This is a genomic window from Serratia sp. PL7, from assembly GCF_945957435.1.
Window position 1 is genome coordinate 1928506 of record NZ_CAMFLB010000001.1, and the last position, 115343, is coordinate 2043848.

The 115343-nt window shown below is 57.2% G+C and carries 105 protein-coding genes and 5 tRNA genes (1 of these 110 running past the window's edge); 55 read left to right on the plus strand and 55 right to left on the minus strand.

The features are described from left to right. Nucleotides 1-187: 187 nt before the first annotated feature. Both N6G83_RS09345 and N6G83_RS09350 read left to right on the plus strand, forming a co-directional pair. A complete protein-coding gene (locus N6G83_RS09345) occupies nt 188-412 on the plus strand; it encodes a DUF4224 domain-containing protein (protein WP_260515199.1) in 225 nt (74 codons plus the stop codon). Between the two features lie 6 nt (nt 413-418). Next, the gene (locus tag N6G83_RS09350) at nt 419-1429 is read left to right on the plus strand and encodes a tyrosine-type recombinase/integrase (protein WP_260515201.1); all 1011 of its coding nucleotides are present in this window, start codon (nt 419-421) and stop codon (nt 1427-1429) included. Nucleotides 1430-1567: 138 nt separating this feature from the next. Here the strand turns inward: N6G83_RS09350 and N6G83_RS09355 are convergent. From N6G83_RS09355 to N6G83_RS09365, 3 genes are all read right to left on the minus strand, one after another. Next, a tRNA-Leu gene (locus N6G83_RS09355) sits at nt 1568-1653 on the minus strand. A gap of 10 nt (nt 1654-1663) precedes the next feature. Next, nucleotides 1664-1737: transfer RNA gene (locus N6G83_RS09360), tRNA-Cys, on the minus strand. A gap of 896 nt (nt 1738-2633) precedes the next feature. Continuing rightward, nucleotides 2634-4040 carry a PLP-dependent aminotransferase family protein gene (locus N6G83_RS09365; protein ID WP_225735594.1) on the minus strand — a complete coding sequence of 469 codons (1407 nt, stop codon included), beginning with the start codon at nt 4038-4040 and terminating at the stop codon, nt 2634-2636. Nucleotides 4041-4460: 420 nt separating this feature from the next. Between N6G83_RS09365 and N6G83_RS09370 the strand changes: the two genes are divergently transcribed. Genes N6G83_RS09370 through N6G83_RS09380 form a run of 3 tightly spaced genes read left to right on the plus strand, consistent with a single transcriptional unit; the run spans nt 4461 to nt 7085 of the window. Next, nucleotides 4461-5486, plus strand: coding sequence for a TauD/TfdA family dioxygenase (locus N6G83_RS09370; RefSeq protein WP_099817368.1), 1026 nt, complete (start codon nt 4461-4463; stop codon nt 5484-5486). Between the two features lie 24 nt (nt 5487-5510). Then, nucleotides 5511-6296, plus strand: a complete 786-nt coding sequence (locus N6G83_RS09375) for a sulfite exporter TauE/SafE family protein (RefSeq protein WP_025302363.1) — start codon at nt 5511-5513, stop codon at nt 6294-6296. A gap of 36 nt (nt 6297-6332) precedes the next feature. Continuing rightward, nucleotides 6333-7085 (plus strand): SDR family NAD(P)-dependent oxidoreductase, encoded by a 753-nt coding sequence (locus N6G83_RS09380; protein WP_071826108.1) that lies wholly within the window; start codon nt 6333-6335, stop codon nt 7083-7085. Nucleotides 7086-7703: 618 nt separating this feature from the next. Here N6G83_RS09380 and N6G83_RS54915 read toward each other — a convergent pair. The 5 genes from N6G83_RS54915 to uvrY form a co-directional block, all read right to left on the minus strand. Continuing rightward, on the minus strand, nt 7704-8063 hold the full coding sequence (locus N6G83_RS54915; protein ID WP_065424614.1) for an Arm DNA-binding domain-containing protein: 360 nt from the start codon (nt 8061-8063) through the stop codon (nt 7704-7706). A gap of 236 nt (nt 8064-8299) precedes the next feature. Next, nucleotides 8300-8375, minus strand: a tRNA-Gly gene (locus N6G83_RS09390). A gap of 144 nt (nt 8376-8519) precedes the next feature. Further along, the gene (pgsA, locus tag N6G83_RS09395) at nt 8520-9068 is read right to left on the minus strand and encodes a CDP-diacylglycerol--glycerol-3-phosphate 3-phosphatidyltransferase (protein WP_004927937.1); all 549 of its coding nucleotides are present in this window, start codon (nt 9066-9068) and stop codon (nt 8520-8522) included. Nucleotides 9069-9126: 58 nt separating this feature from the next. Next, nucleotides 9127-10959 carry an excinuclease ABC subunit UvrC gene (uvrC, locus tag N6G83_RS09400; RefSeq protein WP_025302361.1) on the minus strand — a complete coding sequence of 611 codons (1833 nt, stop codon included), beginning with the start codon at nt 10957-10959 and terminating at the stop codon, nt 9127-9129. Further along, the gene (uvrY, locus tag N6G83_RS09405; RefSeq protein ID WP_004927947.1) at nt 10952-11608 is read right to left on the minus strand and encodes a UvrY/SirA/GacA family response regulator transcription factor; all 657 of its coding nucleotides are present in this window, start codon (nt 11606-11608) and stop codon (nt 10952-10954) included. Before uvrY ends, uvrC begins: the two co-directional genes overlap by 8 nt. 702 nt (nt 11609-12310) lie before the next feature. Here uvrY and N6G83_RS09410 point away from each other — a divergent pair. After that, nucleotides 12311-12535, plus strand: a complete 225-nt coding sequence (locus N6G83_RS09410) for a DUF2594 family protein (protein ID WP_004927950.1) — start codon at nt 12311-12313, stop codon at nt 12533-12535. Nucleotides 12536-12656: 121 nt separating this feature from the next. Continuing rightward, the gene (locus N6G83_RS09415) at nt 12657-12998 is read left to right on the plus strand and encodes a GlpM family protein (protein WP_025302360.1); all 342 of its coding nucleotides are present in this window, start codon (nt 12657-12659) and stop codon (nt 12996-12998) included. 17 nt (nt 12999-13015) lie between these two features. Here N6G83_RS09415 and N6G83_RS09420 read toward each other — a convergent pair whose 3' ends face one another. Continuing rightward, entirely contained in the window at nt 13016-13447 is a 432-nt protein-coding gene (locus tag N6G83_RS09420; RefSeq protein WP_025302359.1) for a hypothetical protein, read from the minus strand. Between the two features lie 170 nt (nt 13448-13617). Next, nucleotides 13618-13932 (minus strand): hypothetical protein, encoded by a 315-nt coding sequence (locus N6G83_RS09425; RefSeq protein ID WP_127146676.1) that lies wholly within the window; start codon nt 13930-13932, stop codon nt 13618-13620. A gap of 542 nt (nt 13933-14474) precedes the next feature. Here N6G83_RS09425 and N6G83_RS09430 point away from each other — a divergent pair. Continuing rightward, entirely contained in the window at nt 14475-14834 is a 360-nt protein-coding gene (locus N6G83_RS09430; RefSeq protein ID WP_025302358.1) for a hypothetical protein, read from the plus strand. Between the two features lie 40 nt (nt 14835-14874). Here N6G83_RS09430 and N6G83_RS09435 read toward each other — a convergent pair whose 3' ends face one another. Genes N6G83_RS09435 through N6G83_RS09450 form a run of 4 tightly spaced genes read right to left on the minus strand, consistent with a single transcriptional unit; the run spans nt 14875 to nt 18464 of the window. After that, on the minus strand, nt 14875-16143 hold the full coding sequence (locus tag N6G83_RS09435) for an FAD/NAD(P)-binding oxidoreductase (protein WP_025302357.1): 1269 nt from the start codon (nt 16141-16143) through the stop codon (nt 14875-14877). Beyond that, nucleotides 16136-16396, minus strand: a complete 261-nt coding sequence (locus N6G83_RS09440; RefSeq protein ID WP_025302356.1) for a (2Fe-2S)-binding protein — start codon at nt 16394-16396, stop codon at nt 16136-16138. The genes N6G83_RS09435 and N6G83_RS09440 overlap by 8 nt, the downstream gene beginning before the upstream one ends. Beyond that, nucleotides 16393-17517, minus strand: coding sequence for an NAD(P)/FAD-dependent oxidoreductase (locus N6G83_RS09445; RefSeq protein WP_025302355.1), 1125 nt, complete (start codon nt 17515-17517; stop codon nt 16393-16395). Before N6G83_RS09445 ends, N6G83_RS09440 begins: the two co-directional genes overlap by 4 nt. After that, the gene (locus tag N6G83_RS09450) at nt 17517-18464 is read right to left on the minus strand and encodes a 4-hydroxyproline epimerase (protein WP_025302354.1); all 948 of its coding nucleotides are present in this window, start codon (nt 18462-18464) and stop codon (nt 17517-17519) included. The genes N6G83_RS09445 and N6G83_RS09450 overlap by 1 nt, the downstream gene beginning before the upstream one ends. 389 nt (nt 18465-18853) lie before the next feature. Between N6G83_RS09450 and N6G83_RS09455 the strand changes: the two genes are divergently transcribed. Next, entirely contained in the window at nt 18854-19708 is an 855-nt protein-coding gene (locus N6G83_RS09455) for an AraC family transcriptional regulator (RefSeq protein ID WP_025302353.1), read from the plus strand. 9 nt (nt 19709-19717) lie between these two features. On the opposite strand, the gene N6G83_RS09460 is transcribed toward N6G83_RS09455, so the two are convergent. Then, entirely contained in the window at nt 19718-19888 is a 171-nt protein-coding gene (locus tag N6G83_RS09460) for a hypothetical protein (RefSeq protein WP_153266251.1), read from the minus strand. 29 nt (nt 19889-19917) lie between these two features. Here N6G83_RS09460 and N6G83_RS09465 point away from each other — a divergent pair, with 29 nt between their 5' ends. The 4 genes from N6G83_RS09465 to N6G83_RS09480 are packed head-to-tail and all read left to right on the plus strand — an operon-like array spanning nt 19918 to nt 25151. After that, nucleotides 19918-20838, plus strand: coding sequence for a dihydrodipicolinate synthase family protein (locus tag N6G83_RS09465; RefSeq protein ID WP_197833453.1), 921 nt, complete (start codon nt 19918-19920; stop codon nt 20836-20838). Between the two features lie 54 nt (nt 20839-20892). After that, nucleotides 20893-22509 (plus strand): aldehyde dehydrogenase (NADP(+)), encoded by a 1617-nt coding sequence (locus N6G83_RS09470; RefSeq protein WP_197832220.1) that lies wholly within the window; start codon nt 20893-20895, stop codon nt 22507-22509. Nucleotides 22510-22553: 44 nt separating this feature from the next. Next, complete coding sequence (locus N6G83_RS09475) at nt 22554-24119, plus strand: APC family permease (protein WP_025302350.1); 1566 nt, start codon at nt 22554-22556, stop codon at nt 24117-24119. A gap of 18 nt (nt 24120-24137) precedes the next feature. Further along, complete coding sequence (locus N6G83_RS09480) at nt 24138-25151, plus strand: Ldh family oxidoreductase (protein WP_060432849.1); 1014 nt, start codon at nt 24138-24140, stop codon at nt 25149-25151. 45 nt (nt 25152-25196) lie between these two features. On the opposite strand, the gene N6G83_RS09485 is transcribed toward N6G83_RS09480, so the two are convergent. The 3 genes from N6G83_RS09485 to N6G83_RS09495 all read right to left on the minus strand — a co-directional run bounded on the left by N6G83_RS09485 (nt 25197) and on the right by N6G83_RS09495 (nt 27380). Next, nucleotides 25197-25877 carry a hypothetical protein gene (locus N6G83_RS09485; RefSeq protein WP_025302348.1) on the minus strand — a complete coding sequence of 227 codons (681 nt, stop codon included), beginning with the start codon at nt 25875-25877 and terminating at the stop codon, nt 25197-25199. A gap of 177 nt (nt 25878-26054) precedes the next feature. Continuing rightward, entirely contained in the window at nt 26055-26483 is a 429-nt protein-coding gene (locus tag N6G83_RS09490) for a universal stress protein (protein ID WP_025302347.1), read from the minus strand. 180 nt (nt 26484-26663) lie between these two features. Beyond that, complete coding sequence (locus tag N6G83_RS09495) at nt 26664-27380, minus strand: LuxR family transcriptional regulator (protein WP_025302346.1); 717 nt, start codon at nt 27378-27380, stop codon at nt 26664-26666. Between the two features lie 334 nt (nt 27381-27714). Here N6G83_RS09495 and N6G83_RS09500 point away from each other — a divergent pair, with 334 nt between their 5' ends. The 7 genes from N6G83_RS09500 (at nt 27715) to N6G83_RS09530 (ending at nt 34807) form a co-directional block, all read left to right on the plus strand. Further along, on the plus strand, nt 27715-29244 hold the full coding sequence (locus N6G83_RS09500; RefSeq protein WP_025302345.1) for a 3-hydroxyacyl-CoA dehydrogenase NAD-binding domain-containing protein: 1530 nt from the start codon (nt 27715-27717) through the stop codon (nt 29242-29244). A 9-nt stretch (nt 29245-29253) separates the two neighbouring features. Then, on the plus strand, nt 29254-30465 hold the full coding sequence (locus N6G83_RS09505) for an acetyl-CoA C-acyltransferase (RefSeq protein ID WP_060432848.1): 1212 nt from the start codon (nt 29254-29256) through the stop codon (nt 30463-30465). Nucleotides 30466-30480: 15 nt separating this feature from the next. Further along, complete coding sequence (hemA, locus tag N6G83_RS09510) at nt 30481-31692, plus strand: 5-aminolevulinate synthase (protein ID WP_025302343.1); 1212 nt, start codon at nt 30481-30483, stop codon at nt 31690-31692. Continuing rightward, entirely contained in the window at nt 31689-32861 is a 1173-nt protein-coding gene (locus tag N6G83_RS09515) for an MFS transporter (RefSeq protein WP_043141814.1), read from the plus strand. Before hemA ends, N6G83_RS09515 begins: the two co-directional genes overlap by 4 nt. After that, nucleotides 32854-33573 (plus strand): enoyl-CoA hydratase-related protein, encoded by a 720-nt coding sequence (locus N6G83_RS09520; RefSeq protein WP_197790407.1) that lies wholly within the window; start codon nt 32854-32856, stop codon nt 33571-33573. Before N6G83_RS09515 ends, N6G83_RS09520 begins: the two co-directional genes overlap by 8 nt. Nucleotides 33574-33696: 123 nt before the next feature. Beyond that, nucleotides 33697-34263: a GNAT family N-acetyltransferase gene (locus tag N6G83_RS09525; RefSeq protein WP_043141821.1), complete on the plus strand. Its 567-nt coding sequence runs from the start codon at nt 33697-33699 to the stop codon at nt 34261-34263. Further along, complete coding sequence (locus tag N6G83_RS09530) at nt 34247-34807, plus strand: hypothetical protein (protein WP_043141824.1); 561 nt, start codon at nt 34247-34249, stop codon at nt 34805-34807. The genes N6G83_RS09525 and N6G83_RS09530 overlap by 17 nt, the downstream gene beginning before the upstream one ends. A gap of 111 nt (nt 34808-34918) precedes the next feature. On the opposite strand, the gene N6G83_RS09535 is transcribed toward N6G83_RS09530, so the two are convergent. Continuing rightward, a complete protein-coding gene (locus tag N6G83_RS09535; protein ID WP_147823345.1) occupies nt 34919-35221 on the minus strand; it encodes a putative quinol monooxygenase in 303 nt (100 codons plus the stop codon). A 384-nt stretch (nt 35222-35605) separates the two neighbouring features. Here N6G83_RS09535 and N6G83_RS09540 point away from each other — a divergent pair, with 384 nt between their 5' ends. Together N6G83_RS09540 and N6G83_RS09545 are read left to right on the plus strand one after the other, a co-directional pair. Beyond that, complete coding sequence (locus N6G83_RS09540; RefSeq protein WP_260515214.1) at nt 35606-36919, plus strand: MFS transporter; 1314 nt, start codon at nt 35606-35608, stop codon at nt 36917-36919. A 74-nt stretch (nt 36920-36993) separates the two neighbouring features. Beyond that, entirely contained in the window at nt 36994-37497 is a 504-nt protein-coding gene (locus N6G83_RS09545; RefSeq protein ID WP_260523931.1) for a DedA family protein, read from the plus strand. A 220-nt stretch (nt 37498-37717) separates the two neighbouring features. Here N6G83_RS09545 and N6G83_RS09550 read toward each other — a convergent pair. Then, nucleotides 37718-37793, minus strand: a tRNA-Lys gene (locus N6G83_RS09550). A gap of 349 nt (nt 37794-38142) precedes the next feature. Here N6G83_RS09550 and cycA point away from each other — a divergent pair. Continuing rightward, the gene (gene cycA, locus N6G83_RS09555; RefSeq protein ID WP_043141829.1) at nt 38143-39543 is read left to right on the plus strand and encodes a D-serine/D-alanine/glycine transporter; all 1401 of its coding nucleotides are present in this window, start codon (nt 38143-38145) and stop codon (nt 39541-39543) included. A 48-nt stretch (nt 39544-39591) separates the two neighbouring features. Here the strand turns inward: cycA and N6G83_RS09560 are convergent, their stop codons facing one another. After that, nucleotides 39592-40515, minus strand: coding sequence for a DMT family transporter (locus tag N6G83_RS09560; protein WP_025302334.1), 924 nt, complete (start codon nt 40513-40515; stop codon nt 39592-39594). 67 nt (nt 40516-40582) lie between these two features. Between N6G83_RS09560 and N6G83_RS09565 the strand changes: the two genes are divergently transcribed. Both N6G83_RS09565 and N6G83_RS09570 read left to right on the plus strand, forming a co-directional pair. Beyond that, nucleotides 40583-41158, plus strand: coding sequence for a helix-turn-helix domain-containing protein (locus N6G83_RS09565; RefSeq protein ID WP_089180753.1), 576 nt, complete (start codon nt 40583-40585; stop codon nt 41156-41158). Between the two features lie 117 nt (nt 41159-41275). Further along, nucleotides 41276-41749 carry a helix-turn-helix domain-containing protein gene (locus tag N6G83_RS09570; protein WP_025302332.1) on the plus strand — a complete coding sequence of 158 codons (474 nt, stop codon included), beginning with the start codon at nt 41276-41278 and terminating at the stop codon, nt 41747-41749. Here N6G83_RS09570 and N6G83_RS09575 read toward each other — a convergent pair. Then, complete coding sequence (locus tag N6G83_RS09575) at nt 41733-42656, minus strand: LysR family transcriptional regulator (protein ID WP_043141837.1); 924 nt, start codon at nt 42654-42656, stop codon at nt 41733-41735. The two genes, N6G83_RS09570 and N6G83_RS09575, sit on opposite strands and share 17 nt — an antisense overlap. Nucleotides 42657-42724: 68 nt before the next feature. On the opposite strand from N6G83_RS09575, the gene N6G83_RS09580 reads away from it, so the two are divergent. From N6G83_RS09580 to N6G83_RS09595, 4 genes are all read left to right on the plus strand, one after another. Continuing rightward, entirely contained in the window at nt 42725-43342 is a 618-nt protein-coding gene (locus N6G83_RS09580) for a LysE family translocator (protein ID WP_043141841.1), read from the plus strand. Nucleotides 43343-43420: 78 nt separating this feature from the next. Beyond that, nucleotides 43421-44020, plus strand: coding sequence for an NAD(P)H:quinone oxidoreductase (gene wrbA, locus N6G83_RS09585; protein WP_025302329.1), 600 nt, complete (start codon nt 43421-43423; stop codon nt 44018-44020). Between the two features lie 236 nt (nt 44021-44256). Continuing rightward, the gene (locus N6G83_RS09590) at nt 44257-44571 is read left to right on the plus strand and encodes a hypothetical protein (RefSeq protein WP_016928271.1); all 315 of its coding nucleotides are present in this window, start codon (nt 44257-44259) and stop codon (nt 44569-44571) included. A gap of 192 nt (nt 44572-44763) precedes the next feature. Next, on the plus strand, nt 44764-45564 hold the full coding sequence (locus N6G83_RS09595) for a DNA/RNA non-specific endonuclease (RefSeq protein WP_015377376.1): 801 nt from the start codon (nt 44764-44766) through the stop codon (nt 45562-45564). Between the two features lie 49 nt (nt 45565-45613). Here N6G83_RS09595 and N6G83_RS09600 read toward each other — a convergent pair whose 3' ends face one another. Continuing rightward, nucleotides 45614-48694 (minus strand): MexW/MexI family multidrug efflux RND transporter permease subunit, encoded by a 3081-nt coding sequence (locus tag N6G83_RS09600; protein ID WP_127146680.1) that lies wholly within the window; start codon nt 48692-48694, stop codon nt 45614-45616. 10 nt (nt 48695-48704) lie between these two features. Further along, a complete protein-coding gene (locus N6G83_RS09605) occupies nt 48705-49790 on the minus strand; it encodes an efflux RND transporter periplasmic adaptor subunit (protein ID WP_025302327.1) in 1086 nt (361 codons plus the stop codon). A gap of 145 nt (nt 49791-49935) precedes the next feature. Between N6G83_RS09605 and soxR the strand changes: the two genes are divergently transcribed. Further along, nucleotides 49936-50409 (plus strand): redox-sensitive transcriptional activator SoxR, encoded by a 474-nt coding sequence (gene soxR, locus N6G83_RS09610; RefSeq protein ID WP_260515219.1) that lies wholly within the window; start codon nt 49936-49938, stop codon nt 50407-50409. 47 nt (nt 50410-50456) lie between these two features. Here the strand turns inward: soxR and N6G83_RS09615 are convergent, their stop codons facing one another. The 8 genes from N6G83_RS09615 to N6G83_RS09650 form a co-directional block, all read right to left on the minus strand. Continuing rightward, a complete protein-coding gene (locus N6G83_RS09615; protein WP_197538605.1) occupies nt 50457-50972 on the minus strand; it encodes a LuxR family transcriptional regulator in 516 nt (171 codons plus the stop codon). Between the two features lie 91 nt (nt 50973-51063). Then, nucleotides 51064-51588, minus strand: a complete 525-nt coding sequence (locus N6G83_RS09620) for a hypothetical protein (RefSeq protein WP_049204270.1) — start codon at nt 51586-51588, stop codon at nt 51064-51066. A 136-nt stretch (nt 51589-51724) separates the two neighbouring features. Then, nucleotides 51725-52789, minus strand: coding sequence for a fimbrial protein (locus tag N6G83_RS09625; protein ID WP_260515583.1), 1065 nt, complete (start codon nt 52787-52789; stop codon nt 51725-51727). A 14-nt stretch (nt 52790-52803) separates the two neighbouring features. Continuing rightward, nucleotides 52804-55299, minus strand: a complete 2496-nt coding sequence (locus tag N6G83_RS09630) for a fimbria/pilus outer membrane usher protein (RefSeq protein WP_260515221.1) — start codon at nt 55297-55299, stop codon at nt 52804-52806. A gap of 14 nt (nt 55300-55313) precedes the next feature. Then, nucleotides 55314-56009, minus strand: a complete 696-nt coding sequence (locus tag N6G83_RS09635; protein WP_025302321.1) for a molecular chaperone — start codon at nt 56007-56009, stop codon at nt 55314-55316. A gap of 54 nt (nt 56010-56063) precedes the next feature. Next, nucleotides 56064-56660, minus strand: coding sequence for a fimbrial protein (locus N6G83_RS09640; protein WP_369825806.1), 597 nt, complete (start codon nt 56658-56660; stop codon nt 56064-56066). Nucleotides 56661-57478: 818 nt separating this feature from the next. Next, nucleotides 57479-57691 carry a hypothetical protein gene (locus tag N6G83_RS09645; RefSeq protein ID WP_025302319.1) on the minus strand — a complete coding sequence of 71 codons (213 nt, stop codon included), beginning with the start codon at nt 57689-57691 and terminating at the stop codon, nt 57479-57481. 228 nt (nt 57692-57919) lie between these two features. Further along, nucleotides 57920-58007, minus strand: a tRNA-Ser gene (locus N6G83_RS09650). Between the two features lie 228 nt (nt 58008-58235). On the opposite strand from N6G83_RS09650, the gene yccA reads away from it, so the two are divergent. Both yccA and tusE read left to right on the plus strand, forming a co-directional pair. Beyond that, nucleotides 58236-58895 carry an FtsH protease modulator YccA gene (yccA, locus tag N6G83_RS09655; protein WP_004928091.1) on the plus strand — a complete coding sequence of 220 codons (660 nt, stop codon included), beginning with the start codon at nt 58236-58238 and terminating at the stop codon, nt 58893-58895. A gap of 111 nt (nt 58896-59006) precedes the next feature. Then, the gene (gene tusE / locus N6G83_RS09660) at nt 59007-59336 is read left to right on the plus strand and encodes a sulfurtransferase TusE (protein WP_004928095.1); all 330 of its coding nucleotides are present in this window, start codon (nt 59007-59009) and stop codon (nt 59334-59336) included. Nucleotides 59337-59370: 34 nt separating this feature from the next. Here the strand turns inward: tusE and yccX are convergent, their stop codons facing one another. The 3 genes from yccX to N6G83_RS09675 all read right to left on the minus strand — a co-directional run bounded on the left by yccX (nt 59371) and on the right by N6G83_RS09675 (nt 61516). Further along, nucleotides 59371-59649 (minus strand): acylphosphatase, encoded by a 279-nt coding sequence (gene yccX / locus N6G83_RS09665; RefSeq protein WP_060432835.1) that lies wholly within the window; start codon nt 59647-59649, stop codon nt 59371-59373. A gap of 158 nt (nt 59650-59807) precedes the next feature. After that, nucleotides 59808-60770, minus strand: a complete 963-nt coding sequence (locus N6G83_RS09670; protein ID WP_260515224.1) for an acyltransferase family protein — start codon at nt 60768-60770, stop codon at nt 59808-59810. A gap of 365 nt (nt 60771-61135) precedes the next feature. Continuing rightward, nucleotides 61136-61516 carry a hypothetical protein gene (locus N6G83_RS09675; protein ID WP_260515225.1) on the minus strand — a complete coding sequence of 127 codons (381 nt, stop codon included), beginning with the start codon at nt 61514-61516 and terminating at the stop codon, nt 61136-61138. 379 nt (nt 61517-61895) lie between these two features. Between N6G83_RS09675 and rlmI the strand changes: the two genes are divergently transcribed. Both rlmI and hspQ read left to right on the plus strand, forming a co-directional pair. After that, entirely contained in the window at nt 61896-63080 is a 1185-nt protein-coding gene (gene rlmI, locus N6G83_RS09680) for a 23S rRNA (cytosine(1962)-C(5))-methyltransferase RlmI (protein ID WP_197770821.1), read from the plus strand. Nucleotides 63081-63140: 60 nt separating this feature from the next. Continuing rightward, on the plus strand, nt 63141-63458 hold the full coding sequence (gene hspQ, locus N6G83_RS09685) for a heat shock protein HspQ (protein WP_004928104.1): 318 nt from the start codon (nt 63141-63143) through the stop codon (nt 63456-63458). Nucleotides 63459-63518: 60 nt separating this feature from the next. Here hspQ and N6G83_RS09690 read toward each other — a convergent pair whose 3' ends face one another. Next, the gene (locus tag N6G83_RS09690; protein WP_025302316.1) at nt 63519-63932 is read right to left on the minus strand and encodes a CoA-binding protein; all 414 of its coding nucleotides are present in this window, start codon (nt 63930-63932) and stop codon (nt 63519-63521) included. A 256-nt stretch (nt 63933-64188) separates the two neighbouring features. Between N6G83_RS09690 and N6G83_RS09695 the strand changes: the two genes are divergently transcribed. Continuing rightward, a complete protein-coding gene (locus N6G83_RS09695) occupies nt 64189-64854 on the plus strand; it encodes a DUF2057 family protein (RefSeq protein WP_025302315.1) in 666 nt (221 codons plus the stop codon). 123 nt (nt 64855-64977) lie between these two features. Then, entirely contained in the window at nt 64978-65436 is a 459-nt protein-coding gene (locus N6G83_RS09700) for a methylglyoxal synthase (RefSeq protein ID WP_260515228.1), read from the plus strand. A gap of 33 nt (nt 65437-65469) precedes the next feature. Here N6G83_RS09700 and helD read toward each other — a convergent pair whose 3' ends face one another. Continuing rightward, on the minus strand, nt 65470-67524 hold the full coding sequence (gene helD, locus N6G83_RS09705; protein WP_260515229.1) for a DNA helicase IV: 2055 nt from the start codon (nt 67522-67524) through the stop codon (nt 65470-65472). 166 nt (nt 67525-67690) lie between these two features. On the opposite strand from helD, the gene N6G83_RS09710 reads away from it, so the two are divergent. Together N6G83_RS09710 and yccS are read left to right on the plus strand one after the other, a co-directional pair. Then, nucleotides 67691-68143, plus strand: a complete 453-nt coding sequence (locus tag N6G83_RS09710) for a YccF domain-containing protein (RefSeq protein WP_089180747.1) — start codon at nt 67691-67693, stop codon at nt 68141-68143. 25 nt (nt 68144-68168) lie between these two features. Next, nucleotides 68169-70304: a YccS family putative transporter gene (yccS, locus tag N6G83_RS09715; RefSeq protein ID WP_049204262.1), complete on the plus strand. Its 2136-nt coding sequence runs from the start codon at nt 68169-68171 to the stop codon at nt 70302-70304. Between the two features lie 4 nt (nt 70305-70308). Here the strand turns inward: yccS and N6G83_RS09720 are convergent, their stop codons facing one another. Beyond that, nucleotides 70309-70965 (minus strand): TfoX/Sxy family DNA transformation protein, encoded by a 657-nt coding sequence (locus N6G83_RS09720; RefSeq protein ID WP_025302311.1) that lies wholly within the window; start codon nt 70963-70965, stop codon nt 70309-70311. A gap of 229 nt (nt 70966-71194) precedes the next feature. On the opposite strand from N6G83_RS09720, the gene sulA reads away from it, so the two are divergent. Next, complete coding sequence (sulA, locus tag N6G83_RS09725) at nt 71195-71701, plus strand: SOS-induced cell division inhibitor SulA (RefSeq protein WP_025302310.1); 507 nt, start codon at nt 71195-71197, stop codon at nt 71699-71701. A 356-nt stretch (nt 71702-72057) separates the two neighbouring features. After that, nucleotides 72058-73137, plus strand: a complete 1080-nt coding sequence (ompA, locus tag N6G83_RS09730) for a porin OmpA (RefSeq protein ID WP_015377358.1) — start codon at nt 72058-72060, stop codon at nt 73135-73137. A 105-nt stretch (nt 73138-73242) separates the two neighbouring features. Here ompA and matP read toward each other — a convergent pair whose 3' ends face one another. Continuing rightward, complete coding sequence (gene matP, locus N6G83_RS09735) at nt 73243-73701, minus strand: macrodomain Ter protein MatP (RefSeq protein WP_004928138.1); 459 nt, start codon at nt 73699-73701, stop codon at nt 73243-73245. Between the two features lie 210 nt (nt 73702-73911). Here matP and N6G83_RS09740 point away from each other — a divergent pair, with 210 nt between their 5' ends. From N6G83_RS09740 to fabF, 4 genes are all read left to right on the plus strand, one after another. Next, nucleotides 73912-75660 (plus strand): Lon protease family protein, encoded by a 1749-nt coding sequence (locus N6G83_RS09740; protein ID WP_025302309.1) that lies wholly within the window; start codon nt 73912-73914, stop codon nt 75658-75660. Between the two features lie 68 nt (nt 75661-75728). Further along, nucleotides 75729-76247, plus strand: a complete 519-nt coding sequence (fabA, locus tag N6G83_RS09745) for a bifunctional 3-hydroxydecanoyl-ACP dehydratase/trans-2-decenoyl-ACP isomerase (protein ID WP_004928144.1) — start codon at nt 75729-75731, stop codon at nt 76245-76247. A gap of 402 nt (nt 76248-76649) precedes the next feature. After that, nucleotides 76650-77177: a winged helix-turn-helix transcriptional regulator gene (locus tag N6G83_RS09750; protein WP_260515232.1), complete on the plus strand. Its 528-nt coding sequence runs from the start codon at nt 76650-76652 to the stop codon at nt 77175-77177. Beyond that, nucleotides 77174-78451 (plus strand): beta-ketoacyl-ACP synthase II, encoded by a 1278-nt coding sequence (gene fabF, locus N6G83_RS09755; protein ID WP_043137608.1) that lies wholly within the window; start codon nt 77174-77176, stop codon nt 78449-78451. The genes N6G83_RS09750 and fabF overlap by 4 nt, the downstream gene beginning before the upstream one ends. A gap of 64 nt (nt 78452-78515) precedes the next feature. Here fabF and rmf read toward each other — a convergent pair whose 3' ends face one another. The 6 genes from rmf to rlmKL all read right to left on the minus strand — a co-directional run bounded on the left by rmf (nt 78516) and on the right by rlmKL (nt 86573). Continuing rightward, entirely contained in the window at nt 78516-78686 is a 171-nt protein-coding gene (rmf, locus tag N6G83_RS09760; protein WP_004928150.1) for a ribosome modulation factor, read from the minus strand. A 270-nt stretch (nt 78687-78956) separates the two neighbouring features. Next, nucleotides 78957-79517, minus strand: a complete 561-nt coding sequence (gene pqiC / locus N6G83_RS09765) for a membrane integrity-associated transporter subunit PqiC (protein WP_049208045.1) — start codon at nt 79515-79517, stop codon at nt 78957-78959. Next, on the minus strand, nt 79514-81160 hold the full coding sequence (gene pqiB, locus N6G83_RS09770; protein ID WP_025302305.1) for an intermembrane transport protein PqiB: 1647 nt from the start codon (nt 81158-81160) through the stop codon (nt 79514-79516). The genes pqiC and pqiB overlap by 4 nt, the downstream gene beginning before the upstream one ends. Further along, nucleotides 81147-82463 (minus strand): membrane integrity-associated transporter subunit PqiA, encoded by a 1317-nt coding sequence (gene pqiA / locus N6G83_RS09775; protein WP_071826107.1) that lies wholly within the window; start codon nt 82461-82463, stop codon nt 81147-81149. The genes pqiB and pqiA overlap by 14 nt, the downstream gene beginning before the upstream one ends. Nucleotides 82464-82536: 73 nt before the next feature. Next, nucleotides 82537-84441 carry an ABC transporter ATP-binding protein gene (locus tag N6G83_RS09780; RefSeq protein WP_260515234.1) on the minus strand — a complete coding sequence of 635 codons (1905 nt, stop codon included), beginning with the start codon at nt 84439-84441 and terminating at the stop codon, nt 82537-82539. A 5-nt stretch (nt 84442-84446) separates the two neighbouring features. Beyond that, nucleotides 84447-86573, minus strand: a complete 2127-nt coding sequence (rlmKL, locus tag N6G83_RS09785) for a bifunctional 23S rRNA (guanine(2069)-N(7))-methyltransferase RlmK/23S rRNA (guanine(2445)-N(2))-methyltransferase RlmL (protein WP_260515236.1) — start codon at nt 86571-86573, stop codon at nt 84447-84449. 103 nt (nt 86574-86676) lie between these two features. Here rlmKL and N6G83_RS09790 point away from each other — a divergent pair, with 103 nt between their 5' ends. Next, nucleotides 86677-87780, plus strand: a complete 1104-nt coding sequence (locus N6G83_RS09790) for a YcbX family protein (RefSeq protein WP_016928298.1) — start codon at nt 86677-86679, stop codon at nt 87778-87780. A 6-nt stretch (nt 87781-87786) separates the two neighbouring features. Here the strand turns inward: N6G83_RS09790 and N6G83_RS09795 are convergent, their stop codons facing one another. Both N6G83_RS09795 and pyrD read right to left on the minus strand, forming a co-directional pair. Next, complete coding sequence (locus N6G83_RS09795) at nt 87787-88335, minus strand: cell division protein ZapC (RefSeq protein ID WP_004928171.1); 549 nt, start codon at nt 88333-88335, stop codon at nt 87787-87789. A gap of 176 nt (nt 88336-88511) precedes the next feature. Then, nucleotides 88512-89522 (minus strand): quinone-dependent dihydroorotate dehydrogenase, encoded by a 1011-nt coding sequence (gene pyrD / locus N6G83_RS09800; protein WP_019454516.1) that lies wholly within the window; start codon nt 89520-89522, stop codon nt 88512-88514. Nucleotides 89523-89780: 258 nt separating this feature from the next. Here pyrD and ssuE point away from each other — a divergent pair, with 258 nt between their 5' ends. From ssuE to ssuB, 5 genes are read left to right on the plus strand one after another with little or no spacing between them, the layout of a single operon-like run. Beyond that, entirely contained in the window at nt 89781-90359 is a 579-nt protein-coding gene (gene ssuE, locus N6G83_RS09805; RefSeq protein ID WP_043137622.1) for an NADPH-dependent FMN reductase, read from the plus strand. Between the two features lie 24 nt (nt 90360-90383). Further along, nucleotides 90384-91349 carry a sulfonate ABC transporter substrate-binding protein gene (locus N6G83_RS09810; protein WP_049295343.1) on the plus strand — a complete coding sequence of 322 codons (966 nt, stop codon included), beginning with the start codon at nt 90384-90386 and terminating at the stop codon, nt 91347-91349. 19 nt (nt 91350-91368) lie between these two features. Beyond that, entirely contained in the window at nt 91369-92517 is a 1149-nt protein-coding gene (gene ssuD, locus N6G83_RS09815; protein ID WP_025302298.1) for an FMNH2-dependent alkanesulfonate monooxygenase, read from the plus strand. A gap of 11 nt (nt 92518-92528) precedes the next feature. Further along, on the plus strand, nt 92529-93323 hold the full coding sequence (gene ssuC, locus N6G83_RS09820) for an aliphatic sulfonate ABC transporter permease SsuC (RefSeq protein WP_049204257.1): 795 nt from the start codon (nt 92529-92531) through the stop codon (nt 93321-93323). Further along, nucleotides 93320-94093: an aliphatic sulfonates ABC transporter ATP-binding protein gene (gene ssuB, locus N6G83_RS09825; protein ID WP_025302296.1), complete on the plus strand. Its 774-nt coding sequence runs from the start codon at nt 93320-93322 to the stop codon at nt 94091-94093. The genes ssuC and ssuB overlap by 4 nt, the downstream gene beginning before the upstream one ends. Nucleotides 94094-94145: 52 nt before the next feature. Here ssuB and pepN read toward each other — a convergent pair whose 3' ends face one another. Next, a complete protein-coding gene (gene pepN / locus N6G83_RS09830; protein WP_025302295.1) occupies nt 94146-96764 on the minus strand; it encodes an aminopeptidase N in 2619 nt (872 codons plus the stop codon). 337 nt (nt 96765-97101) lie between these two features. On the opposite strand from pepN, the gene N6G83_RS09835 reads away from it, so the two are divergent. The 5 genes from N6G83_RS09835 (at nt 97102) to N6G83_RS09855 (ending at nt 104742) form a co-directional block, all read left to right on the plus strand. Further along, nucleotides 97102-98802: a GGDEF domain-containing protein gene (locus N6G83_RS09835; protein ID WP_025302294.1), complete on the plus strand. Its 1701-nt coding sequence runs from the start codon at nt 97102-97104 to the stop codon at nt 98800-98802. A gap of 255 nt (nt 98803-99057) precedes the next feature. Then, nucleotides 99058-100263, plus strand: coding sequence for a nicotinate phosphoribosyltransferase (gene pncB / locus N6G83_RS09840; RefSeq protein WP_025302293.1), 1206 nt, complete (start codon nt 99058-99060; stop codon nt 100261-100263). A 213-nt stretch (nt 100264-100476) separates the two neighbouring features. Continuing rightward, nucleotides 100477-101877 (plus strand): asparagine--tRNA ligase, encoded by a 1401-nt coding sequence (gene asnS / locus N6G83_RS09845; RefSeq protein WP_004928205.1) that lies wholly within the window; start codon nt 100477-100479, stop codon nt 101875-101877. Between the two features lie 301 nt (nt 101878-102178). Beyond that, the gene (gene ompC, locus N6G83_RS09850) at nt 102179-103306 is read left to right on the plus strand and encodes a porin OmpC (RefSeq protein ID WP_043137642.1); all 1128 of its coding nucleotides are present in this window, start codon (nt 102179-102181) and stop codon (nt 103304-103306) included. Nucleotides 103307-103551: 245 nt separating this feature from the next. Beyond that, entirely contained in the window at nt 103552-104742 is a 1191-nt protein-coding gene (locus tag N6G83_RS09855; RefSeq protein WP_043137645.1) for an amino acid aminotransferase, read from the plus strand. Between the two features lie 77 nt (nt 104743-104819). On the opposite strand, the gene N6G83_RS09860 is transcribed toward N6G83_RS09855, so the two are convergent. The 7 genes from N6G83_RS09860 to cmoM form a co-directional block, all read right to left on the minus strand. Further along, nucleotides 104820-105467, minus strand: a complete 648-nt coding sequence (locus N6G83_RS09860) for an MBL fold metallo-hydrolase (protein WP_025302290.1) — start codon at nt 105465-105467, stop codon at nt 104820-104822. 64 nt (nt 105468-105531) lie between these two features. Continuing rightward, entirely contained in the window at nt 105532-106080 is a 549-nt protein-coding gene (locus N6G83_RS09865) for a YcbK family protein (RefSeq protein WP_025302289.1), read from the minus strand. A 180-nt stretch (nt 106081-106260) separates the two neighbouring features. Continuing rightward, complete coding sequence (ldtD, locus tag N6G83_RS09870; RefSeq protein ID WP_025302288.1) at nt 106261-108069, minus strand: L,D-transpeptidase; 1809 nt, start codon at nt 108067-108069, stop codon at nt 106261-106263. Nucleotides 108070-108289: 220 nt separating this feature from the next. Beyond that, on the minus strand, nt 108290-112738 hold the full coding sequence (gene mukB, locus N6G83_RS09875; RefSeq protein ID WP_049208026.1) for a chromosome partition protein MukB: 4449 nt from the start codon (nt 112736-112738) through the stop codon (nt 108290-108292). Continuing rightward, complete coding sequence (gene mukE, locus N6G83_RS09880) at nt 112735-113463, minus strand: chromosome partition protein MukE (protein WP_206195326.1); 729 nt, start codon at nt 113461-113463, stop codon at nt 112735-112737. The genes mukB and mukE overlap by 4 nt, the downstream gene beginning before the upstream one ends. After that, entirely contained in the window at nt 113444-114766 is a 1323-nt protein-coding gene (gene mukF / locus N6G83_RS09885) for a chromosome partition protein MukF (protein WP_004928228.1), read from the minus strand. The genes mukE and mukF overlap by 20 nt, the downstream gene beginning before the upstream one ends. Beyond that, a protein-coding gene (gene cmoM, locus N6G83_RS09890; protein WP_025302286.1) for a tRNA uridine 5-oxyacetic acid(34) methyltransferase CmoM crosses the window boundary here: on the minus strand, nt 114763-115343 show its 3' portion. It continues 205 nt past the right edge of the window; only the last 581 of its 786 coding nucleotides appear in the window; the start codon falls outside the window, past its right edge; the stop codon is at nt 114763-114765. The genes mukF and cmoM overlap by 4 nt, the downstream gene beginning before the upstream one ends.

Consider the following 115343-nt stretch of genomic DNA (forward strand, 5'->3'; position numbering starts at 1 on the left):
TTGGAAACCACACAACGGGGAACAGCAATGCAACCATGGCAACCAGGCGCCCGCCTACTCTCTGATTTCGATATCAAGATTGGCCGGCTGTCTGCCAGCGTCAGAAAAGCGACGCTGAGCGATGACGATATCACCCGGGCGTGTCGTGTGACCGACGACGTAATCGCCCGCATAACGGGGAAAGACCATGAGCACCAACAACGAGCTGCTGACCGACGAGGAGCTGATCGAGATGACCGGGTATAAATATCCATCAAAGCAATGCGAGGCGCTAGCCCGCGCTGGCATATCTTTCATCAAACGCCGGGACGGGCGCCCAAGGGTAACATGGGCTCACGTTAACGCGGCGCTATCCGGATGCATGGCGCCGACCGTCACGGAAGAGAACACGCCTAACTTTGATGCGATGTGAGGGATCATGGCAGGTAAACGGAAGAATGCAGCAGACAACGCGTTGCCAAAGCGCGTTTACCGCGGCAAAACACAATACGAGTTTCATCCGGCCGGTGGCGGCTCAATCTCGCTTTGCGCATTGGATTCGCCACTGTCGCTGGTATGGGCGCGATTTGAGGAGGAAAACGCCGGTGCGCAGAAAAAGCGAACCTTCAATTTTCTGGTTGAAGACTTTTTTGGATCAGCTGATTTTTCCAACCTGAGCACCGAAACGCAGAAGGACTACCGAAAGTATTCAGGCAAGGTGCTGCCGGTGTTCGGGAAAATGCTACCTGATGAGATCAAGCCGCAGCACATCCGCCAATACATGGACAAGCGCGGCGTAAAGAGCACCACCCAGTCGAATCGCGAAAAATCATTTATGTCTCGCGTGTTCCGCTGGGCGTACGAGCGCGGCATGGTAAAGATGAATCCGTGCAAAGGCGTAAAGCAGTTCAAAGAAAATGAGCGGGAACGGTATATCACCGATCAGGAATATAGCGCGCTGTATTCAGTCTCACCTCCCCTGGTACAGGCAGCGATGGAGCTGGCTTATCTTTGCTGCGCCCGGCAAGGCGACCTGCTTTCCCTGTCAAAATCACAGCTGTTGCCGGAAGGGATTTTTATCAAGCAGGGAAAAACGGGCAAGAAGCAGATCAAGGCATGGACAGACCGGCTTAAAGCTGCGATTGCCCTCGCCGCAAGCCTACCGCTAAAGGATGGTGTGGTGAGCATGTACGTTCTACACCAGCCTCGAGGACACCGATATACGCGGGATGGTTTTAATAGCCGCTGGCAGACCGCCAGGGAGCGAGCTGCCGCCGAGTTTCCAGAGCTGAGCTTTGATTTCACTTTCCACGATCTCAAAGCCAAAGGCATTTCTGATCTGGAGGGATCACTCACCGAGAAGCAGGCGATTTCAGGACACAAGAGCATCAGCCAAACAGCAAGATACGACAGAAAAACCAAGATTGTGCCGGTGGTCGGCGGGCAGTAATTATTCAGTGCGCGCGCATAGAGTAAAAACGATGTTAGGAATGATGTTAGGAGCGGGAGCAAAGAAACAAAAAAACCGCCTCTCGGCGGTCTACGACATTACTACTTATTGCTTTGATTATTCGGTATTTTTATTCCCTGGTACCCGGGGCGGGACTTGAACCCGCACAGCCATAAGCCGAGGGATTTTAAATCCCTTGTGTCTACCGATTTCACCACCCGGGCTCGGGAAAGTTGGAGGCGCGTTCCGGAGTCGAACCGGACTGGACGGATTTGCAATCCGCTACATAACCGCTTTGTTAACGCGCCTTTATTCTGTTTGCCTTTTCAGGCCAAAGCCGGTGATTCACCCACTTCGTTTTGTTCTTTTGGTTGGCGATGTTGAAATCGCTTATCCTAATCATCTGATTCTTAAGTAATTTATTTCGTTACCGCCGAATCGATGGACTGCATTATGGACTAAACCCCCCACCTTGGCAACCCCCCGAAATAGCAAAAAGTTCTCTAACGCTTTCAACTGCTTATTTTGTGGGCGCACTGTTCACAATGCCGACGGAAAGGCAAGCGGAATGTTGATTTTATATGCGTCGGCTCGGGAATTCACGGGCAAATCGGATCTTTTTTTCTCTACAGGAATCGCTTACCTCCCCCTCTCCGGCTTTTCACCTGCTTATGATGATGGGATATCATGTAAAACATCATCATGGGGACATCGCGCAATCTCCAGCGCCGCAGCCCTGAACGGCCAACGCAACTGCAGAGCTGGGGACTTACGCCAGGTTGTCCAACGCACGATGGGTCGGCATCAATCCCCCTGCAGAGCACCGGCACGATGTCCAATCAAATGTGCCTGTTTTCGCCGTTCAACGGGGGCATCCTACGGTATGAAAACGACTGGAGATATAGGGACATATGAAGTTGTTCTATCACTCTACCGTGCCAGCTCAATGCCCTGACAGCAGCGTTACTGATTGGGTGCAGCTTGGCTTATCATTCGATGACAAGCTTGCCCACTTAGAAGGACGGAGGGTCTGCTGAGTTAGTGCAAGTTACTTTTTAAGTATGCCCAGTGGAAAAGCTGTAGAACCAGTCGCAGAGCCCCTTAAATGCCCAAAGATTGATTCAGGCTAAGGATCGAAGCTCCATTGGACACGGCCTCCCCCGACGAACTGTCGCCTGACGGCTACTTATATGTATGCGCTGCTTTAGTAAAACAAGCGTGGTTCGGGAGAGGCTAGCAAGCTGGCCAGCGTGGTTAACGCAAACTTCAGTTCGGCGCGACTCGGTGACATCAATGCAATTCGCACGCCATTAGAGGCGATAGTACGCTGTGCTAGGAACTGGCTGCCGCTAACGACCATTACCCCATGAGCACGGGCCAAGTTGGCAAACTCATCGCAAGTCCATGGTTCGGGCAATTCCAACCAAACGTGGAAGCTGTTGGGCTGGCTGCAAATTCGATAACTGCCAAGAACTTCCTTGACCAGTCTCTGCCGTGCAGCGGCCTCATCTTGCTGCGCTTTGACTAATCGCTCACCCATACCGCTGCAGATCACGTTGCTGGCCAACTGTGCCATCATCGGCGAAGGCATCCATACGCTGCTACGGACCATGGATGACAAGCGTGAGAGAGTCTCAGGAGGCGCGTACAGGTAGCCAATACGTAACGCGGGAAGAATGCTCTTTGAAAGGCTCGTCAAATAGATGGATCGCTCAGGTGCATAGGCCGAAATCGGTTTACTCGCTGGCTGGACCTCCAGAAAACCGTAAATATCATCGTCAATAATGAATACATCATGCTCGCGGGCAATCTGCGCGATTGCCTCGCGACGCTCCGGGGGCATGATTGAATTAGTTGGATTTTGGTGGGTGGTTACGCAAATTAGTAACGCTGGGCGGTGCTCAACGCAAGCGGCGCGGAAGGCCTCAGGGAGTAGCCCGAATTCATCTATCTGTACGCCCTGCAGTCGCCGATCGAGGCTATGAGCAAGAGAGATGATTCCAGGATAGCAATGCTCTTCGCACAAAATCACATCATTGGTTTTCGATAGGCTACTGATCGCCACTAGCAAGCCATGCTGCGCTCCGGAAGTGAGGACGATCTGCTGCCACGTTGCATCTGGCAGACTGCGTTGCACCCAACGAGCCCCCGCTTGCTTGTGTACTGCGTGCCCACCATCGCTGGTGTAGTCCATCACACGGCCCAAATCCGCTGAGTGCGCGAGTTCAATAATTGACTGCCGCAACCAACCGTCTATGTCGGCATCACTAGGCTTAATTATTGAAAGATCAATCTGTGCATTGTCTTCGGGGGAGCGCTCGCCTATCGCGCGTGGCGCAGCCTTGGTTTGGGCAGGCAGGACAAAGGTCCCGCGACCGACCTCACCGATCACTAGCCCACGTTTGGCCGCTTCGTCATAGGCACGGCCAATGGTCCCAGGAGTGACTTTCAAAGTTCCAGCGAGATCCTTGAGCGTTGGCAGCCGCTCGTCAGGCTGCAGGCGCCCGGAATTGATGTCCTGCTCCAGGGCATCGGCAATCATCAGGTAAACCGGTTTCTCATGATCGCTGTATTGAGGGACCCACATAGGTAAAGCACCAGATATCTTCATGAATGCCAAATCCTAGCATAAAAGTATATGCAAGCGTTATGGGTGTAATCGAGGAACCCGTTAAAGGTTATCGAGCTATTTTCAGAATATTTCCTTGATTTCATTACTTAGCCCACCCTAATTCTCGCAAAAACCGCAGGTAACCAGAGAATTAAAATAAAAATAAATAGTTTAAAATCAAAAAATTAACACCAAAGCAGGTGTTAGTTAAATCAGTGTGACAGAAATTAATTGAATTTCCGCAATCGATTCAATTACAGTAATTGAATCGATGCAATTAGGTTGAATTGATCGATTCATTAATGGCGCCTGCTTGAGGTAAAGCAAAAAAAACGTGATTTAAATCACAAAAAACAACAACAGGGAGTGCTGTCCGCAAATCAAGCGAGTCGAGCACCGAAATATGGAAACTTAGTTGAAATGGAACGCACACAGCACAATCAGGACACCGAGTCTGTGACAACGTTGGAGATCCGCCTGCCATGGGTCACCTCCAGCGCATGGCAAACGGTGTTAAGCCAGACTCCGCTGGATTTTGAATCCACCAAGGATATTTATTTTCAGCTTAAGGAGCAGGCCCAGGACATAATTGGAGCCGAACTAACTCGCCAGATCCGTACATTCGTTGAAGACCCGGCGATTACTGCAATGGTGATAAGGAATTGCCCACGAGATCGTGATACTCCGCCGACACCGTACTCTGGCGTGTTGAGTCCGAAGAGCACCCCCATTGCCTGCCTCGTGAACCTCTCGCTGCAAAGCCTGTTAGGTATTCACCCCGTCGTATACGAAGGTGAAAATGACGGTCGTTTATTTCGGCATGTGATTCCTTCACGAGCATCAGCTAGTCAGAAAAGTTCTCACGGTTCCCGTCTTCGCTTTTCCTACCACGTAGACAACCCAGATTTGCCGTTGTCGTCTGAGGCTGTCGGCGATATTTCGTGCTGCCCGGAATACTTGTCGTTCGTCGGCATACGCTGCGACCCACGAATCAACACCACACTAGTCAATCTTGATGAAGTCCTCAACAGCCTTCCGGATTCTATTGTGCATGAACTGAGTTTGCCGAATTTTGAAGTGCGACGCCCGGATTCTTTCGCCAGTAATCGTCGTTCGACGCCTAACCTGGCTGTGTTGGTCCGAGGGTTGGGCAACGAGTGGTTGTATCGTTTCGATAGTGAAAACACGTACGGCACAAATACCCCTGCCGCACACGCGCTTGATGTCCTGCGAACGATGCTTGAAACCCGTAAGTTCGATAAGCCGCATCTCTTGCTACCTGGGGACTTCATGATCTTCAAGAACCAGCGGGTACTCCACGCTCGGGATGCTTTCGAGCCGCAGAATGACGGTGCAGATCGTTGGCTAATTCGTTTGTTCGCGGTCAATAGCCTGAGCCGAGTGCGCTTGGCGCGTGCAGATCATCTTTACGAAGTCCTTTCCTGAATTTTTTCTTATAGAGGTATTACCATGGAACTACTAGGAGCCTATTGGGCTGAGCATTGGATATTTGCGATTATTTTGCTGGGTACTATTGCGTTTATAGCTGGCTTTGTCGACAGCATCGCAGGTGGTGGAGGCTTGTTCTTGGTGCCGGGCTTTTTGCTCGTTGGCCTGCCGCCGCAAGTCGCACTGGGCCAGGAAAAATTAGTCAGTACCTTGGGAACTCTTGCGGCGATAAGGAATTTTCTGGTCAATAGCAAGATGGTCTGGAAGGTGGCTCTTGTAGGCGTCCCATTTTCGCTATTGGGCGCGTATCTGGGGGCGAACCTGATTGTTTCAATTCCACAGGAAACTGTCGGTAAGATCATTCTTGCTTTGATCCCCTTTGGTATTCTGATTTTTCTTACACCAAAAGATCGGCCAGTACAGGAACATGTCTTGTCTCATGGAATGCTGTTTACTGTGGTGCCACTGACATGCTTGGTTATTGGCTTCTATGATGGTTTCTTCGGGCCAGGCACAGGAAGCATGTTTATTATTGCCTTTCACTACCTGCTCAAAATGGACCTGGTTTCCAGCTCCGCAAACTCCAAGACATTCAACTTTGCCTCAAACATCGGGGCGCTGGTGGCATTTGTTATTGCCGGCAAGGTGATTTATTTGCTTGCTTTGCCGTTGGTGGCCTGCAACATCCTTGGCAACCATCTGGGCAGTGCCTTGGCAATTCGTAAGGGCAATGACGTCGTGCGTAAAGCTCTAGTATTTTCGATGCTCTGCTTGTTCGCCAGTCTTGGCGTGAAGTATCTGGCCTGAGTTTCCAACGATATTTCTAACAAAGGTAGGAATAGTATGCGAACTGCATTAGTCACCGGGGCTTCAGCCGGCTTTGGTAAAGCAATCTGTCATCGGCTGATTGCCGAAGGCTATCGGGTCATAGGCGCTGCACGCCGCATGGAGAAGCTCTTGCTCCTGCGGCAGGAGCTTGGCGAACAGTTCATCCCGCTGCCGCTGGATGTCACTGATCCGCTGTCCCTCGACAAGGCGTTCGAGCAGGTGAGTGAGGCCCCGTTTTCCATTGATATACTGGTGAATAATGCGGGGCTGGCGTTGGGCATTGAGCGTGCACAGCAGAGCAATGTACAAAATTGGGAGCGCATGATCGCCACTAACATCACCGGTCTTGCCCTCGTCACTCATCGAGTTCTGCCAGGGATGGTTGAGGCTAACAGCGGACTGATCATCAACATTGGATCGATCGCCGGGACCTACCCATATCCGGGAGGTAATGTATATGGAGCCAGCAAGGCTTTCGTCAAACAATTCAGTTTGAATCTGCGCGCCGATTTGGCTGGTACCCATGTGAGAGTTACCAATATCGAGCCCGGCCTGTGTTCTGGGACTGAATTCTCGGTGGTACGACTCAATGGCAATATGGAAGCGGTCGAAGCTCTGTACAAAGATGTAAAAGCTATTGCTCCTGAGGACATCGCCAACACTGTATTCTGGATCATCCAGCAGCCGGAGCATCTGAATATCAACACGATAGAAATAATGCCGGTGGCCCAGAGCAGTGCGGCTCTCAATGTCGTACGCAACCTGTAGTGGGGTACTCGGATCAGTTGTGATCGGCATGGGATAGGAGTGGCACTCGAATCCCAGGTCGCGCTCTACTGCCAGGCTGACTACCGCATTGCCCAGCGTGAACAGCGCCATCGCCATCAACAACAGACGCTTATCCGATGATTGTTTGCCGTCCCTGTTCATATCCAGCTGCAGTTGCTTGACGATCTCCGGAGGGATAATCCAGAAACCTTGATCCAAGTGGAACTGATCAGGCGTCGCCAAGCGAAGTTCGCCCGTGCGCACACCAGTCAACATCAACAACCGTAGCACCAGCTGAGTTTGCAACTGTCCCCTGTAGGCACGGAGCTTCTGCAACAATTCAGGCAGTCCGCCCATATGCAGGAAGGGAGTTGTGTCGAACGGGGGATTTGGGCGCGGCCACTACATCAAGGTCAGACGCCGGATTCTGCTCCAGGTCCGGAACCTTAACCAGGGCATAGCGGTACATCGGGTGACGGCCGTTGTGAAAGCCCCACGGCGTTCAATGCTCTCGAGGATATCCAACAAGTCCGTACGCTTAATCTCATAGACAGATTGAGGGCCGAGGGTCAGGAGAATATCTCTGAGGAAGATTCGCTGGATCTGCTCCTGTGTGCTTTAACGGCCCGCCTTCAGACTCTTCTTGCGAAACTCGAACCATTGCTCGAACACCTTCTGGAAGGTGTGATTCTCAGCGAGAAAGGCGTGTCTGCGGTCCTGGTTTCTTTGCTTGCAGGGGTTGATGCCGCGGGCAACCAATTCACAAGCGATGTCGCGACGAGTGCGGGCTTCTTTGAGGGAGATTCCAGGGTAGGTACCCAGAGACAACCATTTCTGCTTGCTGTTCCAGGAATACCGAAAGTGCCAACTTTTGTTGCCTTCGGGTGACACGGCCAACGCGAGGCCATCAGAGTCGCCGAGTGTGCATGCCTTGGCAACGGCTTTTGCCTGCCGAATGGTGGTATCGGAAAGTGCCATGTCCAACTCCTCTGTGCCTGGTTCAGGAACAGATGGTCGGCATATCGCCCAGTGCCATACAGCAACAATGCGCACAAGCTCGCGTCCGTATTGATGGACTAAAAAATGGACTAAAAAGTGTTGGCTGGCGCTGGATTCCAGGGAAAACCTCTGGAATAAAAAAAGGGGCTTTCGCCCCTTTTTTCAATGACTTACAAACCTCAATGGAATTCCAAAGAACTCTGCAGATCAAAATTTGGAGCGGGAAACGAGGCTCGAACTCGCGACCTCAACCTTGGCAAGGTTGCGCTCTACCAACTGAGCTATTCCCGCATTACCAGAACTTACTGATTTCTTTGCTATCTTTCGGCAATTCATCGTTGTCGTCTGATGCGATGCATTCTACTTACCTGACGTGATGAGTCAATAAAATTGTTGGCGCATCACGATCGTTTGCCGATTTTTGCAGCGTATCGATCACGGTTCCAGCAGATCGTTGCGTGCCGCGTTCAAATATTGGAACATCGACCAGAAAGTCAGCACCGCCGCGATATACAGCAAACCAATCGCCACATACTCCACGGAGCGATCCGGCCGCCACAGCAGGCCCACCAGCGACATCATCTGCGCCATGGTTTTCACTTTGCCAATCCAGGACACCGCCACGCTGCTGCGTTTGCCAATTTCCGCCATCCACTCACGCAGCGACGAAATGATGATTTCGCGGGCGATCATGGTGGCCGCCGGCAGCGTGATCCACCAGCTGTGGTAGTGCTCCGCCACCAGCACCAGCGCCACCGCCACCATCACTTTGTCAGCGACCGGATCCAAAAACGCCCCGAAGCGCGTTGTTTGTTTCCAGCGGCGTGCCAGGAAGCCGTCAAACCAGTCGGTGACGGCGGCAAACACAAAGATAACGGCGCAAACCATCGGAGCCCAGTTGAACGGCAGATAAAACGCCAGCACAAAGAATGGGATCAGAACTACGCGAAACAGGGTAAGCCAAGTCGGTATATTCAATTGCATAATGCTACGGTAACTATCTGGCTAGAGTGGAAATTAAGAGTATGTTGCTACATTGCCCTCAGTGTTTCAATGCATTGTAGATCTTTTCTGCCAATGCTTGTGAAATACCCGGCACTTTTGCAATTTCCTCCACGCTGGCGTTCAACAAAGGTTGCAGTCCGCCCATATACTTCAACAGCACCTGGCGCCGTTTCGGCCCTACGCCTTCAATCAGCTCCAATGCGCTGGTATTTCTGACTTTCGCCCTTCTCTGCCGGTGACCGGTAATCGCATGATTGTGCGAATCGTCACGAATGTGTTGGATCACATGCAGCGCCGGCGAATCCGGCGGCAGAGAAATTCCCTCGCCTTCCGGGACGAAGAACAACGTTTCTAACCCGGCCTTGCGGTCGGCGCCTTTGGCAATGCCGATCAGCAACGGCTTATTCTTGTCCCAGGTGACGTTCAGCGATTTGAATACCTCGATCGCCATGCCGAGTTGCCCTTTACCGCCGTCGATGAAGATGACATCCGGGATCTTTTTCTCTTCCAGCGCCTTGCCGTAACGGCGCTTCAGCACCTGCGTCATCGCCGCGTAGTCATCACCAGGCGTGATGCCGCTGATATTATAGCGCCGATACTCCGCTCGCACGGGGCCGTTACCGTCGAACACCACGCACGAAGCCACGGTCTGCTCGCCCATGGTATGGCTGATATCGAAGCACTCCATGCGGTTGATTTCCGTCAGGTTCAGCACCTTGGCCAATTCCGCCAGCCGCTGATGAATAGTCGACTGCTGCGACAGCTTGGTCGTCAACGCCGTTGCCGCGTTGGTGCGCGCCAGCTTCAGATAACGGGCGCGATCGCCGCGCGGTTTGCTTTGAATTTGGATCTTGCGCCCCGCCAACTCGGAGAGCGATTCCGCAAGCAGGTCTTTTTCCGGCAGGCTGAAATCCAGTAAGATCTCGCCGGGCAGCGTGCGCGCCTGGCTGCCTTGCAGATAGAACTGGCCAACAAAGGTCTGCACCACCTCGCTCATCTCCGTACCACCCGGCACTTTAGGGAAATAGCTGCGGCTGCCCAGCACCTTGCCCTGTCGGATGAACAGCACGTGCAGGCACGCCATACCGGCATCGAACGCCACGCCAATCACGTCCAGATCGTCGCTGTCGCCCGACACGAACTGCCGCTCCGTGACGCGGCGTACGGCCTGAATTTGATCGCGAATGCGCGCCGCCTCTTCGAAATTAAGCAGTTTGCTGGCTTCTTCCATGCGCGCAATCAGCTGGTGCAATACCTGTTGATCTTTGCCTGAAAGGAACAGCCGCACGTAGTCCACCTGCTGCCGATATTCTTCTTCACTCACCAGGCCGGCGACGCAAGGCCCCAGACAGCGGCCGATCTGATACTGCAGACACGGACGTGAACGGTTGCGATACACGCTGTTTTCGCACTGGCGGATCGGGAACAGCTTCTGCAGCAGCGCCAGCGTTTCGCGTACGGCGTAAGAGTTGGGAAAAGGCCCGAAATATTCGCCCTTGGCGTGTTTGGCGCCGCGATGCACCGCCAAACGGGGATGGGTATCCGCGCTGAGAAAAATCAGCGGATAAGATTTATCGTCTCGCAAAAGAACATTATATCGCGGTTGGTACAATTTAATGTAGTTATGTTCCAACAACAGCGCTTCCGTTTCGGTATGGGTAACCGTTACGTCTATTTGCGCGATATTTTTAACCAGCGTCTCGGTCTTACGGCTGCTGACCTGCTGCCGAAAGTAGCTGGCGAGACGCTTTTTCAGGTCTTTGGCTTTACCGACGTAGATCACCGTCCCCGTGGCGTCGTACATACGATAGACGCCGGGTTGGCTGGTGACGGTACTCAGGAAGGCTTTGGCATCAAAACGATCATTCACTGCTTAACAACGTCTCCGCATTGAACAATCCATGTCGGATGGCCAGGTGAGTCAATTCGACGTCGCCGCTGATATTCAGTTTGCTGAACATGCGGTAACGGTAGCTGTTCACCGTTTTTGGGCTGAGACTCAGTTGCTCCGAGATCTCATTCACTTTTTTGCCTTTGGTGATCATCAACATGATCTGTAACTCGCGTTCAGACAGGCAGCTGAACGGCGTTTCAGCCTGCGGTTCCAGCTGACTCAAGGCCATCTGCTGAGCGATGTCAGACGCGATATAGCGCTGCCCCGCATGCACGGAACGCAAGGCGTTAATCACTTCTTGCGGCGCGGCGCCCTTGCTCAGGTAACCGGCGGCCCCCGCCTGCATCACCTTCGCGGGCAAAGGATTTTCAGTATGGATGGTCAACATGATGACTTTGACGTCGGGCGCATAACGCACAATCTTGCGCGTGGCTTCCAGCCCGCCAATGCCCGGCATATTCATGTCCATCAGCACGATATCGACAGCGTTGCCACGGCACCATTTTACGGCGTCTTCACCGCACTGGGCCTCACCGACAACTTTTATACCTTTGATATCTTCAAGAATGCGTCGTATCCCTGCGCGCACCAGTTCGTGGTCATCAACAAGAAGAACGCTAATCAAGGAAAAATCTCCAAAAAAAGGGAGTAACGCAATCGGCCTCTGTTTTCGCCAGAGATATTACTTGTTTTTCAGACAAGAATGAACACAGATTAATACATACTTTCGAATAACTTTGCGGAGCAGAGCTGATTTTTCAATTTTAGCCGTCTATGCCGCCGATAAATCGTCACGTCGGAAAACATCAGGCGACGAAAATAATTCCGCGGCGCTGTACCCGACACAGGATAGCGCGACAATCATGCTGCGAGTGAGAAATCTGTGTAAGCAATCACGACATGAATAATATTAACACGGCTATTGGCTATTTGTAATCATTTGATATTTAAAGGCGTAGCAAAATCCGCTGCCAACGCGGGTCTGGCAACCCACGGTCGAAACTATTATTCCCGGCAAACGCCGCTAAAATCGGTGTACTACGCTCCAAATAATTATAATAACCCCATCGTTCAACAATAACGTGCCGGACAAATACTTGTTAACCACCTCGAAATAACTTGCCGATAGAGGATGATTCGGACAAGCAATGAGCGAACGTTGCCCACCCGCGTGACCGGAGCAAGCCCGGTGCAGATGATGGACGCATGCTATGCTATACTCCGCGCCCAGTTAAATTCGCCACCGCGCGCGACAACTGTTTAGCCCACGCGCGGTGCGCCAAAGCAGCTTGTATCAGGCTACGGCCTCAAAAAATCAGGAGAGAAAATGAGCAACGTTGATTTCACTACGTCTGCAAACCCGGAAATCTTGGCGACCGAGGTTGCCTGCCTCAAAGCTACGCTGACGCTGATCCTGAAGTCGATCGGCCAGGCCGACGCCGGGAAAGTCATCATCAACATGGAACGTTTCATTGCCCAGATTGAAGATCCGACTCAGGCGGAAATCTTCAAGAACAGCATTCAGCAAATCAAGCACGCTTACCGCCAGTAAACGTTGCCTCTCAGACCCGCGTTTCATGCGGGTCTGTTTTTCCCCGCGCTACGCAACACGCCATTGATCTTGCACAGACTTTCGGGCAGTGTGTTGACTTTCCCCCACACCCGAGACCGTTATGGGCATCCTTGTCAAAGCGCTGATCGGCGCGCTGGTCGTGGTTCTGATTGGCCTGTTGGCCAAAACGCGCAACTATTATATCGCCGGTTTAGTCCCGCTCTTCCCCACTTTTGCTTTGATTGCGCATTATGTTGTCGGCAGCGAACGTTCAATAGCGGCGCTAAAAACGACGCTGATTTTCGGCATGTGGGCGGTGTTGCCCTACCTGGTGTATTTGATTTCGCTGTATTTCCTGATTAACAGCCTGCGGCTATCGTTAGCGCTGGGTGCGGCGGTACTGTGCTGGATTGCAGCGGCGTGGCTACTCATTACGCTGTGGGGATGGTGGCAAGGGCGTTAACGCCCTTGCCGGAAATGTTACGGCCGCCCTGCCTGCAAAACGAAGCCTCTCTGCCGATCGCCGGCGATACGCAGATAGCGGCTTTCACCGGCGCGCAGCGTCATCGGTACACTGCCGCCGGTCTCACGCCAAATACACAGATTATTCTCGATCATATCTTGCCCGATACTGACCGTAATATTGCCTGGCGGCACGCGAAATTCTGCTTTCTCTTTCGACCCCAGTGAAGCGGCGAACTCCCCATTCACATAGACGCCGGTGCGACAGCTCCCCGCTAGCATTCCGCTGTCGCGCACCACCACTACCGTAGCGTAAGGCGTATCCGGGATATTCTGATAGAGCATCAGACGGCTTGGGGGCGGCAATTCAGCCTGTTGCGGCGGTACGACTTGAGTCGCACATCCCGTCAACAGTGCAGAGGCAAATAACAACGCGGCGTAATGCTTCATCCTTGGCTCCTGAAGAAAATAATGCTTATCGTAACAAGAGAATAGCTGTCTCCAGTAGCATTCATACTGCAGAGACGAAAAAATCGGATAACTTCCCACTCACCCACAAACCGGCAGGAATAAGAAGATTCTGCATTAAAGCTATTGAAATAAAGGCGATTCTTGCAGATTTAAAACTTGACCATGCCACGTTGGATATCTGCCGCAAAAGCACCACTGACGTAACTGAAACCATCCTGCGTGACGTAAACTCGGGTATGACCGGTCTCTGATAACACCGCCACCATATATCCCAGGCTGATCATTTCATGTGATGGAACGTTCATTGGGGTTAGAAATCCGCGTCCGCGGCACCACTGATAAAAGCGAGTTCGCCCATATCCCAACACGGCCCCCACATCGGAGAGGTGCTTGAAAGTATCATAATCCTCTGATGGTGAAGGTAAACCGTCATGACTTTCAGGCGTTTTCTTTATCCCAGACAAAATAAACTCCTTTTTTGACGCTGTCGCGTACGATTACCCTTCCTCTAAAATTAATTTAAAAAATCCAAATTTAAAATGCAAATGAATTCCCTGTAACTAAAAGCCTTCCCCAGAAAAAACCCGGAAATAAAACCCCAATAAAAAAACAGAAATAAAAAAATAGAGTATTAATACCGAGTATTAAATCCTTGGCATGGGTAAATATCCTAAATAAAAATAATAGTCAGGCAAGATAAGAACATACTTAGCATGCGTATTATTTCACTCATCAAAACGATGCAATTGCGCTCGGATCATTACGGCATAAAAAGAATGAATAAAACCAGCACCACATCGACCCACCTTCGTCGTGTGGTCGCAGATCCCTACAGACTTCCCCAATGTGCCACATCCTCTCTCAACGCGGCACTTCCTCAATCATACCTAAACAATAACCATTATCATTTCCAATTATTCCGCCAGTTTATTACACTTTCCTACCTCGCCAGTTAGGAACATTCCTAGTCGGAGAGCCTCAGGACAGAGAAAGAGTTAGGGACACCATGAAGAATTACCGTTGTTTGATTGTTTTGCCGCTTTTGATGATGACCGCCTGCACCCAATGGGAAAGGCCCGGCGCGGTCGAGAGTACCCGGGATGCCGAATATGCCGAATGCCGCAGCCGCGGCTACGATCGTTTTCCGCCGGACGTGGTGCGGGACGTGGAGTTCAGCTACGAAAACAAATACATCCCTTGCGAGAAAAATAAGAAAGATTGCCCATCGGGATACCGCTATGACAAAGAGCCGTCGATTAAGACGGTGCAGACCGACCGCAATCAGTCCGCCCGAAACGCCACCATCGAAGCCTGTATGTACAGCAAAGGTTGGCGAGAGAAAACCTACTATTGGCCGCAATGGTGATGTGGCGGCGTTTGCCTAGGGTGACATGCCGCTAATCCATTCAGCCGTCGTCATCACTTCGGTTCAGCCCCAGCGCAACCAGTGTTTCCGCCCTGACCGGCGTTAAAGGCACACGCGGCGGTGGCAAAGGCCAGCCCAAAAGCTGCCTCGCCGCCGCCGCGCAGACTTTACCCTGGCATGCCCCCATGCCACAGCGGCTACTTAGCTTAGCCGTGTTCCAATCCGGCTGATGGCGGACCTGTTCCAGCGCGACGTCTTCGCAGCGGCACAGCAGCGTCTGCGGTTTGGCCAGAGAATTCATGCGTTCATCGAGCGTAAAAGCGGCCGCTGTCGCCGTGGCGAAACGCCGCCACCGCTGCCGCTGCGCCATCATAAAATCGGCTTTTTCCTTCTGACCGGTGGCGGCATAACCGGCGATGGCGCCTTCGGTGAGCGCCAATTCACTGCCGCCGATGCCGGTACATTCCCCGGCGGCATAAATTTGCGCCTGGCTGGTTTGCTGACAATGATCCACCGCTACGGCACCGTGTTCTATCCGACACCCCAGCAGCATGGCCAACTCAATGTTCGCCACCAATCCAAAACCGCAGGCTAACCTGTCGCAGGCGATCGTTCTTTGCCGCCCACCGTTATTGACGTGCACCGAGGTTAAACGGTCTTGCCCCAACGCCGCCAGCACCCGGCTACCGGCACGATAACGATGCGGCATCAGAGAAAACGCCTGATGCAGCTTGGCTGGCCAGCGCCACAAGCCGCCCGCAAACGCCGCCAACCGCCAAAGCGGTGCCTGCTCAGCCACCAGCACCACCTCGCCGCCGGCCTGTTTTACGCTGTTCGCCACCGCCAACAGCAGTGGACCACTGCCTGCTATCACTACTCGCTCACCGCGGATTGTCAGCCCTTGCTTGATTTGCGCCTGTAGACCACCGGCGCCGGTCACCCCCGGCAGCGTCCAGCCGGGAAACGGCAACAGGAGTTCACGAGCGCCATTGCATAAAATCAACTTTTGATAGCGAATCACGCCGCAGCCTTCGGCATCTTCATATGCCAATCGGTTAGCGCCACACTGCGCCACCAGCTTGCAGCCGGACTGCAGCGCAATATTTTCCTTCGTCACCACCGCCTGCCGATAGCGGTTCGCCATTTCAGGCAATGCCACCTGCGGTCCATCGCGCCAGATTTGTCCGCCTGGATGTGGATTATCATCAATCATTCGTACCTGACCACCACTTTCCGCAGCGGCCAGCGCCGCCGCCATGCCGGCCGGCCCAGCGCCGACGATCAGCACCTCACAGTCGAAGTTACTCATCATCGCTCCTCTCGATGCGCATGCCGGCTTGGCACAGCGTCTGGCACGCCAGGCGACGCAGACCGTTAATGGTCACCCGGCACTCCTGACAAATGCCCATGCCGCAAAAGGGGGCCCGTGGTTGGTGTGAAATCGACAACCGGCAACGATCGTCACCGCACAGGCTGAGTGCCGCAGCAACGCTGAGGCCAACCGGCACCCGCCGGTGCTCTCCATCGATACTCAACGAGAGCGTATTTTGTCTTTCATTCATACAGGCAGCTCCTCGACGGCAAACGCGCGCGCCGCCAAATAGGGGGAATCATCAATCTCCGGCGTTTGCCGGCCGATCTGCGCAGTAATCAGCGCGGCACTACCAAGGGCGGTTGTGACACCCAATCCCTCGTGCCCCAGCGCCAACCACAGCCAGGAATGCCGCGGATGTGCGCCCAACAACGGCAGCCCGTCGGCAGAGGCGGCGCGCAGCCCGGTCCAGCAGCGAATGATGTTCATCTGCGCCAGTGCGGGCAAGAAATGCTGCGCACGCTTGAGCATCGCCGCCAACACTGGCATGTCCAACGCCGAATCGACGGCGTCAAACTGGCGGGAAGAGCCGATCAGCCATTGTCCGGTGGGCCGTGCCTGCACATTGAATGCCACCGACGTACCGTCGCTGGCATGCGCGCTGGCGCCATATCCCAACTCCACCAGTTGATGCCGCACCCGCGGCGGGTAGCGATCGGTGATCGCCAGATGGCCCTTCTTGGCGTGCAGCAAAGCCTGCGGCAATAGGCTATTGGCCCTGAGGCCACAGGCCAGGACTACCAGTGGCGCAGCCAGGCGCCTGCCATCCGCCAGCCTCACTGCCCCTTCCTCCAATGCTGTCGCTTCGCCATGTACCACGTCGATCGCTGCACTACCGTCGTCCAACAGCCAGCGAGCCACGAGCGGCGCATACACAATGCCGTCGGCCGGCACCCGCAGCCCACCGGCCAGGCCGTGCCGCAGCATCGGCTCCACGGCGGCGATCTGCTCCGCCGTCAGCAGTTCCGCAGTCACACCCTGCTCCGCCAGCCGCGCCCGCTTTTGTTCGGCAATGCCCATTTCATCCGTTTTATCCGCCAGCCATAGCGTTCCGCAGCCGCGCCAGGCACACGCTTGCGGCATCCGCCCCGTCACTTCACGCCATAACCGCAGCGAATAAGCGCTCAACGCCAGCTCAGCCGGATTATCGTCCATGCATACCAGATGCCCCATGCCGGCGGCGGTCGCACCGGCGCGACGATCGTCCACTACCGAGACACGATACCCTTCCCGCGCCAACCGCCAGGCACAGGCAGCGCCGATGATGCCGGCGCCGATCACGATGACATCGGCTTTCTGTCCGGTGCCCATCAGCGTATTCCCCAGACAAAGGGATCGCGTTCGTCGAGCAGCAGTTGGCTATCGGCACACACATAGGCCTGCCCGCGAATAAAAGGAGTAATACGTTCGCCATTCCAGCGGTAATAGGCCTGGAATTCGCTACCGATCACGCTGACCTGCCGCCACTGCGTTTCCGGTGGCAGTTTGCCGTCCGCCGCCAGACACGCCAGTTTGGCGCTGGTACCGGTACCGCACGGAGAACGATCATAGGCTTTGCCGGGGCACAACACGAAGCTTCGGCTGTCGGCCTGCGGATCGTCACCGAACAGTTCGATATGGTCTATCACTCCGCCGTCTTCACCGCAGATGCCCGCCTGTTCCAATGTCTGCCGCACCGCCCAGGTGAACGCGGTCAATGCCTCCAGATTTTGTCTATCGATAGGTAACGGCGACTCGCCGATCAGGAAGAACCAGTTACCGCCCCAGGCGATATCCCCCGTCACCGGCCCGTATCCCCCAACCTCAAGCCGCACCTGGCGACGGTAACGATAAGCCGCCACGTTCTCCACCGTGACGCTGCCGTCGTCATGCAGCGTGGCGTTTACCGTGCCGACCGGGGTCTCGATGAGATGGCACCCGGCGTGGATGCGCCCTAGGTGCGCCAGCGAAGCGATCAGCCCGATAGTGCCGTGCCCGCACATACCCAGATAGCCGTTGTTGTTAAAGAAGATCACCCCAGCGGTGGCCTGCGGCGAGCAGGGGCGACACAGCAGCGCCCCCACCAGCACGTCATTGCCGCGCGGTTCGAGCATCACCGCGCAGCGCCAATCGTCATAATGTTGCGCGAAACGCGCCCGCCGTTCCGCCATGCTGCCCTCGCCGAGATCGGGAAACCCTTCCACGATCAGACGTGTCGGCTCTCCGCCGGTATGAGAATCGATCGCCCGCAAAGCGGTGATATGCGCAGAAAGTGCCATCGGCGTCTCCTGAGTTAATGAGATGTTACCAATGGCATTAGCCTGAACGAATGTGAGCATGGCGGCTTGATGCGTTTCGGCGCGGCGAATGAAGAAATCAGCACAGTGATAAAAGTCAGGTCTGACGCGGCGCGGGTATACGCTTAACGAATGCCATAATAATGACTTATTTATCATACTGTTATTTCCATGCTAAACCTTTATGTAGCGAGAAACACCGCAGTTTTCAAGCAACTGCCAAACTCCGCCCGGCAAAAGTATGCGGCAATCCGCATATTTAGCAGCCGGCCGGAAATAGCGCTTGCTTCGTTACAGAAAAGTTAATATTGATGCGAAAGTGCCAACCTGGCCCGCCTGTTTTTCCGGCTAACGACCGAAAAGGGACTGTTATGCGATCCACTTCAGACTATCAGCCTCCGGTTTCTCTCTCGCCGCCTTCGCTTGTTGGGTTGCCGGAGCAGGAGGACGTTTTTGCCGTCGAACATCTGTCGCGTCTGTGCGACGGACTGGCGCAACAGCGCCCGAACAACCTGCGCGATCTGCTGAATACGCTGGCGCTGATCGCGCCGTTGCTGAACGCGATCCCGAACGTGGTGTTCTTTATCAAAGACGCCCAGGCTCGCTACCTGCTGGCCAACCTCACGCTGGCCAAGCGCTGCGGTTTCAAAACCGTCACGCCGCTGCTGGGCAAGACCTCCGCCGACGTTTTTCCCGCTCAGCTCGGATCCGGCTACACCGAGCAGGATCTGCGGGTATTGCGCCACGGCGTGCTGATCCAGGATCAACTGGAGATGCACCTGTACAATGGCCGAGAAACCGGCTGGTGCCTGACGCAAAAGCTGGCGCTGTATGACGCGCAGGGAAGAATCATCGGTATGGCGGGTATTTCTCACGACCTGCAGGAGGCCAGGGCCAATCACCCGGCCTACCAACGGCTGGCGGCGATCGATGTGCATATCCGCCGCCACTACGCGCGACCGATCGCGCTTGAAGAGCTGACGGCGCTGACCGGGTTGTCGGTGGCGCAGATTGAACGCTACTGCAAACGTATCTTCCACCTCACCCCGCGCCAGATGATCCATAAAGTGCGGCTGGAAAAGGCCACGGAACTGCTGGCCGGCGATCTGCCAATCACCGACATCGCGCTACAGTGCGGCTATACCGATCACAGCGCCTTCAGCCGTCAGTTCAAAGCGATGACCGGCTCCACGCCGCGCGATTTCCGCCTGACGCTTTCCGCTTAACGCGCTGATTTACCTGGTTACCTCCCTCTCCTCACGGCGCACCGGCGCCTGGTTTTTTTCATGCCCGCTTTCCGCCGCCATTGTGCCAATTTCGTCGCGGCAATCGGCGAAAAGCGTCAAGCCTCCCTGCGCAATACCGGTCAATCTGTCGGTGAGCCTTACTAAAGATTCACTTTTCATTAACACTTTCGGACGACAGGACAAACACTATGAGCCATAAAGCCATAAGCTGGAGCGGCGTATTCCCGGCGGTGACGACCCAGTTCCGCAACGATTTCTCTCTGGACCTCGACGCCACCCATACGGTGATCAAAAACCTGGTGCGCGACGGCGTCTCCGGTCTGGTGGTGTGTGGCACCGTCGGTGAAAACACCTCGATGACGATGCAGGAAAAGCTGGCGGTGATCGAAGTGGCGAGAGACGCCGCCGACGGCAAAGTGCCGGTGATCGCCGGCATCGCCGAGTTCACCACCGCCTTCGCGCAGAACATGGCGCGTGAAGCGCAAAAGGCCGGTGTCGATGGCATTATGGTGATGCCGGCGCTGGTTTATTCCGCCAAGCCGCACGAAACCGCCGCACACTTCCGCAGCGTCGCCGGCGCGACCGATCTGCCGATCATGGTCTACAACAACCCCCCCATTTACAAAAATGACGTCACACCCGACATCCTGACCTCGCTGGTCGACTGCGAGAACATCGTGTGTTTCAAAGACTCCTCGGGCGATACGCGCCGCTTTATCGACCTACGCAACGAAGTCGGCGATCGCTTCGTGCTGTTCGCCGGGTTGGACGATGTGGTGCTGGAAAGCATCGCCGTCGGCGCGCAAGGCTGGATCTCCGGCATGTCCAATGCTTTCCCGCGCGAAGGGGAAACCCTGTTCCGTCTGGCTAAGGAAAAGCGCTATGAGGAAGCATTGGCGCTGTACAGCTGGTTCATGCCGCTGCTGCACCTCGATGCCCGTCCCGATCTGGTGCAATGCATCAAGCTCTGCGAACAGCGGGTTGGCCGCGGCAGCGCCGTCACTCGCCCACCGCGCCTGGCGCTGCAGGGGGAAACGCTCACCGAGATCAATGCCGTGATCGATAAAGCGCTGGCCACTCGTCCTGCACTGCCGAACGTCGACCTGTAACGCCTTCACCGCCCGGCCAGGCCGGGCGTCGCTCTTTATTTACCGGGGGAACCCATGCCCAACGAACGCCACGTCGCCATCAGCGGCCAACAATTTATCGGCGGCCAGCGCCGCGCCGCAGGGGAAGCTGCGCTGCTCAGCCTGCGCGCCGACGACGGTCAGCCGACCGGCTACCGCTTCCACCAGGCCACGGCAGCAGAAACCGCCGCCGCCGCCGAAGCCGCCGCCGCGGCCTTTGTGCCCTATTCGCAACTCAGCGCCGAGCAACGCGCGAACTTTTTGGACACCATCGCCGAGGAGCTAGAGGCCTTGGACGAAACCTTCTTCGCCCTCGCCACACAGGAAACGGCCCTGCCGGCGGCGCGCTTGAGCGGCGAACGCGCCAGAACCAGCGGTCAGATGCGGCTGTTCGCCACGCTGCTGCGGCGCGGCGATGTCGAAGGCGTGCGCATCGACTGCGCGCTGCCGCAGCGTTCCCCCCTGCCGCGCCCCGATCTGCGTCAATACCGCACGGCGCTCGGCCCGGTGGCGGTATTCGGCGCCAGCAACTTCCCGCTGGCGTTCTCCACCGCGGGCGGTGATACCGCCGCCGCGCTCGCCGCCGGCTGCCCGGTCGTGTTCAAAGCGCACAGTGGCCATATGATTACCGCCGAGCTAACCGCTCAGGCGATCGAGCGCGCACGGGAACGCACGGGGATGCCCGCCGGCGTCTTCAACATGATCTTCGGCAACCGCGTAGGGGCCGATTTGGTAAAACACCCGGCGATTCAGGCGGTGGGATTCACCGGCTCGCTGCAAGGCGGCCGGGCGCTGTTCGATCTGGCGATGCAACGTCCCCAACCTATTCCGGTCTTCGCCGAAATGTCGAGCATCAACCCGGTAATGATCCTGCCCAAGGCGCTGGCGCGGCGCGGGCAGCACATCGCGCAGGAACTGGTCTCTTCCTTCACGCTCGGCTGCGGTCAGTTCTGCACCAAGCCCGGCGTGATCGTCGCGCTGCGCGGCGCCGCCTTCGATCGGTTAACCGAAACGATGAGCGCCCTGGTCAACGCCGCCGAGCCGCAGCCGATGCTGAATGCCGGCACCCTGGAGCACTACCGTCACGGGCTGGCGGCCCTCGATGCCCACCCGGGTATGCGGCGGTTGGCAGGCCGAAGCGAAACGCCTGCTCTTCGGGCGGCGGCGCAGCTTTATCAGGCGGAGGGGGCGCTGTTGCTGCAGGCCGACCCGCTGCTGCAACAGGAGGTCTTCGGCCCGGCCAGCATCCTGGTGGCGATGGATAACGAAGCGCAGCTGCATGCGGCGCTAACGGCATTGCAAGGCCAGTTGACCGCCACGCTGCTGGCGGACGACGACGATCTCGATATGGCCGCCGGGCTAACGGCACTGTTGGCGCGCAAAGCCGGTCGGGTGCTATTCAACGGGTACCCGACCGGGGTGGAAGTGTGCGACGCCATGGTGCACGGCGGCCCTTACCCGGCCACCAGCGACGCACGCGGCACCTCGGTAGGCACGCTGGCGATCGAGCGTTTCCTGCGGCCAGTTTGTTTGCAAAACACCCCTGCAGCGCTGTTGCCGCCGGCGCTGCAGGACGCCAACCCGCTCAACCTGCTGCGACTGGTTAACGGCGCTTACACCCGAGATCCCCTGGTTTCACCTGCCCAACATTAGCCCGGCCGCATCTGCCTGCCACTCAATAACAAAAGGGTAATACCATGACAACCCAAGGCAAATTCAAGAAGCAGCTTACGCTCACCGATCTGACGTTCATCGGTCTGGGCGCCATCTTCGGCTCCGGTTGGCTGTTCGCCGCCAGCCACGTCTCCTCCATCGCCGGCCCGGCCGGCATCTATTCCTGGCTGATCGGTGGCCTGGCGGTGCTGCTGCTCGGCATCGTCTACTGCGAGTTGGGCGCCGCTCTGCCGCGCGCCGGCGGCATCATTCGCTATCCGGTATTCTCGCACGGTGAACTAATGGGTTACCTGCTGGGGTTTATCACGCTGATCGCCTTCTCCAGCCTGATCGCCATCGAAGTCGTCGCCGCCCGGCAGTACGCTGCCGCCTGGTTCCCGTTCCTCAGCCAGCCGGGGTCCGGCGATCCAACAGCGATCGGCTGGCTGGTGCAGCTGGCGCTGCTGTGTTTTTTCTTCGCGCTCAACTACTACAGCGTCAAAACCTTCGCCAAATCCAATAACCTGATCAGCGTGCTGAAGTTTCTGGTGCCCCTGCTGGTGATCGTGGTGTTGTTCAGCTTTTTCAAACCGGAAAACCTGCACAGCCAGGGCTTTGCCCCTTTCGGTTCCGCCGGGGTTGAGGCCGCCATTTCCGCCGGCGGCATCATCTTCGCCTACCTCGGCCTGACGCCGATCATTTCGGTCGCCAGCGAGGTGCAAAGGCCGCAGCGCACCATTCCTATCGCGCTGATCCTGTCGGTGGTGCTGTCCACCATCATCTATGTGCTGCTGCAGATAGCGTTTCTCGGCAGTATCCCTAGCGAGATGCTAAGCGGTGGCTGGGCCGGCATCAGCCAACAGTTCTCCCTGCCGTTCCGCGACATCGCCATCACGCTGGGCATGGGATGGCTGGCGTTTCTGGTAGTCAGCGACGCGATCGTTTCGCCGAGCGGCACCGGCAACATCTATATGAACGCCACGCCTCGCGTGATCTACGGTTGGGCGCGCGCCGGCACCTTCTTCAAACTGTTCACCCGGGTGGATAGCGAGTCCGGTATCCCGCGTCCGGCGCTGTGGTTGACCTTCGCTCTCTCGGTATTCTGGACGCTGCCATTCCCGTCCTGGGAAAAGCTGATCGGCGTGGTGTCCGCCGCACTGGTGTTGAGCTACGCCATCGCCCCGGTCACCGCCGCCGGGCTGCGGCGCAATGCGCCCGATATGCCGCGTCCGTTCCGGGTGCGCGCTTTCTGCGTGCTCGGCCCGCTGTCGTTTATCATTTCGGCGTTGATCGTCTTCTGGTCCGGCTGGGACACCGTCTCCTGGCTGCTCGGCTTGCAGATCCTGATGTTCTTCATCTATATCCTGTTCAAAAATCAGGTGCCGACCCACGCCGTTAGCCTTCGGCAGCAAATTTGGTCCTCGTTGTGGCTGATCGTCTTCTATGCGCTGGTGATCGGGCTTTCCTACCTCAGCAGCTTCGGCGGCATCGGCGCTATTGCCCATCCGTGGGACACCTTCACCATGGCGGTGATTGCGCTGGCGATTTATTACTGGGGCGCCTATACCTGTTTACCCCAGGCCAATTTTATCGGCGATGAAGAAGAATGAACCCAGGGGGACATCGAGATGACATCCATGCACGTTCTGTCGTTGGAACAGGCTTATCAACTGGCGCTGCGTACGCTGCGCAGCAACGGTTTCAATCAGGCACATGCCGAAGCTGTGGCGCAAAATGTCACCCAGGGCGAACGCGACGGCTGCGCTTCTCACGGCTTATACCGGCTGTTGGGCTGCGTGCGATCGCTGCGGGTAGGCAAGGTCTCTGCCGATGCGGTACCCAAGTTATTCGACCAGGCGCCGGCCATCTTGCGTGCCGACGCCGGCGGCGCGTTTTCCCTGCTGGCCTACCGCACCGCTCTGCCGGCCTTTATCGGTAAGGTGCGCGCCAATGGCATCGCCGCGCTGGCGATCAACCGCTGCGTGCATTTCTCCGCGCTGTGGGCCGACATAGAACCGCTGACCGAACAGGGGTTGGTGGCCTTAGCCTGCACACCCAGCCACGCGTGGGTGACGCCGGCCGGCGGTTCGCGTCCGCTGTTTGGCACCAACCCCATCGCCTTCGGCTGGCCACGCCCGGATCGGCCGCCGTTTTTATTCGACATGGCCACCAGCGCGGCGGCGCGCGGCGAAATCGAACTGCACCGCCGCGCTGGCACCCCGCTGCCTGAAGGCTGGGGCATTGATAAGGCAGGCAATCCGTCCACCGATGCCGCCAGCGTGCTGGAGGGCGCGATGCTGACCTTCGGTGGGCATAAGGGCTCGGCGCTGGCGGCGATGGTTGAATTGCTGGCAGGGCCGCTGATCGGCGATATGACCAGCAAGGAATCGCTGGCCTATGACAACGGCACCGGTTCGTCGCCTTACGGCGGTGAGTTGATCATCGCGTTGGATCCCGAGCGTTTTCTCGGTGCGGATAAGGCGAAATATTTCGCCGGAGCAGAAGCGATGTTTGCCGACATGCAGGCGCAAGGCGCACGCATCCCCGGCGAGCGGCGTTATCGACAGCGGCGGCAGAGCGAGCAATACGGCGTGGAAATTCCCAGGACATTGTACGACGAAATAATGGCGCTGTGCGATTAGCGCCGGATTGATGCCCCGCGCCGGCAACCCGGCGCGGGGAAAGGCTTATCCAGCCTGAGCCAGATCGCTGTGCAGGCGCTTGCGCCACACCGGTTTGGTGTCCCAACGGGCGAAGTGTTTCGCCTCTTTACCCGGCTGCACCTGATGCCACATGTCTTCTTGCCACCGGATCGGTTCCTTTCCTCGCAACGTTGGACGGGTCTGTTTAATCGTCCGTTGCAAGACGCTCGCTTCTTCCGCAGAAATGTTCGGCGCCTGTCTGGCGGCGTCCAGCGCACGGCTTCCCAGCGGCGCCATCACCTGATACAACACGTTGACCTGCTGCAGCGTCGCTTGCTGATTAGTGCTCATCCCCTTACCCGACCAACCGTCGAAGTTTTCACCGGGATCGTCCCCCTGCGCACGATACTCATTACCAGGCCCCTCGACGATGTTCCATCCTTGCCAGGTCACCAGAGTGTGTAATCCATCGCGATCCTGCAGGTTTTTATTCTTGATCTGTGTGATCACCTCGGCACGGTTTGGCACACCGATCAGGTTCATAAACTCGTCCAGCGCGTTCCAATGCTGCCCCGCCACCAGACCATTCCAGACATTACGCAAACAGTTCCAAGGAATGGTGTGATGCCAGGTCAGCGTGATAAGCGGTTTGGTTGACGCATGTTGCCAACGGCTCGGTTCACTGCCCCGATCGCCTCTAATGATCCCATCGACTTCTAATGGCATAGCTGCCCCTCTTCTGGCTGAGATGAAGAATATGCGCAAGGCCGGTGACCCGGGTGGCATAAAAACGTCAGCTAAAATCGTAGCAGCTCACACTGAGATGGCAATAAAACGCAAGGCACGCTCTGCCGCAGACCGGCAACCGCAGAGCGCGCCCGAAAACGGTGGGCTTAAGAGGGATTATCTGACCACCATCACCGAAATATTGGCATGGCGAACGATGGCGGCGGCGTTAGATCCCAGCAGATAGGTTTTCACGCTCGGGCGCCGTGAACCGATAATGATCAGGTCGGCGTCGATCTCTTCCGCCAGTTCCAACACCTGATCGCGCGCAGAACCGAAGCTGACGGTGTAATTAAGGCGATCCAACGGCAGATCGATTTCCGACATGATTTTCTTCAGTTTGTCCACCGCCTTCACCTCCGCCTGATTCTCAAATTCCTTGAGACCGAACGAATAGGCAGTAACAAAAGCCGAGGCATCCGGTAGCGCATGGAAGAAATGCACTTTAGCGCCGGACATCTTCGCCAAATATTCCACATGCTTCAGCGCATGCTCGGTCAACAGATCCTCTTCAATATCGATCGGCACTAAAATAGTCTTGTACATATCACATCCTTTCTATGTAAACCGGGTGCCAACAGAATACTGCCGCGCACGGGCGCGGTGAATCGCTTTATCACGCTTTTGTGATCGGGGGGTAAATACTGATAAGGATAGCTTTTAATTTAACAAAATATAAACATCACACCGATAACGGATAGGCGATTAATTATTTATTTCTCGAGATTAAATCAGCTGTAAATAAACCGCTTTGGCGGTGGCTGCGGTCTTATTGGCGACAGAAAGTTTTTTAATCGAGTTGCCTATGTGGAAATTGATCGTGCGCTCGCTCACCCCCATCAACAGCGCGATCTCTTCCGCCGTTTTCCCTTCGCTGCACCAGCGTAAAATGTCTTTTTCGCGCAGCGTCAGCACGTCTTTTATCGCGTCGTCGTTCACCGATATCAAGGCTTCACGCAGCGTTTTATGGGCGGTTTGCGCCAGCCAAAGGAAAAAGGTTTCATTTGCCGCACGCGCTTGTGGCGTTTGCTCCGGTAGCGCTGTGCCGGCAAACGTCAGGATCCCCAGCCTGCCATAGCAATCCTTGACCGACTGCGACCAACCGGCGCACAGGCCAAACTGCGCCATACGTCGCCAAAGCGTCGGCCGATCGTGATAAAAACGTTCGTCCCACTGGAACTGCAGCGTGGAATGGTGAGCGCGCTCAATGACCGGATCCTGCAAATACACCCGCTGCCGCCGATAATCTTCGAGATACTCTGCTGAAAAATTACCTTCGATCAGCATCTTGGGGCGGCTGGCCGGATAACAGGAAAACACGATGTAGGAGAAATAATCAAACCCCAACGCCTCGGCGCAGGGCCCCAGTTGCGTCAGAAAGCATTCGCGATCGGCCAGGCTGCCAATCACCTCCGCCATGAGCCGTTGAGTGCGGGTATCCATAACGCAGGTTCTCCAGATAGCGATGCCAATTATCGATAGGTCAGACTCACTATAGAATATCGCCGCCCGGCGCCAGTAGCCGTTTCATATAATAAAAAATACCAACGCTATAACGAAAACAGCTATTCCCCTCAAAATAAGCCTTTTTATTGCGCCGAACAGGAAAACTACGCGAATAGCATAACCCCTTCAGGACGTAAACCTGTCATTTCTACCGTTAGACAGCCAGGACACCGCCAATTACTTTCCAAACAGGCACCCGGTGCCGCCGTAAATCCAAAGAGATAATAAGCATTTGCGAATTTCGCATGGCATACAGTGACGGGGATTTTCTATGGCAGAAAGTAATGCGGCAATTCAATCGGCTGCGATTATCGGCGCGGGAACGATGGGCAGAGGCATCGCTTATCTTTTCGCGCAAAAGGGCATTCGTACGGTGCTTTATAATCGCAACGGCAATACCCTCAATCAGGCTCGCGAATATATCGCGCAAGACCTGAACAAGAAAGTCGAACAGGGCAAGATCGCGCTGCAGGATAAAAGCTCAGTGCTGGCCAATCTGGTGTTCTCGACGGCGCTTGAGGCTATCGCCGACAGCGAGTTGGTGATAGAAACCATCGCCGAGCATGAACAAACCAAACTTGAGGTGTTGGCGGCCATCGCCGCGGTGGTCAAGCCCGATACGCTGATCGCCACCAATACCTCCTCACTGTCGCTTAACAAGCTGGCAACCGCGGTGACGCACAGCGAGCGGTTTATCGGTTTGCACTTTTTCAACCCTGCGCCGCTGATGAAACTGATTGAAATCATCCCGGCCTACTTTACCGCACACGCCACCACGGAACGTTGCCGTCAACTGGTGGCCGCGTTGGGGAAACGCGATGTCGTCTGTCAGGCCACGCCGGGGTTTATCGTCAACCGCATGGCCCGCCCCTACTACCTGGAAGGGTTCCGCCTGTTGGAAGAGCACGTGGCGCGCGCGCCGCAGATCGACCGTGCCCTCAAGGCCGGCGGACACTTCCGCATGGGGCCGCTCGAGCTGACCGATTTTATCGGCCAGGACATCAACTATCAGGTCAGCCGGCAAATCTGGCAGGACATGCAATACGACCCGCGCTATACCCCCGGCCATCTGCAGCGTTCGCTGGTCGATGCCGGTCTGTTGGGGAAAAAGAACGGCCGCTCCTATTTTGCCGCCGAAGAAACCGCCCCGCCAGTGACGGCCGCCATCGATGCAGACGTCGAGACGCTGCGCGTTTACGGCGAACACCCTTTTTTTACCCTGTTGCAACAGCGAGCCGCACGTCAGTGGCCACAGCTGCGCGTGGAACAACGGCCGGCCTTACCGAGCCTGGGGCCGGCCGTCCAGATCAATGACGCATTCACCGTCAGCATCACCGATGGCCGCACGGCGAGCCAGTTAGCCGAGCAGACGACGGCTGACGCTTTTGTGGTCGACATCGCCCTGAACTACGCCGACACGGCGTATCTGGTTGCGGCGCACAATCGCTATGCCTCTGCGGCCAATAAGGCGCTGTTTTTACGCCTGCTGCACACTGCGATCCCGCAGGTTGAATTTATCAAAGATTCCCCGGCGCTGATCGTCGCTCGCGTCCTCAGCAGCCTGATCAATGAGTCGGTGATCATGGTGGAAAGCGGCGTCTGCAGCCGGGAAGACATTGATGTCGCCGCCGTCGCGGGCGTTAACTACGCCGGCGGCATTTTCGACTGGCTCGGCAAACTGGGGGAGAAAAACGTCAGGACGACGCTGAGCAATCTGGCGCAACTGCTGCACGCAGCGCGCTATGCGCCGCATTACACCCTTCTGCACGCCGCGCAACCGGCGCTGACGACCACGCCTTGAGGAGCCATGATGAACATTAACGATGACGGCGTTTATCTGATCGACGGCACGCGCACGGCGATCGGCGCCTATGGCGGCAGCCTGGCGCATACCCGCCCCGACGACATGGCGGCGACGATCATTCGCGGCCTGCTGCAGCGCCATCCGGCGGCGGAAGCGAATCTGGACGAAGTGGTTCTGGGCTGCGCCAATCAGTCCGGCGAAGACAACCGCAACGTCGCTCGCATGGCAACACTGCTTTCCGGGTTAGACCCGTCGGTGCCGGCCATCACCCTCAACCGCCTTTGCGCATCCGGGTTGGATGCGGTGATCTACGCCGCGGCGAAAATCCGCAGCGGTCTTAGCGAACTGGTTTTGGCCGGCGGTGTGGAAAGCATGAGCCGCGCACCCTATGTGCTGAGCAAGGGCGAAACGCCGTTCGACAAAGGCGTGAAGCTGTATGACACCACGTTGGGATGGCGCTTCGTCAATCCGCGGCTGGCGGAGCGCTACGGCAGCGACCCGCTGGGCATCACGGCGGAAAACGTGGCCCAACGGCAACATATCTCACGCGAGGAACAGGACCTGTTCGCGCTGGCCTCGCAGCAAAAGGCCCGCCGGGCGATCGACAGCGGCCGGCTGGCGCGGGAAATCACGCCCGTGGACGTGCCGGCGGATCGTAAAAACACCCGCACATTCGCGCAGGATGAATTTCCCCGGCTCAGCACGTTGCAACAGCTGCAGGCGCTGAAACCGGCGTTCTCCGCCGGCGGTTCGGTCACGGCGGGCAATGCTTCCGGCATCAACGACGGCGCCGCCGCGCTGCTATTGGCTTCCGGTCGCTACGTGAAACGCCAGGGCTGGCAACCGCTGGCGGAGATCGGCGACAGCGCGGCCGCCGGCGTTGAACCGGCGCTGATGGGGCTGGGGCCGATCGCCTCCACCGAGCGCTTACTGCAGCGCGGCGGGTTCACCTTGAACGACTTCGACATCATCGAGATTAACGAAGCGTTCGCCTCACAGGTTCTGGCGGCGCTGAAACACTGGCGCATCGACGCCAACGACGCGCGGGTCAACCCGAACGGCGGCGCCATCGCGCTCGGTCATCCGCTGGGGATGTCCGGTGCGCGCCTGGTGCTGTCGGCGGCGCTGGAATTACGCGACCGACAGGCAAGCAACGCATTGGTGACGATGTGCGTCGGCGTCGGTCAGGGCCTGTCATTAAACCTTAAAGCCGTTTAACACAAGGAACATACGATGAGCGTACTGAACATTCTTGAAGAAAAGCTGGCGGAAACCAAAAAACAGGGGCGTTTTCGCGAGTTTCTCAACCTTGAACGCGGCGTGCAGGACAAACCCTGGGCCACCAGCCACGGGCACCACGGCGAGCGCCGTCTCAACGTCTGGTGCTCGAACGACTATCTGGCAATGAGCCACCACCCCAAAGTGCTGCTGGCCACCACCGACGCGGTTAACCGGGTCGGGCTGGGCACCTGCGGCGCCCGCAGCATTTCCGGCACCTCGGTCTACCACAGCGAGCTGGAAACGCTGCTGGCCAGCGCCTACGGCAAAGAGTCGGCGCTGCTGTTCACCACCGGTTTCGGCGCCAACGACGCCACCTTATCCACCCTGTGCGACGCCATTCCCGATCTGATCGTGTTCTCCGACGAACTGAATCACGCCTCGATGATTTACGGGATTCGCTACAGTAAAGCGGAGAAAAAAATCTTCCGCCACAATGATGTAGCACACCTCGCCGAGCTGCTGCAGGCCGCCGATCCGGCGCGGCCAAAGCTGATTGCCTTCGAGTCGCTGTATTCCATGGACGGTGACTTTGCCCCCCTGGCGCAGATCGTGGCGCTGGCGGAACAGTATCAGGCGCTGACCTATCTCGACGAAATTCATTCGGCCGGCGTGTATGGCGAACGGGGATTGGGCTATGCCGAACAGCTGGGCCTGTTGGATAAAATCACTATTATCCAAGGCGGATTCGGCAAGTCTTACGGTGCGGCGGGTGGCTATATCGCCGCGCCCCGCTCGGTGGTGGAAGCGGTGCGCAGCTGGGCGCCGGCATTCGTCTTCAGCACCTCGTCACCGGCGCCGGTGGTAGCCGCCGCGTTGGCCAGTTTTAGATACAACCTCGAGCATGACACCCAGCGCAAGCACCTGCTGGCGATCGTCGATCACCTGAAAACCGGCCTGCGCGCCGCCGGCATCCCGCTGGTGTCGGCAGACAGCCATATCCTGCCGCTGCTGGTCGGCGATCCGCACCGCAACAAACACATCAGTAAAGTGCTGCTCGATGAGCATGATATTTACGTGCAACCGGTCAATGCCCCGACGGTGCCCGCAGGCAGCGAGCGACTACGGGTAACGCCGACCTCGGCACATTCCCATGCCGACGTGGAGACCTTCCTGGCGGCACTAGGCCGGGTCTGGGCAGCGAACGATCTGCGGAGGGCAGGATGAAGTTAGCGGATTATAACGGCCATCTGATCACGCTCTGCCTGATGGCGACCGGTACCTTCGCCATCGGCACCGACGCTTTTATCGTCGCCGGCGTACTCAGCGATATTTCCGACACCTTTGCCGTCAGCCCCGCGCAAGCGGGGCAGTTGATATCGGTATTCGCGCTGGCCTATATGCTGTTCGCCCCCCTCACCGCCTGGCTGCTGGGCAACGTCAACCGCAAGCATATCCTGCAGTTGGCGCTGGTGCTGTTCATCGCCGGCAACCTGGCCTGCGCCTGGGCCACCAGCTATCTGCAGATCGCGTTCGGCAGAGTGCTGGCGGCATTGGGGGCGGCCTGTTACACGCCGCAGGCCGCCGCCGCCGCGGTGGGGCTGGTGGCGGAAAAACGCCGCGGCCTGGCTATTTCCATCGTCTATGGCGGCATGACGTTGGCTATTGCGCTCGGCATTCCGTTCGGTACCTTTCTCGCCAAACTGATTGGCTGGCGTGAAATCTTTCTGTTCATCGCCCTGCTGGGGGCGATTGCGCTGCTGGGCCTGTCGTTGGCGCTGCGCGCCATTGCGCCATCGGGCAAGCATTCGCTGAAAGAGCGGCTCGCCCCGCTGCGGCAAAAGGCGGTGCTGACTACGCTGCTGATCACCTTTTTTGCCGTTTGCTCGGAACACATCGTCTACAGCTACGTCAGCGTGTTGCTGAAAAACACCCAGTTCGGCCCTGAGGCGATCCTGCCCCTCGCGCTGCTGGTGTTCGGCATTGGCGCGGTGATCGGCAATTTTGCCTCCGGCGCGTTAACCGATGCCCTCGGCAGCAAGTTCGTGCTGCTGTTTTCCGTGGCGATCCAGACGCTGTCTCTGTTTCTGCTGGCCTTTTATGTCACCTCGCCCTGGTGGGTACTGGCCATCTTCCTCGTCTGGGGCATTACCGGCTGGATGTACCTGGTACCGATCCAGCATCACCTGTTGTCGCTATCGAAACGCTTTGGCGCGCTGACCGTGTCGCTCAACAGCTCGGTGTTGTACGCCGGCATCGCGGCGGGCGGGATGCTGGGCGGCCTGACGCTCTACGCGCTGCCGGCCTATTACCTGCCGCTGTTTTCGCTGCCGCTCGGCGCCATCGCCCTGCTGCTGACGCTGTTGTTTTTCCGGGGAGAGGCCAGCGATGAGTGAAGTTCTTCCGGTGCTTTATGAGCGCCATGGCGCGCAGGTTGCGGTCATCACCCTTAATCGGCCGGAAAAAAAGAACGCCATCAACCTGCAGATGGCCGAGTTGATCCGCACCTACCTGCGGCGGGCGGATAACGATGACTTGGTGCGAGCGATCGTGCTGGCCGGCCAACCGGCGGTATTTTCCGCCGGCATGGATATCAACGCCTTTCATCAGGGTGAACTGCCCATCGTCACGCCGGAGGGGTTTGGCGGGCTGATCCATGCACAGATTGCCAAGGTGATCATCGCCGCCGTTGACGGCATCGCGTACGGAGGCGGATTTGAGCTGGCGCTGGCGTGCGATCTGATCGTCGCCGGCCAGAACGCACGCTTCAGCTTCCCCGAAACCGGGCTCGGGTTAGTCGCCGCACAAGGTGGGTGCGCGCGCTTGCCGACGCGTATCTCCCCCTATGTCGCGCTCGACTGGCTGCTGACCGGCAGAACCGTCGGCGCACAGGAGGCGCTGTCACACGGCGCCATTTCCCGTATCAGCGAGGGGACGGCCCGGGAAGAAGCGCTGCGCATCGCCGAACAGATCGCCGGAAAAGATCTTGCTGCCAGCCAAGCGGTGAAGGCCATCGTGCGCCAGGGGCTGGCACGTCAAGAAGCCCCCTCATTCGATTTTCAACAAGGCCCGGTCGAGCGCCTGCGTCAGGCCGCCGCCCGCCGATAATGCCCCTGCCGGTTCGTCTGAACCGGCATTTCCCGTTTGTCCTCCACCGCTCATTTTACGCAGCCCGCTTCTCGGCGCTGGGTTACACTGCCGGTAGTCCTAATGCGCTGATAAGGAAAAATAATGCGCCTTTTGCCTCTGCAGACCCCCAGACTGATCCTGCGCCCGTTCACGGCCGACGATCTGCCCCACTTTACCGCCTACCGCAGTCACCCTGACGTGGCGCGCTATCAAAGCTGGAGCGACTACAGCGCCACCGATGCGCAGGCCTTTTTCGAACGGCAACGGCAGCTCGCGTTCAACCGTGACGACAGCTGGTTCCAGCTGGCGGTCGAGCGCCGTGAGGACGGCGCGTTGCTCGGCGATGTCGCGGTGCATTTCTTCGATGAGGGGCGCCAGGCTGAACTGGGCGTGACCTTCGCGCCCAGCCACCAGCGGCAAGGGCTGGCGCGCGAGGCGCTGAGCGCCGTCATCGCTCTGCTGTTCGGGCCGTTGGCGAAGCACCGTATTACTGCGGTGGTGGACACGCGTAATCTTGGCGCCGCCACGCTGTTCGGCAAGTTGGGTTTTCGCCGCGAGGCCTATTGGCGGCAAAACGTGTTTTTCAAAGGCGCATGGGGCGACGAATTCGGCTTTGCCCTGCTGCAAAGCGAATGGCGGGAGAATGCAAGGCATGACGCTGCTGAATAAATACCTTGGGCAATACCAGTTCTCGGAACGGCATGCGATCGCCATCGCCGCGCCGCAGGCTCGGATCCTGGCGGCCGTGGCCGCCTACGATCCCAAGCACGATCGTTTCTTCCGCAGCATGATAGCGCTGCGCGAATTGCCCGCGCGGCTGATGCCACGCGATAAGCCCAGCCCGCCGCCGTTTGGCCTGCATAATTTTTGCCTGCTTGAGCAGGATGACAGCGCGTTGGTCTATGGCCTGATCGGCCGCTTTTGGCAGGCTGAGTACGGTCTGGAGCAGGTCGCTGACGGAGCGGGCTTTCTGGCCTTCGCTCAGCCCGGCGTCGCCAAACTGGCGCTGGGGTATGTCGTGAGTCCCCTCGAGGGTGGGCGCTGCCGTCTGGTGACGGAAACGCGCGTCTTCTGCCCCGACGACGCCAGCCGGCGGCGGTTTACCCCGTATTGGTATGCTATTCGCCTGGTGAGCGGGTTGATAAGACGCCGCATGCTGCGCGCCATTAAAACCGCCAGCGAAAAGCGGGTAGTGAATCATTCACCAAGCTGATTCATTTAAGAGCATTCTTAGAGAATGAAAATCATTATCAGCCTATTTTTTAATCACAACAAGATAGTAGTGAGAAGCCATTGACCCCGCCCCCTGCGGGGATTTTTTCGCCTATTTATCGCCTGTTTCAGGAAACGCCTGCATAAACAGGAAGGTGCAAGGCTTGCGCTGATACTGATTGATCTGCGGCACCAGCCGGGTGAAATGCTCGGTCTGACAATGCACGTCCAGGGCGGCGCGGTCCGGCCAGCTTTCGATAAAAATAAAGTGCCCGGGATCCTGCTGGTCGATGCACAGTTCATAACTGATGCACAGCGGCTCTTGACGGGTTTTCGCCACCAGCTCGCGATACCATGGCATAACGGTGTCAATGTGTTCCGGATGGATAAAATCTTCAGCGATGACCTTCAGCATGTTGCGCTCCTGCATTCTGTTTTGCCGTGCTTCACCTTATCGTCCTCACTCCCGAGATGAAAGCGCCCTACTCCAGGTCTATCACCGGGTTGCCAATTCGGTGATAACGCACACAGATCTCGATCAAAACGCTTGAACGCGCCATAGCCCTGTGTGAACGTTTGATTAACAAAAAAGCAACACACCATTCACCATGGTGATGTCTGCATCAACCTGCCGACCCGATACGCGGCATTTTTTTCGCCCTTAAAGGCCTGACCATTAGTCCTTTAGACCTTTATATCTCACGAAGAAAATCCGCTGTGACCGTCGTGTTGAGGGCAACGGCGCCAGGACGGTCCTTATGACCGACGCTTGTCATTCTCAGAAGAGAGGTTATCGCCAGTGAATCACGCCACCTATGCCGCTCCAGCGCTCAACACCGCCATCCGCAAAACCTGGCGCAGACTGGTGCCCTTGATGTTCGCCATGTACTTCATCGCGTTTATCGACAGGGTTAACGTCGGTTTTGCCAAGGACGCGATGGCTATCGACATCGCGCTGTCGCAATCCGCTTTCGCATTGGGCGCCGGGATATTTTTTGCCGCCTATGCGCTGTTCGGCATCCCGGCCAACCTGCTGATGAACCGCTGGGGCGCCAAACGCTGGCTTAGCGCCACCACCGCACTGTGGGGGGCGCTGTCGGCCTGTACCGGGCTGGTGACCAACGAACAGCAATTTATCATCCTGCGGTTTCTGCTGGGGATCGCCGAAGCCGGCTTTTACCCCGGCATCCTGTTGCTGGCGTCGATCTATTTTCCCAATAAGGTGCGCGCCTCGGTCATTGGCATTTTCGTGCTCGGCGTGCCGGCGGCCCTGACGCTCGGCTCACCGCTGTCGGGGGCATTGCTGGAGATGCACGGCGTGTTGGGTAAACCCGGCTGGTTCTGGATGTTCGTGCTGGAAGGGCTGCCGGCCGTCGCCCTCGGCGTCTTCGCCTTTTTCTATCTCGACGATAACCCTCGGCAGGCTCGCTTTTTGACCGAGGAAGAACGCACGGCATTGGTCACACAGTTGGCTGACGAACAGCAGCAGACCGAAACCAGCAGCGTCAAAGCAGCAATGAGAAGCGGAACCGTTTGGCATCTGGCGTTGATCTACGGCACCCTGCAAATCGGCGTGTACGGCCTGATGTTTTTCCTGCCGTCGCAGGTCGCCTCGCTGATGGGCACCCATCTCGGTTTCAAGGCCTCGCTGGTGGCCGCCATTCCCTGGGCGTTCTCCGCGCTGGGCGTCTATTTCCTGCCGCGCTATGCCGACAGAAAAACCGCCAGAAGATTACCGATCGCCGTGGGGTGCATGGTCGCGGCAGCGCTGGGGTTGGTCGTTTCTTCCTATGCCGGCCCTCTGCTCGCTATCGTCGCCCTGAGCTGCTGCGCAGTCAGTTTCCTGGCGGTACAGCCGATTTTCTGGACGTTTCCCGCGCAGGTGCTCACCGGCCCGGCGCTGGCGGCCGGCATCGGTTTTTGCACCACGCTCGGCGCCGCATTCAGCTTCTTAGCCCCGCTGATCCGCACGGAGGCGGAACAGCGTTTTCACAGCCCGCATGCCGGGCCGCTGGTGCTGGCCGCCTTTTCACTGCTGTGCGCCACGCTGTTGTGGGCGCTCAGAAACCGGCGCGCCGACGTGAGCAAGCAAGACGCAGAGATTGCCGGATAGCGGCGCGTTATTTAGCCATTATTGAACCTGCGGATGGGACACTGGCACTCAGCCCTCTCCCCCGCAGGTATTAAATGGATGAATTGACGCACATTATCGCTAAATACAGCCCGGAACCGGAGATGTTGCTGCTGCTGATTTTCCTGTTCGCGCTGGGAAAATCCGTGATCGTGGTGTCTTCCGCCTTGCCGCCCGCCTCGGTGACGCTGCTGGTATGCATCCTTGCAGGCAAACACACGCTGCCCCTCGGTGCCGTTTGGGCGGCCATCGCCCTCGGCGCCACGTTGGGATCGATCTTGTCGTTCCACGGCGGCGCGCTGCTGTGCCGCCACGATCTTGGCCGCCGGCTGCCGGCACGCTTTCACACTCCGCTGCACAAAGCGCAACGTTCCTTGCAAAAGCGCGGGCTACCGCTGCTGTTCGCCTCGCGTTTCCTGGCGGTGATGCGCTACACCATGCCGCTGATGGCCGGCATGCTGCAACTGCCGGCGAGGCACGTCTATGCCACCGCCGCGCTCTCAGCCGCCGTTTGGGCACTCCTCTTGATGTCGGCCGCGCATTTATTCCCCGCTTCTTGACCTGAAAGATTCTTGGGCAAATGCCCCATCCCTGCGCCGACGTTGCGCCAGCGCACAGCCTCCCTTGCCGTATAAAGTACGGTGCAACATCGCAGTTTGCGCCAGATCACCTTTCTGAACATCAGTCGAAAAATGCGAATTTTTTTGCAGAATGCGCGCTTAAAACGGCGCCATGAGGGAAAAAACAGAGAAAAGTCTGTGCGTAACACGCTGATTTGGTTGGTGGGTCGTACAGGGTTCGAACCTGTGACCAATTGATTAAGAGTCAACTGCTCTACCGACTGAGCTAACGACCCAACGCGATAAATTGTCCTCCTCGCCAGTGCCGCTGTCAAACGCTTCCACTCATTACTTTTTCTCATGCGAGTTTTACAACTCTTTGTTTAATCAACGAGATAAGCCGCATAAGGTCTGTTAATCCCACCTTTTGAAGAGTAATCTTCCGCTCCCTGAACGTCCGATTTGCCTCCTCCGTGTAAAGATTGATCGACTTTTATCCCACGTATAAATGTTGTAAACATGTTGCACAAAGGTGGCGTTATTGCACTACCTTACTAAAGCCGGACCAACCGGATAAATGTATAAAAAAGAGCCACTTCAGAGCTCACGACTTCACTAATGACAGGTAAAACAGGACATCATCAGATGGTAGATCACTCTAAAATAGCGACTGACGCGACGCCCGCTTCAGAAGATCATCTACGGCGAAACCTTACTAACCGACATATTCAACTGATCGCCATCGGCGGCGCCATCGGCACCGGTCTGTTTATGGGCTCCGGTAAAACCATCAGCCTGGCCGGCCCTTCGATCATCTTCGTGTACATGATCATCGGCTTTATGCTGTTCTTCGTGATGCGCGCCATGGGTGAGCTGCTGCTGTCTAACCTGGAATACAAATCGTTCAGCGATTTCGCCGCGGATCTGCTCGGCCCGTGGGCGGGTTTCTTCACCGGCTGGACCTACTGGTTCTGCTGGGTGGTCACCGGCATCGCCGACGTTGTGGCGATCACCGCCTACGCCCAGTTCTGGTTCCCCGGACTGTCACAGTGGATTGCTTCACTGCTGTGCGTGCTGTTGCTGCTCGGCCTTAATCTGGCGACGGTGAAAATGTTCGGCGAAATGGAGTTTTGGTTTGCGATGATCAAAATCGTCGCCATCGTCGGGCTGATCGTCGCCGGGCTGGTGATGATCGCCATGCAGTTCCAATCGCCGACCGGCACCGTGGCCTCATTCACCCATCTGTGGAATGACGGCGGCATGTTCCCGAAAGGCATCAGCGGTTTCTTCGCCGGCTTCCAGATCGCAGTATTCGCCTTCGTCGGCATTGAGCTGGTGGGCACTACCGCCGCGGAAACCAAGGATCCGGAGAAGTCATTGCCGCGCGCCATCAACTCGATTCCGATCCGCATCATCATGTTCTACGTGTTCGCCCTGATCGTCATCATGTCGGTGACGCCGTGGAACTCCGTGGTGCCGGACAAGAGCCCGTTCGTTGAACTGTTCGTGCTGATTGGCCTGCCGGCCGCGGCCAGCGTGATTAACTTCGTGGTGCTAACCTCCGCCGCCTCCTCCGCCAACAGTGGGGTATTCTCCACCAGCCGCATGCTGTTCGGGCTGGCGCAGGAAGGCGACGCGCCGAAATCGTTCGCCAACCTGTCCAAGCGCGCGGTGCCGGCCAACGGCCTCACCTTCTCCTGCATCTGCCTGCTGGGCGGCGTGGTGCTGATTTACCTGATCCCGAACGTGATGACGGTCTTCACCCTGGTGACCACCGTATCGGCGATTCTGTTCATGTTCGTCTGGACCATCATCCTGTGCTCGTATCTGGTTTACCGCAAACAGCGCCCGGCGCTGCACCAGAAATCGATCTACAAGATGCCTGCCGGCAAGCTGATGTGCTGGGTGTGCATGGCGTTCTTCGTGTTCGTGCTGGTGCTACTGTCGCTGCGCGAAGACACCCGCCAGGCGCTGATCGTCACCCCGCTGTGGTTCATCGTGCTCGGCCTGTCTTACGTGTTCTTGCGCAAGAAGAAAACCGCGTGATGTAAAAAGGGGCGGATCTCTCCGCCCCTTTCTTTCTACGCCTCTGCGCTAATCCGCTTCCGTCGCCACCGCCGCTTTCCCCTTGCGCCGTATGCGCAGCTCGCTGACTACCACCCCAATCACGATCAACGCGCCCCCCAACAACGCCACGCCCGGTAAACGTTCACCGGCGAGCCGCCCGACAATGCCCGCCCAGACCGGTTCGCCGGCGTAAATCACCGTGGCCCGCGTCGGCGAAACGCTGCGCTGCGCCCAGTTCATAGTCAGCTGAATCAAGGCGCTGGCCAGCCCCAGCCCAATGGCGCTGTACAGCAGGTAATCCGAATACGGCGGCGGCGACTCGCCGGTCGGCGCCATCATCAAAAAGGAGGCCAGTGAGGCGGTCGCCAGCTGCACAATGGTCACCCGGCGGATATTCACCTTGCCGGCAAAGGCACCGATCAGAATGATCTCTGCCGCCATGCCCAGCGTGCCGGCCAGCGTCAGCATTTCGCCAAGGCTCAGCGTCATGTCCGTGCTGCTCGGTGCCGCCAGCAGCATCAGGCCGGTAAAGGCCAGCAGAATACCGATCCACGACATGATGCCGGGGAACCGCCCCAGTACCAGCCATTGCAATAGCGGCACGATCGGCACGTACATGGCGGTGATGAACGCCGATTGGCTGCTGGTAATCGTCTGCAGACCGACGGTTTGCATGCTGTAGCCGAACATGATCGCCAGCCCGATCAGTACGCCCGCCTTCAGTTCATACAGGGTCAGGCCGCGCAGCACGCGCAGCGAAAACAGCGTCAACGCCAGCGTGGCGGTGGCGAAACGCAGACCGACGAAAAAGAACGGCCCGCTGACTTGCATCGCGTGATGCACCGCCAAAAAGGTGCCGCCCCAGATCATGGTGATGAAAATCAACACCGCTTCCGGCAACCTGATTTGCGGAACCACGGCGGAAATAAAGGATTTTTTTGCTGCTGACACCGGCTTGCCCTTCCTGCTGAGTGCAATATAATGCACAGATCCTGCCAGTATGAGATAAAGTCCGGCGATGAGCAATACGGCGCATAACGCGAAAACCGATCCCCCCAAGGTGCTGCAGTACCTGAGCAGCAATCTGCGCGGCTACCGCCAACAGGCGGGCCTGAGCCAGATGGCGCTGGCCGAACTTTCCGGCGTCAGCCGCCGCATGCTGGCGGGCATCGAGGCCGGCGATCGCAACGTCAGCCTGGCGGTGCTCGACAAGATCGCCGCTGCCCTGAAGATTTCGTTCACCGATCTGATCCAGGCGCCGGAAGCGCGCGGCGACCATCTGGTGGGGGAACTGGCCTGGCAAGGCGCGCAACCGGGCAGCCAGGCGCTGTTCGCCGCCAGCGTGCCGGCGCGCCAACGGGCCGAGCTGTGGGAATGGACGCTGATGCCGGGCGAGCGCTATGACTCTGCGCCGGACGCGGAAGGCTGGAATGAAATGATCTACGTGATTGCCGGTACCCTGACGCTGGAGTTGGAACAAGGCACGCTGACGCTCAGCGCGGGCACCGCACAAACCTTCAACAGCGATCAACGCTACGCCTACGCCAACCACGGCGATCTCCCGCTGCGCTTTATCCGCAACGTCGCCTTCTGACTGCTCGCCAGCCCGCGCCGGCGGCGGGTGTCGTGTCGCTGTCGTGCCGCTGTCGTGGCGCAGCTACCCCGCCCGCCCTACACTGAATGACAGTGACAGCGAACTCAGGAGTGCACCATGCAAAAGTATCGCATCAGGCCATTACGTCTGGAAAAAGGCTGGTCGCAGGAGCAGCTGGCGACCATCGCCGGCCTCAGCACCCGCACCGTACAGCGGATTGAAAACGGCGAACAGGCCAGCCTGGAAACCTTGACCGCGATCGCCGCCGCGCTGGGCGTGCAGGTCAGCAATCTCAACGCACAGCCGCAACAGACGACAATGGGGGAGGAGACGCCTGACGAACAACGTCTTCGTCGCCAGGTCGCGGCAGAAGGCAAACTGCTGAGCATGGCGGTGCGTTTCGCCGTCATCGGTGCGATATTGCTCGCTGTCAACGTCTTTACCCATCCGCACTATCTCTGGTCGCTGTGGGCGATCGGCGGCATGAGCCTCGCGCTGGTCATGCGGGCGGTGCGCACTCTGCTGCTTCGTAACGTCTTCAGCCGCTGGCAGGAACAGCGGCTGGCGCAAAAACTCAGGCGTCTGCCGTGAGCCTCAACCACTCGGCCAGCCGAGCCAGCGCGCTGCCGGGCACGATCGGCTGTGGCGACAGCAGGTAATAGCCGCTGCCGTCGGGCATAAAACCGAACGGCGCGCTCAACAAGCCGGCGGCCAGATCGTCTCGCACTTGCAGCCACGGGCCCATCGCAATGCCAAGACCGGCGACCGCCGCCTGCAGGCTGAAATAGAAATGATCAAAGCGCTGCTCTGGATGCCCCACCAAGGCCATCCCCTGTTGCTGCGCCCAATGCCACCAGGCATCCGGCCGGGTGGCGGCATGCAGCAGCTTCGCGCCGGGCCGCAAACTCAGCAGGCTGCCCTCAGCGATCGTCATCCTTGCCAATGCCCCGGGTTGGCACACCGGCCCAACCTTTTCACTGAACAGCGCCAGGCTATGCACCTCCTTTCCCCAATCGAAGTCATTGCGCCTGATCGCCGCCGTAATGCCGTCATGGAACGAAAACGGCCCGCCACCGGCCACCAGCTGTAAGTTGATGTCCGGATGCGCCTGCTGAAAAGCCGGCAGACGCGGGATCAGCCAACGCATCAATAAGGTCGGTTCACAGGACAAGACCAGCGGCGCGTCGAGCGCCTGCTGACGCAGTTCCAGCGCGGTATGATCCAGAATGCCGAAGGCCTGCTGCGTCGCCTGAAACAGCTTGCGCCCCGCCGCCGTGAGCAGTACCCGCCGATGGCGGCGCTCAAACAACGCCACGCCCAGTTCCTCTTCCAGCGCCCGCACCGCCCGGCTGACGGCGCCATGCGTCAAATTCAGCCCCTGCGCCGCCTGCGTAAAACTTTCCAGCCGCGCGGCGGCCTCGAAGCAGCGCAGTCCGCCCAACGGCAACGGCCTGCCGGTTTTGCGTGAGTTTTTCTCACCGATATTGTCACTATTCATCGTTTGTCACCGAGAAAAATTACTCTTATAAATCAGTCACTCTATTGTTAAACATCGCAAGGATAACTATGACTGAACTCATCGCTGTCGTCACCATTACTTTACTCGCCGTGATAAGCCCAGGGCCGGACTTCGCCATGGTCTCGCGCAACAGTCTGCTGCTCTCACGCCGCGCCGGCATATTGACCGCCTGTGGCATCGGCGCCGGCGTACTGGTTCATGTCAGCTATACGCTGATTGGCGTCGGCGTGTTGATTCAACAATCGCCCTGGTTGTTTAACCTGCTCAAAGGCATCGGCGCCGCTTATCTGATCTATCTCGGCTTTACGCTGCTGCGCAACGCGGCGCATCAGGATGCCACGCCCAGCACCGCGCCGGCCGCCATCAGCGATTTCGGCGCGCTGAAAACCGGCTTTTTCACCAACGCGTTAAACCCGAAAACCACCATTTTCATCGTCAGCCTATTCATGCAGGTCGTCTCTCCGCACACCCCGCTCGGTGTACAAATTGGCTATGGCCTCTTTATTGCCGCCGTCCATGTGTTCTGGTTCGCTGCCGTTGCGTTGCTGTTTTCCGCGCCTGGCGTCAATGCGCGCTTTTTGCGTTTACGCCGCGGCATCGACCGCACCTTTGGCGGGCTGCTGATTGTCTTTGGCGCCCTGTTGGCGATCGCCGGCATCAGGTAACGCCACGACGCCAAGTTCGTCATTCGCTTCTATGCTTATCAGGGGTTTTTGTTAATCATCTGAGCGGGAGTACGAAACATGACGAAACTGTTGGTGCTTTATTACTCAATGTACGGCCACATCGAACGCCTGGCGCAGGCGGTGGCTGAAGGGGCGAACCGTGTCAACGACGTGGACGTGACGATTAAACGCGTGCCGGAAACCATGACGCCGGAGGCCTTCGCCAAAGCCGGGGGCAAGCAACACCAGCAGGCGCCGGTCGCCAGCCCGCAAGAACTGGCGGACTATGACGGCATTATCTTCGGCACGCCAACCCGCTTCGGCAATATGGCCGGGCAAATGCGCACCTTCCTCGATCAAACCGGCGGGCTGTGGGCTTCCGGCGCGCTGTACGGCAAGGTAGGCAGCGTCTTCTCCTCCACCGGCACCGGCGGCGGCCAGGAACACACCATCAGTTCGACCTGGACCACGCTGGCGCACCACGGTTTCATCATCGTACCGATCGGCTATGCGACGCAGGAGCTGTTTGACGTTTCGCAGGTGCGAGGCGGCACCCCGTATGGCGCCACCACCATCGCCGGCGCCGACGGTTCGCGGCAGCCGAGTAACGAAGAGCTGACCATTGCCCGTTATCAGGGCGAACACGTGGCTAAAATCACCGCCAAGCTGAAAAGTTAAGCACCCTCCAGCCCCCGTGATCCAAAGGGCCGCGCATTCGCACGGCCCCATCTTGTTGCCAACCCGCCGCAAGGTTAGAATGCCCCTCCCCCGGCCATTCAGCGTCTGAAGGCCAGGCCCGAATTCGTTCTGCCCGTCGCTCATCCGCTTTCAGCCCGAGGACGGGCGTTCTGTTTTTTGCGCACAGCGAAGGGAATAAGTCAGTGTCTAAAGATTTTGATGAACTAATAAGAGACATGGATCTTATTATTGAAAATGTAGACAGCTTCAAGGCTCTGGCTCCGCGCGCGCCCGAGCCGGCTCCGGCCCCGCCGCCGCCGGTTCATCACTACGACTCGTTCTGCGAAAACATCGCGCTGAAAGTCGTCTTGAAGGTGCTGCTGTCTTCGGTGGACAAGATAGTCAAAGTACAGATCGCCAACAAGGTCGAGCAGGAAATCGCGCAGATCGAACAGCAGGTGGTGCGCGCCGGCGGCGGCCCGGTATCACCGGACGATCTGGCGCAGATGACGCATTACGTTCGCCGCACGGTCAACGACCTGCTGGAGTAATCCTCCCCCCCCTTTGAAACGGCGTCTGTTGGACGCCGTTTTCATTTCTGCCGCATTTCACGTGCGGCTTGGCTGTACCATGACTGACACATTCACAACATGAATATGTTGCATTGTTGTATTCGTTTCACTGCGATAAGTTTAATTTACTGTAAATATATACAGTGTTTTTAACTTATTGAGGATATGAATATGCGCTTTAACAACAAGATGTTGGCCCTGGCCGCCCTGCTGTTCGCCGCACAGGCGTCGGCCGACACGCTCGAATCCATCGACAACTGCGCGGTCGGCTGCCCGACCGGTGGCAGCAGCAACGTGTCTATCGTGCGTCATGCTTATACGTTGAACAACAACAGCACCACCAAGTTCGCCAACTGGGTGGCCTATCACATCACCAAAGACACACCGGCCAGCGGCAAGACGCGCAACTGGAAAACCGATCCGGCGCTCAACCCGGCGGACACGTTAGCGCCCGCCGATTACACCGGCGCCAATGCGGCGCTGAAGGTCGATCGCGGTCATCAGGCGCCGCTGGCTTCGCTGGCGGGCGTTTCCGACTGGGAATCGCTGAACTACCTGTCCAACATCACGCCGCAAAAGTCCGATCTTAACCAGGGCGCCTGGGCGCGGCTGGAAGATCAGGAACGCAAGCTGATCGATCGCGCCGATATCTCCTCGGTCTATACCGTGACCGGGCCGCTGTATGAACGCGATATGGGCAAACTGCCGGGCACCCAGAAAGCGCATACCATCCCCAGCGCCTACTGGAAGGTGATTTTCATCAACAACAGCCCGGCGGTGAACCACTATGCCGCCTTCCTGTTCGATCAGAACACGCCGAAGGGCGCCGATTTCTGCCAGTTCCGCGTGACGGTGGACGAGATCGAGAAGCGTACTGGCCTGATCATCTGGGCCGGTCTGCCGGACGACGTGCAGGCTTCGCTGAAGAGCAAGCCCGGCGTCCTGCCGGAGTTGATGGGCTGCAAAAACTGACGAAAAAACCCGCCGAGGCGGGTTTATTTTTCATACGGGCGCCGGCGGTTTATTCCGTCAGCGCCTTTTGCGCGGCGGCCAACTCACGCTGCCGGGGCGACGCCACCGCATGATCGCGCGCCAACAGCGTGTACACCGTCGGCAGCACGAACAGGGTAAACAGCGTGCCCACCAGCATGCCGGAGACGATCACCAGCCCCAGCCCAAAGCGGCTGGCGGCACCGGCGCCGCTGGCGAACAGCAGCGGGATCAAACCGAACACCATCGCCCCGGTGGTCATCAGCACCGGCCGCAGGCGAATTTGCGCCGCCTGCAAAATCGCGTCGCGCCGCGTCAGCCCCTGATGCATCTGCAGTTCGTTGGCGAACTCCACCATCAAAATACCGTGCTTACTAATCAGCCCGATCAGGGTCACCAGCCCGACCTGGGTATAGATATTCATCGTGGCGTAACCCAACGCCAGCGGCAGCAAGGCGCCGCAGATCGACAGCGGCACGGTGATGAGGATGATCAGCGGATCTTTCAGGCTCTCGTACTGCGCCGCCAGTACCAGGTAAATGATCACCAACGCCGCCAGGAACGCGAACGCCAGCGCGCTGCCTTCCTGGGTATATTGGCGCGAATCCCCCTGCCAGTCATGGCTAAAGTCGGCCGGCAACGCATTCGCCTGCCGTTCGAGGAAGGCCACCGCTTCGCCCATCGAAACGCCGGGGGCGGGAATGGCCTGCAGGGTGGCGGCGTTCTGCTGGTTAAACTGAGTCAGCTTGTTCGGTTCGACCTTAACGGCCACCGATACTACGGTGGAGAGCGGCACCAGCGTATTGTCCTGGGTGCGAACGTACTGCCGCGCCAGCGCCTGCGGCGTCAGCCGCTGTTCGCGCAGACTTTGCGGGATCACGTCATAGGCGCGCCCGTCCATGCCGAAGCGATTGAGGTAGTTCTCCCCCACCAGCACCGCCAGCGATTCGCCGATGTCGCTCATGCGGATCCCCAGGCTGTTGGCCTTGGCGCGATCGATATGCACCTCCGCCAGCGGGTTGTTGTAGTCCAAATCGCTGTCCACCACCATAAATAGGCCGCTGTTTCTGGCGTTATGCTTCACCTCTTCCAGGGTGCGGTACAGCTGCGGGTAGTCCTGCGGCGTACGCAGCACCATCTGCACCGGCAGCCCCCCGGTGGAACCCGGCAAGGCGGGCAGTTGGAAGGCGAAAATGCTGGTGCCTTCGACATCGTTCACCGCCCGTTGCAGATCGGCCTGCACCACCGACGCCGAGCGCTGGCGCGCCTGCCACAGCGTCAGGTTGATACCGCCAATGCCGGACGCCGTGCCGTCGCTGCCGTTGATGATCCAGCGGCTTTCGGTTTCCGGCATGCGGTTGTAGACCTCATCCAGCTTGTAAGCAAAGCGTTCGACATAGTTCAGGTTGGCGTGCTGCGGCGCCTTGATGGCGGTCAGTACGATGGCCTGATCCTCGGTCGGCGCCAGCTCGCGCTGCGGCATCAGGTACAACAGCGGCAGGCTGATCATCACCAACAGCGCCAGCGTCCCAGTCAACCAACGGTGGTGCAGCGAGAAGTCCAGCGCGCGCGCATAACGCCGCGTCAGGCCGCCGAAGAACCACTCGGCGGCGCGCGCCACGCGCCCTTCGCTCTGTTTGGCCGGCAGCAGGAGCGAGCTCATCACCGGCGACAGCGTCAGCGCCACCACGCCGGACACCACCACCGCCCCGGCCAGCGTCAGCGCGAACTCGCGAAACAGCGCGCCGGTCAGCCCGCCCATCAGGCCGATCGGCGCATAGACCGCCGCCAGCGTCAGCGTCATGGCGATCACCGGCCCCGCCACCTCGCGTGCGCCGATCATCGCCGCCGCCAGCGGCGTTTTCCCCTCTTCGATATGGCGATGTACGTTCTCCACCACCACAATGGCGTCGTCCACCACCAAACCGATCGCCAGAACCATCGCCAGCAGCGTCAGCAAATTGACGCTGAAGCCGAAGGCCAGCATCAGCCCTGCAGCGCCAAGGATCGACAGAGGAATGGTCACCACCGGGATCAACACGGTGCGCAGCGACCCCAGACACAGATAGATCACCGCCACCACGATCGCCAGCGCTTCGAGCAGGGTATGCACCACTTCATCGATCGAGGCCTGAATAAAGCGCGCGGTCTCGAACGCCAGCGCCATCTTCACGCCCGGCGGCTGCATCTTGTCGATCGCCGGCATCAGGTGACGAATGCCGTCGACGATCACCAGCGGGTTGCCGGTCGGCGTAGGGAAGACGCCGAGGAACACCGCTGGTTCGCCATCCATCAGGGCACTGGTTTCGGTGGCCGCGGCACCTAGCTCCACGGTGCCAACGTCTTTCAAGCGCACCAGGCCGTTGCCGTCGTTGCGCACCACCAGATTGCGGAACTCTTCCACGCTGGTGAGATCGGTATTCACCCGCACGTTGGCAACCACGTACTGCCCTTTTACCTTGCCCGGCGCCGCCTGGTAGTTGTTGCGCCGCACCGCGTCGGCCACGTCGGCGGCAGTCAGGCCGCGGCCGGCCAGCCGATCGCTGTCCAGCCACAGGCGCATCGCCATTTTTTGCCCGCCAAACACTTCCACCTTGGCGACGCCGTCGATGGTGGTGAACATCGGCTCCACCACCCGCGTCAGGTATTCGCTCAGCGCCGGTGTGGACAGCGTTTTACTGGAGAAACCGACATAGGCCACGGCAGTAGCTTCACCAGCGGACCGCTCAATCACCGGATCGTAAGCCTGCTCCGGCAGCTTGTAGCGCACCTGGTTGACCTTGGCCATCACTTCGGTCAGCGCCTGGGTGGAGTCGCGGTTCAGCGCCATACGCACCGTCACCACGCTGCGCCCCTGCACCGACGAGGAAGAAAGGTAGTCAACGCCCTCGACGGACGACACCGCCTGGGCGATTGGCTGCGTGACAAAGCCCTGCATCAGCTCGGACGACGCGCCGGGATAGTCGGTGCTGATGGTAATGGTAGAGTTTTCCAGCAGCGGGTATTGGCGGATCGGCAGTTTGCTGAGCGCCAGCGCGCCGAACAGCAGGATCAGGGTGCTGACCACCAGCGCCAGCACCGGCCGGCGCACGAACAGATCGGTAAATGTCATCGGTCTCTCCTCAGGAACCGGCCGGGGCGGCGTTCAGGGTATCCTGCGCCACCGGCTCGGCCGCCATGCCGTCGCTCAGCTTGAGCTGGCCCGAAGTCACCACCCGATCGCCTTCCTGCAGGCCGCTGACTATCTCGACGCGCCCGTCGTTGCGCTCCCCCACGGTGACCGAGGCGCGCTTGACCGTCATGCCCTTTTCACCCTGCTGCGCCAGAAACACGGTATCGCCGTACGCCGTATAGGTCAGCGCCGTTTCCGGCACCGTCAGCACCGCCACGCGTTGCCGCTGCGTGACGCGAATGCCCGCGTACATGCCCGCCTTCAGCAATCCCTCACGGTTGCTCAACGTCGCCTGTACCTGCACGGTGCGGGATTTGCCGATCATCGGGTCGATAGCGGTAATGGCGGCGGGGAAAGCGCGATCGGGATACGCCCCAACCTGCACCGACACCGCCTGCCCCAACGCCAGCCCGGCGCTGCTTTGTTCGTCCAGCGAGAAATTGACGCGCAGCGTATCGGCGTCCACCAGGTTCGCCACCGCCTCGGCGGCGTTGAGGTATTGCCCTTCATGCACGCGGCGAATGCCGATGGTGCCGGAGAACGGCGCTCGGACCGCCTTTTGCGCAATTTTGGCCTGCGTTTCCTGCACCGCACCGAACGCCATATCCCGCTCGGCCAGCGCATCGTCCAGCTGTTGCCGCGCGGTAGCGTTGAGGTTCATCAGCTTGCGCATGCGCGCCAGCAGGAGATCGGCATTGCGCAATTGCGCCTGCAGGCGCACCAGCTCAGCCTGTTCAACCGCATCGTTAAGCTGCACCAGCAGTTGCCCCTGCCGCACCGTTTGGCCGGATTCGAACAGAATGCGTGTGATGCGGCCGCTGGTCTCTGCCGCCACTTCCACCTGGCTGGCCGCCTCCAGCTCGCCCACGCCGGCATAGCTGCGTGCCGCCTGCTCACGCAGGGCGGGCGCCAGCGCCACTTTAACCGGCGGATAGGCCGGCGCGCCTTCGCTTTGTCGCGCGGTGGAACGCATCGCAACGGCGGCGACGGCGAGTGCCGCCAGCAGCGCGGCAATAATGAGGTATCGTTTCATCATGTAACGGTTTCTTCCTGATTTTACAGCCAAAGCCATCCTTCCCCCGACGCAGCGCAGGGAGGTGACGAGAGATACCGGTTGCCAAGCCCGGCTGGCTGCACTATAAAACCTCAGGTTAACTTGAGGTCAAGTTGAGGAAGACAAAATGGCAAGAAATGAACCGATTGACGCCAATCGGCTATTGACCGTTAGGGAAGTGGCGAAACGCAGCGGCGTGGCGGTATCCGCGCTGCACTTTTACGAAAGCAAGGGGCTAATTCAGGCGATGCGCAACGCCGGTAACCAGCGCCGCTACACGCCGGTGGTGTTGCGCTACATCGCGGTGATCAAGATCGCGCAAAGCGCGGGCATTCCGCTGGAGGAGATCCGCGCAACACTGGGGCGTTTTCCCACCGGCAGCAAGCTAACCGCCGAACAATGGGGAATTTTGTCCTCCTCCTGGCGCAAAACGCTGGATGAACGCATACAGCGGCTGACGGTGCTGCGCGATCATCTCGACAGCTGTATCGGCTGCGGCTGCCTGTCCCTCGCCGACTGCCCGCTGCGCAACCCAAACGATATTTGGGGCCAACAGGGTGCCGGTGCGCATATTTTCGAACGCCCGGCCGATCATGGGTGAGCAGATGCTCTCCCTGCGGGCCAACGCACCCGCCTGTGGAATAGCGATTACACTCGCTCATCCGCTGCCAAAATGAACTGATGAAAACGTTGAATCTCCAGCTTACGCATGGCGTTCATTTTATGCTGGCTGACGGTTTTCTCGGAAATACCCAACGCCTTAGCGACGCCGGTATTCGGTTTTCCCGCCAGCAGCATGGCCAACACCGAAAGCTCGCGCGGCGACAGGCTCTGCCCTTTGCAGCTCGCGGTGAACATTTTTATCGCCTCAACGAACGTCGTAAGACCGATGTTTTTTTTCAGACAGTTAAAATTCGCCAGGCGCGGCGTTTCCACGCCGGTTAAGACGATCGTATTGTCAGGCCTGTCGATAATATGCGATAAGAAATTCATAACCCGACAGATAGACGAGAAAGAGACGATGACCACTTCTGCATGACAAGACATGGCATGTAATCCACGACGTGCAGATGAATGCAGACCAATAACTTCAACGCCCTCCAACGACTTCAAGATCTGCGATATGCCATAGAATAAATAGTAATCATCAGAAAATATAGCCACTCGCACAGGATCACCCCATTGCTATTTGTCATGGGCGCGTTTTTAACAACGCCCCCATGGCAGTCATGCCAATTAACTTTATTGGTTCGACTTACTTAAGTGAAGAACATAATGAGATCAGCAATGCAGACAGCGATGAAAGATATTTTTCATCCAAATTCATAATGCCATCTTCACTGTATTTTACGTTATTATCTAGAATTTCATGAATACTCTCGACGGCGCATACGGCATCCTTCCAAACTACACGCCGCCCGAAAGGTGAAGCGCCGAGATATTGCGCGCTTTGGCGAAAAGCAACGATAAAATCGCGCAGTATATCGAGCACAATCAATACTTCCTCCCTGCTGACACACCGCTTCATTTGCACTTTATCCAAGAAAACGCTGAGCGTGCTTTGTAAGGAAAACAGGCTCTTGAACAACCCGCCGGCGATATCCTTCGGTGTTTTCACGCTGGTTGATATGACAAAAGGGAGCTCTCCATGCTGTGAAATATATTGATAAAGCCCATTTATCGCCGTCGTCGGCTTAATATCCAAACCGCGAAGAATGACATCAACCTCATCTTTTAGCGATTTTTCCACTTTGACACCGATCTGGATTTGTTCCGTCATACAATTCATCCTCAACATAGAGATCCGGATTAAACACCAATATTATTCAAGTAAATAATATTCGCCACCAATTACCATGTTAAGATTTTTCTTATATGTGGCAACCTGTTTTTTATTATTAAAAATAACAAAAGAATCATTTATATATAATGTTAAGCGTGGCCGATGTATTAATTCCCCCACTGCTCATTGTGGTGGGGCTGTAAGGATAATAATAGGCCGCCATGCCGATGGAAAATTGCGCATCCAAGGCATTACCGGTTACCACATGAAATAATGAAGTCGCCGCACCTGGTGCCACGCTGGAAAGCGACAGCGTGACGGGATTATTAGGCGAAGCCGTCTTGACCAGCCGGATGCCAATGCCTTTTGCCGCCTCAGGGCTTTTATCTATCAAAACCGTATTATCTGAAGCCAACAGATTATTGCTGGATAAAAACATATTGATATCCCGATCGGCCGTGCCGCCGCTTTGCCGATTCTGACAGCTGAAATTCAGTGTAAAGGGCGTCAGGCCATTTTGCGCCCCCTGAGTAATCTGCGATATCCCCAACGTCGGCAACTTCACTGCCAGGCCGGCATTGTCGAAAGTGCAGGTCGTCATCTTGGGCGCATACTTGATGGTCATCGGCTGTCCGTACATGTCGCGCTGATCGTAAGGCCAATTGAAGCCGTTGAGCAGCCAGGTCAAGATCTTCACCAACTGCTTGGCGGGCCACAAAATGATCTCCAGCAAAGACATCCCGCTCAGATCGGTCACGAACATCACGTCCTTAAGGCTAACCGTGTCGCCGGGTATCGATGTGCCCGTCTTGCTGACCAGACTGAAACGGATATTCATCGGCTGATTCAATTCCGAAGCGGAGTGCGATCCCCAACCGCTAAGCTTTTTGTTGGCGATGTCGTTGGTTATTTCCGCGCGTATCCAATATTTACCGCTGTTGAATCCCAGAATTGTCGCCTTCGTGCTGTCGGTTGACAGGATACGCGTATAGCCTAATTCGCTGCTCGAGGTTGAACAGCTAAATGAACCGCTGTATTGCGTATAAAAACTGCCTTCCCAGACCGGTGTCTTATCGCTGAGCTTATCCGACAAATCGACGTAGATCGGCGGCGCATATTGGATGCCATTGCCGTAGCATGAAGCGTAACTGTAACCGCTGAACAATAGGGACAGCGTCAGTGCGAGTATCCTGAGCATGGTGTAATTATCCTTTATCGACATGTGTTGGCTGCGCTGTCCATCGATATTTTCGGGCGTTCAATCTTGCAGACACCGTCATTCAGCCTGACTTCCAGCGACGTTGGCTGCTGTTCAACCCGTAGATACAGGACGCTGGCCTGCCCGACGAAGCCAATGGCATTCCCACTTTGATCCGCCACCTCCGCACCAAATGGCAGGGGTTTATTGCCGCGCTTAAAGGCGCGCAGCGTATAAGGCCGACGCTGATCGGTTTCAAATCTCAAATAGTTGACGGCGCCGGCATAGGGCACACTGTTGGCGATATTGCCGACGATCTCGGCGCCGGAGCTGTTGCCGGTATCCGACAATGTCACGGAGTTTTGCCGGTAAGGCGTGGCGTAAGGCACCAAAGCCAGCCCTTCGTCGTTAGTGACGATGCTCTCGTCGCCGTTCACCATCAGCCCTTTGGCCTTGGGCGCGTCCACCACCATCATGGTGTTGCCCATTTCGTTGGACGCTAGCAAATGCCAAGGGATCGCCACCAGGCTGCCGCGGGCGCTCATGCCCAATTGTCGATAGTCTGATGATTCACTGTAGGAGCCGCCGACAGTCGTCGCGTTGGCGCGATAGGCGGCATTCACGCTCGCCATGCTGTTGCCGCCGCTTTGATTGCTGCCGGCAAGCGCATAACTCAGACGGTTTGATTCCAGCGCATTGCCGCTCAGGCTCAGCGAGCTTTGCTGATAGTGCGAATCGGTGGCGGATAAGCTGGTGCTGAGATAGACATTGTTGTCGAACATCGACAGCGGCACGCTCAGAGAGAGATAAAACCGCGTCTCTTCTTTGCGATCGGAATTTCTCACGCGACTCGCGGAAATGTTGTAACTGACGCGCGAGAAGGCGTTTGAATACCCGAGCTGGTATTCCCGGCTTTTATTCGTATCCGACCAATAATCGCGTTGGGTGCCGGAGAAATAGAGCGTGCCCCACCCGTCTGCGAGCCTCTGGTTCAGGTTCAAATTGAAGGTATTGCGTGGACGAGCGGCGCGAACGGCGTCCCAGGTATTCAAATCCAACGGGGCAAGCTCATCGTCATCCCGATCGTTCCAATAATCGTGAAAACGCTTGTCACGCTCGCGGTAACCTTGATGGGTGTAGATGGCATCGTTAAAGCTGTAATAACCTTTGGTCGAATAACGGTATGCCGCCAGCGTGAAGTTTGTTGCGGTAGCGTCCAAAAACTTGCTGTAGGCGATCCGAAAACTTTGCCCATTTTCATTGCGATCCTGCAAATGCGTCGAGGCCTGAGTCACATCGACGGATACCGCGCCGAACGGCAGATTCCAGCCACTGCCCAGCAGCCAGGCGCGATAGTCCTCGCTGAGGATCGTACCGACGTAACCGGTGACCAGGTTATTGAAGCCATACTGCAGCGTGCCCTGCGCGAAAGCGGGCGCATAGTCGGTATCCGCCTGATTGACCTTACCGGCCACCAGGCCGTATTTGCTGACCCCCTGCTTCAACATGTTGGGAACGGCGGAAAACGGTACGGTAAAGGATTGTTCCCGCCCGTCGGCTTCCTTGACCACGACCAACAGATCCCCCGCAGAGCCGGTCGGCAATATGTTATCCAGCGTAAAGGAGCCCGGCGGCACGTTCTCCTGATAGATGAGGTTGCCGTTTTGCAATACTTTCACCAGGGCATTGCTCTGCGCCACGCCCCGTACTATCGGCGAAAAACCCTGCTGCGAATTGGGCCGCATGTTGATATCCGAGGCTAAAGCGCCGCCCCGCACCCGAATCGAGTCGAACAAGTCCCCCGGCGAATAGAAATCGCCCATCGTCAGGTTCGATTTGATGGCGGCGAAGCCACGCTGCACATAGCGAGTATTATTTTGCCAATCGCTACCCTGTCGCGAACTGCTGCGGAAATTGCTGCTGTCTCTGAATTGCCAACCCGCCAGATTGATCCCCGATTCCAAACCGGTATAGAAATCGTCGTTTGACGCCTTGTCGCCCTGCAACGACTGCACGTGGTAATAGGTGGCGTTATAGGCCAGCAGCAGCGCAGGCACGCCGCGATCCCAAAATTTGGCGTCAACATAGCCGGCCTCTGCGCGAATCACTCGCGACTGAGGCACCGTCAGCTTAAGGCTCAACGTCCCCACGTCGAAGTCGGCCCTTCCTCCTTGCACCAACGTTTGGACGGGGATCGGTTCCTTGTCTCCCCCGATGGACAAACTACTCATATCGATGCCCAACAGGGCGGCGTCACGATGGGCGATGCGAATATCGCCTTTATGTTCGCCGAACTGCAACGAGAACCGCCCTTTCCAACTCTGGTTGACATACACGTCGACCGTTTGCGTGCCTGCCGGCATGTCATTATTGAGGTAAAAACGCGACAGGTCGGATTCGCTGGACGCGCCGGCCAATAGAGAAGTGTCGAATTTCATCGCCGAGACTTTATTTAACGGAATGAATACAGATGCGGTCAGTATCGAAAGCAATTTTAGTTTAAGCTTCATGGCCGTTCTTCACGTTAGCGGGCTGTAATGGCTTTAGATTTATAAGCCCCCAGGTCGTCGATATAGAGCAGGGTGTAGGGAATGTTCCGGCTCACACCAACTTTGGTCGGAACAAAGAGGCTGGAATATGGCCCGACCATCACTGAGTCAATCAACAGATTCTTTTTGCCTTTCTGATCAACATTGGCCAACGTAAAAAAGTAAGGACCTTTGTTGATAACCTTAAATCCCTTCCCTGCCGCCTGGAGTTCAATGAAGTCGGTGATGTTATTTGCGCTGCCGGTTAACCCTGCCGGGCGATAAAATAGCTTGATGCGCGATTTGATGGCTAATTGCAGCGTATTGACCCCTTGCAAATTTTCCGGCGTAGGCGGGATATCCAGCACATTCAAATAAAATACCGACTCACGACCGCCGGGGAGCGCCGCGCCCATTTTTTGTATGCGTAATTGCTGGCCATTATTTCCGGCAACTTTTACAACCGGCGGGGATAACAAGAACGGCACGTTTGCCGTTTCAGGCGTCGAGTTGATATCACCATCATCAATCCATGCCTGCACCAGTGCCGGATCGTCACCATTGTTGACTAACTGAACGATAACATCCTTGTTTTTTTCCGGATAAATAACGCGCGTTCCATTAATTACAATATTGGCATCGGCGCAAAAGCTGCTGAGAAACAATCCAGCAAAGATTAAGCACTGTTTCATAGTCACCCCAGATGCCAGGCCTTTGCCTTGGGCACAGGCCTGGCTTAATTGCAATTACAGGTAAGAAATGGTGTACGTCACGTTGGAACTCAATTCCCCCACTTTTGCTTCCAACGCATTGGTCTTGTAGTAATAGGCATCCAGCGTCAGCGTTTCGGCATCTGGCGCCGTTTTATCGCCTTTGATCTTGGTGACATAAGGCACGTTCAACGGAATCGGCGTGGATGAACCCGGCTCGGCCAGAGAAAAACCGACGTTTTTCGCTACGGCGGCGTCGCTTTCATTCACGGAGCTGTTCAGCAGATATTTTCCGTCGGTAGAGATATTATTCGCCGAAGAGAAGTAGATCTTCAGCGGCGTACCGGCCGTTCCCGCCGCCGGCGTGCAGCCGGAGAACGTCAGCGAGAAAGATTTCTTGTTTTTGGTGATGGGGCCGACAACGGTGCCCGCATCCGTCACGGAAATCGGGCTGAGCGCAACGGTAAAATCGGCGCTTTTCCCGCCATTGATGGTACAAGTGGTATCCGTAACGGCACCGCTAAACGAAATAACGCCACCGGCGGAATTATCTGCCGCCGTTGCGCCCACAGATGTTAACGCGGCAGCCAATACCGCCAAAGAGATGCCTTGCTTAATCATAATAAACCCCATTACTTTCTTCGCTGAGAGAGCATATATAAAATGACCTACACCATTAAACCGTTTAGAGGCTAACGAAGCTTAGGCAATAGCAGAGTATTGACAGCATCCTGCCATCTAAAAGTTTATATGTGGCGGTATATATTTATATATATCCAAGTGTATTCTAAAAGATATCCGGCAATGGGAAAAATCTCATTCACCGCCAGATGCAGAACATATTAATTCCAAAGACAAAAAAAATGCAACATCGAATCAAATAATTTTCATGACCATAAAAAAACGAATCGCGCAATGAGCGGAAAGATACGCGCCTTAAAAGAGTGAGTACGACAGGATACTTGCTGCGCAGGTTAAATAAATGTCGCCGTTTCCTCATAAAGCGCTTGTGGCATAAAAACAAAAAAACCATTGAAATAAAAAGAAAAAAACACATAAAGAAAAATCTTAGATTCCTTCCCCCCTTCTCCTCCCACGTAAGGTTTAGTTTTCCTCTACCTTAAAAATTTTCCGACCCACCGCTATAGGAGCAGCCCGAAAATGCGACACTCTTTGCATATCAATATCCAGACACACAAAAAACAGCGCCCACACTTTTCTTCGTTCAGTCGATAAGGCTGAATTCTTTCAGAGAAAAATATACCCTCCCATATAAATATAAATCCCACTTTTAAAGTACATTTAAAAATATACCGAAAGGTAATTCATTTAAATAAATCGCCGTAAGGGTAAAGCAAGATAGGGGAAAAGGGCTGCATCTCAAGTAACGGCAGGAATAAAAAACCCGAGCGCCACAGGCTCGGGTTTATAGCAAAACACACATTTGACGATCAGAGCGGCTTTTCAGTCCGTACAATGCCGTGATTCTTCATCACTTCTTCCATCGTAAGGCTATCGTCATACGGCGTCTCATCCACCACGACGTCTTGCGGACGCACATAAGGTTTGGTCGCACGTTTGAACATCCACCACCACACGAATACTAGGAAAGCGCCGGACTTCAGAAAGATCATGGTCCATAAGGCGACTTGATACCAGTTCATCTCTGTCTCCATAGAGCATTAAGCGAAAATAGATAAGGCGGCGTTGATTATCGCGCCGGTCACGCCTGACACGAGCAGGCACCCGAGCAGCCGACCTTGATAAACGCATAATCTCACCGATGCGTGGCCCTTATCAATAGCCGATCGCGTTTCCTGGAAAGGCTTGCCGTTTTCTCCGCACGCAAAAGCAAAAAACCCCGTGCTCAGAGAGCACGGGGTCAGAATGTATGGCGGAGGAGCAGAGATTCGAACTCTGGAACGGTTTCCCGTCGACGGTTTTCAAGACCGTTGCCTTCAGCCACTCGGCCACCCCTCCGCAACGACGCGCACTATAAACAGACCTTATTCGCTTGTAAAGCCCGGGTGCGTTCAACCGCGCGAAAAATCAGCGAAGGCGCGGCAAACGGCGAACAAACACGCGTCCGCATCCCCGCTGTTGCCGTAATGATAACTAAGGGTAAAGATTGGTAAACAAACTTTAATCAACCGCTTGCGCTGCCTATTATCGGGATTATTTTGTGATGGCTTGATAAGAGAGAGCATTATGGACCGCATTGTCGTCTCATCTTCTTCGCGCGACTCGCTGCTCAGCACGCATAAAGTCCTGCGCAACACCTATTTCCTGTTATCCCTGACCCTGGCCTTCTCAGCCCTGACCGCCACCGCCAGCACGATGCTGGGGCTGCCGGCGCCGGGCTTGCTGCTGATGCTGGTTGGCTTCTACGGCCTGATGTTCCTGACCCATAAACTGGCCAACAGCCCAGCGGGCATCTTGGCGGCGTTCGCGCTGACCGGTTTCATGGGATATGCCCTCGGCCCAATCCTCAGCTCGTTCCTGAACGCCGGCGCGGGCGACCTGATCATGCTGGCACTGGGCGGCACCGCAGCGGTGTTCTTCTGCTGCTCGGCGTATGTGCTGACCACCCGTAAAGACATGTCGTTCCTGTCTGGCATGATGATGGCCGGTTTTGTGGTGCTGCTGGTGGCGGTGATCGCCAACCTGTTCCTGCAGATCCCTGCCCTGCACCTGGCTATCAGCGCGCTGTTCATCCTGTTCTCCGCCGGCGCGATCCTGTGGGAAACCAGCAACATCATTCATGGCGGCGAGACCAATTACATTCGCGCCACCGTTAGCCTGTACGTGTCGCTCTACAACATGTTCATCAGCCTGTTGAGCATTCTGGGCTTCGCCCGCAGCAACTGATCGCGTGTTACACCTGCCTTCCAGGCCCCGCTCCGGCGGGGCTTTGTTTTTTGCGGCTGAAAAAATTTGCTAAACTGGCGGCCGTTCCGAATTATCCGTTATCGAGGCAGTATGTTGGAGTTTGAAGGTCAGGTTATTGACACTGACGCGCAGGGCTATCTGAAAAACAGCGCCGACTGGCATGAAGGCCTGGCGCCGCTGCTGGCCGCGCAGGAAGAGATCGTGCTCACCGAAGCACACTGGGAAGTGGTGCGCTTCGTGCGCGACTTCTATCAGGAATTTAATACCTCACCGGCTATTCGCATGCTGGTCAAAGCGATGGCACAGAAATATGGCGAAGAAAAAGGCAACAGCCGCTATCTGTATCGCCTGTTCCCGAAAGGACCGGCCAAACAAGCCACCAAGATCGCCGGGTTGCCCAAACCGGTAAAATGCATCTGACCGCACCGCCCGCAGCGCCGCTGCAGGCGAGCGTTTAATAGCGAATGCCGAACCCATCGTAGTCAGCCACGCCCTGCGGCTCCACCAGCACGCGTTCGACGCGCGCGCTGCGCGGGCCGCCCTGTTTCAACCACTCCACCAGCCTATCCACCTGCGCCTGTGTGCCGCAGGCCACCACCTGGACACTGCCGTCATCAAGGTTGCGCGCATAGCCGGCCACCCCCAACGCCTCGGCCTGCCGCTGAGTGGAATAGCGAAACCCCACCCCCTGCACCACGCCATACACATACGCAGCAATGCAAACTTGTGTCATAATCGCCCCCTGTTATCTTCTCTAAAGAATAAAGGTGTATTGAGTATAGAAACTCAATACAAAGGATAAAGAGACAAGCGAGCGGAGAACAACAATCTGTCTAATAGAGGCCTGCATAAAAAGCAGACAGCCGAGTCCCCTCGGCCAGGATAGACCTTCTATTTTTCAGTCGGTGGCCAATTGGCCCTTTCCCCGTAAAAGAAAGAGTCGATAAATCTGCTTTTGCCACGTAAGCGGATAAATATGATGACAAGAGCGAAAATAATGGCCGTTACGCCGAGATAAAAACCTAACGAATCCTTAGCGACCATTGCTCCGACAAGCAAAATGGGCAACACATGCCAAAGATAAATAGGCAGAGATACCTGCCCCACTTTGACCACAAAGCCCTCATCTCTCAGCTTCAGACGCTTACACAAACTCACCATCAATAACAATAGTGCAGCATTAAATACAAACCATGAGGCGGCATCCAGCAGTGTCCCGTTCGGTTCATAGTACCCCAATATGCCTACAGATAACGCGATAGCGAACAACGCCAGCGGGTTACCGTAAAAATTCTTATCCCCGACCAGGAAACCTAATAAAAAGAAGGAGTAGTAATAATAGAAACGCTTATCACCAATGAATTTCAGCCAGGCATATTGGTTTTCCAGCGTGTCGGCGTAACAGTACCAGACAATAGACAATACGGCGGAAGTGAACAGAAAGAAACCGAGTAAGAAATTACTCTTGTAAATGACCATAGTATATAGCACAAATATGACCACTGCTGGGATATACCAAAGATGATAGTAGGGGTAGAGAAACAGACCGATGAGTTGCTTTAAACCTACTTCTTCTGAGGAGTAAAGAGAATAAACACTGTAAACAATGAACGCAAAAAAATAAGGGATAATCATGCGCCACTGATACTTTTTCAGCACGCTAATCACGCCGCCATCAATAAAATGACGCCGAACAAAGTAGCCCGTCACCCCGAGAAAAAGCGGCATGTGGAAATAATATATTGCCCCACGTAATCCAACATCAGCACTGCCAGGCAATACATGTCCCACGATGACGAGCAAGATAAGCAACCCTTTCAAAAAATCAAACGATAAGCTTCTTTCTTTAGTCATTTAAGAAAAATCCTAACATCTAAATAATAAACATCAGGTGCTCAATAACAGATTAAGTTAAGATTTTTGTCAATGCGAAAAAACCTAAAAATCACAAAAAACTTACAAAAAACTTACAAACCCATCGCCCGGAGGATAGGCTTTCCTCCGTGAGGCAAACGACAGTCTGAAGTCAATTACTACGATAATAAAAACTATAATAATCAATTAATTAACAAATTACCCCTCTTGAATGATAGGCTCTGCTTGCTCAAAACAAAGCGACCCGGTGTCGTTGTTCAAACATGACGTCGAGCTGCCAGACAACCGCGCTATCTCGATGTCGAGTAAAGCCGTCTGCTCTATCGTCAAGGATGGAAGAAACGTTAATGGCTTTTATTTTTCAATTTATCGAGCGACGTTGTAATGTTAGAAAAATCAACCGACTTGCGAACGACCTTCGTTTTATAACGATCATCATATTCAATCTGAGCACTCTTTACCTTTAAGAGCATCTCAATCACTCTGTCCGCTTGTTCACCATCGAAGCCAAAAGAACGGTTGCCGTAAAACCGCTCACCGTTGATCGACACTGCACCTGAATTTGGGTTCGCTGTGGGTGGGAATGAAATCTTATAATGCCCAGCCTGAATAGAAACCTTTAATATCCCATCACTTATAGCATTTTCATTCTCACTAAAAACCCACTCATTAGCTAATACTGTGTTAGCCGACATCAAAAAAATTAAAAATAAAAACAACCTCACTGGTGAACTCCCTTCAACTTATATTGTGCAAACAGTCAACAACACTATTAATTAAAATAAAAACATCACTCTCAGCCTTATTTACTATAAAGCTTAACGCCCCTGTCGAATACCGACGTCTACAGATAACGAGGCGCCTTCGCACGCTGTTCGACGTGCTTTCATCTCTTCCTCGCTATAATACACCTATTTAAGTCGCCATTTCTTCCGTTTAAAGACTGCACTTTCTCTCTCTTCGGTGTGACGCCAGCAGAGATAACGCGATACAATCCGCACCAACTCGGTAGTGAACACCGTAGGATTCAGCTATGATGACGAACTTATTTTGGCAACTTTTTAAACCAGCCAATTAACCCATTGAATAAAAAGTAGTTTAACCATGCGCTTATATCTCGCCAAAGGACGTGAAAAGTCCTTACTCCGCCGTCACCCTTGGGTGTTCTCCGGTGCCGTTCAACGCGTTGAGGGCAAAGCCCACTCCGGTGAAACCATCGATATTCTCGACAGCCAGGGCAAATGGCTGGCTCGCGGCGCCTATTCGCCCGAGTCGCAGATCCGCGCACGCGTCTGGACTTTCCAGCAGGATGAAGAGATTAACATCGATTTCTTCATTCGCCGCCTGCAGCAAGCGCAAAGCTGGCGCGATTGGGTCGCACAGCGCGACGGTCTGGACGGATACCGTCTGATCGCCGGCGAATCCGACGGCCTGCCGGGCATCACTATCGATCGCTTCCAGAATTTCCTGGTGCTGCAGCTGCTGTCCGCCGGTGCCGAATACCAGCGCCCGGCCCTGCTTTCCGCCCTGCAGCATTGCTACCCGGAATGTTCGATTTACGATCGCTCCGACGTTGCGGTGCGTAAAAAAGAAGGCCTGCCGCTGGCGCAGGGCCCGGTGCTGGGCGATCTGCCGCCGGAACTGCTGCCTATCACCGAGCACGGCATGAAGCTGCTGGTGGACATTCAGCAAGGGCACAAGACCGGTTTCTACCTCGACCAGCGCGACAGTCGCCTGGCGGCGCGGAACTACTCTGCCGGCCGCCGGGTGCTGAACTGCTTCTCCTACACCGGCGCCTTCGCCGTTTCCGCTCTGATGGGCGGCTGCGCACAGGTGATCAGCGTGGATACCTCGCAGGCAGCGCTGGACATCGCCAAACAGAACGTCGAGCTCAACAAGCTCGATCTGAACAAGGCGGAGTTCGTTCGTGATGACGTGTTCCAACTGCTGCGCAACTACCGCGCTCAAGGCGAAAAATTCGATCTGATCATCATGGATCCGCCTAAATTCGTCGAGAACAAGAATCAGCTGGCCAGCGCCTGCCGCGGTTACAAGGACATCAACATGCTGGCGCTGCAGTTGCTGAATCCAGGCGGCATTCTGCTCAGCTTCTCCTGCTCCGGCCTGATGCCGACCGACCTGTTCCAGAAAATTTTGGCCGATGCCGCTGTAGATGCCGGACGTGATGTACAATTTATAGAACAGTTCCGCCAGGCTGCCGATCACCCGGTGATCGCCACGTATCCTGAGGGGCTGTATCTGAAAGGCTTCGCTTGTCGGGTGATGTAACTTGAAATGCGCTGCCTTGCCCCCATATATGAGCAAGGCATTGTTTCTCAGGAGGTCATCATGATTGCCAGCAAATTCGGTATCGGACAACAGGTTAGGCATAAACTGCTGGGGTATTTGGGCGTCGTGATCGATATCGACCCGGAATACTCTTTAGAACAACCCAAAGCTGACGAGATAGCGGCGAACGACGAACTGCGTTCCGCCCCTTGGTACCACGTGGTGATGGAGGACGAGGAAGGCCAACCGGTGCATACCTATCTGGCGGAAGCGCAGCTGGATGGCGAGCCCCAGGAAGCGCACCCCGAGCAACCATCGCTGGATGAACTGGCGGAATCCATCCGTCACCAGTTACAGGCGCCACGTTTGCGCAATTGACCGCGCCAAGACCTGAGAAACCCCGAGAGGGCCCGGCATCGCGCCAGGCCCTTTTTTTATTTAGCGCTCCAGCCCTAAACGCGGGATTTCGATTTTCGGGCAGCGATCCATCACCACCTGCAGCCCGGCCTGTTGCGCCAGCTCCGCCGCCTGATCGTTAATCACGCCGATCTGTAGCCACAGCGCCTTGGCGCCGATCGCTATCGCCTCTTGCGCCACGCCGTAAGCCGCCTCCGAATTGCGAAACACATCAACCATATCCACCGGCTGTGGGATAGCGGCCAGCGTGGCATAAACCGGCTGCCCCAGCAGCGTCTGCCCCGCCAGTTTTGGGCTGACCGGGATCACTTGATACCCTTGCGCCAACAGATACGCCATCACCCCATAGCTGGGCCGCGACGGGTTATCGCTGGCGCCCACCAGCGCGATGGTTTTCACCTGCTGCAACAGCTCAACAATCTCTTGATCTTGCATCTTCAACTCCCGTTTATCACTGCGTCACTTTCCATTTCGAGTGTAACCGATCGGCATTCGCTCGGTTAAACGCTAATGCGAAGGAAACTTCACCGCAATCTTATGGTCAGAGGCTGTCGCGGTTCAGCTGCGCACGGTCGTGTCTAAACACGATAAAATATGTAAAAATGTAAACAAAATACCCGATTGAAAAATTTTGACACAACCTATGCCGTGTTCAACACTTAGAGCTACGTCACTTTATAAGGAGATAATGATGAAATTTGGTCTGGTGGTTGCGGCGTTGCTCAGCATCAGTATGCCTGCCGCGGCTACGACCCTGAAACTCTCCCCGGACATCGACCTGCTGGTGGTCGACGGCAAGAAAATGACAGGTTCGTTGTTAAAAGGCGCCGACAGCCTTGAACTGGACGGCGGGCAGCACCAGCTGCTGTTTAAAGTGACCAAAACCGTACGTTCCGGCCAGCATACACAGGCCTATACGTCCCTGCCGCTGGTTGCCACCTTCAATACGCAAAAGATTAGCCAAGTGGCGATCGAACTGCCGCGCATCGAGAACGATCGTGATGCGCAACGCTTTGACAGAACGTTGAATTATCTGGTGGTCGATAAAGACGGCAACGCCCTGCCGTTCCGACATGATGCGCTGCATCCCGACAGCGTCACCTTCAATACCGATTTGGAAAAGGTGATGACCGATTACAACCGCCAGAACCGCCCGGCCTCCGTTCCGGCCTTTGTTCAGGCGAACGCAGGCAATCCCTCAGCCCTCGCGTTGGCCGGCGCGCCGCTGAACGCCCCGACGGTAACGTTGAAAGGTGAAAACGTGTCGGAACAGATGTTGCAATACTGGTTCCAACAGGCCGACAAGGAAACACAGAAACGTTTTCTACGCTGGGCCAATAAACAACCGATTCGCTGATCCCTTCCGGCGTCTTTCCCCGTAAAGGCGCCTTTTCTTCGCATTTTCAGGCGCAAACGCTAGGCAGTGAAAAACAGTTTCAGTAATCTGTCGCACATCCCCCGATGAGCGAAGGACACCGAGATGGAATTGACTACCCGCACTATCGCCGCGCGCAAACACATTGCGCTGGTGGCGCACGATCACCGCAAACAAGCCCTATTGGAGTGGGTAGAAAGCCACAAGACTATTCTGGCGCAGCACCAGCTGTACGCCACCGGCACCACCGGTAATCTGATCCAGCGCGCCAGCGGCATTCCCGTCACCAGCATGCTGAGTGGCCCGATGGGCGGCGATCAGCAGGTTGGCGCACTGATTGCGGAAGGCAAGATAGACATGCTGATCTTCTTCTGGGACCCGCTGAACGCGGTGCCGCACGATCCGGACGTGAAGGCGCTACTGCGGCTGGCGACAGTATGGAATATTCCGGTGGCCACCAACCGCTCGACCGCCGATTTTCTGATCGACTCTCCGCAGTTCAAAAACGAGGTGGAGATCGCCATCCCCGACTATCAGCGCTACCTGCAAGACCGCCTGAAATAATCCTCACGGCCTGGCTGGCGCCAGGCCTGATGCCTACGGTTTTTTCTGCACCGGTACGCCAAGATCCTGCAGGTGTTCGACGAACACCGAAGGGCGTTCACGATCCTGCAACAGCCATACCTGATGTTTGGCGCGCGTCAACGCGACATACAATAGACGGCGCTCTTCGGCATCCGGGAAATCCTCCGGCTGCGGCAGTAGCACCTCTTCCAACACCGACTCGCGCGCCACGGCGGGGAAGCCGTCACGCCCCTCATGTAAACCGGCAATGATGACGTATTCCGCCTGCTGCCCTTTACTGGCGTGGATGGTCATAAACTCCAGATCCAGCTTGGGCCAGCGGGTGCCCGCCTTCGCCAGCGCTTCCGGTTTCAGATGATGGTAACGCGCCAGCACCAGGATGCGCTCATCCGGCTTGGCGTAGCCGCTCAGTTTATCCAGCAAGGGCTCCAGCTGCTCGTGCGGCAGGATCGCCACCGACTTTTTATTGCCCTTGCTCAAGCTGTTGAGCGGTTTTTTCAGCTGGTGCGGGTTTTGCTGCACGAACCGGTTGGCCACCTCGCCGATACGTTCATTGAAGCGATAGGTGGTATCCAGCGCGCACTGCGCGCCTTCGCCGAAGTTCGTGGCAAAGGCCGTGGTTAACGTCAATTCTGCGCCGCTGAAGCGATAAATCGCCTGCCAGTCATCCCCCACCGCAAACAGGCAGGTCTGCTTGTTCTGTCGGCGCAATGCCGCCAGCAACAGCGCACGCTGCGGTGAGATATCCTGAAACTCGTCGACCAGAATATGTTTCCACGGGCTGACGAAGCGCCCCTTGTCGAGAATGTTGACCGCCTGATGGATAAGGCCGGAGAAGTCCACCGCCCCTTCCTCTTTCAAGGCGCTTTTCCAGGCTTTCAGCAGCGGCGCCATCAGCCGGATACGTTTTGAGAACAGATCGCGGATGTCTTCATCCGCCTGCTCAATCATTTCCGACTGGCTGCCGCCGTGCATGCGCATCAGCCCCAACCAGCGTTCCAACCGGCTTGCCAGGCGATCCGCCAGGCGCTTATCCTGCCAGAAGTCGCCTTCCGGCACTTCCCATTCCAGCTCTTCGGTCAACCATTGACGCCACCCCTTGGCCTGCGCTTTCTTCTCCGCGCACTGTTGGCGCCAATGGGTAATCAGCAGCTCTTTGCGCGCTTTGGCATCGGTTTCCAACCGGCTGATGGCCGGGGCCTTGCGGCTGCCTTGTTGAATGATTTGCAGCGCCAAGGCATGGAAGGTCTTGGCCTGAATGCCGACATCACCCAAACGTTCTTTGATGCGGTCGTTCATCTCGCCAGCGGCCTGGCGGCCGAAAGCCAACAGCAAGATTTGGCCCGGCTGCGCCTCCTGACGGCGCAGCAGCCAGCCGGCGCGCGCCACCAGCACCGACGTTTTGCCGCTGCCGGCCCCCGCCAATACCAGAACGGAATCCTCGCCGTTGACCACCGCGCGACTCTGGGAATCATTGAGCGGTGAGCTTTCGACTGTCTGGAAGAAGTCGTGATGTTGCTCCAGCATGCGATCGGTCCACTGCCGGTTGCGTTGTTCGACGCTGTGTAGCCCCTGCTGCAGCCATTGCAGACACAGTTGGTAATCGGCCCGGCAGTTATCGAATTCCTCCAGACGCGTCACCGGCATCGGCAACGCGGAGAAAGCCTCACGGATTTGCTGTTGCAGCTTGCCCAGCTCAGACTTTTTGAACCATTTATCTTGCTGCTCTATGCGCTGAATCTGTGCCACCTGCTGTTGCAACACGCCGGCACTGACCTCACTCATTTCGGAGCTCCACTGCTGCCACGCCTGCTGCAGATAGTGATAAAAACGTTGCGTTTCCTGCCATTCGGTGCCGTGCAGCCGCACCACTTTTTCGTCCGGCAATTCAAATTCCAGCTCGCCCCAGACGATGCCGCGCTTGCACCTGACCTGAATCAGTTGATTGAAGGGGATCAGGTATTCATGTTTTTCCCCGCTCACCTCAACGCCGGCGTGCAGCAACCGCACGCGGTTATAAGGGTGCTGAGCCAGGTGTTTCCCCAGCGATGTCGCTTTAAGTTCCATATCGTCGCGCCATGACTATGTTGAGATTAAATAACGGATATCTGCCAGTTTACCTGCGATAAGCAGTGGCACTCTAGCGCTAAAAAAAGGGTAGAATAGATTTTGCGTTTTTATCGTGAATACGCCCGCATCGCGGTTTGGCTATCATTAGAGCAGAATGACGTCTATGCGTACTGTACTGAATATTCTTAATTTTGTGTTGGGCGGTTTCTTCACCACGCTAGGCTGGCTTATTGCTACGGTGTTCAGCGTGCTGCTTGTCATCACACTGCCGCTTACCCGCTCCTGTTGGGAAATCACCAAGCTGTCGCTGGTGCCGTTCGGCAACGAAGCGATGCACGTCGATGAACTGTATCCGGAAAAAAGCAATGCGCTACTCTCCGCCGGCGGCTCGCTGCTCAACATTATTTGGCTGGTGCTGTTCGGCTGGTGGCTGTGCCTGTCACACATCGCCGCCGGTATCGTGCAATGCGTTTCAATCATCGGCATTCCGGTCGGTATCGCCAATTTCAAAATAGCCGCCATCGCGCTGTGGCCGGTGGGGCGCCGCGTCGTCTCGGTAGAAATGGCTCAGCAAGCCCGTATTGAGAATGCTCGCCGCCACTATCATCAGCGTTAATTTTTCTCCGTTTGAGGAGTTTTTCGTGCGCTCTTTTGCACCCGCAGTTCGTCGTTATACCTACAACAGCAACCTGCTGTATCACTTGCGCATCCTCATTGCTCTGATCGGCACCACCGCCGTTCCCTGGTGGCTGGGCATACCCAAGCTGACCATCCCGCTAACGCTGGGTGTCGTGGCGGCAGCACTGACCGATTTGGATGACCGCCTGGCCGGCAGGTTACGCAACCTGCTGATCACGCTGGTGTGCTTCTTTGTTGCCTCCGCCTCGATCGAGCTGCTGTTCCCTTATCCCTGGTTGTTCGCCCTTGGCTTAACCACGTCGACCTGCGGTTTTATCCTGCTCGGCGCCTTGGGGCAGCGTTACGCCACCATCGCCTTCGGCGCGCTGCTGATCGCGGTTTACACCATGCTCGGCACCTCGATGTACGATGCCTGGTATCAGCAACCGCTGCTGCTGGTGATCGGCGCGCTGTGGTACAACCTGCTGACGTTGGCAGGCCACCTGCTGTTCCCGATCCGGCCGCTGCAAGAGAACCTGGCGCGCTGTTACGATCAACTGGCCAACTATCTGGATGCCAAAGCCAATCTGTTCGATCCCGACGCCGAACGCGACGCCGACCTGCCATGGATGGATGTCGCAATGGCCAACAGCGCCTTGGTCGCGTTGCTTAACCAAACCAAAGCCTCGCTGCTGACGCGCCTGAAAGGCGATCGTGGCCAGCGCGGCACCCGCCGCACCTTGCACTACTATTTTGTCGCGCAGGATATCCACGAGCGTGCCAGCTCTTCCCACGTTCAGTACCACGCGCTCAGCCGGCAATTTCGTCACAGCGACATTTTGTTCCGCTTCCAGCGTCTGCTGAGCATGCAGGCACGCGCCTGCCGCCAATTGGCACAATCGATCCTGCTGCGGCAAAAGTACCAGCACAATCCGCGCTTTGAACCGGCTTTCAGCCGCATTCAGGAGGCGTTGGCGCGCATCGCCGAAACCCAGGGCAATAACGAGCAGACCAAGGCGCTGGCGCATCTGTTGAAAAACCTGCATGCGATCGATGCGCAGCTGGCCAATATCGAATCAGAGCAGACGCTGGCCAGCGGGCAAGCGGAAGAGAACAGCCTGGCCGACGACCGCTTAACCGGCTGGAGCGATATTCGGCTGCGCATCAGCCGCCATTTGACGCCTCAGTCGGCCCTGTTCCGCCACGCGATCCGCATGTCGGTGGTACTGTGCGTGGGTTACGCCTTCATCCAGTTCACGGGTATGCAGCACGGTTACTGGATCCTGTTGACCAGCCTGTTCGTCTGTCAACCGAACTACAACGCTACCCGCCGACGCCTGGCGCTACGCATCATCGGTACCCTGGCCGGTATCCTGATCGGCCTGCCAATCCTCTATTTCGTGCCTTCATTGGAAGGGCAACTGGTGTTGATCGTCATCACCGGCGTTCTGTTCTTCGCTTTCCGCACCGTACAATATGCCCACGCGACGATGTTCATCACGCTGCTGGTGCTGTTGTGTTTTAACCTGTTGGGCGAAGGATTCGAAGTGGCAGCCCCGCGCGTTTACGATACCTTGCTGGGCTGTGCCATCGCCTGGGCGGCAGTCAGCTTTATCTGGCCGGACTGGAAGTTCCGCCAACTGCCGGCGGTGGTGGATAAAACGCTGAATGCCAACTGCCGTTATCTGGACGCCATTCTGGTGCAATACCACCAGGGTAAGGATAACGGCCTCGCTTACCGCATCGCGCGACGTGATGCCCACAACAGCGATGCCGAACTGGCTTCGGTCATCTCCAACATGTCCGCCGATCCCAAAGCCGACAAAGCGCTGCAGGAAGCCGCCTTCCGCTTGCTCTGTCTGAACCACACGCTCCTGAGCTATATCTCCGCATTGGGGGCGCACCGCGAGCGGCTGAACACCCCGGCCACGCTCGATCTGCTCAATGACGCCGTGTGTTACGTGGACGGCGCCTTGCATCAGGAAGAACGGAACAGCCAGCGCATTGCGCAGGCGTTGGAACAGCTGGCGGAGCGCATCAGCAAAGCCGTTCCGGAACCTGAAAGCAAAGAACAATTGGTCTTGCAGCAGGTGGGATTGGTGCTCGAGCTGCTGCCAGAGCTCACCGCGCTGCATGCCCAAATCAATAAGGCAGCCTAACTATTCAGGGCCCGTTCGATGGGCCCTGAATAACCGGCTCATGCCCATGGCGGCGCATCGCCATCGTATGATCGAACCAACGCACTAGCTCGCTGCGTAATTCGGCCGGCAACGCCGCCTGATGATAACCGGCTATCGCCCCGCCCAGCGACAGCAGCACTCGTAGCCCCAAATTAGTCTGCTGTTTCAATAAACGGAGATAGCTGCGTTTGGCGCCATGCAGCCGCAGGTCATAAGCGTTGCGAATGCCCGCTCGCCACAGCAGACGTTCCATATTAACGTCAATATTCGGCAATGCCTTCAGTCGGCCGTGATCGCCAGCCTTAAGCCGCTGCTCCCGGCGCGCCTCCCTGACAGCCTGCCAGGCCAGCCCCACCAGCTCGTTGCGTTCCCGCCACAGCGACTCGTCAACCCAGTAATAACGCAAAGTGATGGGCGCTCCACGCTTGGAGTAGACCATATTGACCATCCCTCTGGCACGAAAGGCCGGTTCCATGCTCGCCGTAGCCCGCAAGTACAGCTCGCCGTCCGCTATCACCGCAAACATTACCCCCTCGGCCAGCAGGCCGTAGCCACCAAACTGTGACCGTGTTGTGATGGCTCCCAGCGCCGCAAAGCAATTTTTAGCCTGCGCGATTCTTCTCGTCGACATCCTTTTCATAGCGTTCCTCCTTTTTAGGTTCTGGCCGTATTATTTCTCTCATCAATGAAAAAAGTAACGTGAACAACTAATTAGAAAAATACGCACTATCCGCCCGCCTGCCAATCACAAAAATCATCGGTACAAAAAATGATCGCAATTATGCGAGCCGCTACGAAAATTTGGGTTGATCTTATCCTAAATCAGGGATACTGTATAAACATACAGTAACACGACGGGCGGGAACTTTATGCGTACTCAATCACTCTACCAACCTCATTTCGGCCATGGCTCTTATACAGCGCGCAATGTTGCGAAGAACACAGATGTCGGCAAAGAAAATGGCTTGATCAGTGAACTTGTTTACAACGAGCGCCAGCCCGCAGTGGCCCAATTGCTGTTGCCCCTGCTGCAACAACTGGGCAAACAGTCTCGCTGGCTTCTGTGGCTGACGCCGCAGCAAAAATTAAGCAAACAATGGCTGCAGCAATCCGGCCTGCCTGTAGATAAGATGATGCAATTGAGCCAGATCAGCCCGGTGAATACGGTCGAGGCAATGGAAAAAGCGCTGCAAACGGGAAATTACAGCGTGGTTCTCGGCTGGTTGCCTGAGCTAACGGAGGAGGATCGTCTAAAATTAAGACGTGCGGCAGAATTGGGTAATGCCTATGGGTTTATCATGCGGCCTCAACGTGACATTAACCCGACTCACGGACACTGTTCCACCCTAAAAATTCACTCTTCTTTGTATCATTAAGTAAATTTAGGATTTTTCCCATCATTTTCGCACCCCCTAAGCGGAACCTTTACGTGGGAAGGCACAAAGCTAGTCCGGCTGCGGTTTGGCAAGCAAAAATGCTCGATGAATCGCCGTTTTTTTAGGCAAAGAATGTTAGCAAATATGTACGATTCCGCGTTTTTTTTTAGAGCCTTATCACATCACACTTGTAACTTTCGCGCCACGTTGTAGACTTTACATCGCCAAGGTTGCTCTATAACGTCAGAAAAACTGGCGAGTAACAAACGAGGGCTTAAACCTTGGCGAAGGAATTTAACCAAGGGCTTAAACAGCTTTAAAGCTCATTGCCTATTTGGATGATAACGAGGCGCAAAATGAAAAAGACAGCTATCGCATTAGCAGTGGCACTGGCAGGTTTCGCTACCGTAGCGCAAGCCGCTCCAAAAGATAACACCTGGTACACCGGTGCTAAACTGGGCTGGTCCCAGTACCACGACACTGGTTTCTACGGTAACGGTTACCAGAACGGTATCGGCAACGGCCCAACCCACAAAGATCAGCTGGGTGCCGGCGCGTTCCTGGGCTACCAGGCAAACCAATACCTGGGCTTCGAGCTGGGCTATGACTGGCTCGGCCGCATGCCTTACAAAGGCAGCGTGAACAACGGTGCTTTCAAAGCGCAGGGCGTTCAACTGGCCGCTAAACTGAGCTACCCAATTGCTGACGATCTGGACATCTACACTCGTCTGGGTGGTATGGTATGGCGTGCAGACTCCAAAGCTAACTACGGCCGTACTGGCCAGCGCCTGAGCGACCACGACACCGGCGTTTCTCCGCTGGCTGCTGTTGGTGTTGAATACGCACTGACCAAAAACTGGGCTACTCGCCTGGATTACCAGTTCGTAAGCAACATCGGTGACGCAGGTACCGTTGGCGCACGTCCAGACAACACCATGCTGAGCCTGGGCGTTTCTTACCGCTTCGGTCAGGATGACGTAGTTGCTCCAGCACCAGCACCAGCTCCAGCTCCAGTTGTTGAAACCAAGCGTTTCACTCTGAAGTCTGACGTGCTGTTCAACTTCAACAAGTCTACTCTGAAAGCAGAAGGCCAGCAGGCTCTGGATCAGCTGTACACCCAGCTGAGCTCCATGGATCCTAAAGACGGTTCTGTAGTTGTTCTGGGTTACACCGACGCCGTTGGTTCTGACCAGTACAACCAGAAACTGTCCGAACAGCGCGCACAAAGCGTTGTTGACTACCTGGTCTCCAAAGGCATCCCGTCAGACAAAATCTCTGCACGTGGTATGGGTGAAGCAGATGCAGTTACTGGCAACACCTGTGGCTACAAATCTGGCCGCGCTACCAAAGCTCAGATCGCTTGCCTGGCACCAGATCGTCGCGTAGAGATCGAAGTTAAAGGTATCAAAGACGTTGTAACTCAGCCTCAGGGCTAAGTTTACTCGCCTAATAAAAAACCCCGCCTAGCGGGGTTTTTTTTCGTCCTATTGTTGTTGCCACAACCCTTCAAGGCCAAACGCCACAAAGGCGCTCTCACGCACTTACTTGGGATCTTTGCCAAGAATCGCCTTCAAGTCTTCTTTCAACGATGACATCTGGTTTGCATACTTTTCTTTGCGTTCAGCGTCTTCGATAAGTTGCACGACGGTTTCCGAAAGCGTAACGCCACGGCGGCGCGCCAGGGCAGCTAATCGTTGCCAAACCAAAAACTCCAGATCGATAGATTTTTTACGCGTATGCTGATGTTCTGCGTTAAAATGACGTTTGCGGCGGGCGCGGATTGTTTGCTTCATCCGGTTATCCAGTTCCGGATTCATATGAGCGGCAATCCATGCAAGTACCTTTACCGGCTCATTTTCCAGCTTCAGCAGCTCGTTAACCGCTTCCTGAGCAGCGCTGTTTTCAATGTAGCGGGTAATAAGCTCCCCTTCCCGGTGCTTCTTCACCAGGTACTTCCATTTCCAACCGCTCTCTAGATTTTCCAGTTGCTGATATTTCATCTTGAGCTCTTCAGTGACCGCGTAACTTCAAATAAGCATAACAGCTTTGCGCCGAATTTCCCCGGCAATTAAGCCATCTTTTAGACTGTTTTTTGCACAGTCACCGCGTGATGTCAAACTCCCTGATGCCAACTGGCACTCCGCATGTATCAAGCCGCCGTTATTCTTGTATAATCGCCCTTTCCCTTTTTAACGATTGCATCTAACACTTTGACCAATAACCGACTTGAATGGCAATCTTTATTGCCGGACGTAACGCCTTATCAGGCGATATTTGATACCGCCGCTCAGTTGGCACCCGTGCCCTTTTCCGCCATTCAGCCTCGGCTGGAAAATGCCCTGACGCTATTTTGCCACCCTCAATCGCCACCGCGTTTCATGCTGTTGAAAGCGCAAGAAACGCGAGAGTATCTGGAACTGGTTGCTAACGCCGTCAAACCCCTGCTGCCGAAAAACACGGCATGCTGCGGCAGCCACTATGTCATTCACGATGGCAAGGTCAGCGTAGAACCGGCTAGCCGTGGCGATGAACCTTTCGCCGCCGGCGGTGCTTGCCTGTTCCAGGAGTGGATTGAACCGGAACAGCTGTTTGGCTGCGTACGGATCCACAATGGCGACATTACCCTACAGCCGGGTCTGGTGCACCAGGCCAACGGCGGCATTCTGATTCTGTCGGCACGTGCGCTGCTTGCTCAGCCGTTACTGTGGCTGCGGCTGAAGCAGATGATCGGCCAGCGTGAGTTCCATTGGGTTTCGCCAGACGAAACCCGCCCGCTGCCGGTAGCCATTCCACCGATGCCGCTGGATCTTCGGCTGATTGTGGTCGGCGATCGTCACGGCCTGGCCGATTTTCACGATATCGAGCCTGAGCTGAGTGAACAAGCGATCTACGGTGAATTCGAAGACGACCTGCAGCTGACTGAAATTGATGATATGACGCAGTGGTGCGGCTACGTCAACGGCGTGATTGCCGACCAGCAGTTGCCGATGCTGGCGACCGACGCCTGGCCGCCGCTGCTCGTCCAGGCAGTGCGTTACAGTGGCGACCAGGGCATCCTGCCACTTTCGCCGGTTTGGCTTGGCCAGCAACTGTCCGAAGCCGCACTGTATGCCGAAGAGGACCGCATTACGGCCAAAGCGCTTGAAGCGGCGTTAAATGCCCGCGAATGGCGTGAAAGCTATCTGGCCGAGCGTATGCAGGATGAGATCGAGCTGGGTCAGATCCTGATTGAGACCGAGGGCGAAGTGGTCGGGCAGATCAACGGTCTGTCAGTCCTGGATTATCCGGGCCATCCACGCAGCTTTGGTGAACCGTCGCGCATCAGTTGCGTTGTGCATCTCGGCGACGGCGAGTTCACCGACGTCGAGCGCAAAGCCGAACTGGGCGGCAACCTGCATGCTAAAGGCATGATGATCATGCAGGCGTTCCTGATCGCCGAACTGGATCTTGATCAGCAACTGCCCTTCTCCGCTTCCATCGTCTTTGAGCAATCGTATGGTGAAGTGGACGGTGACAGCGCCTCGCTGGCTGAGCTGTGCGCATTGATCAGCGCCCTGTCACAGCAACCGATCACCCAGCAGATCGCCGTCACCGGCTCCGTCGACCAATTTGGCAACGTACAGCCGATAGGTGGCGTTAACGAAAAGATCGAAGGTTTCTTCGAGGTTTGTTTACGCCGCGGCCTGACGGGCAAACAGGGTGTCGTCTTGCCCGCAACCAACGTGCGCCACCTGTGCTTGCGCCAGGATATCGTCGACGCGGTACGCGAAGGGCAATTCCATCTGTGGGCGGTAGAGAGCGCGGCGGAAGCCTTGCCTTTGCTCACAGGTTGCCTCTACTCTGACGAACAACAGCCGAATTTGTTGGCGGCCATTCAGGAACGGATTGCGCAGGTGAGCCTGCAGGAACGCCGCCGTCCGTGGCCGCTACGCTGGCTCAACTGGTTCAACCACGGCTGATCGGACTTGTTCAGCGTACACGTGTTAGCTAACCTGCGTCCTTCATTAAAATAAGGCTTACTGAGAACATGGTAGATAAACGCGATTCCTATACGAAAGAAGACCTCGAAGCATCCGGCCGTGGCGAGCTGTTCGGCGCCGGTGGCCCACCGTTGCCGGCGGGTAACATGTTGATGATGGACCGCGTGGTCAAAATGACCGAAGACGGCGGGACTCACAACAAAGGTTATGTGGAAGCGGAACTGGATATTAATCCTGACCTATGGTTCTTCGGTTGCCACTTTATCGGCGATCCGGTCATGCCTGGCTGCCTGGGCCTGGATGCGATGTGGCAGCTGGTCGGTTTCTACCTCGGTTGGCTGGGTGGCGAAGGCAAAGGCCGCGCGCTGGGCGTCGGTGAAGTCAAGTTCACCGGCCAGGTGCTGCCAACCGCGAAGAAGGTAACCTATCGTATTAACTTCAAACGCGTCATTACCCGCAAACTGATCATGGGTGTCGCCGATGGCGAAGTGCTGGTTGACGGTGAAGTGATCTATACCGCCACCGATCTGAAAGTGGGCCTGTTCAAAGATACCACCGCATTCTAATCACGCTGGCGAGAAGGCGGCCACTGCCTTCTCTTCTAACGCTCTTCGCATGCCATCACGTCGAAACGTGATGGCATTTCTTTCTCTTACCCTTCCCGGCTTTCAAAGACTATCCGCATCTTCTTTTAGCCGCCGTCGGCGTTATGGAATATCTCATCACGTTGGCATTGATGCTGGGTGTACCTTATTTCATCGCCCTTCACCGAAATGTCTTCCCTCATAGGTCTCTACCCTATTCTTGCCCGAAGCGGCCAAAGCAATAGGCAGCCTGAAAGACGGCCTCCCTCACTCCCCGCATCAGTGCAATAGCGCTTTTTTTGCATCCGGTTATTCTCTTGCCCCTCAAGATCCTCTAACATGACTAGCATAGTAACTACAATTATTGTACTTAGTGAGAAAGGTATGCAAAAAACCCGCTTTAGCGATGCACCTTGCCCCGTCGCGCGTTCATTAGATCGCGTCGGGGAATGGTGGAGCATTCTGATCCTGCGTGATGCCTTTCAGGGGTTGTCCAAATTCGACGAATTCCAACAAAGTCTGGGGATGTCACCCACGCTACTGGCGCGTCGCCTGAAGGATTTGGTGGCCCACGGCATTCTGTATAAAGAACGTTATCAAACGCGGCCGGTGCGCTATCACTACCTGCTTACTGAGCGCGGCAACGATTTTCTCCCGGTGTTGGCGGCGCTCTCACAATGGGGCAACAATCATCTGACCGACGGGGACGTCAGCGCCCTGTTGGTCGACGGACGCAACGATCGGCCGATCCAAGTCCAGTTGGTCAATCGTGATACCCAACAGCCGGTGCCGTCGCAGTTCATTACGCTGGCGCCAGGGCCGGCGGCAAGCGATGGCATATATCAACGCGCCGAACTGATGCGGCAGCGGCGCCTCGCCGATTTACCCGAATTTACCAAGGAGCCATCATGAGCAATTGTCGTATCGTCATTACCGGCATGGGCGCCGTTTCACCGCTAGGGTGCGGTGTTGAAGCCATCTGGCAACGTTTGTTAAAAGGAGAATCCGGCATTCGAGCGTTGCCTGACGAGATCGTTGCAGATTTACCGGTCAAGGTCGGAGGACAAGTCCCGGCGCTGGCGCAAGATGCTGAAGCGGGCTTCAACCCCGACGCCTCCGTCGCCCCCAAGGACCAAAAGAAAATGGACCGCTTTATCCTGTTTGCTATGGCGGCGGCGGATGAAGCCATTCGTCAGGCCGGCTGGATAGCCGATACGGACGAAAAACAAGAGCGCACAGCCACCGTCATTGCCTCGGGTATTGGCGGTTTCCCGGCGATTGCCCAGGCGGTGCGCACAACCGACAGCCGCGGCGCCAAGCGGCTGTCGCCGTTCACCATCCCCTCATTCCTGGTCAATCTGGCGGCCGGCCACGTTTCAATCAAACACCACTTCAAGGGGCCGATTGGCGCGCCGGTCACCGCCTGTGCCGCCGGCGTGCAAGCCATTGGCGACGCAGTGCGTATGATCCGCAATGATGAAGCCGATATCGCCGTGTGCGGCGGTACCGAAGCCGCTATAGATACCGTCAGCCTGGGCGGGTTCGCCGCCGCGCGCGCCATGTCCACCGCTCCAGCCGAATTGGCGCAACAGGCCTCTCGGCCCTTCGACAGCGCCCGGGACGGATTTGTCATGGGGGAAGGCGCCGGCATGCTGGTGATTGAAACGCTGGAACACGCGCTGGCGCGCGGCGCCACCCCGCTCGCGGAAATCGTCGGCTATGGCACCAGCGCCGACGCCTACCACATGACATCCGGCGCTGAAGACGGCAACGGCGCCTATCGGGCGATGAAAATCGCGTTGAAGCAGGCGAACGTCGTTCCCGAGGAGGTACAGCATTTAAATGCGCACGCGACATCGACACCCGTAGGGGATTTGGGCGAAATCAACGCCATCAAACACCTGTTTGGCACGGCCGGCACTGTCGCCGTGACCTCAACAAAATCAGCGACGGGGCACCTGCTGGGCGCCGCCGGCGGGCTGGAAACCATCTTTACCGCATTGGCTCTGCGCGATCAGATAGCCCCTGCCACGCTAAATCTGGATAACCCCGATCCGGCAGCGGCAGGCTTGCATCTGGTCGCGAAACAGGCGGAATCGATGAATATGACCTACGCCTTATCAAACGGCTTCGGCTTTGGCGGCGTGAATGCGAGTATTTTGCTGAAGCGCTGGCAGGATAAATAAACGCCTGAAACAAAAACCTCCGCCAAAGGGCGGAGGTTATTCCTTTTATTTGACAGGGAGCCGCTTAAGCGGTCACAGCCCTGTCTTCCATGGCTTCTCGCCAACCTCCCAGCCATTGAGACCGGGCGTCCACCGATGATTGGTAGGGACAATGTTCCCTGGAACGCCCTAAAATACCTGCCTGATACCCTCTCGAATGCGCCCTTTCCAGACGATCGCGTTTCTGTCTCTTCATGCCTCGTTTCCCTCATTTTGGTCTGGTGGAAAGAAAACAATGGCTGCTTTTTGCGCAGCCACGAGTAATCAATAGCGCTAAAAGAAGAGAAGATCAATGCGCAAAATTCACGCCAATGTCATATTTGTGAGCTACGCCCGAGGAAAGTGCTAAGTGGCTGATCTGCCGGGGAAGGAGTTAACCAGTTGAAATGAAATAGAAATCCCTGCCAGCGAGAAAAAACGAATTTCCACGGCGACAGGGATTAGACGATTTTAGACCAAATTATGACTAAATGCCGCCCATCTGTGCGGCGATAACCTGGGCTTCCTGCTGCCACCCCTGCGCCAGAGTGCGCACCAGGGCATCATAGCCGTCTTCACCCTGTTTCAGCTCCAGGCTGAAAGGCCTTTTGATCAAGCGCCCCTGGCGGTTCAGCACCCACTCGCCGCGAATGATCGCCTTGCCGTCAAAACGGCCGTGGAAGCCGCTGATGGTCACGTTCAGCACATCCTGATCGCTGCTCATCGGCTGCGAAGAGACCACCCAACCCGGCAGCGCGCTGCTCAGGTTGGTGACCAGCGTTTGCTGCAGCTGCTGGTCGAGCGGGCTGGCCCACAGGTTGTTCTGGGCTATCACATACTGCACGTCGTTGGTCTGATACACCACGCCGCTCTGCGCCAGATAATCCGCCACGCTCACGTGCTCCAGCCACAGCTGGCGCGTGGAGGCGCCGCTGCTGCTGGCCGCGGCCGGCGCGCCCAGCGCCGGCAACTGATAGTAAGTCTTCTGTGGCGAACTGCTGCAGGCGCTGAGCAACAGCGCCAGGGCTACCGGGATCCATTTCATCATTTCGTGGCCTTCTTCGGCTGAGGGTCATTACTGCCGGCGGCTTCAAACACCAGCGCGTTACTCTTCTCATTCAGGGTGCGCAACACCGGTTGCAGCTCACGCAAGACCTGATCGAGGCGCTGCATGTCGCCCACCATCTTGTTGTAAGCCGGCGAACCTGGCTGGAACCCTTTCATGCTGCGGTTCAACTCCAGCAGCGTTTTCTGCATGTCCTGCGGCAGCGCCTGCATCTCTTTGCTGGCGATGATGTCGTTCAACGACTTCATGGTCTGCTGCGTCGACTTCATGGTTTTCTGACTTTCCGCCAGCGTCTTGGTCGCCTCGTTGATCATCGGATTGATCGGCATCGCGTTGATCTTGTCCAGCGTCTGCATCAGTTTCTGCTGGATCTGCGCCAGACCGCCGCTGGTGGTTGGCATCAGCGGATAACCAAACAGCTCGCGCGGCCCTTTCCACGGTTTCTCCTGCGGATAGAAGTCGAGATCGATATACAGCGAACCGGTCAGCAGGTTGGCGGACTTCATCGAGGCGCGCATGCCGCGGGACTCGGCGTCTTTCAAGTGCCCTTCGATATCGAAGTTGCCGCCCAGCTGTTTCTGGAAGCGATCCGGCTCGATGCGGATCAGCACCGGAATGCGGTAATCGTTATCCAGACGCTGCGCCATGCCGTCTTTATAGAACGGCACCTGCGCCACCGTACCCAGACGGATGCCGCGGAACTCGACTGGCGCGCCCGGCTGCAGGCCGCGTACCGAGTCGGAGAAGAACAGCAGGTAATCCTTATGTACGGTATACAGCGAATCCTGCGTGCTGCGCTGGTTGTCGAACAGCTGGTACTCCGCCTTCTCTTTCGCCAGTTCGCCGCGATCCCAGCCGTCCGGCACGTCGAAGCTGACGCCGCCGCTGAACAGCGTGGTCAATGATCCCATCTCTACCCGCATGCCCTGCGCCGACATGTCAAACGCCACGCCGCTGTCTTTCCAGAAGCGCACGTTGGTGGTGACCAACTGATCGTAAGGCGCGGTGATGAACAGCTGATAGCGCATGGCGCGCGCCTTAGGATCGAAATAGCTGGTTTCCACCGACCCGACGCGATAACCGCGGAACAGCACCGGATCGCCGGCGTTAAGCTGGCCTGATTTCTCGCTGTCCAGCACGATACGCAGCCCTTTGGCATCCGGAGAGGCCAGCGGCGGCGCGTCGAGCAGCTGGTAGTTGTCTTTACCGTCTTTGCCCTTGTTGCCCGGCTGCAGTTCGATATAGGCGCCGGAGAGCAGCGTCCCCAACCCGGAAACGCCTTCACGGCCGATCTGCGGCTTCACCACCCAGAAGGCGGAATCCTGGCGCAGCAATTTCTCCATGCCGGAATTAAGACGCGCCTGCACCATCACCTTGCTCAGGTCATCGCTCAACGTGACAGTTTCCACCACGCCGACGTCAACGCTGCGGCTTTTGATTTTGGTTTTACCCGCTTCCAGCCCTTCCGCCGTCGTAGTCACCAGCGTCACTACCGGCCCCTGATGGCTAAAGTGGTAAAACAGGATCCAGGCGCCGATCAGCGCGGTCACGATGGGAATGATCCACACCGGCGACCAGCGTTTGATCTTCTCGACGTCCGCGACGCTATGATTATTTTCCGTCACCTTGCGGCTCCTTGTTGATTGTTTCACTTGCGCGATCCCAGGTCAGCCGGGGATCAAATGTCATGGCGGCGAACATGGTGAGGATCACCACCAGCGCGAACAGCACGGCGCCCGTCGCGGGATAAATACTCATCAACTGCCCCATTCGCACCAACGCCGACAACACGGCGATCACAAACACGTCGATCATTGACCAGCGGCCAACGAACTCGACCACTTCATAAATCAGGTGCATGCGCTCGCTGTCGGCGCGCGGTTTCTTCCTGCCGTTCGCATCCCAGCACAGCCAGCCGATCGCCAACATTTTCAGCGACGGCACCATGATACTGGCGATGAAAATCACCATCGCTACCGGATAAGAGCCGTCCCCCCACAGCAGGATCACCCCCGCCATGATGGTGGAGTTCATTTTGTTACCCAGCGCCTCGGTCACCATGATGGGCATCAGGTTGGCCGGAATATACAGCATGATGGAGGTCACCAGCAGCGCCAGCGTCCACTGCAAGCTGTGGCGGCGGCGCACGTAGCCCTTGGTGTGGCAGCGCGGGCAGCTCACCTGATCGGCCGGCAGGATCGCCGTGCAGCACGCGCAGGAGCGCACGCCCTGGCGCATGCCGGTGCGTCCTACCGTCAGCGGGCGATCGAGACGCGGTGCCGGTTCGATGTCCTGCCACAGCCAGCGCCGATCCACGCATTGGAAAGCGCGCACCTGCAGCAGGCAGAACAGACAGTAAGGCACGAAGCTGCTGCCGATACCGATATCGCCATAGGCCATCAGCTTGACGAAGCTGACCAGCACCCCGGCGAGGAAAATCTCCACCATGCACCAGGTTTTGAACTGGAACAGCACCCGGGCCATCCACTCTTTCAGTCCCAGCGGCAAACGCACTTTGGCGCACAACAGGATGATCGCCACCATGCAAAATGCCGGGATCAGCTGCACGAACACCATAAACAAGGTGGCCATGCTGGCGTAGTCTTCCGCCACCATGACTTCCGGGATTTGAATCAGCCGGATTTCGTTGCCGAGGCCGGCGACGCGCATGTTGATAAACGGGAAAATGTTGGCCAGCACCAGCATGAACAAGGCGCTGAGCGCGTAACCGATCGGCCGCTTGCGCGGTTCGTCCCAGCGGGCGCTGAGCGTGGTTTTGCAGCGCGGGCATACCGCTTTGCTGCCATAGGCCAGCGGCGGTAGCGCCACCAACATGTCGCACTGCGGGCACAGCATCAGGTTATCCTGCTGCGCCGCCGAAGGTGCGGAATGACTATGCTGCTGATGATTGTTGTGGGAACACACCATATTCCTCCTCAATAACGTTGCTCACCGGCACGTCGATACCGCCCGCAGCAGCGCGCGGGCGGTATCGCAACGGTCAGCCGTTTTTCATCGCTTCCAGCTCTTCCCAGCGGGCGAAGGCCTGCTCGAGCGCCTGCTCGGCGTTAGCCAACACCGTCAGCACTTCTTGCGTTTCGCTGTGCGGCCGCGTGAAGAAGTCGGCATCGCTCATCTGCGCCTGCAGCGCTTCGATTTCCGCCTCCAGCTGTTCGAGCCGCTGCGGCAGCTGTTCCAGCTCACGCAGCAGGTTGTAACTCAGCTTGGCCGCCGCTTTCTTCGGCTGTTCGGCCTTTTTCTCCGCCGCCGGTTTGCTCGCGCTCGGCGCCGCCTGACGAATCGGTTTCGCCGTCGCGCGCTGATGATGCGCATCGTAGTAACCGCCGACGAAGGCCTTGATCACGCCATGGCCTTCGAAAATCCAGCACTCGGTCACCGAGTTGTCGACGAACTGACGATCGTGGCTGACCAGCAGCACGGTGCCCTGATAGCCGTCGATCAGCTCTTCCAGCAGCTCCAGCGTTTCGACGTCGAGATCGTTGGTTGGTTCATCGAGGATCAGCAGATTGCTCGGTTTCAGAAACAGCTTAGCCAACAGCAGGCGGTTACGCTCACCGCCCGACAGCGCCTTCACCGGCGTCATCGCACGCTTCGGGTGGAACAGGAAGTCCTGCAGGTAGCCCAAGACGTGGCGAGGGCGGCCGTTGACCATCACTTCCTGTTTGCCTTCCGCCAGGTTGTCCATTACCGTGCGCTCCGGATCGAGATCGGCGCGGTGCTGGTCGAAATAAGCCACTTCCAGCTTGGTGCCGCAGTGCACGCGGCCGCTGTCGGCTTTCAGCTGACCGAGCATCAGTTTCAGCAGCGTGGTTTTGCCACAGCCGTTCGGCCCCACCAGCGCAATCTTGTCGCCGCGCTGCACCTGAGCGGAGAAACCGCGCACCAGCACTTTTTCGCCAACCTGATAATTGACGTCTTCCAGCTCGAATACGATTTTGCCGGAGCGGGTCGCCTCTTCCACCTGCATCTTGGCGGTGCCCATCACTTCACGGCGCTCTGAACGCTCGACGCGCAGCGCCTTCAGCGCACGCACGCGGCCCTCGTTACGGGTACGGCGCGCTTTGATGCCCTGACGGATCCAGACCTCTTCCTGCGCCAGCTTGCGATCGAACTCGGCGTTTTGCAGCTCTTCCACCCGCAGCGCTTCTTCTTTGCTCTGCAGGTACAGATCGTAGTTGCCCGGCCAGGAAACCAGCTTACCGCGATCCAGATCGACGATGCGCGTCGCCATGTTGCGGATAAACGAACGGTCGTGCGAGATGAAGACGATGCTGCCGTCGAACTCTTTCAGGAAACCTTCCAGCCAGTCGATGGTTTCGATATCCAGGTGGTTGGTCGGTTCGTCGAGCAACAATACGCGCGGCGAGCTCACCAGCGCGCGGCCCAGCGCCGCTTTACGCAGCCAGCCGCCGGACAGCGAGGAAAGTTCTGCGTCGCCGTTCAACCCCAGCTGCAGCAGCACTTCGCTGATGCGGCTGTCGAGCTGCCAGAGTCCCTGGTGATCGAGGATCTCCATGATTTGCGCCATGCGCGCCAGGTTTTTCTCGCTCGGATCGCTTTCCACCAGGTGGGAAATCGCATGATACGCCTTCAGGTGTTCTGCCTGCTCCGCAACGCCTTCCGCCACGAAGTCGAACACGCTGCCGCCGATATTGCGCGGCGGATCCTGTTGCAGGCGCGCCACGATCAGATCCTGTTCGTAGATCACCCGCCCGTCGTCCAGCGGGATCTCTTTGCCGAGGATCTTCAGCAGCGTAGATTTACCGGCGCCGTTGCGCCCGACCAGACACACGCGCTCGTTGTCTTCGATATGAATTTCGGTGTTGTCTAACAGTGGCGCATCGCTGAAAGAAAGCCAGGCGCCGGACATGCTGATTAACGACATAGTAATTATTTTCCTTCGCCGGCGTGAGTCACCAGCCAGCAGTTGTGGATCTGACGGTTACGGGCAAAGTCCTGCGACAGCGTCTTGGCGGTGATCTCTTTCGCCTCCAGGCCCAGCGCACTCAGCCCTGCCATATCCATTTGGAAACCGCGCTTGTTGTTCGAGAACATGATGGTCCCGTTGCGGCGCAGCAACCGTTTCAAATCTTTCATCAGCGCCAGGTGATCGCGCTGCACGTCAAAGGTGTTCTCCATCCGCTTGGAGTTGGAGAAGGTCGGCGGATCGATGAAGATCACGTCGAACTGTTCGTTGGCGTTGCTCAACCACGACAGACAGTCGGCCTGGATCAATCGATGCTGACGGCCGGTCAGGCCGTTGGCGCGCAGGTTCTTCTCCGCCCATTCCAGATAGGTGCGCGACATGTCCACCGTGGTGGTGCTGCGCGCGCCGCCCAGCCCGGCATGCACGCTGGCGGTGCCGGTATAGGCGAACAGGTTGAGGAAGTCCTTGCCATTGCTCATCTCGCCCAGCATACGGCGTGCGATGCGGTGATCGAGGAACAAGCCGGTATCGAGATAGTCGGTCAGGTTGACCCACAGCTTGGCGTTATACTCTTCCACCAGCAGGAACTCGCCCTTCTGCGCCAGTTTCTCGTACTGGTTTTTGCCCTTCTGCCGCTCGCGCGTTTTCAGGATCAGCTGATTCGACGGCAGCTCCAGCACCGCCAGCGTCGCGTTGATCACATCGAACAGGCGCTGACGCGCTTTCTGTGCATCGACGGTTTTCGGCGGCGCATACTCCTGCACCACCACCTTGCTGCCGTAGCGGTCCACCGCGACGTTGTATTCTGGCAGATCGGCATCGTACAGGCGGTAGCATTCAATGCCTTGTTGCTTCGCCCACTTGTCGAGCTTCTTCAAATTCTTGCGCAGACGGTTGGCGAAATCTTCCGCCACCTGCACGCCGCCGGTAGCGGCACCGGCCGGGCTTGCCGCCAGCTGATAATTTTTCTGCACGCACTCCAGCGGGCCGTTCTTCGCCTTAAACTGGCGCTCGGCGCGCAGCTGCAGGCAGCTCAACAGCTCCGGTGAGGCGCTGAACAGCGACAGCTGCCAACCGCCGAAGGCGCTTTTCATCACGCGGCCCAGCATGTTGTGCAGCGCGATCAGCGCCGGTTCGCTTTCCAGACGCTCGCCATACGGCGGGTTGCTGATCACGGTACCGTGCGGGCCTTCCGGCAGCGGGTTGGTCAACCGCGCGACGTCGCCGACGTTGAAGGTGATCAGTTCGGCGACGCCGGCACGGCGGGCGTTGCCGCGCGCCATCTCAATCACCCGGCGATCGATATCGGAACCGAAGAAGCGAGAGGCGGTTTCCTGCAGACCGCGGCGGGCACGAACCTGTGCTTCGGTGGTGACCTCACGCCACAGTTCGGCGTTGTGACCATTCCAGGCGCTGAATCCCCAGTGTTGACGGTGAAGACCCGGCGCGCGATCGGCGGCGATCATCGCCGCTTCGATCAACAGCGTGCCGGAGCCGCACATCGGATCGAGCATCGGCGTGCCCGGCTGCCAGCCGGAGCGCAGCACGATGGCGGCCGCCAGGTTTTCCTTCAGCGGCGCCTGGCCGGTGAGATCGCGGTAGCCGCGCTGGTGCAGGCCTTCGCCGCTCAGATCGAGCGCCACGCTGGCCATATCGCGTTGCAGGAAGACGTTAACGCGAATATCCGGCTGCTGCTTGGCAACCGTCGGGCGTTGGTCAAGTTTACGGGTGAAGCTGTCGACGATGGCGTCTTTCACCTTCAGCGCGCCATATTGGCTGTTGCGGATCTCTTCGTTCACGCCGCTGAAATGCACGGCAAAAGTTTTATCCACGCCAAAAATGCTCGGCCAGTCGATCGCCTGCACCCCAAGGTACAGACCCAGGTCGCTGTGCACGCGGAATTCGTTCAGCGGCAACAGAATGCGCGAAGCCAGGCGGCTCCACAGCAGGCTTTGGTACAGAAGACGATCGTCACCCTGAAAATGTACCCCGCCCTGCACCACTTTGCAGTCGTGAGCGCCAAGCGCTTCCAGCTCGCTTTTTAACAGTTCTTCCAATCCACGCGCCGTGCTGGCAAACAGAGAGTTCATATCGTACTTATCACCAAAAAGAAAATTGTTGCGCATTATAGCTAATCCGCACCGCTTGTCATAAAGTTGCTCCCTTCTATTTAATCATCGCACGGAGATAAGGGTGATCACGCTTTCCAAACTCTACGTCCATCCGGTTAAATCACTGCGCGGCCTGCAGCTTTCTTACGCCCAGGTCGGCAGCAGCGGTCTGGCCTTCGACCGCAACTTTATGATCACCGAGCCGGACGGCACCTTTATTACCGCGCGCCAATATCCGCAGATGGTGTTGTTCACGCCGGCGCTGTTGCCGGATGGGCTGTTTCTGACCGCGCCGGACGGTGAAAGCGCCGCCATTCGCTTCAGCGACTTCGCCGCCGCGCCGCAGCCGACCGAGGTATGGGGCAACCATTTCACCGCGCTGACTGCGCCAGATGAGATCAACCGCTGGCTGAGCGGCTATTTCCAGCGCGACGTGCAGCTGCGCTGGCTGGGGCCGGAGCTGACCCGCCGGGTCAAGAAACACCCTGAAATCCCGCTGACGTTTGCCGACGGCTACCCTTATCTGCTGATTAACCAGGCTTCGTTCAACGATCTGCAACAGCGCTGCCCCGGCAGCATCAAGCTAGAGCAGTTCCGCCCCAATCTGGTGGTGAGCGGCGCCACCGCCTGGGCCGAAGACGGCTGGCAGGTGATCCGCGTCGGTGACGTGATGTTCGATCTGGTGAAACCCTGCAGCCGCTGCGTGCTTACCACCGTCAGCACCGAGCGTGGCCGCAAGCACCCGAGCGGCGAACCGCTCAGCACGCTGCAAAAATTCCGCTCAGCCGACAACGGCGACATCGATTTTGGCCAGAATATGATCGCGCGCAACAGCGGCATCATTCGCGTGGGCGATACGGTGGAAGTGCTGTCGACCAAGCCGCCGCGCCCTTATGGCGCCGGGAAAGTGGTGGAGAGCGTACAGGCGCCACAAGACAGCGCGCACAGTGTCACGATCGAATATGAAGGCAAGGTGTTTACCGGCAATAACCAGCAGATCCTGCTCGAGCAGTTGGAACAGCAAGGCATCCGCGTACCTTACTCCTGCCGCGCTGGGATTTGCGGCAGCTGCCGCATTACGTTGTTGAGCGGTGAAGTCGCGCCCCTGAAGAAAAGCGCGCTGGGCGACAACGGCACCATCCTGTGCTGCAGCTGCATCCCGAAAAGTGATTTGACGTTGGCGTAATCCGCCTTATACCGCCCTGTCGTAAGCCGGGGCGGCGCTTTCATCCTGCGCGCAGGGTTTCAGCCGATCGTGCATCACCTTGATGGCGTCACCCAATACCATGGTACGGCCAGCGACCGTCAGCTGATTTTGCGCCAGCAGGCACAGGCTGGCGTTATCCCCGGCCTCCACCACCAGCAGGCGCGCTTCCGCGCCGCTCTCCATCACTTTCACCGCCGCCAGCTCGCCATTTTTCGGCTGCAGCGGGTAATGCTGCTGCGAGAAATGCCAGCTCTTTGGCATCAGCGGTTTCAGGAAGCGGTAGGCGACCAGCGCATTCAACACCAGCTCGGCGCGCTGTTCATGGCTCAGCTTGACCTGCTTGCACTGTTCTTCATAGGTGAAATAAAGGGCGGCGTCATCCACGCAAAAAGCGCATTCATCAAAGGCGTCCGGCGTTAACATTTTGGCCGGGAAACGTGAACGAAAGATCATACCATTAGCTAAATCCAGCATTAGCCGATCGTGTTCGGCATCAAAATACCAACGCCAATTATCGTCAGGTTTTATCTTCATTTCGTATCCTTCTCGCTGCCTATGCCAATGCCGCACTCACCCTAAAAGGCGATTTTATCACCGATAAAATAGCTTAAACATCGGATAATTCCGCGAACGATATTTATGCTAACGAACAAAATATAGACGAGCCGGGGGCAGAAATAAACCCCCGGAATAAAATGAGAGGAAAAATATTAGATATGGGTAACGATATCTTTAATCAAACGCGGGCCGTGATAGATAAATCCGGAATAAATTTGCAGCAGGCTCGCGCCGGCCTCCATTTTTTCGCGCGCCGCCGTCAGCGAATCAATGCCGCCTACGCCGATAATCGGCAAGCGCCCCTGCAGTTCGGTGGAGAGGCGACGGATCACTTCGGTGCTGCGTGATTGCAACGGACGCCCGCTTAACCCACCCGCTTGTTCGCAGTAATTCAGCCCTTGGATCAATTTTCGATCCAACGTGGTATTGGTGGCGATCACGCCATCGATATTATGCCGCACCAGGCTATCGGCAATTTGGATCAATTCTTCTTCTGAAAGATCCGGCGCGATCTTTACCGCCACCGGCACATATTTGTGATGCCGCGCATGTAATTCCTGCTGCTTATTTTTAATCGCAGCCAAAAGATCGTCCAGCGCTTCGCCATACTGTAAGGATCGTAACCCCGGCGTATTCGGTGAAGAGATGTTAATCGCGATATATCCGGCATACGGATAAACTTTATCCATGCAGATCAAATAATCGTCTTTTCCCTGCTCGACCGGCGTGTCTTTATTCTTGCCGATATTGATCCCAAGAATGCCGCCGAAATGGGATTTCTTAACGTTTTCAACCAGATTGTCCACGCCATGGTTATTGAACCCCATGCGGTTAATCAGGCCTTCCGCCTCAACCACGCGGAACAAGCGCGGCTTGTCGTTGCCCGGTTGCGGACGCGGCGTCACGGTGCCGACTTCCACATGGCCGAAGCCCATCGCGCCGAACGCATCGATGCATTCGCCGTTTTTATCCAGACCGGCGGCCAATCCCAGCGGGTTTTTAAACGACAGCCCCATGCAGCTGACCGGTTTGGTCGGCACGGACTGACGGACAAGAAACGCTAATGGGGTGCCGGTAATACGGCTGAGCTGACGAAAGGTCACTTCGTGCGCGCGCTCCGGATCGAGCTGGAACAACGCTTTCCTGATGAGGGGGTAGTACATGGACTCTCCTGATTTCCCGGTTGCAAACCGGGGGCGTATTATCCGGTATCCCCCGCCTAATTGGAATTGATTAAAGGCAAAAAAAGCCGTTTTTACGCAATCGTTTTCCCACTTCACCGCCAAATCGGCGCCAATCCGCTTTTGCGCATATCCAAATCAAAAAATGAGATTTAAACAACGCGCCCGGTTGCTGGTAGGTTTAAAACACTTCCCATTGATTTTCTAATTAAACCTAACTTTTAGTTATAAGGAGTGGCAATGCGCGTTATATCACTGGCCGGTAGCCCACGTATCCCATCACGTTCCGCCGCGCTGCTCTCGCTGAGTCAGAACTGGCTGCGGCAGCAAGGGGTGGAAGTGACGGCCTATACCCTGCACGACTTTGACGCCGAAGACCTGCTGTACGCCAACTTCAACAGTCCGGCGATCAAGGCGTTTGCCGAGCAGCTGGCGCAGGCCGACGGCCTGCTGATTTCCACGCCGGTTTATAAAGCGTCGTTCTCCGGCGCGCTGAAAACCCTGCTGGACCTGCTGCCGGAACGCGCACTGGATCATAAGGTGGTGCTGCCGCTGGCGACCGGCGGTTCCGTCGGCCACATGCTGGCGGTGGACTATGCGCTGAAACCGGTGCTGGCGGCGCTGAAAGCGCAAGAGGTGCTGCACGGCGTGTTCGCCGACGACAGCCAGATCCAACTGACCGGCGAAAGCGCCACGCTCACCGACGCCGTGGCCGCCCGGTTGGAAGAGGCGCTCGCCAGTTTCTATTTGGCGCTTGGCCGCCGCAAACCGCCCGCGCTGCGCGTCGCCTCGCCGCTGACGGCGCGTCAAACCGCCTGACATGCCTGGAAAAGGAGGGCCTGAATGAAACAACGCAACGCTTTGCGACGTTGGCTGAGCGCCGCGGCCTTCACCGGCCTGCTGTCGCTGGTCTGGGCCAACGCCGCCGTCGCGCAGGATCCGGCGCAATTTCGCATCGGTTACCAGAAAGGATCGGTGAGTCTGGTGCTGGCGAAAAGCCACCGGCTGCTGGAGGAACGCTTCCCCGCCACCCGCATCAGTTGGATTGAATTTCCCGCCGGCCCGCAGATGCTGGAGGCCTTGAACGTCGGCAGCATCGATCTGGGCAGCACCGGTGATATTCCGCCGATCTTTGCGCAGGCCGCCGGCGCGGATCTGCTGTATGTCGGCGTTGAGCCGCCCAAACCGAAGGCCGAAGTAATCCTGGTGCCGGAAAATAGCCCGATCAAAACCGTCGCCGATCTGAAAGGCCATAAGGTCGCGTTCCAGAAAGGATCCAGCTCACATAACCTGCTGCTGCGATCGCTGCAAAAGGCCGGACTGAAATTTACGGATATCCAGCCCGCCTATTTGACGCCCGCCGATGCGCGCGCCGCATTCCAGCAGGGCAACGTCGATGCCTGGGCTATCTGGGATCCTTATTATTCCGCCGCGCTGCTGCAGGGCGGCGTGCGGGTGCTCGGCGACGGCACCGATCTGAACCAGACCGGTTCCTTCTATCTGGCGGCGCGCCCCTATGTCGAAGCCAATGGCGCCTTTATCAGCCAGGTCCTGACGGTGCTAACCCAGGCCGATGCACTCACCCGCAGCGACCGGGCGCAAAGCGTGACCCTGCTGGCCAACGCCATGGGGCTGCCGGAACCGGTGATCGCCAGCTATCTGGATCACCGCCCCCCGACCGCCATCACACCGCTAGATGCGCATACGATCGCCGCGCAGCAGCAAACCGCCGACCTGTTTTACGCCAACCGGTTGGTGCCGGTGAAGGTCGACATCTCGCAACGCATCTGGCGCCCAAGCGCGCAATAAATACGGGGGAACATTGACGATGAGCCTGAACGTTTTCTGGTTTTTACCCACCCATGGCGACGGCCACTATCTTGGCAGCGCGCAGGGCGCTCGCAGCGTCGATCACGGTTACTTGCAGCAGATCGCCCAGGCGGCGGATCGGCTGGGATTCGGCGGTGTGCTGATCCCCACCGGTCGCTCTTGCGAAGACTCTTGGCTGGTGGCCGCCTCGCTGATCCCGGTCACCCAGCGGCTGAAATTTTTGGTCGCGTTGCGGCCGGGCATCATCTCCCCTACGCTGGCGGCGCGTCAGGCGGCGACGCTGGATCGCCTGTCCAACGGGCGCGCGCTGTTCAATCTGGTCACCGGCGGCGATCCGGAAGAGCTGGCGGCGGAGGGGTTACATCTCAGTCATGAAGAGCGTTACGAGGCCTCGACCGAGTTCACTCATATCTGGCGCCGGGTACTGGAAGGCGAAACCGTCGATTTCGACGGCAAGCATATTCAGGTGAAAGGGGCCAAGCTGCTGTTCCCACCGGTGCAGCAACCGCGTCCGCCGCTCTATTTCGGTGGATCCTCCGCCGCCGCGCAGGATCTGGCCGCCGAACAGGTAGAAATGTACCTCACCTGGGGAGAGCCGCCGGCGCAGGTCAAAGAGAAGATCGAGGAAGTACGCGCCAAAGCGGCGGCGAAGGGCCGACAGGTGCGTTTCGGCATCCGTCTGCATGTCATCGTGCGGGAAACCACCGAAGAGGCCTGGCGCGCCGCCGATCGGCTGATCGCCCACCTCGATGAGGAAACCATCGCCAACGCGCAGCAGGCCTTTGCGCGCTTCGACTCCGTCGGCCAACGGCGCATGGCGGCGCTGCACGGCGGCAAGAAGGACAACCTGGAGATCAGCCCGAACCTGTGGGCCGGCATCGGCCTGGTGCGCGGCGGCGCCGGCACCGCGCTGGTGGGCGATGGCCCGACGGTCGCCGCACGCATGCAGGAATACGCCGATCTGGGCATCGACACCTTTATTCTCTCCGGCTATCCGCATCTGGAAGAGGCCTACCGCGTCGGAGAACTGCTGTTCCCTCACCTCGATCTGGCGCAGGAAGAAACGCCTGCGCGCCTTCAGCCGGTGCGCCCGCAGGGCGAAGTGGTGGCCAACATTTATGTTCCGCAAAAAGTGTCGCAGAGCTGAGGAGCACCCCGATGGCAAATAACGTACAACGCATCCTGTATCGGCTGGCTCCCTGGGCGCTGCCGTTGGCGCTGGTGATCCTCTGGCAAATCGCCGTCGAAACTGGCTGGCTGTCCAACCGCATTTTGCCGGCGCCGAGCGCGGTGCTCGCCGCCTTCTGGCGCCTGAGCCAAAGCGGCGAGCTGTGGCAGCACCTGAGCATCAGTAGCCAGCGCGCGTTGATCGGCTTTGCCATCGGCGGCAGCATCGGACTGATCCTCGGTTTTATTACCGGGTTGTCGCACTGGGGCGAACGTCTGTTGGACAGCTCGGTGCAAATGATCCGCAACGTGCCGCACCTGGCGCTAATCCCACTGGTGATCCTGTGGTTCGGCATCGATGAATCCGCCAAGATCTTTCTGGTGGCGCTCGGCACGTTGTTCCCGATTTATCTCAATACCTATCACGGCATCAAAAACATCGATCGCGGCCTGCTGGAGATGGCGCGCAGCTACGGTCTGAGCGGTTTTCGCCTGTTCACGCAGGTGGTGCTGCCGGGCGCATTGCCGTCGATTATGGTCGGCGTGCGTTTCGCCCTCGGGTTCATGTGGCTGACGCTGATCGTCGCCGAAACCATCTCGGCCAATTCGGGCATCGGCTACCTGGCGATGAACGCGCGTGAATTTCTGCAAACCGACGTGGTGGTGGTGGCGATCGTGCTGTACGCCCTGCTCGGCAAACTGGCGGACGTGGGCGCGCAGCTGCTTGAGCGCGTCTGGTTGCGCTGGCATCCGGCCTATCAACTGAAACAGGGAGAAGCGCTATGACCCTTCCCGCTCGCCTTGCACAAGGCACGCCGGTGACGCTGGAGTCCATCGGCAAACGTTACGGCAACCGCACGGTGCTGGACAATATTCAGCTGCGCATTTCCGCCGGGCAGTTCGTGGCGGTGGTCGGCCGCAGCGGCTGCGGCAAGAGCACCCTGCTGCGCCTGTTAGCCGGCCTGGAACAGGCCAGCAGCGGCGCGCTGCTCAGCGGCAACGCGCCGCTTGCCGCCGCCAAAGAGGATACCCGGTTGATGTTTCAGGATGCGCGCCTGCTGCCGTGGAAAACGGTGATCGACAACGTGGGCCTGGGGCTGCGCGGCCACTGGCACGACGCGGCGCTGCAGGCACTGGACGCGGTCGGTTTGGCGGATCGCGCCCGCGACTGGCCGGCGGCGCTGTCCGGTGGACAAAAGCAGCGGGTCGCCCTGGCGCGCGCGCTGATCCACCGCCCCCGCCTGCTGCTGCTGGACGAACCGCTCGGGGCGCTGGATGCCCTGACGCGCATCGAGATGCAAGGGCTGATAGAGACACTGTGGCAACAGCACGGTTTTACCGTACTGCTGGTGACGCACGACGTCAGCGAAGCCATCACGCTGGCGGATCGCGTGATCCTGATTGAAGAGGGCCACATCGGACTGGATCTGAGCATCGATCTGCCGCGGCCACGCCGCAAAGGTTCGGCCAGGCTGGCGGAACTGGAAGCTGAAGTGCTGGAGCGGGTATTATCACCGCCGGTCACCGCGGCCAGCTCACGCCAGGCGGCGAATTGAACGAAAAAAGGGACGGCGCAGGCCGTCCCTTATCTATATCAGCGTGAAAAGATCAGGCGTCGAGCGCCTTACTGATCTTCTCGTACAGATCGCCGGACAGGTTTTCCAACCCTTTCAACTGTTCCAGCGCCTTGCGCATCAGCGCCTGACGGCCCGCGTCGTAACGCTTCAGGCGAATCAGCGGTTCAATCAGGCGCGCGGCGATCTGCGGGTTGCGCTGGTTGAGATCGCTGAGGATCTCCGCCAGGAACTGATAGCCGCTGCCGTCCGCGGCATGGAACGCCGCCGGGTTGCCGGAAGCGAAGCCGCCGATCAGCGAACGGGTGCGGTTCGGGTTGCTCAGGCTGAACGAGCGGTGTTGCAGCAGCGCGCGCACCTTGCTCAACACGTCTGCCGATGGGCTGCTGCCCTGCAGCACGAACCATTTGTCCATCACCAGGCCATCCTGATGCCAGCGCTCGTCGAACGCCGCCAGCAGCGCATCGCGGCACGGCAGCTGGGCCGCGACCGCAGCAGACAGCGCCGCCAGCGAGTCGGTCATGTTGTCCGCCTGGCGATACTGTTCGCTCACCAGCTGGTCCGCCAGCACCACATCTTCGCCGAACGCCAGATAGCCCAGGCACACATTACGCAAGGCGCGCTTGGCGATCTCGCCATGCTCCACGCGGTAGCCGTCGGTCTTGTTGGCGTGATACACCGCCAGCCACTCATCGGCCAACTCCCGCGCCAGGCAGCGTACGATCGCTTCATGCACCGCGGCGATCGCTTCCGGATCGATAGTGGCGAACAGCTCGGCGATTTCGTTCTCCGACGGCAAGGTCAGGATCTGCGCCGCCAGCGCCGGATCCAATTTTTCGTCCAGCAGCACCGCGCGGAACGCATCGGCCACGTGCAGCGGCAGCGACAGTGGCTGCTTCTGCTGGTGCCGCGCCACGTTCAGTTTGATGTAGGTCGCCAGCAGGCTCTGTGCCGCATCCCAACGCGCAAATTCATTGCGTGCGTGCTGCATCAGGAAGGTCAGTTGCTGATCGCTGTACGGATAGTCCAGTTTCACCGGTGCGGAGAACTCGCGCAGCAGCGAGGGCACCGGCTTGTGCGCCACGCCGTCGAACACGAAAGTCTGCTCCGCTTCGGTGACGTTCAGCACGTTGTTGACCGGCAGCCCCCCCTTTTGTAAGGGGATGACGTTGCCTTCACTGTCGTACAGTTCGATATCCAGCGGGATATGCAGCGGCAATTTCTCCGGCTGATCGGCGGTCGGCGCGGTTTTCTGACTGACATGCAGGCGATATTGCTGGGTTTCCGCATCGTACTCGTCGCGCACCGTCAACAGCGGTGTGCCGGACTGGCTATACCAACGGCGGAAGCGCGACAGATCCACGTTGGACGCGTCTTCCATCGCCTGCACGAAGTCATCGCAGGTGGCGGCGCTGCCGTCATGGCGTTCGAAATAGAGCTGCATTCCTTTCTGGAAGTTCGCTTCCCCCAGCAGGGTGTGCATCATGCGGATCACTTCAGAACCTTTTTCATACACCGTCAGGGTGTAGAAGTTGTTCATCTCGATCACTTTGTCCGGGCGGATGGCGTGCGCCATCGGGCTGGCGTCTTCGGCGAACTGCGCGCCGCGCATTACGCGCACGTTATCGATGCGGTTGACCGAGCGCGATCCCAGATCGGAACTGAACTCCTGATCGCGGAACACCGTCAGCCCCTCTTTCAGGCTGAGCTGGAACCAGTCTCGGCAGGTCACGCGGTTACCGGTCCAGTTGTGGAAGTATTCGTGGCCAATCACCGCTTCGATGTTCAGGTAATCCTTGTCGGTGGCGGTTTCCGCCTTCGCCAGCACATATTTGGAGTTAAAGATATTTAACCCTTTGTTCTCCATCGCGCCCATATTGAAGAAATCGACCGCCACGATCATATAAATGTCGAGATCGTATTCCAGACCGAAGCGGGTCTCGTCCCACTTCATCGAGTTCTTCAGCGACGTCATCGCCCAGTCGGCGCGATCCAGATTGCCGCGATCGACGAACAGCTCCAGTGCGACCTTACGGCCGGAACGGGTGGTGAAGCTGTCGCGCAGCACGTCGAAGTCCCCCGCCACCAGCGCGAACAGGTAGCAAGGTTTCGGGAACGGATCCTGCCATTGCACCCAGTGGCGGCCATCGGCCAATTCACCCTGGCCAATGCGGTTGCCGTTTGACAGCAGGAACGGATAGCGCGCCTTGTCGGCCACGATGCGGGTGGTAAAGCGCGCCAGCACGTCCGGGCGATCCTGGTAATAGGTAATGTGGTGGAAGCCTTCGGCTTCGCATTGCGTGCACAGCGCATCGCCGGACAGGTACAGCCCTTCCAGCGCGGTGTTTTTCGCCGGGTGAATGTCGTTGACGATGGTAAGAGTGAATTGTGCCGGTAACTCATCGATGATCAGCTGGTTATCCTGCTGACGGTAGGCGCTCCACGGTTGGCCGTCGACCTGAATGCTCACCAGCGTCAGATCTTCACCATCCAGCACCAGCGGTGCACCGGCCGTGCCCTGACGTTTGATTTTACTGACGGCGGTCACGCGCGTGGTTTCCGCGTCCAGACTGAAGTCCAAATCGATATCGGTCGTGGTGTAATCGGGCGCGCGATAGTCGTGGCGGTATTTTGCCTGTGGCTGTTGTGTCATAAAAACCCTTAAACATCTCAGTGAGTTATAGGTGCCAGGCCGCTCTTCCCCTTCGTACCGCAGCCGGTGTGTTTCCCGGCAGCGCGCGGCGGGCCTGAATTGTGAATAAACTGTATCACAGCTGGCCGAAAAGCCCAGAGCCGCCGGGCGACCACGATAGAGAAATCAGAGGCAAATCATAAATCGTCCGTCTGGCGGCAGCGCGGGTGACCAATGGCCAAATAAAAATCAGCATTTAATGCTAAAAAACCACCATCGGGGGGCGCCGGCATAGTTGAGGCGGCTCAGGCGGCATGGTGGTATAATTGCGGCATCAGGCCCAGGGATGACTCGCACTATGAAAATCAAATACGCAATCTATTTTTTTACCCTGTGCCTGATGACCTCCTTCTCTCTGTTCATCGTCGATGAGCTGCTTGAAGCCCATACCGATTACCGCGACAACCAACTCAACCTGTACAAAATTGATCGCGCCAAAGAAATCTCCGAAGCCTTCCAGGCGGCGCTGCAGGCTCACCGTCTCAAACGATTGAGCCTGATCGATCCTCAGATCACCCGCGCGCAATGTTTGGCCGCCGATCGGGTGGCGCGCGAGAGAATCACCCGGATCCGCGAACATCTGGACGATGAGGTCGCCAGACAGCTCGGGGTTCGGCAAAAAATTGCCGCGCTGTCGATGATCGGCCTGATGGAACAGTTGCTGGATAATGACAACCTGCAGCTTTCGCAGATCAATAACACCAACGCTAATCTGTTCAACATCAACAGCGCCTATTACATCTCGCAAACCAGCAAGAGCTATTACCGTTATACCTACGATACCCGGATGGTGGATACCGACTCCTTTATGTTTCTCGAGGCCATCCGTCTCAATAACCGGCTGAATATGTCACTGACGGAATTGAGCGATCAGATTATCGACGTCAATGTAAGCCCGCTGGTTCGCAAAGACGCCTATCTGAAGTCCATTCAACTGACCGGCGTGCTGAACGCCCTGAGCACCCGCTTGATCTTCATGAAGATCAACTACGACGATGGACAAATCACCGACATCGTCAATGCGTTACTCGCCCAGGTGTCCGCTGAACGCCTTCAACAGATTACCGATGGGCTGTACACCGCTATCGATACCCACAAGCCCTATCCCACAGCGCTTATCTCGCGCTATGTCGACGATGTGAGCGGGCTTTCGCAGGCGCTGTATCAGCGCAGCTTCGAATTGGAAACCCTCGCCTCGCGCCACAAGATTTACGACAGCCAGACGACCATTTACGGCATGATCGCACTTGCCGGCCTGGTGGTATTGCTGTTCATTTTGCCGGCGCTGGTGTTCTGCACCAGCATCAACCGTTGGCTGACCAAGACCCACAACAATATCGTACGGCTGTCGCGCGGTGAGATGAATATCGATCGCAACGACGCCTTCTACAGCCAGGAACTGATCGCCATCAGCGACGCCATTCAGCAGCTCAGGCAATACCAGTTGGACAAGGTCTCGCTGGAGAGCGAGAAACAACTGCTGATTAAAGAGCTCGAGGCCTCTTCCTTCCTCGATCCGCTCACCAATATCTACAACCGTCGTAAATTCTTCCTTGAATCTCAGCTGCTGGGCGACGGCAGCTACCCGCAGGCCTTTTGCCTGATCGATATCGACAACTTCAAACAGCTCAACGACAGCTACGGCCACGACGTGGGCGACCGGGCGCTGGTGGCATTCGGACACCTGCTGCAACGCGCGTTCCGTGCCAGCGACATTTTCTGCCGCTACGGCGGCGAAGAGTTTGCGGTGCTGCTGGGTAACTGTTCGTTGGACAACGCGCGGGACATCATGGAGCAATTGCGCGCCCGCACTCATCGCCTGACGCTACACCTGGCCGACGGACGGCAAGTGCATTTCACCACCAGCTGCGGCATCGCGCCGGTCAACGCGTTCACCGCACTGCAGGCGGCGATCAAACAGGCGGACGAAGCGCTCTATTTTTGCAAAAAGAGCGGCAAGGATCGGGTCAGCGTGCATACCGAAGCCGGCTTTATCTGATTCGCTGTTTAAAATAATTAACATTATAATTTTTATGACTAATTAGGCTAAGTCATTCACCTTACAGGCATATCTGGCTTTTTTTTCTCCCCGTCGCCGCCAGGCCGTCATAAAGGCACGTTTAATCCTCGACCCGCTTTGGTGATTTATGGTGTGATGCAGCTTCAATAACAGGATAATCCGGGTATACTCCACCCCCACTTTTATGATTATCCGGATTTGGACACGCGCCTGACGAGGATGCTGTAACGCGCTATGACTCAATACGCTTCCCCGATTTTGACATCACTGCTTGATACCGATGCTTATAAGCTTCATATGCAGCAAGCAGTGTTCCATCGCTATCCCGCGATCAGCGTGGCGGCGGAATTCCGCTGCCGCGGCGACGAACTGTTGGGCGAATATGCCGACGAGATCCGCGCGCAGGTGGCGCTGATGAGCCGGCTGGCGCTGACCGACGCCGAATTCGCTTATCTTTCGGGTCTGCCCTTCTTCCGTCAGGATTACCTGAACTGGCTGCGCACGTTCCGCTACGATCCGCAGCAGGTCACCATCGACAACCGCGACGGAAAACTGCACATCCGCATCGCCGGCCCCTGGCGTGAAGTGATCATGTGGGAAGTGCCGTTGCTGGCGGTGATCAGTGAAGTGGTGCACCGCCGGCGCTCGCCGCTGGCGACGCCGGAACAGGCGGTGGCGCATCTGCAAACCAAGCTGGCGCAGTTCAAGGCGCTGGCGGGCGATCTCGACCTTTCGCGCTTCAAGCTGATGGACTTCGGTACCCGTCGCCGTTTCTCTCAGGGCGTGCAGCAGGCCATCGTCAGCACCTTGCAGGCCGAATTCCCGTACCTGTCGGGCACCAGCAATTACGATCTGGCTCATCAGCTCGGCCTGGCGCCGGTCGGCACGCAGGCGCATGAATGGTTCCAGGCGCATCAGCAGATAAGCCCGGTGCTGGCCAACAGCCAGCGCGCCGCATTGCAGGCCTGGCTGGATGAATACCCGGATCAGCTCGGCATCGCGCTCACCGACTGCATTACCATGGATGCCTTCCTGCGCGACTTCGGCCCGCAGTTCGCCGAGCGTTATCAGGGTCTGCGCCACGATTCGGGCGATCCCGTCGAGTGGGGTGAAAAAGCCATTGCCCACTACGAAAAACTGGGCATCGATCCTATGAGCAAAACGCTGGTGTTCTCGGACAACCTGGATCTGGAAAAAGCGCTGGCGCTCTATCGCCACTTCTATCAGCGCATCAATCTCAGCTTCGGTATCGGCACGCGCCTGACCTGCGATATTCCGGGCGTTAAGCCATTGAATATCGTGATCAAGCTGGTCGAATGCAAAGGCAAGCCGGTGGCTAAACTCTCCGACAGCCCCGGCAAGACCATCTGCCAGGACCAAGCCTTCGTCAGGGCCCTGCGCAAAGCCTTCGATCTGCCGCTGGTGAAGAAAGCCAGCTGAACCTCCTCTATATAGAAAGAAAGCCGGCCTGGTTCACGCGCCGGCTTTTTTGTTTTTATCCCGACCGCCCTCTTTTCAGTCAGCCGCAATAAATGTTGCGCCAATCCGATGATTTCTGCTTGTGCTCTGCACCGCGGCAAGTAACATAGCCATTACCCCCATATTCTTGGGTTGTAAGCTATTTCTAAACCAAATTATTAAAGAGAGAAATCTATGAGCGTAGTGCCTGTAGTCGACGTACTGCAAGGTCGTGCTGCGGTTGACAGTGAAGTCACCGTACGCGGCTGGGTACGTACCCGGAGAGATTCAAAAGCTGGTATCTCCTTCCTGGCCGTCTATGACGGTTCCTGCTTTGATCCGTTACAGGCCGTCGTTAATAATTCTCTGCCGAATTATCAGGATGAAGTGCTGCATCTGACTACCGGTTGTTCGGTTGAAGTCACCGGCAAAGTCGTCGCTTCACCGGGCGAAGGCCAGAGCTTCGAACTGCAGGCTACCGCGATCAAAGTGGTCGGCTGGGTCGACGATCCGGACACTTACCCGATGGCGGCCAAACGTCACAGCATCGAATACCTGCGCGAAGTGGCTCACCTGCGCCCGCGTACCAACCTGATCGGCGCCGTGGCGCGCGTGCGTCATACGCTGGCGCAGGCGATTCACCGCTTCTTCCATGAAAATGGCTATTTCTGGGTGTCCACCCCGCTGATCACCGCCTCCGATACCGAAGGCGCCGGCGAGATGTTCCGCGTGTCCACGCTGGACCTGGAAAACCTGCCGCGCACCGACAAGGGCGCCGTCGACTTCAGCGAAGACTTCTTCGGTAAGGAAGCCTTCCTTACCGTTTCCGGCCAGCTGAACGGCGAAACCTACGCTTGCGCGCTGTCGAAGGTTTACACCTTCGGCCCAACCTTCCGCGCCGAAAACTCCAACACCAGCCGCCACCTGGCGGAATTCTGGATGATCGAGCCAGAAGTGGCCTTCGCGACGCTGGACGACGTTGCCGGCCTGGCCGAAAGCATGCTGAAGTATGTGTTCCAGGCGGTGCTGGATGAACGCGCCGACGATCTGAAATTCTTCGCCGAGCGCGTGGATAAAGACGCTATCGCTCGTCTGGAGCGTTTCGTTTCTTCCGATTTCGCCCAGGTGGACTACACCGACGCCATTGAGATCCTGCTGGCCTCGGGCCAAACCTTCGAAAACCCGGTTTCCTGGGGTATCGATCTCTCTTCCGAACATGAACGTTATCTGGCGGAGAAACACTTCCAAGCGCCGGTGGTGGTGAAAAACTACCCGAAAGACATCAAAGCGTTCTATATGCGCATGAACGAAGACGGCAAAACCGTTGCAGCCATGGACGTGCTGGCACCCGGCATCGGCGAAATCATCGGCGGCTCGCAGCGTGAAGAACGCCTCGACGTGCTCGATCAGCGTCTGGAAGAGATGGGTCTGAATAAAGAAGACTACTGGTGGTATCGCGATCTGCGCCGCTACGGCACCGTGCCGCATTCCGGTTTCGGCCTGGGCTTTGAACGTTTAATCGCCTATGTCACCGGCGTGCAAAACGTGCGCGATGTGATTCCATTCCCACGCACGCCACGTAACGCAAGCTTCTAATTTATACGATCACTCGTTTTTTAAACGATTTCGTTACAAAACAAAGGCCAGCCTCGCTGGCCTTTCGCATTTTTTAATATTGACGCACGTCACAAAGTTCCCGAAAAATTACATTTGGTTACACATACTTTCCTTTTGCAACCTGATTGGGACATTGGTATCATTTTCGTCCTAGATTAACCCGCCTGTGAATGGAACACTGCGTTCAGACACAGGACGACACCAATCTATCAACAATAGTTCCCAAAGAATTATTGGCGGCAGTGGCAAAGGTGTCCGAATAACACCAATGAGGGTAATAATGATGAAGCGCAACATTCTTGCAGTGGTTATCCCGGCTCTGTTGGCTGCTGGTGCAGCAAACGCAGCTGAAATCTACAACAAAGACGGCAACAAGCTGGATCTGTACGGCAAAGTTGACGGTCTGCACTACTTCTCCGACGACAAAGGTAACGACGGCGATCAGACCTATGTTCGTTTCGGCTTCAAAGGTGAAACTCAGATTACTGACCAACTGACCGGTTACGGCCAGTGGGAATACAACGTCCAGGCTAACCACTCCGAATCTCAGGGCACCGAAGGCACCAAAACCCGTCTGGGCTTCGCCGGTCTGAAATTCGCTGACTACGGCTCCTTCGACTACGGCCGTAACTACGGCGTACTGTACGACGTGGAAGGCTGGACCGATATGCTGCCAGAGTTCGGTGGCGACACCTACACCTACACCGACAACTTCATGACCGGCCGTACCAACGGCGTTGCGACCTATCGTAACAACAACTTCTTCGGTCTGGTTGACGGTCTGAACTTCGCTCTGCAATACCAGGGCAAAAACCAGAACGACGGTCGTAACGTCAAGAAACAAAACGGCGACGGCTGGGGTATCTCCTCTACTTATGACATCGGCGAAGGCGTAAGCTTCGGCGCTGCATACGCTTCCTCCAACCGTACCGACGATCAGAAACTGCGTTCCAACGAGCGTGGCGACAAGGCTGATGCATGGACCGTGGGTGCGAAATACGACGCCAACAACGTTTACCTGGCGGCGATGTACGCAGAAACCCGTAACATGACCCCGTTCGGCGGCGGTAACTTCGGTGCAGGCTGTGCAGCTACCGATGACAAGTGCGGTGGCTTCGCGAGCAAAACTCAGAACTTCGAAGTGACTGCTCAGTACCAGTTCGACTTCGGTCTGCGTCCAGAAGTGTCTTACCTGCAGTCTAAAGGTAAAAACCTGAACGTCCCAGGCGTAGGTTCTGACCAAGATCTGGTTAAATATGTTTCTGTTGGTACCACTTACTACTTCAACAAAAACATGTCCACCTACGTTGATTACAAAATCAACCTGCTGGATGACAACGAGTTCACCAAAGCAACCGGCACCGCTACCGACGATATCGTAGCTGTTGGTCTGGTGTACCAGTTCTAAGTTGTCTCGCTTAACGGCGGTTTACCGTCGGCTAAGTTAAAAAAACAGGGCTTCGGCCCTGTTTTTATTTGTGTCTTCCGGTAACGTTTTATCCTGCAGATTTCCCCTTCCCCATCATTTTTTCTGTCGAATCCTTCCCGTTCACAAGATCGCGGTGTTTTTATCGCAAACGGTTGGCAAAGCCGATAACTGGCGCTACCCTGATGCTTCTGTCTGCTTAACTCCGAGATTTGGAAGCACCTGACATGTTTGAAAAAATCACCGCCGCACCCGCCGACCCGATCCTGGGCCTGACCGACATTTTCCGCGCCGACGCCCGCCCGAATAAAATCAATTTAGGGATTGGCGTTTATAAAGACGAAACCGGTAAAACCCCGGTGTTAACCAGCGTAAAGAAAGCTGAACAGTATCTGCTGGAAAATGAGACCACCAAAAACTATCTCGGCATTGAAGGCATCCCGGCGTTTGCCAGCTGCACGCAAGTGCTGCTGTTCGGTAAAGAGAGCCCGATCGTCGCCGATCGTCGCGCACGCACCGCACAGACGCCAGGCGGCACCGGTGGCCTGCGCGTGGCGGCAGACTTTATCGCCAACCAGACCAGCGCCAAGCGCATCTGGATCAGCAACCCAAGCTGGCCGAACCACAAGAACGTCTTTAGCGCCGTGGGCCTGGAAGTCCTGGAGTATGCCTACTACGACGCCGCCAACCACGCATTGGATTTCGACGGCCTGCTGAACAGCCTGAAACAGGCCCAGGCCGGTGATGTGGTGCTGTTTCACGGCTGCTGCCATAACCCGACCGGTATCGATCCAACGGCGGAACAGTGGGCACAGCTGGCTGAGCTTTCCGTGGCCAATGGCTGGCTGCCTCTGTTCGACTTCGCCTACCAGGGCTTCGCCAAAGGTCTGGAAGAGGATGCGCAGGGCCTGCGTATTTTCGCCGCCAAACATCAAGAGCTGATTGTCGCCAGCTCCTACTCAAAAAACTTCGGTCTGTACAATGAGCGCGTCGGCGCTTGCACCATTGTAGCTGCCGATGCCGAAACCGCCGAGCGCGCCTTCAGCCAGGTAAAAGCGGCTATTCGCGCCAACTACTCCAACCCGCCGTCACACGGCGCCGCCGTTGTCGCCACCATTTTGGGTAACGATGCGCTGCGCGCGATGTGGGAGCAGGAGCTGACCGACATGCGCCAGCGCATTCACCGCATGCGTCAGCTGTTCGTGAACACCCTGCAGGAAAAAGGCGCCCAACAGGACTTCAGCTTCATCATCCAGCAGAATGGCATGTTCTCCTTCAGCGGTCTGACCAAAGAACAGGTGCTGCGTCTGCGCGAAGAGTTTGGCGTCTACGCCGTGAACTCAGGCCGGGTGAACGTGGCCGGCATGACGCCGGACAACATGGCACCGCTGTGTGAAGCCATCGTCGCCGTGCTCTAAATGCATCGACACAGGTCATAAATCATAAAAAAAGGGCGCTCTATGCGCCCTTGATTATTTCTGCCGGGAAATAATCGCTACCACACTGCCGGCTCTTCGCGCAGGAACGGGTTGGTCTGGCGCTCGTGGCCAAAGGTCGACATCGGGCCGTGGCCAGGAATAAAGCGCATATCGTCGCCCAATGGCAGCAGCTTGGTGCGAATAGAGGCGATCAGCGCCTGATGGTCACCGCGCGGGAAGTCGCTGCGCCCTACGCCACCGTTAAACAGCACGTCGCCCACCAGCGCCAAACGCGCTTGCTCATTGATAAAGACGATGTGGCCCGGCGTATGCCCGGGGCAGTGCAGCACCTTGAGCGTCATTTCGCCCACCTGCATCTCATCACCTTCTGACAGCCAGCGAGTCGGCGTCAGCGGCGCACACTCTTCCAGCCCGAACATCCGGCTCTGCGCCGGCAAACCATCCAGCCAAAAAGCGTCTTCTTTATCCGGGCCGTAAATCGGCACCTGATAATGGTCCGCCAGCTCCGCCGCCGCACCAACATGATCCAAATGGCCGTGGGTCAGCAAGATCTGAGTGATCATCACCCCCTGCTGCGCGACTTCCGCTTTGATTTTTTCCGCTTCACCGCCGGGATCGACCAACGCCGCTTGCTGCGTGTTTTCACACCAAATCAGGCTGCAGTTCTGGCTAAAAGCGGTAACGGGAATAAGATGGTATTTCATAAGGCTCCAACGACAATAACGCCGCTTCCGCAAGGGGCGGCGTTATTCACTGACGGCACAGCGGTTACCAGGTCCGAACCGGGCCGGTATCGATGTGTACGAAGTTGCTACGTGGGTAATATCCTACACCACCGGCGCGCATTTTTAACGCCGCTTTACGGATATTACTCAATTGGATACCTTCGATGTGGAAATCCATCGCCTGGCCCTTGGTGTGGTAGCTGTGCTTGGCCACGCCGCGGCTGTGTGCGCGCAATTCGTTGTTAGTATCTACGGAACGGTATCCGGAGATCAGCTGCACCGGCTTGCTGGTGCCCAGCAGCCCCTGCAGACGATAAAGGTGATCAAACAAGCGGGGATCGATCGATTTAACCTTGTTAGCGCGATAATCGCGGAACAGATGATTTAACCGCACCAACTCTTCTTTATTGTAACCTTTGCCGTCAAAGAACTCGGCTTTAATAGATTCACCGGTATTCAGGTTATTCAGCACTAAAATACGCGGTCGAGCGGTGGAAAGACTGGCAAACGCCTGCCCTGGAAGCAGCGCTATGCCCATAGCAGCGCCACCTAGCGCCAGCCATTTACGGCGGTGATGATCAATTTTGTCCATGACTCTGTTAAACCCGGCAAGAATGTCAAAATAAATGCACAAAGCAGCGCACTGTCCGAACCATAACCGCCTGCGTATGCTGAGTCAACCCGCGATACGCCTAGGTTTACAGGCCCCCGGCTACGGGGGCCTGCGGTATAGCCAAACATTCTGACCGTTATTTATTTATAATTACTGCATTTACTGCATTAATTTTTTGGCCTGAGCCAAAATTTGTGCGCCCGATCGCACCGTATTATCATAATTGTAAATATCTGTACGGAATTGCGGTTGGCCGTCATCCGAAACCCAGGCGGTCAAATAATACAGTTTTACGGGAATACGCTGGCGAATATTCACATAAGTGGTATTCCCCTCTTTCAGCGTGGAAGACACGCGGCTGTTGTTCCAGCCGGCGTCCTGCAGCAGCATATTCGCCAAATCGGACGCCTTATTCACCCTCACGCAGCCGGAGCTGAGCGCGCGGATGTCTTTCTGGAACAGGCTGTGGTTCGGAGTATCGTGCAGGTAGATGGCGTCCGAGCTCGGCATATTGAACTTGAAGCGCCCCAGCGAGTTGGTCGCCCCCGGCGCCTGACGGACGCGATACGGGAAGTTACGCGCAGAGACCATGCTCCAGTCGATCATAGACGGGTTGATCACTTCTGCATCGTTGCTCCAGCCCGACAGCACGGTATAGCCATGTTTCTGGAAATAGTTACCGTCGCGCATCGCCTTCGGCACGATATCCTCACGCACCAGCGTGGTCGGCACGTTCCAAGGCGGGTTGACCACCACGTTGTTCAACGCGCTGCTCATCAGCGGCGTCTTGCGGCTCGGCCGCCCGACGATAACGCGGGAGGACAACACTTCGTTGCCGTTCTGATAGTAGGTCAGCGAGTAATTGGGAATGTTCACCATAATGCCGGTGCCGACATGCCCCGGTAAAATTCGCAGACGTTGGATATTCAACGCCAACAGCGCGGCACGGGTTTTCGGTGACACGTTGAGCCACTCGCGAGTGCGTACGCCGATCACGCCGTCCGCCGTCAGCCCCTGCCATTTCTGGAAGCGCTTGACGCCCTCCGCCAGCTCGTCGGTATAGAGATTGTCGCTCACCACGCTGCCGATCTGCGGCGGCGTCTGTTCCGCGGTCAGCTCCGTCACCGGCGCCGCCGATGGGCTGACCGTCACGCGGCTTTTCTCTTCGTCTACCGTCAGCCCGCCGTCGTCGGGCTCATTGCTCTTCGCCGAGACCACCGCCGGTTCCGCTTCCGCTTCCGGCGCCGAGGTGGCCAGCATACCAGTGCGCGTCAGGATCTCACGCAGCGCCGGGATATCATTGCTCATTTGGCCTGGGCGCAGGCTCGGGCCACTGCCCACCTGGGGCCAAGGGCGATTGTCCGCCAGCAAGTCGCGCAGCGCCTGATGCATCTTGGCGTATTGCGGATGTTGCGGCGCGAGCGAATTCACGTAGCTCAGGGTACGCGCCTGGCGCACCGCCAGCTGCCACTGATTAATCACTGCGGTGGGCGGCAAGCCAAGCTTGTAGGGAATATTGCTGTACAGCCAGTTGTTGCCGTTGGCGCCGATCGCGGACACGAACTGCAAATAGCCCAGCATCGCATCGGACAACACCACATCGCGGCCCACTTCATTGAGCGCCGGATCGGTCAACATCTTCACCCACTGGGTGAACTGCGGCTGCACGCCGGACATCGCCAGCTCGGCCAGCTGCTGCTGAAACTGCTGAACGGCTTCGCGATCCTGCCACATCGGCTGCATATGGTTCGCCGCATACAGCGGCGCCAGCGTGGACAGGTAGTGCAAATCCATGCCGCGCGGCAACGCAGCCAGCAGTTCAGAACGGCTCTGCGCAACGGACATGCCTGCTGATGCCACTGGTAACGCCGCTACGGTGGCCGATGCGGAAAACGACGACACAAGACTACAGGCGATAGCGCCACTCAGCGCCAAACGTCGTAGAGAGTTTCCCTTTTTAAGCAACATCCCTTGCCCCCTGTATGCTCACAAAAAAAACGTCAAAAACTGCATATAGTTTCAGTATACAAACAGAAAGGCCGTTTCGCCCTGCGGGCGTCGAATTACTGTTTATCTGATTAAACTAACCGCTTTTCAACGGATAAAAAAGCAGGACTATCATCCACGCGTACAAAAAAATAGCCACCCTACGGCGGCTATTTTCGGATTTTTAGGGCGTTTTTCTGCCTTACTGCGTTTCAACCGACGCAGTACCCAGCGCCGGCGGCTCGCCGGCAAAACCGCGCAGCCCCACCACGTGCACATGCTCGTGGTTCTGGAACACCTTACGCACCAGTTTATAGGTGGTGCCCTTCTCTGGACTGATGTTTTCCGGCGCCGCGATGATGAGCTGCATCTCCAGACGGTCGCACAGTTCGAACAGCGTGGCGATCGACTTGGCATCCAGACGCGCCGCTTCATCGAGGAACAGCAGGCGACACGGCGAGATGTCTTTGCCGCGCAGACGGCGGGACTCTTCTTCCCAGCTCTGTACCACCATCACCAGAATTGACATCCCGGTACCGATGGCTTCACCGGTCGACAACGCGCCGCTTTCCGCACGCAGCCAGCCGTCGGAGCCACGGTACACTTCCACTTCCATCTCCAGATAGTTGCGGTAGTCCAGCAACTCCTCGCCGATGGTCTGTGGCGTGCGCTGCCCCATGTCGATCTGCGGATTCAGGCGCTGGTAAAGCTTGGCCAACGCTTCGGAGAAGGTCAGGCGGTTACTGTTAAACAGATCCTGATGTTGTTCCTGTTGCTCAGAGAGCACGTCCAACAGGGTGGCGTGCGCTTCTCGCACATTGACGTTCAGGCGCACGCTCTTCACCTGGCCGAAGGAAACGGCCTGCAGCCCCTGGTTCAGCATGCGAATACGGTTCTGTTCGCGCTGAATGGTTTTGCGAATGATGTTGGCCACGCTTTTCGAACTGATCGCCAGCTTCTGCTCGCGCGCGGTCAGCTCTTCGGTTAGACGGCCCAGCTCGATCTCCATCTGCTCGATGGCCTCGACCGGATCGTCGGTGCGAATGATGTCCTGACGGATACGCTCGCGCAGGTGTTGGTACACCGCGATATAGAACTGAATCTTGCGCTCCGGCCGCTTCGGATCTTCCGACAGGCGCAGCACGTCTCGCAGGTGTTCGTTGTCCGCCACGGCCAGACGCAGCGCACCGAGCGCCTTATCCGACATCGAACGCAGCTCGTCGCCATCCATATACGCCAGCTCGCGGCGATGCAGGCGGCGTTCCACGCCATTGTCTTTCACCAGACGCATCACCGCGCACCAGCCCGCCTTGGCGGTCACCACCTGCTCGCGCAGCTGATGATAGTCGCGTTCCAGCTTGCGCAGTTTCTTCTGCAGGCCATCCATTTCGGCTTCGCAGAAGGTCAGCTGTTTCTCCAACTGATTGCGACGAGCACGGTTGTTGCTCAACGCCGTATGCAGCTCGTCGCGGCGCTGGCGCGCACGCGCTTCGGCGTTGGCGTCGGCCTGCACGCCGATATCCACCAGCTCCTGGCTCAGCTCTTTCAGCATGTCGCGCTTGGCGTCATACGAACTTTTCAGCGAGGCCAGCACCTGGCTGTACTGGGTGAACTGGGTTTGATACTGACGCAGCTGTTCACGGGCACGGGCGCGTTCGGCTTCCGCCTGCTCCAGGCGCTGACGCAGCTTGTCGTTGAGATCGTTGTTGGCATTCTGCATGCCGGCGGAGTCGGTATAGCTGAAATGCGCGCGGCGCTGCACCACTTCCGTCAGCGCGAACGCCTGCTGTTTGGCCTGGCGCTGCACGCTTTGCGCCTGCGCGTAGTCCTGCTGCAGCTGTTCATGCTGCTGCGGATCGCTCTGCAGCACCGACAGCAGCGGCTCCAGCTTGGTCAGCGACACGCCGTGCTGCTGAATATGACGCGCGGCGTCCTGCGCCTCTTCCAGCTCTTCGCGGATCTCGTCGACACGATCCTGCAGCGTTTCATCGTTCAGCAACGATACCAGCGGCATCAGGCGGTTGAGCGCGGAAATGCCCTCTTTGGCCTGATCGTACTGCTGACGCTGCTGCTGGTTCTGCGCTTCGTGATTGTTCAGCGCGCGTTCGATTTCGCCACGGCGGGCGCTCAAACCGCGGATCTCCGCTTCCGGATCAGCGTCGAACGCCACCGCCAGATGGGTGCCGATAAAGCGGCTGAAGGCCTGGTGTGAACGCTGGGTTTTCTGCACGTCGAACGACAGCGTGGCGTAACGCTCCGCCAGCGTTTCACGCTCGGCATGCAGCACTTCCAGACGGTTTTCGCGCGCCGCGCGGCCGAACAACGGCACTTCCGGATAACGAGAATAACGCCACTGGCGATCGGCGATCTTCACCACCACCGCTTTGTCCTGCTCTTCGACGGCGAACACGCTGTCATCGAACGACTGCGGATCCCCTTCGATCAGGTAAAGATCTTCCGGGCAATCTTCCAGCCCTTCCAGCATCTCGCGCACCAGCGACAGATCCGGCACCACGATGGCGTGGCGCGAAGGGCCGTACAGCGCCGAGAAGTAAGGCGCGTCGTCGATGGTGACATCATCGTAAATTTCCGACAGCAGCACGCCGCCGAAACGTTCGGCCAGCGTGACCAGGCGTTGATCTTCCGCGCCGCCCGGCTGGCTGAGACGTTCGATCTGCGCTTCCACTTCACGTTTGCGGGCCGCCACTTCGTCGCGCTCGACGGTGGTTTCCCGCTCGCGCTCCAGCAGCTGCTGCATGTATTCGGTCACCTGCTGGCTGTTTTCCAGTGGCTCTCCGCTCTGATCGCTGAGCTGGCCCAGGGCGTCCTGCGCCGCCAGCCACACCGGGGCACGCGCCGTCAGCTCACGGATGCGCTGCTGGATCTGCTCCAGTTCCTGGCGCATCTCCATACGGCGTTCACCGGCTTCGCTGACATTCTGCGACAGCGCTTCCAGGCGCTCTTCCAGCTCCTGTTGCAGCATGTCGAGATCGTCCGGCTGGTACTCTTGGCCATGGCGTTTGCAAAATTCGTTCAGCAGGCGTTCGGCGTCCTGCTGCGAGCGCAGGCGCTGTTCCAGTTCGCTCAGGCGCAAACGCAGCGGCTGAACGCGCTCGGCGAGGTGTTGCTGCGAAGGCCAGTCGCGCAGCAATTCGCGCGCGCACTGCCAGGCTTCGCTGCGGCTGACCTGGCCGGCAATTTTACCCACCAGCTGATAGGCCTGTTCGAACTGGCCGTGTGCGGCGTCGGCCACGCTCAGCTTCTGTTCCAGCATCAGCAACGCTTCGGTCGCTTCCTGCTCGCGGGCCTGGAAGGTGTCCAGCCACTGTTCGGCGTTGTCGGCGGTCAGGTCCGGCAGTTGGCACAGCGCGCGCGCGCGCTCCAATGCCTGCAGCGCCTGTTGGTACTGAATGGCGCGGGTCTGCTGCACGTCGAGCGCCTGCTGGTAGTCGGCCAACTGGCTCTTCAGTTCGTCCACTTCCAGCTCGGCCGCTTCGGCGCGCGCCTCGTTTTCGGCCTGCTGCTCGCTCGCCTCGGCCACCACTTCGTTCTGCTCTTCCAGACGGTAGGTCAGCTCTTCCAGATCGGCTTCATAGCGTTCGATCTTCTCCTGCTGACGCATCGCCGTCTGCACCAGATTTAGGTGGTCGCTGGCGGCCTGGTAATCGGTTTCCAGATCGGATTCGGCACCGCTCTGTTCGCTCAGCTCGCGCGCCATTTCCACATGGCGATACTGTTCGGCGGCCAGCTGCTTGCGGCTGCCCAACAGCTCGCTGCGCAGCGCCAGCGCGCCGTCCAGATGGATGCGGCGTTCGTTGGCGTGGCGCATATAGTCCGCCGCCACATAGGAGGTGGCCTCGGAGATCAAATGCTTGAACAGGTCGCGATCCGACTGGGTGACGCGGATTGCTTCCAGCGTCATGCGGTTTTCGCGCAGCGCCGCTTCCATGTCCTGGAACGCCTTGCGCACGCCGCTGTTTTCCGGCAGCAGGTAATCGCGCAGCGAGCGGGTGATGGCGCTGGAGATACCGCCGTACAGCGACGCTTCAATCAGACGGTAGAACTTGCTGCGATCGGCGGACGAACGCAGACGTTTCGGGATCACGCCCAGATCGAACATCAGCGAGTGATAATCGGTGATGGAGTTGAACTGCTTGAACTGCACGCCCTCCATCTCTTCCACGCGCTCTTTCAGCTCTTGCAGCGACAGCACGCGCGCCTGGCGATCGCCCACGGTCTGGGTCAGCAGTTCGGTCGGCTGTACCGCGGTCGGCAGGCCCTGGATGGTGAAAGGTTTGATGTCGACCTTACGATCGCGCCCTGCCACCTGCTGCAGGCGCACACCGACCACCACGCGCTGGTGGCGCGAGTTGACGACGTCGAGGGTGGAGTAACACACGCCGGCACGCAGCTTGCCGTGCAAGCCTTTGTCGCGCGAACCGCTGGTGGCGCCCGCTTCGGTGGTGTTACGGAAGTGCAGCAGCGTCAGGTCGGGGATCAGTGCGGTGACGAAGGCCGCCATGGTGGTGGACTTCCCCGCCCCGTTACCGCCGGACAGCGTGGTCACCAGCTCATCCAGATCAAAGGTACGGGCGAAGAAACCGTTCCAGTTAACCAGCGTCAGCGAGCGAAATTTACCGCGTTCAATCATTCCTGTTCATCCTCTGCACCGTCAGGAGCGTTATCAACCTGCTGATCCTCAGCGTCATTCTCATCGTTCAGCGACAGGCTGGTTTCAACCGGTATCGCCTCGCCGTCGCGAATCATGCGCAGCTGCGCTTCACGCGGATCGTCGCCGCTGCGCACGTCGGCGCCGAAGCGGAACACCGCCTCGGTAATGCGGAACTTGCTGCTGTCATTGCCCATGAAATAGACCATGCCGAGGCGGCGCAGGCGGTTCAGCGAGGTGCGCACCTTCTCGTGCAGCTTCTGCCGATCGAGATCCGAACCGGTGGAGCGCTGGTTGACGAACTTCAGCAGCTTGTTCTCATCCGCCAGGCTCAGCAGCTCGTCGTACAGCTCCTGATGGCTGAAAATGCCTTCGTGCGCCAGGCGCTCGGGGCTGAGATACAGGTAGCACAAGATCTTGCCGACCATCATATCCAGCTCGGACAGCACCGAACGCGGGATCAGCGTGGTGGAGCGCGGGCGCAAATAGAAGAAACCTTCCGGCGCCCGAATCAGCTCGACGCTGTAACGGTTGTAAAATTCTTCCAGCTCATCCTGGAAATCCATTAAAAAGGCGTGGTTGTCCAGTTCATCGATACCGATGTGACGACCCGCACGCAGTTGGCTATCCAGCGCCGGGAACAGCGAGTTGGACAGCGCCTTGGCCAGCTTGACTGGCATTACTTGTTCAATATTTGTCGATGACATGGGCCTGGACCTTGGCTCCGTAATCATTGATTGCCTGCCATTCCGCCGGCAACCCTGAGAAATCTGCTTCAGCCACACCGAGGCGCACTGCCTGGTCGACCACTAAACGTGCCACGTCGAAATGACGCGCACGCGGATATTGCGCCAGGTAATCGCGCATCACCGCTGCAAGATTGAGCGGCATCTGCTGTTCCTGGTACACCTTCAGCGCCTCTTCGATCATCGCCGCCAGCTGTTCGCGAATTTCGCTGAACTCTTCGAACTCCAGATCCGGCGGCAGTTCCCCGGTCACTTCCTCGCTGCGCAGCGCCAGTTCTTCGTCGCGCATGTCCAGCAGACGATCGGCATTGGCATGGGTCAGCGCCCAAGGGTGGTCGAAATAGGTTTGCACCGACTGGCGCAAGCGTTGGGCGAACACGCGGTTTTTATCCATATCGATAGCGGTACGGATAAATTTATGTACGTGGCGATCGTAGCCGATCCACAGGTCGATCGCCTGCTGACCCCAACTGATGATGCGATCCAGCTTGCTCTGCAGATCGAACACCAGCTTGTCGACGAAGCCGAGCTCCACGTTGCCGAGGGTTGCGTCCTGGATGCGCAGCAGATTGGCCTGCAGCTTGTCGCCCGCCGCATCCAGCGTATCCTGCAGTTCGCGCAGGGTGCCCGAGGTTTCCGACAGCAGCATTTCGCAGCTGGAGATCGCCGCCCGCCAGTCTTTGCTCAGCAGCGCCGCGATGTCGTTTTTCACGCTCTGCTGCTGCTCGTCCATCACACGTTGCGTCATGTCGATGCTGTCGAAGATTTCCGCCACCGAATATTTCAACGGCGCGAACACGTTGCGATGCCAATGGAAATCGTCGCCGCCCTCGTCGGCGGCATCGGCGGCGCGTTTGAGTTCCTGCGCCACGATCGACAGCTGCATCGACAGACGCAGCGTGGAGAATTCGCGTTGGCGAATATAGTAATCGGTAATGCCGATACCCAGCGGCGTCAGGCGGTAAATCGCGTTGCCGTCCGCCAGTTCGCTGGTAAAGCGGTTCAACAGGCGCTGGCGCACCATGTCGTTGATCGCATTGTTGGCGCGCATCGCCACCGTTTCATGCGTCTGTTCAAAACCCTTGCTGACATGGCGAAATGCATCAACCAGCTCACCTTCGCTCATCTCGCCGTCCAGCCGTTCGCCGTTCAGGGTGGCGATAGCGAGCAGAAATGCGAGACGCTCCGTAGGGAGCGAAATAGAGAAATCATTTTTCCGTGCCCAGGCGACCAGTTCGGGTACTGTCTGGGAAAATTCACTCATAGTTCGTCCTTCAGGTTTGGTTTATGCGCCATGACGTGAATATAGCGCCCCAAACTCACGTACGGCTCCTGCCGGCAATAGTGCTGTTCAAGCGCCAGTAACTCTTCAAATTTTTGTGTTTGCAGCTGTCTGCTCTGCAGGTAGTCGTGAAACACCCGCACGCCGGTTTTGCCGCTGATGCGCATGCCCAGCTGTTCCAGCCAGCCGTAGACCAATAGCGGATCGTGCGGATATTGTGGCGACAGCGAACGCTTGCGGCGCCGTCTGACTTCGGGATCCACCAGTTGGAAGTTACCCAACACCACGTTACGCATCAAGAGACCGTTAGCGTTGAAGAACATCAGCGACAGCGCGCCACCCGGCGTCAGACAGTCGCACAATGCCTGCAGTGCCGCTTCGGGTTCTGCGATCCATTCAAGCACTGCATGAAACAATATCAGATCAACCGGCTGTTCCAAATGTTGAGCGATATCCTGCGCAGAACTTTGTACGAATTGCATGTTCTGGCTCACACCTTTCTGCTCCGCCAGCTGCGCGGCGCGCTGGATCATCTCACCAGAAAGATCGCACAACAACA

What these genes read in the sequence shown, in the direction of transcription:
- N6G83_RS09345 (WP_260515199.1), top strand. Translation starts at nt 188, where the DNA reads ATGAGCACCAACAACGAGCTGCTGACCGACGAGGAGCTGATCGAGATG.
- N6G83_RS09350 (WP_260515201.1), top strand. Translation starts at nt 419, where the DNA reads ATGGCAGGTAAACGGAAGAATGCAGCAGACAACGCGTTGCCAAAGCGC.
- N6G83_RS09365 (WP_225735594.1), bottom strand. Translation starts at nt 4,040, where the DNA reads ATGAAGATATCTGGTGCTTTACCTATGTGGGTCCCTCAATACAGCGAT.
- N6G83_RS09370 (WP_099817368.1), top strand. Translation starts at nt 4,461, where the DNA reads ATGGAACGCACACAGCACAATCAGGACACCGAGTCTGTGACAACGTTG.
- N6G83_RS09375 (WP_025302363.1), top strand. Translation starts at nt 5,511, where the DNA reads ATGGAACTACTAGGAGCCTATTGGGCTGAGCATTGGATATTTGCGATT.
- N6G83_RS09380 (WP_071826108.1), top strand. Translation starts at nt 6,333, where the DNA reads ATGCGAACTGCATTAGTCACCGGGGCTTCAGCCGGCTTTGGTAAAGCA.
- N6G83_RS54915 (WP_065424614.1), bottom strand. Translation starts at nt 8,063, where the DNA reads ATGGCACTTTCCGATACCACCATTCGGCAGGCAAAAGCCGTTGCCAAG.
- pgsA (WP_004927937.1), bottom strand. Translation starts at nt 9,068, where the DNA reads ATGCAATTGAATATACCGACTTGGCTTACCCTGTTTCGCGTAGTTCTG.
- N6G83_RS09410 (WP_004927950.1), top strand. Translation starts at nt 12,311, where the DNA reads ATGAGCAACGTTGATTTCACTACGTCTGCAAACCCGGAAATCTTGGCG.
- N6G83_RS09415 (WP_025302360.1), top strand. Translation starts at nt 12,657, where the DNA reads ATGGGCATCCTTGTCAAAGCGCTGATCGGCGCGCTGGTCGTGGTTCTG.
- N6G83_RS09420 (WP_025302359.1), bottom strand. Translation starts at nt 13,447, where the DNA reads ATGAAGCATTACGCCGCGTTGTTATTTGCCTCTGCACTGTTGACGGGA.
- N6G83_RS09430 (WP_025302358.1), top strand. Translation starts at nt 14,475, where the DNA reads ATGAAGAATTACCGTTGTTTGATTGTTTTGCCGCTTTTGATGATGACC.
- N6G83_RS09435 (WP_025302357.1), bottom strand. Translation starts at nt 16,143, where the DNA reads ATGAGTAACTTCGACTGTGAGGTGCTGATCGTCGGCGCTGGGCCGGCC.
- N6G83_RS09440 (WP_025302356.1), bottom strand. Translation starts at nt 16,396, where the DNA reads ATGAATGAAAGACAAAATACGCTCTCGTTGAGTATCGATGGAGAGCAC.
- N6G83_RS09445 (WP_025302355.1), bottom strand. Translation starts at nt 17,517, where the DNA reads ATGGGCACCGGACAGAAAGCCGATGTCATCGTGATCGGCGCCGGCATC.
- N6G83_RS09450 (WP_025302354.1), bottom strand. Translation starts at nt 18,464, where the DNA reads ATGGCACTTTCTGCGCATATCACCGCTTTGCGGGCGATCGATTCTCAT.
- N6G83_RS09455 (WP_025302353.1), top strand. Translation starts at nt 18,854, where the DNA reads ATGCGATCCACTTCAGACTATCAGCCTCCGGTTTCTCTCTCGCCGCCT.
- N6G83_RS09460 (WP_153266251.1), bottom strand. Translation starts at nt 19,888, where the DNA reads ATGAAAAGTGAATCTTTAGTAAGGCTCACCGACAGATTGACCGGTATT.
- N6G83_RS09465 (WP_197833453.1), top strand. Translation starts at nt 19,918, where the DNA reads ATGAGCCATAAAGCCATAAGCTGGAGCGGCGTATTCCCGGCGGTGACG.
- N6G83_RS09470 (WP_197832220.1), top strand. Translation starts at nt 20,893, where the DNA reads ATGCCCAACGAACGCCACGTCGCCATCAGCGGCCAACAATTTATCGGC.
- N6G83_RS09475 (WP_025302350.1), top strand. Translation starts at nt 22,554, where the DNA reads ATGACAACCCAAGGCAAATTCAAGAAGCAGCTTACGCTCACCGATCTG.
- N6G83_RS09480 (WP_060432849.1), top strand. Translation starts at nt 24,138, where the DNA reads ATGACATCCATGCACGTTCTGTCGTTGGAACAGGCTTATCAACTGGCG.
- N6G83_RS09485 (WP_025302348.1), bottom strand. Translation starts at nt 25,877, where the DNA reads ATGCCATTAGAAGTCGATGGGATCATTAGAGGCGATCGGGGCAGTGAA.
- N6G83_RS09490 (WP_025302347.1), bottom strand. Translation starts at nt 26,483, where the DNA reads ATGTACAAGACTATTTTAGTGCCGATCGATATTGAAGAGGATCTGTTG.
- N6G83_RS09495 (WP_025302346.1), bottom strand. Translation starts at nt 27,380, where the DNA reads ATGGATACCCGCACTCAACGGCTCATGGCGGAGGTGATTGGCAGCCTG.
- N6G83_RS09500 (WP_025302345.1), top strand. Translation starts at nt 27,715, where the DNA reads ATGGCAGAAAGTAATGCGGCAATTCAATCGGCTGCGATTATCGGCGCG.
- N6G83_RS09505 (WP_060432848.1), top strand. Translation starts at nt 29,254, where the DNA reads ATGAACATTAACGATGACGGCGTTTATCTGATCGACGGCACGCGCACG.
- hemA (WP_025302343.1), top strand. Translation starts at nt 30,481, where the DNA reads ATGAGCGTACTGAACATTCTTGAAGAAAAGCTGGCGGAAACCAAAAAA.
- N6G83_RS09515 (WP_043141814.1), top strand. Translation starts at nt 31,689, where the DNA reads ATGAAGTTAGCGGATTATAACGGCCATCTGATCACGCTCTGCCTGATG.
- N6G83_RS09520 (WP_197790407.1), top strand. Translation starts at nt 32,854, where the DNA reads ATGAGTGAAGTTCTTCCGGTGCTTTATGAGCGCCATGGCGCGCAGGTT.
- N6G83_RS09525 (WP_043141821.1), top strand. Translation starts at nt 33,697, where the DNA reads ATGCGCCTTTTGCCTCTGCAGACCCCCAGACTGATCCTGCGCCCGTTC.
- N6G83_RS09530 (WP_043141824.1), top strand. Translation starts at nt 34,247, where the DNA reads ATGACGCTGCTGAATAAATACCTTGGGCAATACCAGTTCTCGGAACGG.
- N6G83_RS09535 (WP_147823345.1), bottom strand. Translation starts at nt 35,221, where the DNA reads ATGCTGAAGGTCATCGCTGAAGATTTTATCCATCCGGAACACATTGAC.
- N6G83_RS09545 (WP_260523931.1), top strand. Translation starts at nt 36,994, where the DNA reads ATGGATGAATTGACGCACATTATCGCTAAATACAGCCCGGAACCGGAG.
- cycA (WP_043141829.1), top strand. Translation starts at nt 38,143, where the DNA reads ATGGTAGATCACTCTAAAATAGCGACTGACGCGACGCCCGCTTCAGAA.
- N6G83_RS09565 (WP_089180753.1), top strand. Translation starts at nt 40,583, where the DNA reads ATGAGCAATACGGCGCATAACGCGAAAACCGATCCCCCCAAGGTGCTG.
- N6G83_RS09570 (WP_025302332.1), top strand. Translation starts at nt 41,276, where the DNA reads ATGCAAAAGTATCGCATCAGGCCATTACGTCTGGAAAAAGGCTGGTCG.
- N6G83_RS09575 (WP_043141837.1), bottom strand. Translation starts at nt 42,656, where the DNA reads ATGAATAGTGACAATATCGGTGAGAAAAACTCACGCAAAACCGGCAGG.
- N6G83_RS09580 (WP_043141841.1), top strand. Translation starts at nt 42,725, where the DNA reads ATGACTGAACTCATCGCTGTCGTCACCATTACTTTACTCGCCGTGATA.
- wrbA (WP_025302329.1), top strand. Translation starts at nt 43,421, where the DNA reads ATGACGAAACTGTTGGTGCTTTATTACTCAATGTACGGCCACATCGAA.
- N6G83_RS09590 (WP_016928271.1), top strand. Translation starts at nt 44,257, where the DNA reads ATGGATCTTATTATTGAAAATGTAGACAGCTTCAAGGCTCTGGCTCCG.
- N6G83_RS09595 (WP_015377376.1), top strand. Translation starts at nt 44,764, where the DNA reads ATGCGCTTTAACAACAAGATGTTGGCCCTGGCCGCCCTGCTGTTCGCC.
- N6G83_RS09600 (WP_127146680.1), bottom strand. Translation starts at nt 48,694, where the DNA reads ATGACATTTACCGATCTGTTCGTGCGCCGGCCGGTGCTGGCGCTGGTG.
- N6G83_RS09605 (WP_025302327.1), bottom strand. Translation starts at nt 49,790, where the DNA reads ATGATGAAACGATACCTCATTATTGCCGCGCTGCTGGCGGCACTCGCC.
- soxR (WP_260515219.1), top strand. Translation starts at nt 49,936, where the DNA reads ATGGCAAGAAATGAACCGATTGACGCCAATCGGCTATTGACCGTTAGG.
- N6G83_RS09620 (WP_049204270.1), bottom strand. Translation starts at nt 51,588, where the DNA reads ATGACGGAACAAATCCAGATCGGTGTCAAAGTGGAAAAATCGCTAAAA.
- N6G83_RS09625 (WP_260515583.1), bottom strand. Translation starts at nt 52,789, where the DNA reads ATGCTCAGGATACTCGCACTGACGCTGTCCCTATTGTTCAGCGGTTAC.
- N6G83_RS09630 (WP_260515221.1), bottom strand. Translation starts at nt 55,299, where the DNA reads ATGAAGCTTAAACTAAAATTGCTTTCGATACTGACCGCATCTGTATTC.
- N6G83_RS09635 (WP_025302321.1), bottom strand. Translation starts at nt 56,009, where the DNA reads ATGAAACAGTGCTTAATCTTTGCTGGATTGTTTCTCAGCAGCTTTTGC.
- N6G83_RS09640 (WP_369825806.1), bottom strand. Translation starts at nt 56,660, where the DNA reads ATGGGGTTTATTATGATTAAGCAAGGCATCTCTTTGGCGGTATTGGCT.
- N6G83_RS09645 (WP_025302319.1), bottom strand. Translation starts at nt 57,691, where the DNA reads ATGAACTGGTATCAAGTCGCCTTATGGACCATGATCTTTCTGAAGTCC.
- yccA (WP_004928091.1), top strand. Translation starts at nt 58,236, where the DNA reads ATGGACCGCATTGTCGTCTCATCTTCTTCGCGCGACTCGCTGCTCAGC.
- tusE (WP_004928095.1), top strand. Translation starts at nt 59,007, where the DNA reads ATGTTGGAGTTTGAAGGTCAGGTTATTGACACTGACGCGCAGGGCTAT.
- yccX (WP_060432835.1), bottom strand. Translation starts at nt 59,649, where the DNA reads ATGACACAAGTTTGCATTGCTGCGTATGTGTATGGCGTGGTGCAGGGG.
- N6G83_RS09670 (WP_260515224.1), bottom strand. Translation starts at nt 60,770, where the DNA reads ATGACTAAAGAAAGAAGCTTATCGTTTGATTTTTTGAAAGGGTTGCTT.
- rlmI (WP_197770821.1), top strand. Translation starts at nt 61,896, where the DNA reads ATGCGCTTATATCTCGCCAAAGGACGTGAAAAGTCCTTACTCCGCCGT.
- hspQ (WP_004928104.1), top strand. Translation starts at nt 63,141, where the DNA reads ATGATTGCCAGCAAATTCGGTATCGGACAACAGGTTAGGCATAAACTG.
- N6G83_RS09690 (WP_025302316.1), bottom strand. Translation starts at nt 63,932, where the DNA reads ATGCAAGATCAAGAGATTGTTGAGCTGTTGCAGCAGGTGAAAACCATC.
- N6G83_RS09695 (WP_025302315.1), top strand. Translation starts at nt 64,189, where the DNA reads ATGAAATTTGGTCTGGTGGTTGCGGCGTTGCTCAGCATCAGTATGCCT.
- N6G83_RS09700 (WP_260515228.1), top strand. Translation starts at nt 64,978, where the DNA reads ATGGAATTGACTACCCGCACTATCGCCGCGCGCAAACACATTGCGCTG.
- helD (WP_260515229.1), bottom strand. Translation starts at nt 67,524, where the DNA reads ATGGAACTTAAAGCGACATCGCTGGGGAAACACCTGGCTCAGCACCCT.
- N6G83_RS09710 (WP_089180747.1), top strand. Translation starts at nt 67,691, where the DNA reads ATGCGTACTGTACTGAATATTCTTAATTTTGTGTTGGGCGGTTTCTTC.
- N6G83_RS09720 (WP_025302311.1), bottom strand. Translation starts at nt 70,965, where the DNA reads ATGAAAAGGATGTCGACGAGAAGAATCGCGCAGGCTAAAAATTGCTTT.
- sulA (WP_025302310.1), top strand. Translation starts at nt 71,195, where the DNA reads ATGCGTACTCAATCACTCTACCAACCTCATTTCGGCCATGGCTCTTAT.
- ompA (WP_015377358.1), top strand. Translation starts at nt 72,058, where the DNA reads ATGAAAAAGACAGCTATCGCATTAGCAGTGGCACTGGCAGGTTTCGCT.
- matP (WP_004928138.1), bottom strand. Translation starts at nt 73,701, where the DNA reads ATGAAATATCAGCAACTGGAAAATCTAGAGAGCGGTTGGAAATGGAAG.
- fabA (WP_004928144.1), top strand. Translation starts at nt 75,729, where the DNA reads ATGGTAGATAAACGCGATTCCTATACGAAAGAAGACCTCGAAGCATCC.
- N6G83_RS09750 (WP_260515232.1), top strand. Translation starts at nt 76,650, where the DNA reads ATGCAAAAAACCCGCTTTAGCGATGCACCTTGCCCCGTCGCGCGTTCA.
- fabF (WP_043137608.1), top strand. Translation starts at nt 77,174, where the DNA reads ATGAGCAATTGTCGTATCGTCATTACCGGCATGGGCGCCGTTTCACCG.
- rmf (WP_004928150.1), bottom strand. Translation starts at nt 78,686, where the DNA reads ATGAAGAGACAGAAACGCGATCGTCTGGAAAGGGCGCATTCGAGAGGG.
- pqiC (WP_049208045.1), bottom strand. Translation starts at nt 79,517, where the DNA reads ATGATGAAATGGATCCCGGTAGCCCTGGCGCTGTTGCTCAGCGCCTGC.
- pqiA (WP_071826107.1), bottom strand. Translation starts at nt 82,463, where the DNA reads ATGGTGTGTTCCCACAACAATCATCAGCAGCATAGTCATTCCGCACCT.
- N6G83_RS09780 (WP_260515234.1), bottom strand. Translation starts at nt 84,441, where the DNA reads ATGTCGTTAATCAGCATGTCCGGCGCCTGGCTTTCTTTCAGCGATGCG.
- rlmKL (WP_260515236.1), bottom strand. Translation starts at nt 86,573, where the DNA reads ATGAACTCTCTGTTTGCCAGCACGGCGCGTGGATTGGAAGAACTGTTA.
- N6G83_RS09795 (WP_004928171.1), bottom strand. Translation starts at nt 88,335, where the DNA reads ATGAAGATAAAACCTGACGATAATTGGCGTTGGTATTTTGATGCCGAA.
- pyrD (WP_019454516.1), bottom strand. Translation starts at nt 89,522, where the DNA reads ATGTACTACCCCCTCATCAGGAAAGCGTTGTTCCAGCTCGATCCGGAG.
- ssuE (WP_043137622.1), top strand. Translation starts at nt 89,781, where the DNA reads ATGCGCGTTATATCACTGGCCGGTAGCCCACGTATCCCATCACGTTCC.
- N6G83_RS09810 (WP_049295343.1), top strand. Translation starts at nt 90,384, where the DNA reads ATGAAACAACGCAACGCTTTGCGACGTTGGCTGAGCGCCGCGGCCTTC.
- ssuD (WP_025302298.1), top strand. Translation starts at nt 91,369, where the DNA reads ATGAGCCTGAACGTTTTCTGGTTTTTACCCACCCATGGCGACGGCCAC.
- ssuC (WP_049204257.1), top strand. Translation starts at nt 92,529, where the DNA reads ATGGCAAATAACGTACAACGCATCCTGTATCGGCTGGCTCCCTGGGCG.
- ssuB (WP_025302296.1), top strand. Translation starts at nt 93,320, where the DNA reads ATGACCCTTCCCGCTCGCCTTGCACAAGGCACGCCGGTGACGCTGGAG.
- pepN (WP_025302295.1), bottom strand. Translation starts at nt 96,764, where the DNA reads ATGACACAACAGCCACAGGCAAAATACCGCCACGACTATCGCGCGCCC.
- N6G83_RS09835 (WP_025302294.1), top strand. Translation starts at nt 97,102, where the DNA reads ATGAAAATCAAATACGCAATCTATTTTTTTACCCTGTGCCTGATGACC.
- pncB (WP_025302293.1), top strand. Translation starts at nt 99,058, where the DNA reads ATGACTCAATACGCTTCCCCGATTTTGACATCACTGCTTGATACCGAT.
- asnS (WP_004928205.1), top strand. Translation starts at nt 100,477, where the DNA reads ATGAGCGTAGTGCCTGTAGTCGACGTACTGCAAGGTCGTGCTGCGGTT.
- ompC (WP_043137642.1), top strand. Translation starts at nt 102,179, where the DNA reads ATGATGAAGCGCAACATTCTTGCAGTGGTTATCCCGGCTCTGTTGGCT.
- N6G83_RS09855 (WP_043137645.1), top strand. Translation starts at nt 103,552, where the DNA reads ATGTTTGAAAAAATCACCGCCGCACCCGCCGACCCGATCCTGGGCCTG.
- N6G83_RS09860 (WP_025302290.1), bottom strand. Translation starts at nt 105,467, where the DNA reads ATGAAATACCATCTTATTCCCGTTACCGCTTTTAGCCAGAACTGCAGC.
- N6G83_RS09865 (WP_025302289.1), bottom strand. Translation starts at nt 106,080, where the DNA reads ATGGACAAAATTGATCATCACCGCCGTAAATGGCTGGCGCTAGGTGGC.
- ldtD (WP_025302288.1), bottom strand. Translation starts at nt 108,069, where the DNA reads ATGTTGCTTAAAAAGGGAAACTCTCTACGACGTTTGGCGCTGAGTGGC.
- mukB (WP_049208026.1), bottom strand. Translation starts at nt 112,738, where the DNA reads ATGATTGAACGCGGTAAATTTCGCTCGCTGACGCTGGTTAACTGGAAC.
- mukE (WP_206195326.1), bottom strand. Translation starts at nt 113,463, where the DNA reads ATGTCATCGACAAATATTGAACAAGTAATGCCAGTCAAGCTGGCCAAG.
- mukF (WP_004928228.1), bottom strand. Translation starts at nt 114,766, where the DNA reads ATGAGTGAATTTTCCCAGACAGTACCCGAACTGGTCGCCTGGGCACGG.